Origin of the sequence: Vampirovibrio chlorellavorus (genome assembly GCF_003149375.1) — a bacterium.
Classification (GTDB): Bacteria; Cyanobacteriota; Vampirovibrionia; order Vampirovibrionales; family Vampirovibrionaceae; genus Vampirovibrio; species Vampirovibrio chlorellavorus_B.
This window is the reverse complement of sequence record NZ_QFWH01000010.1, coordinates 1-105,684: the sequence shown is the minus strand read 5'-3', so window position 1 is coordinate 105,684 and position 105,684 is coordinate 1. Positions and strand designations below refer to the sequence as shown.

Genomic DNA, 105,684 nt, shown 5'->3' with positions numbered 1-105,684 from the left:
TTGGCTGGGCAAATTCAGAAAGCTTGAAATCCGCTACGACTATCGCTGGCAGAATTGGGAGGCCTTCTGGCAATTGGGCTGCGCCATGCTCTGCCTTCAGAAAGTTACCGTATGAGTTCTCGCTTTGTACCTTTTGCCAATGCTTCTTGATTTGTTTCCAGCAGGGCTCTTTTTTCCACTCACCTTTCTCGCCATTCATTGTTATAGCCGCACGCTTTGCATAGCTCAAAAAATTTGTGCTTCCCAAGTGGGTATATTTTTTATACAGCTTCCGCTTAAAAAGTTTTGGATTCCTTTGCTTAGTGATGGAACTTAAAGCATCCTTACGGGCTTTTTGGACTGAAAATGAAAACTTTCGCCAAAATCTGGATAGGGTCTGTGAACGCATCAGCCGTCGCTGTCCATCAAAAAGAAATCCTAGATATTGAAAAGGTTTATCACCTGAGCGTATTTTCAATAAGCCGCTCTCATCCTTTTCAAAGTGTGTGGTAATTGTTTTTTCATCTTGAATCTGAAACTGCGGGCCTAGCTTTAAAATATGTTTCTTGACTTCGTCTTTAATTAGGGCTTCATGCTCTATTGGGCAAGCCCAGAAAATATCATCGCTGTAGCGATAGTAGACGCCTCCAAGGGTTTCAGCCAATTGATGCATTGTTTTATCAAACACATACATATATACATTTGCGAGAAGCGCAGAAATAGAAGAGCCTTGAGGAATGCCTGTATTGAGAGGGTTCACTTGTATGAGAGAAGCTTCGTTGTTGGCTTCTGTGCGTATTAGTGTTCTGAATTCGGTAGTGCTACAAATGGGGCGCTTTTCTTTTTTTTGTTTTCTCGTCAATTTTAACCGTTCCTGGCATTTGACTAAGTCTACATGAGCGTATTTTGTTATTGCTCTGTAGACTTTGTAGTGGTCTGAGGGCAAGCTTGTTTTTCCTAGCAGTGTAGCCCATTTTTTTTTGAGTTCTGTATGATCAAGGCTGTCAAAAAAGCCTGTAATATCAAACCCAATAGCCACACAATTCCCAAGACGTTCTATTTGGTCAAAAGCCTCTTTAGCGAAAGTAATATTATTCCCTATGCCAGAACGATATGCCAAAACAACTTTATCCAAATTGGCACTTTTCAGTAGATCCTCATAAGGCTGAGTGAGTAAGTGGGCATAATAAGAAAATATATATCCGTCACGATGCGATGCAAATTTGATGGGGCGAGTTTTTGGCTTTTTCTTAAATCTTCGAATCTTTTGCTCAAAAGACAAGAAGGGGAAAAAGGCATGCTGCCTTATGTTGTCTGGATTAGTGACATAATCATGAGCCACTTTGTAGGGTAGAGCTGTATCGAAATGGGGATAATTTTTTTTGCGATACCAAGTCTGTTCCACAATACCCTTTCCAGCAGAACCAGAAGAGCACAGGTCACGTGTCAACCTATAAAGTCTCTTCTGGTAACAACTCAGTTGCTTTAATGAATGCAACCCTGTTCCCTGCACATTGAATGCACAGGACACATTGAAACGATGAATGCTTTAATGAACTTGAGGTGTCCCTCATGCCGATCAATCAAATATTAATCATAGTCTGGCGACTAATCGTAATGTTTAACTGGATTGACAGAATCAACAGCCTCCCTTTAAGCCTAGCGCTTAAAGCAGAGCTATCATAACATAATGCTTAAAAAAGGTACCTATAGTGTTCGCCATAATGCGCACGTAGCCAGAAATGGTTTGTATTTTTTCAGCCTTAACTCATTATCCACAACCCCACCCCCCTTTAGGATATACCTTAAGCTAGATATAACGCCATGGCCGAGGGTGTTACCCCCCCAGCCCACCCTTGCTAGCTGGCTGCAGGCAAGGAGATGAACCATGGCGAGATTGCGTATGATTCAGAGTGAGCTATACAGCGGCACATTCGGCCCAACTCTGCCATACAAGAATTGTGCTGGAACTCGAAATCCTTGCGAGCCCAGCCGCATGGTACCGAGGCCGAAGATGGAATCCACGCCGTCCATGGCCTGATTGATGCGGGCTAATTGCCTCTATCCCATTGGTTGAAGCTTTTTACCTATCGCTCATCTGCCGGAAGGAGACTAGGCACTGATGCCTCAGCTTATGCGGCGTATCTGAAGTGTAGTCAGCGGCATGAGGCAACTGGCTTGGAGCCAGAGGGTATATTGGGCTCATCCTTGAAGCAATTGGTTTTGAGAGATGTAGATATATAGGCCCAAGTATATTCTAACTTTTCCTTGTACAGATTCCCCTTGAATCGGCAGCATAGGTGTGAATCTTCTTCAGCTCAGTCAGCGGGTGGCCAAAGCTCATGGAGTATGTACTCGACTTGTTGGTGGGAGGGTGTAAGGTTCAGTGGCAAGTGGACAGTTCCATTCGGTTTCAGGGCCTTCCGGGTCAGTAGGAAATGGAACCTTCAGCATCCAATTCTGATTCGCCATGGCCAAAGCACAGACGGTTAGTATGCCATTGGTGTCTCAGGTACTCTCCTCCATTGATGGCCGAGACGCTATCCACCCAATGGTATCTCTTTTGATGCCTTCTTACTGCAGTTGCTGCCCAAATGATTGTTCAGATGTGTTCGTGATTACCAGAACTGTCACTCGAAAAAAAGCACGTGTTTTTTGTTGAGTGCCGGATCGTCAGTTTTACAAGGCCTATAAATCCAGACCGTATTGTTTATTAGCTTGTTCTTTCATTTTTTCAAAGGTGCTTGTAAATGCCTTGTCATCCTCACTAGTCCAATAGCCCTGCTTTCGCAGCTCAAAGATCAGTTGGTCTCTCTCTCTATTATTTCGGCATCTTTGAATTTCTTTGCCCCTTCCAAAGCCTTAAATAATTCTGTACGTCCTGTCGGAGTATTTTCAAAAGTATTCCAATTAACTTCCCTGTCTGACTTTATTCCAGACTGATATTCCGCTAAGCACAAATACCCAGCAATGAGGGCGTCCTTATATCGCAAGTCGCCTATTCTCTCAGCTTGGCGCAGCCCTGCTAACAGAGCTTGTTTGATTACGTCCTTGCTGTAAGGCAATACAGATATGTCACGACAACCGAAAAGAGAGGGTCCACCCTCTTCCATAACAGCCGCATAATCATTAATGATTTTCTGTAGCCTATCCGCAAAGTTTTTAAGTTTCAGCTCTTGTGCCTCATAGGCTTGTAAAGCTTTTCTATATTGGACTATGGACGAGTAGTGAGGTACATAAAATCCCAGTATCGAATCCTCTAACCTGCCCAAAAGATAAACGAGAATTACTGCAATAACTACCGAAGGGAGCCATCCAAAAAAGCCCGCAATAACAAGAGCTGTAACAATATGCTGAACCTTCAAATACATGTAAATTGCAAAAGCTATGCCAAACAACCAAGCCAAAGAGAATATCAAGGGTTGGTTTTGCTGGCTAAAGATTTTTTTATTGACGACTTCAACTTGTTCACTTGTCAATCCAAAGTCTTTGGGAAATGGTTTGTCTAAATATTGCGTTTGCATTTGAAATGACCTGTAACTTTAAGACCTATAATCATATAAAAACTATGTTTTCCTTCATATTGCCATTCTACAGATCTTCTAGGGTTGCGGCGTGACGTTTATTTGTCCAAATAAGGGCTTAATGGAGGGGATGTATGTGTGGCGGTGCTGATTACGTAATTTAAAACTCTTAAGCCAGCTCATAGAGTAGATGCAGAAAGCCGCATAGCTATCCAGCAGAAGCTGCCCTAGAGGCTTTTAAGCGGGTGCCTCGTTGGGCACCGGGTGCTATGCGATGAGCGGACCATGGGGTAGGTCTGTGCTTGTTGTTTAGGGCTGATGCGCATGGTCCACTCCCTGCGTCGCCCCCTCCCGCATGTGGGGCTCATTAACCTGCTGCCCTTCGCTGGGTATTGTCTGCTCCATTCCTGAAACATCAAGACCAAGCCCTTCGGGTGGCTTCATTCTTCAGCCAGTCCTGACATTTCATGCCTTCCACAGAGGAACCCGCTATAAGGTCAGCCGGTTAAAAAATGGCGCAGTGTGCCTATTTTAGCCGATGCGTAGCAGTTCAAGCCTTTGGAGAAATTGAAAATGGCAGGAGAACAACTAACCCCAAGAATTTATGTGGCCTGTTTGTCCGCTTATAACGCCGGTAAGCTGCATGGGCGATGGATGCCTTGTGATGATGTGGATACCCTACAAGATTCGATCAAGACCATGCTAGAGACCTCTCCTGAACCCGATGCCGAGGAATGGGCGATTCACGACTATGAGGGCTTTGGCTCTGCCTTCTTGTCTGAGTATCAGAACTTGGAGACCGTAACCGCCATGGCTGAGTTCATTCAAGAGCATGGTCCTTTGGCTTCTGAGTTGATTGTCCATTTTGGCGGCGACCTTGAGGAAGCCCGACAGACCATGGAAGAACAATACGCTGGATGCTATGCCAGCCTAGAAGACTTTGCTGCTTCCTTGACCGAGGAGACCGGCGGACTGGAGCAAGTCCCCGAGCATATCCGGGGATATATTGACTATGCCGCCATGGCCAGAGACATGGAGCTGAGCGGGGATATTTTCACCCTTGAGCCGGAATATGGCCAAGTACAAGTATTTTGGAACCGATAGTTAAGGCTTGAAATCAAAAGAGGCTTTACTTAATCGGCTGTATGTTTTCTTGAGTTTATAGCCTCTTTGATTTTTTGGACGATTATTTCGATGTTTGTGTAAATCTCGCTTTCCCAGAATCTAAGAACCAGCCAACCTTCTTGCTCTAAAATTTTATTAGTTTCCAAGTCTCTTGCGACATTTCGCTTTATTTTAGTTACCCAAAATTCACTATAGCTAAGTAACTCTTCCTCTAGGCTTGCTAGGCCTCTCAAGCTCCAGTTATTGCCATGCCAGAAATCACCATCACAAAAAACGGCCACCTTGGTGCCAACAAAAACAAAGTCTGGACGGCCTTTAATCTTATAGTGCTTCCTGTAGCGTAGTCCATCGGCCCATAAAGCTTTGCCTAAAAGGAGCTCCGGTTTAGTCCCTTTAGACTTGATGGTTTTCATAATTCGAGATGTTATATCTTTATTTCGTGGCATTTCTCATTGAAATATTCTAAAAAGATTCTGCCATCAGCTTCTTTGTTTTTAAAGTTGGATTGAATCAAGGGGGTTGTAATATTAATCCAGTCAATCAAGCGATTGGGTCCAATTGTTTCTGTGTCCCAAGCTTCTTTGAGGCTCTCTTCATCTAAAGCGTGTAGTTCTTCTATTATTGTTTCTAGATTTTTTATAAGATTAAACAAAACTCTGGGAACATTTACTACTTTATCTTTAATAGGTATGTCTTTTCTACCACTTGCTGAGAATTTGTCTCTTAGGGCAGGGTCTGTTATCCCTTGTCTAAGAAGCCAAGCAGAAGCCCTGTAATACTTGGTATTGTCCTCGTTACTATCAATCAGGATTATGGGAAAGAGAGCCATTATTTGGCAGAGGAGTCGGGCTCTTTCAGGTTTAGGGAATTCAGACAAAATTTTAATTTTAAAGTCTAAAGCTTTTTCTTCTTCGTTATCTTCAGTAATCCACCAAACTCTTTCCTTACCGTAAATCCTTTTATAGTAATTTATTATTGTTTTAATAGTTTCTCCACCTTCTTGAAGCGCATCGTAGGAAATACCCATTTTGTCGAAAATTGACTGTCCAGGAGGCAAACCCATGTCAATTTGATAACGTGGAGAGTGTGTTACAGAAACTTCTGGCAGGCAGTCTTGATATAAGCGATATTTGAAGCTGACAGGAGGATGAAGCTTGCCAAAAAAGAGATAAATTCTTTCAATGCCTTTTTCTCTGGTTGACTCTAAAACGCTATTGCCAATGCATTTCCAGTCATTCTTTTTTGTGGTTTTAACTTCAATCCCAAATCCCCGACTCTCATTTATTCTGGCCACAATATCAGGAAAGCGGAAGCCTGATATGAGGTGTATATTATTTTCGAAAGAAGTGCCTTTGGCTGTTAGTAGGAGCTGTTTGTGTAAATCATCCTCTAGCTTCTGAGCGCCTCTTGTAAGGAAATAAGTTTCTTCCAGGTGGGCGGACTCGTTCATTGCCTCATGAGCGTCTTTAAGCAAGCGCTCGAATTCTTTCCTTGGACAGCTCTCGCTGATTATCATTTACGCTTTCCTCAAATATAGTGTCCCATAAGGTTTCTATTCTTTTAGCAAGATTGAAGGCAAGTAAAGGCGGAACCGCATTACCAACAAGCTTATAGCCTTCAGTGATGCTAAGCTTTCTCCAGTCTTTTGGATCTAGCTTTCTAACAAATTCCATATCGTCTGGAAAGGTTTGTATTCTTGCGCACTCCCTTACCGAAAGCCTTCTTTCGGCAAGACCATTTTGCAATTCTGTCGTATTGTTACCGTTGTGTTCAACCGATAGTCTTCTGAATTCTATATTCCCGTGGTGCTCAGAACGAATAGTAGGGCCGGGTAAGTTCAAATTAATTTCTTTTTGTCCTTGGCAGTGAGCCCCCATAAATTTAGCTTTTGAATACCCCTGATGGGATAGATCGTCAGACAGGTCAGGCTCTGGAAGGTCTCTCAAGACACTTCCAACGGACACAAAAGGCCGCAAAGCTGTATTCTTCTTTGATGAGGTGAAATCTCCCGGTAAAAAATGGGTAGGAGAAGGATAGGGGTCCATTTCTGGGAAAGTATCCAACTCTTGAAGTTTTTCTAGGACTCCAGGCTTAAGAGTGTCTTTCCTGAAGCCGATAAAAATAACACGCTCTCTAGTCTGAGGGACCCCATACCTTGCGGCGTGCAATACTCTAGGGGATACAACATGATACCCTCCCCCTACATCTGAAAAGTCTTGAGAGATAATGGCTTGGGCGTCTGGAAGACTGACTAGCCCTTTGACATTTTCAGCTATAAACATTTTAGGAAGCGTAATGGCGATAACTTCTCGCATCCATTTGTATAAAACGCCTCTATTCTCTTCTGTGGGGCAGTCCATTTCAGGCTCAATGAGAGCTCCTTTATGGGACTTATGAGATGCGAACCCTTTACGTTTTCCTGCCACGCTAAAGTCTTGACAGGGAAACCCTCCTGTAACGATGTCAATATCAGATGGGAATGAAAACTCCCCTGATTTATGCGCTTTTACTAAATCGACAATGCTGCCATGTATAAAGACAGCCTCAGAATTGCCTCGCTTTTCTTTAAAGTAAGGCTCCCAAGCGGCCTTGGCCGCTCTTTCGATATCATTAGCGAAGACTGTCTGAAAACTGGTTTCTTTTAACGTGGCCCAGCCATTGCCGTGGTTTTTGGAGATCCAGTCCTTTTGTCCTTTGCCAATAGAGACTAAAGGAACCTTAAATCCTCCTTCAAAGCCAAGATCCATACCTCCACAGCCTGAAAATAAGGAAAGCAATCTTTTTTTATTCTGGCCCATCATCTTTCCTTTTCAAAACATACTTACATGTAGCTAGGGGTTTATGGCTATAATCGAAAGCATAGCTTATGACAACCTCTCTTGAGCTTAAAGGCTCACAGAAGTGTCTAAGACAATTTTATAGCATTAGGTTCAAGGAAGTGGCTAGGCTCAAGTTTTGTATACATGGTTCACAGGTCATAAACTCAGCAAGAAGGCTGGTTTGAAAAAAGGGTGATTGTTTTTTTGTAGTGGTTTGCTAGCCGAAAGATGGGGATGTACATTAACTGGGGACAGTTGATGGCGAGTGTCCCATCAGTGTCCCATGAGCTTTTTTGGAACTCTCTCCCCAATCCCTGAAACCCTTGGGAGAGTATGGTGGGCGATACTGGACTCGAACCAGTGACCTCCACAATGTCAATGTGATGCGCTACCAACTGCGCCAATCGCCCATGAGGTCGCAACCAGAAATTCTAACTAGCTACAAGCATAGTTATGAATCAAACCGGGGGGCGTGTCAATGCCTTATCCAGATCCCCCTCTGCCTTGAAGCGCTCAGCCCGCATTACTGGACGGAATCAGCCCTGCCCCCGTAAAATGGGATATGCCTTTCTAATCTGTATCGGGCTGATGTAAAGCTGATGTAAGAACGTGACCACCGCCTCGCCACCCATGACCCTCTGGGGTCTATTAAAAAAATACCGGACCATTTTCCTGCGCTACAAAACCGAATTGGCCCTGGGCGTGTTGGCCTTGGGTTTTACCAATGGGCTGGGCCTGCTCATCCCCCTGCAAATTAAAGCGGCCGTGGATGCCATTCAGGCCATCTACCAACCGGCAGACGCACAAATCAAGACAGCGCCCGACCTGCTGTGGCAGGGCTTTTACAGTCATCTGTGGGTTATTGCCGGGCTGGCCGTGCTGGTGCTGATCTGCCGGGTGGCCTCTCGTCACTATTTATTGGGGGCTGGCCGTCGTCTGGAATTTGACCTGCGCAATCAGCTGTATGGCCACTTGCTCAAGATGCCCGTCAGCTATTTCGCCGCCCACCCGCCGGGGGAGCTGATGTCCCGCATGACCAACGACGTGGACGCCACCAAGTACCTCACTGGCGGCGGCATTATGCTGGGGGTGAACACCTTGCTGGCCTATACGCTGACCATTCCCATGATGTTGAGCCTGAACTGGAAGCTGGCCATGGTCACCTTCCTGCTGTACCCCATTGTGATTGTGTTTATGGGCAAAATTAGTAAAAAAGTGCGTCAGGGCTTCTACGATGTGCAAACCGTACTGGGGGAAATCAGCACGGTGGCTCAGGAAAACCTGAACGGCATGATGGTCATTCAGTCCTATGTGCGGGAAGCTCAGGAGAATCAGCGCTTTCAAACAGTTTGCGACTCCTATTTTGGTGCTTATACCCGGCTGATTCACGAGCGCATTTTGCTGTTTATGCTGCTGGCGGGCCTCAGCGGCATTAGTACCGGCTTAGTCTTGCTGGTGGGCGGCTGGCAGGTCATTGAAAAACAATTGGACTGGGGTGGCTTTGTGGCCTTCACCATGTACCTGGAGCATCTGGCCTGGCCCACTATGGCCCTGGGCTGGACTATTTCCATTTTTCAGCAGGGCACAGCGGCCTTACAACGGCTGGATGAAGTCTTTAGCGCCCAGCCCAATATTCAGGACGGTTCTGAATCCGTTTCAACTGATTCGCCCGTTCGGGGGGAAATCGAGATTCGTAACCTGACCTTTGCCTATAACAATCCCTATGCCAAGCCCTCTCCACCCACCTCAGAGCCAGAGGCTTTCGAGACAGAAACCCTGGAAATGTCAGCCCCAGAGGCCCAACAGAACCGGCAGGCGGTGTTGCGGGATGTCAGTTTAACCATTCGTCCCGGAGAAACAGTGGCCTTGGTGGGCTCGGTGGGCAGCGGAAAATCCACCCTGTTGCGCCTGTTGCCACGTGTGTTGGAAGTGCCCGAAAAGACCATTTTTCTGGATGGGCAGGACATCACCCAGATTCCACTGGAGGCGTTACGGGCCTATATGGTGTTTATGCCTCAGGCCAGCTTCCTGTTTTCCACCTCGGTGCAGCAAAACATTGCCTTTGGTCAGCCGGAGTTGCTGGAAAACAACGGCAAAGCCCAGCCTGCCCCGGAGCAGCCCAGCATTGTGCAAGCCGCCCAGACGGCCAGCGTGCATCTGGACATTCAGGGCTTGCCCCAGCAGTATCAAACGCTGGTGGGGGAGCGGGGCTTGATGCTCTCTGGCGGCCAGCGTCAGCGGGTGGCCCTGGCCCGGGCCATTTTAATGGATGCCAAAGTGCTGGTGCTGGATGATCCGGTCTCCAATGTGGATGCGGACACCGAGCGCAATATCGTCTCCGCCTTGCGGGCCAGAAAGGTGTTTTCCGATAAAACCACCCTGATAGCCACCCATCGCTTTTCGCTGGTCAGCCTGTGCGATCGGGTGGTGCTGATGGATGCGGGCAAAATTCTGGCCGTGGGCACCCATACCGAATTGCTGGCCACCCAGCCCTTGTACCAGAATTTAAACCGCCTGCAAGAACTGCGGGCCTCTCTGGGGGATTGGGGGCTGGATGGCGAAACGGGCGGTGATAAGCCGATTGCGTCTGCAGGTGAAGAGGATGAGGCGTTGGCGGCGTTGCTGGAAAACGCGTCCGAGGGGGCGGCCTCATGAGCATGGACGTGCTGGCAGTACCGGTTAAAGCCTCGGAGCGGCGAGAATCGGGCCTGAAGGATTTAATGCTGCTGGGCAAGCTGTGGCCCTACATGCGGGTCTACAAAAAGTCCTTGCTGATCTCTTTATTGTTGCTACCGATCATTTCGTTGGTGGAAATGGGGCAAACCTTTATCATTCGATTTGCCATTGATGGCCCCATTCGGGCCGGACAGCTCAGCCAGTTATTTGTCTATGCGGGTGGTTTTGGACTGCTGTTGCTGATTAATTACGGGGTGCGCTATCTGCAAATGGCCGAATCGCAGAATACCGGCCAAAAAATCATTCGAGATTTGCGCACCGATTTATACCGGCACTATCAAACCCTGTCGCCCCGCTTTTACCACAAGCATCCCCTGGGCAAGCTGGTCACCCGGCTGACCTCCGATATCGAGAACCTCAGCGAGATGCTGTCTTCGGGCGGGTTGGCCATATTGGCGGACTTGGCCATGATCGTGGGAGCCTTGGCTGGCATGCTGGTGATGGATTGGCAGTTGGCACTGGTCACGGTCTTCACCATGTTGGTGCTGCTCTCCCTGATGGAGTTTTTTCGCACCCGGGCCCGGCATGCCTACGATGACATTCGGGTGAAAGCGGCCCGCATCAATGCCTTTTTGCAGGAAAATTTCGCCGGGATGGAACTGGTGCAGCTCTATCGGCGGGAAGCCAAAAACTACAGCCATTTTGAGGCCCTCAACCGCAGTAACTTGCAAAGTGGTCTCGATTCCATTTTTTACTCCACCGCTTTTAACGCCGTGGTGGAGTTTATGACCCTGATTACGCTGGTGCTGGTGCTGTGGTTGGGGGGCTTGCAGGTGCATAGCGGCACCCTGACCATTGGGGCTTTGGTGGGCTTTTTCCTGTTTGTGCGCAAAATGTTTGAGCCGGTGGAAGATGTCAGCGAGAAGTACAGCATCCTGCAATCGGGCTTGGCCTCGATCGATAAGGTCATGGCCCTGTTTCAGGAGCAGCCGGATTTACAGCACCGCCAACTGGCGCAAGAAGCCGCCATCGATCCTGTACCCAAGGCCACGGGGGCCATCGATCTGGAGCAGGTCAGTTTTGGCTACAACCCCCAGCACCGCATCCTGAAAGATATCAGCTTGCACATCCGTCCCGGTGAGAAAATCGCCATTGTGGGGCCCTCCGGGGCGGGGAAAACCACGCTGATTAAGTTGCTGTTGCGCTTTTATGATGTGACCAGCGGATCGTTGAAGCTGGATGGCCGGGATGTGCGGGACTGGAATTTACACGCCCTGCGCCGCAATATTGTCTCCATTCAGCAGGATGACTTTCTGTTTTCCCGCAGGGTGAGCGAAAACATTGCCCTGGAACCCTATCAGCCGGATTTATTGCCCGCCTTGCGTCAGGCCGCTGAGAAAAGCAAAGCCTTGTCAGTCATTGAACGCCTGCCACAGGGTTTTGAAACAGTGCTGGAAGAGCGGGGCAAGAACTTGTCCGCCGGAGAAAAGCAGTTGTTGCTCTTTGCCCGGGCTGTCTACCACGATCCGGCTATTTTGGTGTTGGATGAAGCCACCTCGGCCATTGATCCGGTGACCGAAGAACTGGTGCAAACGGCCATGGATCAGGTCATGGCGGATCGTACCGTGTTGGTGGTGGCCCACCGGCTGTCTACCATTCAGCAGGCCGATCGCATTCTGGTCATGGAGCAGGGGCGCATTGTGCAGCAGGGTACTCATCTGGAATTGTTGCAGCACGCGGGCCTGTATCGGCAGTTTTACGAGTATCAGGAGCTGCTCACCCATACCTGAGCCGCTTTTGCTTTTCTTTTTGGTTTTCCGGGGGAAGGGAAGGCAGGGCCGGATTCAACCGCTCTCAAGGGCTATACGCCATTTGCGAATCGCGGTAAACTATTGGCCGTCACTGGTTTTGAAGAGGAGTCCTTTGTATGAGTATTCCCGGTTTTGCCACTCCAGAGGGAACCCGGCGCTATCAGGCTCGCTTTGAAGGCAAGAACGCAGCGGGCTTGCCCATCGCCCAAGGACATTTTCGAACCACGGCCCAAGGCTTACACTTAACCAGTTTGGGGATGGGCACCTATTTGGGCGGGGTGGACGCCGAAGCCAGCCAGTTGATGACCGAGGCGGCGGTGCGCTCGGTGGCCTCCGGGGCGATCAACGTGCTGGATGCGGCCATTAATTACCGTTATCAGCTTTCCGAACGCTGTGTGGGAGCGGCCCTGAAAACCCTATTGGCCCAGGGCTTCCAGCGGGATGAGATTTTTATCAGCTCCAAAAACGGCTTTATTGCCCCGGATGCGGCCATGCAGGAGCGGGGGGAGGATTTCCGGGGTTGGTTCCAGCAGCGCTATTTGGCTTCAGGTCTGATTCAGCCAGACGATATCGCGGGCGGCATGCACTGTATGGCCCCCGCTTATCTCGACGATCAATTGAACCTCAGTCTGGCCAATCTGGGTGTGGAAACGCTGGATTTGATGTATCTGCACAACGCCGCGGAATCCCAGCTACCGGCCGTGGGTCGCTCCGTGTTCATGGATCGGCTCAACCGGGCCTTTGCGTTTTACGAATCGGCCCGAGCCGAGGGGCGCATTCGCTATTACGGGTTGGCCACCTGGAATTGCTTTCGGGTTAACGCTGAAGAATCGAACGAGTTCCTGAGTCTGGAGACGGTGGTTGCGCTGGCGGAAAGCGTGGGCGGCCAAAATCACGGCTTCCGCTTTATCCAGTTGCCCTTCAATCTGGCCTTCACCGAGGCCCTGACTCAGGGCAATCAGCCGGTCGAGGGTGAGTTTTTATCCCTGCTGGAAGCGGCCATGGCGCTGGAAATCGGAGTGTTTACCAGTGTTCCCCTGTTGCAGGGGCAGTTGTTAAAAGAGGCCAGCCTGCCGCGCTTTGAGGGGTTAAATACGCCCGCCCAAGCCTGCTTGCAGTTTGTGCGATCCAATCCGGGCGTGTTGGCGCCTCTGGTGGGTCACAAGCAGCCCGGGCATGTGGAGGACAATCTGGCTGTGGCCAGTGTGCCCCCGTTGGCCCTGGCCGAGATGGAGGCCTTGCTGTCCACCTGAATGAAGGCGTCGCCCTGCCGTTGGGAGTTCGTTTGGCAGGGCCTTTGCGTTGGGGGGGCATCACGCAGCGCACGTTCATCACCTGTAGTTAGAGTCTAAAAACACGATTCTGCCCTGAATTAAAGGTTTGGCAAGCCCTGCCGAAAACCAAATTACGGATAGAGGATAAACACACCTTGCGTTTATTTCGCCTGACCACGGCATACATGCTTGGGACCGTTGCCCTGTTGGCCCTGCTGGGGCTTTCGGGGGGCGCTCAGGCCGGTCGGGTGCTGAATGACAGCCTGGTCACGCACCCCTTCCGGCACCATGTGTGGCAGGACGTGTTGAACTTTGCCGTGACTGAGAAGGGCGAGGTGGATTTTGGTAAGGTCAAGGCTTACCCCCGTCGCCTGAACGAATATCTGGCGCAATTGGCGGCGGTCTCCCCCGAGAGCGAGCCCAAGGATTTCCCGCAGGACAACGATAAAATTGCCTACTGGATCAATGCCCATAACGCGCTGGCCTTGCGCCTCATCATCAATGAATACCCCATCCGCAGTGTGGCCGATGTGCGCAATCTGGAAACGGAGGCCCGCTACCTGCTGGGGGGCAAGCCCTATTCTCTCAGGCAAATCCGGGACAGGCTGGGGCTGTGGATTAAGCTGGACCCACAACTCATGTTTGCACTAACCGAGTACACCCGTGGCTCACCCGCCATTCAAAAGCAGGCTTATGAGGGGCTTAACCTGAAAATGCTGGAGAGTCGGGCCGTGGCTCAGGCCTTAGCGGACGCTCAGGTGGTGCAAGTCGTTCAGGGGCGTCCGTGCGGCGCTTTGCGTTTGAGTTCCTTTTTTCAGGGCTTTGAAGCGGCCTTGTTTTCCCGATCGGTGGCCGAAATCGAGGATGGGGACGCCTTGGGGGAGCCGGGTTTTGTCCCGGTGACCTTTACTGGTTGGGCCCATTACATTCAGCCCATGGTGCCGCCTGCGGTAGCCCCCCGCCTGGGGCCGGATTGCGGGGCGGGCGTCCGTTTTTTGCCTGCGGATCCGGCCTTGCGCCAAGTGCGCTTTTGACGGGCTTGTGCTTGCGGGCCGTCTTTATTACTCCTATAATAATTGTGTAATCTCGACATAGAAGATTATTCTCAGCGACCTTGATGAGGCACCTTGACCGTGGCTCTCTCACTCGACAATAAAAGCGATCTGATTCCCCGCTTTCGTAAAATTCCCCTGTTTGAAAGCCTGACTGACCAAGAGTTGCAAGAAATTGCAGGCTTTTTCTACGAAGCCAACTACGATAAAGAAACGGTTATTTTCTACGAGCGGGATTTGCCGGGCGATACCGGCTCCAAAATCTACTTTGTACTCAAAGGCTGCGTGAAGTTGGTCAAATATTCCTCCGACGGGGAAAGTACCATTGTGCGCTTGTCCTCCGTGGGTGAGTTTTTTGGGGTGACCGGCGCTTTGACCGATAAGCCCATGCCCTATTCCGCCGAAGCGCTGACCGACTCCACGGTGATGTACCTGGAAAAAAATAATTTTGTGCGACTGGTGGAGCGTTTCCCCAAGGTGGCTTTGGGCATGATCACCGCTTTGGGGCAGGTGTTGTGGTTTAACTACGAAACCCACAATCAGGTGGTGAAGAAGACGGACGCCCGTGTTTCCAAAATTTTGCTGTACCACTTCAAGCGGGATGGCTACACGGAGACCCCGGTGGGCAAGCAGTTGAACATTCAGTTACCGCACGATTATATTGCCAGCATGACCGGCATTGCCTATGAAGAATCGGTGCGCATCATCAGCCGCCTGAAGAAGATGTACGGCTGCATTAACTACCTGCGGGGTGGCAAAATCGTGATCACCGATTTGGACAAGCTATCCGAAATCGCCCAGACCGAAGACGCCTTTTTCTATTAAGCCTTACTTTCTGGCATTTTAGGTAAAACGTTCTCGCTTAATGAAGGTCCACCACGCTCAAGCGCTGGCGAATGGCTTCATACAGCACAATGGCCACGGAGTTGGAGAGATTCAGGCTGCGGCTGTTGGGCCGCATGGGAATGCGAATGCTGTTGTCCGGGTTTTCCTCAATCAGCCAGGCTGGCAGGCCGTGACTTTCACTGCCGAACACCAGCAGGCTGTTTTCCGGGTATTGAATGTCTGAATAATTCCGGGTGGCCTTGGTGCTGACAAAATAGGGCGTCCAGCCGGGTTTGGCCGCTTTTACGTCTTTAAAATCGGGTACATGCTGAATGGGAATATCATCCAGATAATCCATGCCCGCTCGTTCCAGATACTTGTCATTCAGGCGAAAGCCCAAGCTGCCGACCAGGTAAAGATCGGCACCCGTGCAAGCGCACAGGCGAGCAATGTTCCCCGTGTTTTGGGGAATTCTGGGTTCTACCAGGACAATGGTGATTTTAGGATCAGCCTCGAAACTCAGTGGCGTCGAGGATGGAGAGGTAGGTGGGGTCATTGAGCATTTTTTCCGTACCCAGCACCACACAAGACAACGGATCGTTGGCGATATGAACCGGCACATCCACTTCTTTGGCGATCAGTTCATCCATACCGGCCAGCAACGCCCCGCCACCAGCCAGTACAATGCCGCGATCCACGATGTCGGCGGCCAGTTCGGGTGGGGTCATTTCCAGGGTGCTTTTCACACCGGCCACGATTTCCATTAGCGTGGGGAACAAACATTCCCGCACTTCGGTGCTGTTGATGGTAATAGTATGCGGCAAACCATTCAGCAGGTTCAAGCCACGCACTTCCATTTCCTCTTCTTCCTGGTTGCGGTAGGCGGACCCCATGCGGATTTTAATCTCCTCGGCGGTGCGCTCACCGATGGACAGGTTGTGGGTCTTTTTCAGGTGATCCTGAATGTTTTCGTTCAATTCATCGCCAGCGGTGCGCAGGCTTTTGGAAACCACGCAACCTTTCAGGCTGACCACGGCAATCTCGGTGGTGCCGCCGCCAATGTCAATGATCATGGAGCCGGTGGGTTTGTCCACAGGCATGCCAGCCCCAATGGCCGCGGCCATGGGTTCATCCACCAGGTTGACGATGCTGGCGCCGGTTTGCAGGGCGGCATCGGCCACGGCCCGGCGTTCTACTTCGGTGACGCCACTGGGAATACCAATGACCACCCGACCCGGTCGCATGCCAAAAGCCCCGGGGCCACCGTTCACTTTTTCAATGAACCGTTTCAGCATTTTTTCGGCCCATTCAAACTCGGCAATAACCCCATCCCGCAGGGGGCGGGTGGCTCGAATGTTGCCAGGGGTGCGGCCAATCATCTCCCGGGCGGCCAGACCCACTTCAATCACTTCCGGTGGATTTTTGCTGTAATCAATGGCGACTACCGAGGGCTCTCTGAGGACGACGCCTTTTGTGGTGGTGCAAACCAGGGTGTTGACCGTACCCAGGTCAATCCCCATGTCATTGGTGCTTTTGCGAAAAAAATCAAAAAGTCCCACAATCCTTACCTCAGCAAAACTAACGGTTGTTCATTTCGGACGGTCGCCTCTCGAAAAGTCCTCAATGTTTTTATTATTCCTTATGATGCCAATAGGGACAAGGACTTTTGTGGGCAGACACCTAAAAAACAGGCTGAAATCCTTAAGTGGCCGAGCTTTCTTGGGTCACCCAGGATAGATAGTCCTGCGATCCTGCCTGAATGGGTATGGCGATGAATTCAAAAATCTGGTAACTGTGGAGGGTCCGAATTTCTTGTTCCAGTAAGGGCAGGCAATCTCGCCGGGTTTTGATCATCAGTAAAATTTCAGAGGCCTGTTGCACTTGCCCCTCCCACCAGTACACCGATTGCAGTGGAGAGTCTTTTCCCAGCAGATTGACGCAGGCCGCCAGTTTTTTCGTAACAATATGCGTGGCAATTTTTTGGGCTTCCGCCGTATTGGCACAAGTTACCAAAACCAGGCAGGCCGCTGTTTCTGTGGTTATGCTCATTGCGTGGGTGTCCTTCAACTTTGTGTGGAATCTGATAAACGAAATATAAAGATTGCAAGAGTCAGCTTTAAAAATCCGGGCAGCTTCTTGACCCTTGTCTTTCCATAGGGTTTAATTACGCTAATTAAAAGCTTGATACCCACCAACTATCAAGTCACCGAGAGAGAACCCAAAAAATACTACGAGAGCCATTGCGAAAGGTAGGCGTCCTTTTTTTAAACACAGGAAACTGTTTGGCTAAACAAAGGGACGGCGTTGTGATTTTTAAACAATTTCACAACCTGGAGAGTGGTTTTTTTAGTTGGTAATTTAGTTCGTTCCTGTTTTCAACGTACATTGTTAAGGAGAGACCATAATGAAATCCAAATTGTTGACCGTGACCTTGTTGGGCTTGGCTGCTGCTACCACTTTGACCTTGACCGGTTGCAAATCCGAAGAAGCTGCTACCACCACCACTGAAACCACCACCGAAACCACCAGCATGACCCCGGAAGCAGCCACCACTGAAACCACTGCTGCTCCTGCTGAAGGCGCTGCTGCGACCACCGAAACCACTACTGAAACCACCACTGCCGCTCCTGCTGAAGGCGCTGCTGCCCCTGCTGCTGAAGGCGCTGCCGCTGAGCATGGCGCTGCTGAGCACCACTAGTTCTATCGAAAACCGTCTTTTTTAGACTGGTTTTTTGATTGAAAAAGCCCCTGACTCAATCAGGGGCTTTTTAGTGTTCGCAAATGACTGCTTCAGGAGGGCCGCATGACGTTCCGCCATTGGCTTCCTGATGACTAGCGCTTGGCCTCGAGTAAGTGCAACGCTTGCTGCCAAATGGCTTGGGCCTCTTGCCAGGCGCGTTTTCCCCACAGGGGCAGCACTGTCCAGGGAGCTGTTTCCTGAAAAAACCGGACTTTGCCACGAGGGCGATACAGTGCCAGTATGTGTCCCGGCACATCCTGTCCCTGCTTCAGTGCCAGGCTCATCTGGCGCAGCAGCTCCAGTTGGGCATCCAGGTAAAATAACTCCGATTTTTGTTTGTCCTCGTCGGCCTCAAAGTGCCATAAAGCCTGGTAGGCGCAATCCATGGAAGGGTCAGGCTCGCTGCTTGGTTCCGGCCAGCGGTTGATGGCAAGCCGGGGCTCAATTTGCTCGTCAATGACCGCCTCCAGCAGTTGGGCGGCCCGTTGCCGACGGGCCAACCGTCCCTGATCCGGGACGAACTGCATAAGGGGCGGTAGTGGCCGGTTTGAAATCATGACTTCACGTTCCTTGCCACGGGGCTTCTCTATTTTTATTATAGTGAGGGACCCATTTCTTGCAGCCCGTTGAACAGAGGACATTGCCCATGGCGGCTGATTCCGGTTTCAAACGCTCCCCGGCCAGACCGCGCATTCTGGTTACTCGTCCTTTGGCCGTGGGGGAGTCCTTGGCCTTTGAGCAAGATCTGGAGGCCGCCGGGTTCCGCGTATTGTCGATGCCCTTAATCGAGGTGGTCACCACCGCTGTTTCAGTATCGGACTGGGCTCAATACGACTGGGTGTTTTTTACCAGTAAAAATGCTGTAAAGTCTATCGGTTCCCAGCTTTCTCCCGCTTCCCGGCTTTCGATTGCCTGCGTTGGCCCGGCCACGGAACAGGCCCTGAAGCCCTATGGGCTTCACGCCGACTTTGTTTCCCCAGTTTATGACGCCCGCAATGCCGTTCAATATTTTGCGGATCGCTACGCCGTGAACGGTTTGCGCATCTTCTGGCCGTGTGGCAATCTGGCCGATCCGCATTTAAAAACCGGGCTGGAGTCTCAGGGGGCCAGCGTCACGGCCTGTCCAGCCTATGAGACCCGTTTGAAGTCTCGCTTTAGCCCGCAGGAAGCACAGGCTTTGCTTGATCCCCATGACCTTCTGGTTTTTACCAGCCCTTCGGCTGTAGAGGCTTTTCAGCAGGGCCTGAGACAGATGGATCGCCCGCCCGAGGCTCAAGGGGCTGTGGCTTGTCTGGGGCCTCGCACGGCTCAGGCGGCCCTGAAGGCTTTTGGCCGTGTGGACATCCAGCCGGAGCAATACACGTTGTCGGCGTTGAGTACGGCCATTCGGCAGTATTTTAAAGCAAAGGAGCCGCTCTGATGTCTTTCCCTGCCCCGGACGGCGTCGCATTTCCGTTTACCCATATCAACACGGTGGTGCAGGCCATAGAGTCTCAGGAAGCGCGACTGAGGGCCCACTGGTGCCTCCCCCGGGAAGAGGCGCGTTTGTTATACTTGCTGGCCGTGGTGGGGCGTTATCGGCGCTTGTTGGAGGTGGGAACTTCCATCGGCTACTCTACCCTGCACCTGGCTCAGGCGGCCTCTTTGAATGAGGGAAGCCTGCACACCATTGACGCTTCCGGGGCGCGTCAGGCCGAAGCGCTTCTCAATCTTCAGCAGGCCCAGCTGGCCGAGCGGGTGACCTTTCACCACGGAGACGCCTTGTCCGTTTTAAACCGGTTGCAGGCTGAGGGACAGGCCTTTGACCTGATGTTCATCGATGCCCGCAAGTCCGAATATTGTCAATACTTTCAACAGGCCAGTGGGTTGCTGGTGGCGGGAGGATTGCTGATTGCCGATAATACCCGCTCCCACCGCGCCAAAATGCAGGATTTTATAGAGGCGGCTCACGCGGATCCCCATTGGGAGATCAGCGATCTGGAGACGCCCAGCGGATTGCTGATAGCCCTGAAACGCCCCTCGGAGCCAGCGCCACTTCTCGACCAGTACTCATTCTCACTCCGGGGTGAGGTCTGACAGGGTTTGGCCTTCTCTCATAAAAGATTGAAAATCCGTGGATTTACAGTATGATAAACGTAGCGGAACACTTCTTCACGGGATTTCGCCTTCTATACTGCTTTTAGGGGTACCGGCCGTTCACTTCCCCTGCCATAGGGCAGGCACACATACCGATAGTTCAAATACAGGCTGATCAATTGGATGGAACCCATGACGGATAGCTTTATTGAAACCATTCAGAAAAGTAAGAACAGCGCTTCAGGGAATGCCGTACACAGCACCGTTTTATCCTGCTATGAAACCCCGTTGGTGACGGTGGATATTGTGCTTTGCACCGTGATTCAGAACCAGCTGAAGGTACTCCTGATTCAACGGAAGCAGCCACCGTATGAGCATATGTGGGCCATTCCCGGCGGCTTTATTCATGTGGGGGAAACCCTGGAGCAAGCGGCCAGTCGGCGTCTGCTGGAAGAAACCAACGTCAACAACATTTATCTGGAACAACTCGGCTCCTTCGGGCAACCGGATCGCGACCCTCGGGCCCGCGTTATCACGGTGGCCTATTACGCGCTGGTCAGTGCGGAAAAGCTGCACTTGCAAGCGCATGCCAACGCTGAGGATGTGAAATGGTTCAGCGTCAGTGAATTGCCCGAGTTGGCCTTTGATCACCACGAAATTGTTCAAATGGCCCTGGCCAAGCTCAAGCGACATTTGGAAAGTTCCTCGGTGGCCTTTCAGTTGCTGCCGGAAAAGTTTACCCTGACCGAACTGCAACGGGTTTACGAACTGGTCTTGGGCAAACCCCTGGATAAGCGGAATTTCCGTAAGAAAATTCTGGCGTCTGATATTTTAAAGGACACCGGAGAAACAAAAATGGAAGGCTACCATCGTCCGGCACAGTTGTACGCCTTTACCCGACGCTCTCCGGTCACCCAAGCCTCCTAGTCCCCCTATTTTTGCGATATTGAAATTGAAGTCGACCGCCCTTAGCCACCTTGTTCAGGGCGGTTTTGCTTTGGTGGGTGATCAGATTTTTGAAAGCGTAAAAACTAAAGAAAAAACCCTGGGCCGAAACCCAGGGTTTTTCTTGTTCTTGAGATTCGAGATCCTAGAACGCGTAGCTGGTTCTCAGACCGATGACCCAGGTATTGCCATTTTGCTGGATACCGAAGCCATTGTTGAGGAACTGTACGCTCGGAATGATGGAAATCGCATCGTTGACAGCCCACTTGTAGTAAGCTTCAGCGGTGTGTTCCCAAGATTGGTTGAAGCGGGTACGGTTGAAGTTGTTTTGACCCATGTTGTTTTTGTACAGGTCAACCACAGCGTAGCCGACACCGAACACGTCGTTCTCACGAACCCCGAAGACTTTCATGGGAACGTTCAACACGCCGGAGATGGACTGACGTACACCCACGGTGAACGGGCTGAGCGCTGCGTTTCCACCACGGGTGGTGGCGCCAAAGCTACCCAACAGCTGGTTGTTGCTGTTCAGGAAGAAGTTGTTCTGGCCACCGTTGCTGTACAAGTAGTTCACGGTCGTACCGATGCCTTTGTACCACTCCTGGTTCCAGCCAGCGTACACAGCGTTCACGCTGTAGGTACCAGCCCCGGAACGGAAGCCGGTCACACCGCCGGAACGGTTGGTGGGAACAACGGCATCGCCATTGGCGTTCACAAAGCTGCTGCCGCCGGTCAGGTAGTTGTTGGCGTTGTTGCTGTTACCAGCAGACCACACGTTGTAACCACCTGCGTACACGTTACCGGGTACGTCAAACAGACGGTAGTTCAAACGGGCTTCGTAAGTGGCGGACAAGCCGTCCATTACATCACCCACGTTGAAGGTACCGACACCGGTGGTCAAATCGGCGCTCAGATCATCGGAGCCCAATTTTTGGTGCCACTGGTAAGCAATCATCGGATTGCTCTGGTTGATAGCGATACCGGGGGTGTTTACGAAAGCACTGTTTTGGAACTGGGTGTTTTCGTTACCACGGTATGGGCTCTTGTCATAGAGATAACGCCAGGGCATTGAACCGACGTACAAGTCGCCAGTGGTTGCCCAGTTGCTATCATCGGAACCAGCACCCAACATCCAGTCAGTCAACAGAGGAATACCGGATTTGAAGTGTTGGTGGTAGTGCAGATCTTCCAGGTACAGGTAGGAACGTACGTTGGTACCGATGGAACCGCCGCCAATTCCTCTGTTGCCGAAGCCTTCGTTACCCAGAGCCGCATCGCTGGCGATTCTGGACAAGCTGTTGTAAGACCCGATAGCACCTGCGTTGTTTTGCTGGGCTGCGTTGGGAGAAATACGTCCAAACGCGGCAATCAAGCGAGTGTGGACTTCACCGGCACCGATCTTGGAATCTTCCTTGTCTTCCCGGACCGGAACATCCATGGTCAAACGCAGACGGCCGATGGCGCTGATGGCGTCACGGATACCGTCACGACCGCTGTTACGGCCGCTCAGCTGGTCACGAGTACCAGAACGGTTCATATCGGCCAAAATACCAATGCTGGCATCCCCGTGCAGCTGGGTTCTTTCCAGCAAGCTCAAACGCTGATCTTGCTCGGCGTTTTTAGCTTCAATGGCGCTGGCGCGAGATTCCAGAGCTTCGGTACGGGCTTGCAAGGCTGCCAACTCGTTTTTGAACTCATCTTGCAGACGAGCCAGTGTTTCGAGGTCAGCTTTGTCAGCTTTTTCGGCACCCAGACGAGCCAGGTCACGGCCCACGGATTTAATCAACGCGTTGAGGGCAGCAGCCAACTCCCAGCGGGTCGCATTGCGCTCTCCGCGGAAGGTGTGATCCGGGTACCCTTCGATAACGTCGTACTTTTCAACCAAATCCTGCAGAGCTTCGTAAGCCCAGTGGTTTTGGTTTACATCAGTCAGCTCGTCCACGCTGGTAATGGCATGGGCGGACGTCGTCGAACCAATGAAGGCACCGGTAGCTCCCGTCAGGAAGATGCTTGCCGCGAGCAGCAAGGGTGTCACTCTTCTTGAAGTCATATCTAACTCAACTCCTATTTGGTTCAATAACAATTTGACTTACCTTATACCTACCTTAATTAACTGAAAGTCCTTCTACCCACCAAACGCAAAAGCAACCTTCGAGAATTAGCATCCTAGCACTTCCATAAAAAGTTGCCAACGCTACGGCGAATGTCTTCACAAGATCTTAATTCCTGCCCCGGAAACTCGCTTACTGTTGTTTCCATTATAAAAAGGTACAGTTTGGCACGGGTCATTCTTTGCATAATCTTTATCCAAAAGAAGTTCAATTCTGCAGACTAATTTGAAACTGGATGGCGCCAATGCGAAAAGCGCAATAGTCAATCCGCCGGATGAGGGAGCTGATACGAATAGTGGTTCTATCGTAAAACCGGATTGAGCATAGTTTCGACGGCTTTCAGCGCATCTTGAATGCGCGTGGGATTTTTTCCACCCGCTTGCGCGAAATTCGGCTTTCCGCCGCCACCGCCGTCACAAATCTGGGCGGCCTGCTTCACCAGTTCACCCGCCTTGATGCCCTGCTTGACGTAATCCTCGGACACGCTGGCCACAAAAGCGGCCTTCTGGTCTGCATCACCGGCCAGCACGATGACATGGGGCCCGCAGGCTTTGGCCAGCTTTTCGGCAATCAGTTTCAGACCATCCACGCTGTAGTCTTTCAAAAAATGAACCAGCACGGGATGCTCCGGGGTCAGGCGGGCCTGCAAGCCCTTGATTTCCTGCAAGGCCAATTTTTCTTCCAGTCCGCGGATGGTCTTTTCACGGCTTTTCAGCTCATCCACCAGTTTTTGCACCTTGCCGGGCACTTCTTTGGTCGGGCTTTTCAGCAGCTCGGCCATATCCCGCATGTCTAATTCCAGCTGTTTGAACTGTCTATAGGCCTTTTCTCCGGCTACAATCTCAATCCGCCGGACACCAGAGGCAATGGCCCCTTCGGAAACGATTTTCACCAGAGCGATTTCACCCAGTTGCTGAACGTGGGTGCCGCCGCACAGCTCTTTACTGGCTTCTCCGTAAGAAATGACCCGGACTTCATCCCCGTATTTTTCGCCGGTCATCAGGATGGCCCCGGACTGGCGGGCGGCTTCAATGGGTAACACTTCCGCGTTGCGCGCGATATTTTCCTGAATCCATTTGTTGATGAGGTACTCCACCCGGGCCAATTCGTCGGACTTCAGGCCTCGATTGAAGGTGAAGTCAAACCGGGCGCCGTCCGGGGAAACCTGGGAACCGGCCTGGGTGATGGAATCGCCTAAAATGTTGCGCAGGGCCCCTTGCAACAAGTGGGTGGCCGTGTGATGAATGGCCGCTTGCTGACGGGCCACCGGATCGACATGGGCTACAATGGTGTCGCCAACGCTCAAGCCTTCGCCCTGATCGTACAGGCAGTGGTGGACAAACAAATCACCGACTTTGGTCACGTCATTCACCACCACGGTCAGGCCTTGGTAGCCATTATCGCTGGAAAAAGAACCGCGATCGCCTACCTGCCCGCCGGATTCGGCGTAAAAGGGCGTGATGTCCAGAATAGCCTGAAAGGGCTGATTGGTGCCTGCCACTTTTTGTACTTCCTCGCCGTCCACAATCAGTGCTTTGACGGTGGCTGTGGCGCTCAGGGTTTCGTATCCGACAAATTGGGTGCCGCCCACCCGGCTCAGCAGTTCGCTGTAGAGCTGATCTTTCACGATGGCTTCACCTTTGCCCCGAGCGGAGCGGGCTTTGTTTCGCTGCGCTTCCAGCGCGGCTTCAAAGCCATCCTGATCGATGGCGAAACCTTCCTCCCGGGCGATATCGTGGGTCAATTCCAGGGGAAAGCCATAGGTATCGTAGAGCTTGAACACGTCATCGCCGGGCACGGTTTGCACGCCTTCAGCCTTCAGGCGCTCCAGGGTTTCATCCAGAATTTTAGAGCCCCGTTCCAGTGTTTCCAGAAAGCGCTTTTCCTCCAGTTTCACGGTTTCCACAATACGGTCATAGCGGGTGCGCAACTCTTCGTAGGGGTTTTGGTAATGGTTGCGCACGGTGGCTACCAACTGATAGAGGAAAGGCTCCTGGAAGCCCAGATACTTTTTGCCGTAGCGCACCGCACGGCGTAACAACATGCGGATGATATAGCCCCGACCTTCGTTGCTGGGGGTAATGCCGTCGGCTACGGCAAAACTGATGCAGCGAATGTGATCGGCCACAATTTTTAAGGCCACATCGGTATTTTCGCCTTGTTTGTAAGGGATTTTACACAGTTTGGACACCTGATCCACCAGGGGGAAGAGCAGATCGGTCTCAAAGGTGTTGTCTTTCCCTTGAATGACCATAGCAATGCGCTCCAGCCCCATGCCGGTATCCACGTTTTTATGCTCCAGCGGGGTGCGCTTGCCCGCTTCATCCTGAAACAGCTGCATGAACACCAGATTCCAGATTTCCACGAAGCGGTCCTCATCCAGCAAGTCCGGGTTGCTTTCCGGGCTTCCGGCGGGCAGTCCGCCCCGGTCGTAGAAAATTTCCGAGCAAGGACCACAAGGGCCGGTGGGACCGGGTGGTCCCCAGAAGTTATCTTTCTCTCCCCGGCCAATAATCTGGTTTAGAGGAATCCCGGCGATTTCGTGCCAGAGCTGGCGGGCTTCGTCGTCATCTTGAAAGACAGTCACCCACAGTTTTTCCCGGGGTAAGCCCAATTCTCCGGTCACAAATTGCCAGGCGCAGGTGATGGCCTCTTTTTTGAAGTAATCGCCGAAGCTGAAGTTGCCCAGCATCTCAAAAAACGTGTGATGGCGGGGAGTGCGGCCTACAAACTCTAAATCGGAAGCCTTGCCGCTGACCCGGGCGCACTTTTGCACGCTGACCACACGGGGCGGGTTTGGCGGGGGCTCGATTCCCAGAAAAATGGGCACAAAGGGCAGCATGCCCGCCGGGGTCAGCAGTACGGTGGGATTACTGGGCACCAGGCTGGCGCTGGGTTGGTGTTTGTGGCCGTATTGTTCGGCAAAAAAACGAATGAACTTTTCTCGAATGGTCGCGCCTGAAAGTGTGCCCGAAAGTGCCATGTTGCAAGGGATCCTCGTTATACTTTGCATTCAGTGTAACTGAGGGGCATTGAAAGATCTACACCATGCACAGGATTCTGGCCAACCCGCCCGCTCTTCCCCTTGCACAAAACAATGGGATAATAGAACATAAAATCTGGATAGATGGACGAGGGAGTGGTCTATGAGTACCGAAACCAAAATCTTGAGCCGGGATAGCGGCGATAAGACCATTGTGGATATTGAAGCGCAGAACGTGGATTTTCGGAATTGCGAAGCCATTAAATCCTCTGTGGCGGGCTTTGTCTCCCAGGGGCAGAAAAACATTATCCTGAACCTGAGCAAGGTCAGCTTCATGGACAGTTCCGGGCTCAGCGTGATGCTGTTTTGCAAGCGGGTTTGCGACGAAGCCGGAGGCACCTTCGGCGCTTTTGGCCTGCAGAACTACGTCAACAACCTGGTCAATCTGACCAACCTGAACAAGACTATCCCCATATACAGCAACGAGGCGGATGCAGTCAGTTAATAAGGGAACAGCGGATCTGGCAGGTGGTTAGAACCGATCGGCTTTGGCTTTGGTAATGCTGAGCGGTTGATCCAGAATGATGGTCCAGTGTTCCCCCGGTGGGATGGTAACGTGGACGCCCATGGCTCTGGGGCCGCCAAACACCACTTTGTTGTATTCCCCAATGCCCGCTACCCGTTGGGTGGAGAGATAAGGCTTGGTGCCCTGCGTCAGTTTGCCGCCCCAGGTGTGGTCTTTACGGTCGGTGCGTACGTGGGCCTGAATGGGTAGCTTTTCGCCGTTATGCAGGATGATTTCCTGAAACGTTACGGCCAGAATGGCGTCCCGCCCTTGTATGGGCGGCTCAAGCTGGCTAACTTTCCCGATGAATCGAGTGTTTTTGGGGAACATCAATTCTTCGTACAGGTACAGGTGCTGGTTGCTAATCACTTCCACCGGGTCGTCCAGCTGGTTAATCTCCGTGCTGAGCGGGGTTTGCAGCAGGACGTGAAAGGCCGTTCCCGCCGGTAAAGTGTAATTGATAAAGCGTGGATCGGGCTCGCTGCGCTGGACGGGGGGTGATATGGGGATCAGGGAAGTGTCCCCCGCCCGGGCCAAGGGTTGCGCCGAAAGCAGGCCAAGGGCCAGGAAGCCCAACAGGGCCCAGCGGTTTAGCGGTTCACTGGTGAGGATCAAGCGCTTCATAGTTGTCATTGTAAGCGTCTTTCAGGAATTGCCAACCTATGGTTGGGGGATACGGGGGCCGGTGGTATCCTGTAGGTATGACCGCAATCCCTTTTTTCGCCGCGCACCCTTTGCCGGTTTTTTCATTTTTGTCTCCCGAAAGCAAGCGTCAACTGGAGCAATACCTGTTGACCGGCAACACCGCTTTTCGGGAAAAGAAGCTGCTGGAATTCTTCAAGTCCATCGATTGGCTGGATGATGCCACCCTGCTTGGCGATCGGTTGCTGCAAAAGTTTTCGCCCGGCTTTCGGCGGCAACTGGGCCGGGAGATTGCCCACTATCGTCAGGAAAAACTCTCCAGTCGGGCGGAAAATGCCCAAAAGCGGGAAGAATATAAACTGCGGGTGTTCGCTTACTTTCGTCAGCACATGCCCCCTGCGGACAAGGCCTTGCTGGAGAGCCTGCGGGATTTTGAGCTGGACCTGACCGGTCGAGACGTCAATTGGCGGCATTACTTTACCCTGGACTCCTTTAAAAAGATTGACGCCTTTATTCAGGCCAGCCACGAAGAGCGTCAAACCCTGTTCGCCCAATTCCGCAAGGATGTGGAAACCTACAAAAAGAACTACGACAAGATTTATAACGCCAATTACACCGCCGAAGCCCAGCGGGGCTTCACCTTTGACGACTGGTGCGACATGATGGGCGATGAAGCCCCCCGCAATCACCACAAATCCCGCAGTCATCAGGGGAGTGGCAGCAGGCAAGGCTATGCTTCCCGGCCGGACAACAAGATCCTGCAGGCCTTTCAAACGCTGGGGGTCAGTGCCGGGGCTTCGCCGGAGGTCGTGAAAAAGCAGTATCGGCAGATGACCTTGCAGTACCACCCGGATTTACCCAACGGCAACGAAGAAAAAATGAAGGCCATCGTGGGGGCTTATCAGGAACTCCAACGGTATTGGTCAACCCAAGCGGTGGCTTTGTAGTCCTTTAAGCGGCTGTAACACTTTGTGTCAACTTGGGGCAATGCGATAGCCTGCGGATCGCCGACTCTTTATAATGAGACGGTAGGTATGGAGAGTTCAAGCAATGCGGTACTCCTACGAGTGTTGGCCCCAGCAGCCTTTCCGTCAAGCGGAAGAGACGGTGTCCGCCAGCGCCGCTGTGGTTTTGGATGAGCCGCTGTCCATTCAGGAGGCCGACACTGCCGCTGAACAGGCTGAGGGGCTGCGTGAACTGGAGCAGAATCTGCCCTTCACGCTGGAAGAGGGGCTGCACGCATACCGACAGCATCAGGCTCAGCCGCAAGTGGGCCTATGGACTTCCACACCTTCGGTGGAAGAGGCCCACTGGAATGATTTTGCCAAGCTGGTGGCCGATCACGTGCTGGCTTATATGCTGGATAATCCCTTGCAGGAGGAGCTGGCCTCCTTGCGTCAGCAAGGCAGCGAATCCGAGCGGGAGACCCGTCGGATGGCCCGGCAAATTCAGGAACTGGCCCTGGAGAACAGCGCGCTGAAAGTGGCTTTGCATAAGGCCGAGCAGGAATTGGCCCAGTTTATCCCGGTGGCCGGAGGCTTTTTCAAAAAAGGCGACTAGTACAGCCACGAGCCGGTTTTACATCGGTTGATTTTAAAAAGAGCCTCCAACTTCATCGTTTGGAAATTTTGAGTCGGGTTGGGTGTTTGTTTCAGGACAATGGATCAATGCGGGATCATTCCCCCAGGATCTCGCCGTGTCTTCGGATTACTATAGCTGTAGCCTCATTGTCAGTTGTCCGGTCATTGGGAGATAATGAGTGAGCTTTTATCGCTCTGATCCCCTCACGCCCCTTGCCAACCTTGTGAGAATCCCTCTATGTCTTGCTCTTCTTCACCCTCGTCTGCTGCTGTACCCAATGCAAAGGCTTCTGCCAAAGCCCCCCGGCGTAAATCCTTTCCGGAGCAGGTCTGGGATATGCTGGCCTGTTTTCGGTCGGTGCAGTTGGCCATTGTGCTGTTGTCCCTGCTGGCTTTGGCCACTATGGCGGGCGTGTTAATCCCTCAGGAAGGGATTGTGGAGCTTCAGCAAATCAAGCGGGATTTTGGGCCGAACTACCGGATGTTCAAGGCCATGGGCCTGTTTAACGTCTACTCTTCTTACTGGTTTGTGGCGTTGGAAGTGTTGTTCTTCTTCAACCTGCTCTTTGGCAGCTTTCAATGGCTGAAGCCTGCCTATTTGGCCGCCACCCGTAATACGTTTTTCAGCGCCAGTTACATTAAAAATAGTCCCCAGCGGTTGATTTTGGACTCCCCGGAGTCCCTAGAAGCCACCCTGGGACGAGTTTCTGGCTGGTTGCGCAAACAGCGCTACGCGGTTCATGCCGCCCCTGCCCAGCAAGAAGGCGCCGATGCGAAACTGATTTACGCCACCAAGGGTAATTTTTTCCGTTTTGGGGCGGTGGTGGTTCACAGTGGTATTTTGCTGATGCTGCTGGCCTCGGTCTATGGGGTCTTTTTCGGCTTCAAGGCCCAAAAGCTGGCCGTTCCCGGGGAAACTTTCGCCCTGTCCGATTCCCAGATGTTCAGAACCAACATTGATCCCTCGATCTGGCTGGGCTCGGTGCCTGCGTGGAAAATCCGGGTGAACGATTTTCGTATTGAATACTACCCGGAGGGGCAGTCGCCGGGCAATAACGCCGTGGTGAAGCAGTATTATGCCGATCTGTCGGTCTTAAACGCCCAGGGCAAAGAGACCAAGCGGGAAACGATTTCCGTTAACCATCCCCTGGCCGTGGATGACACGGTGCTGTATCAGGCCAGTTTCAACCCCACCGGCAAATTGTTCGTGGAAGTGGACGGCAAGCCCATGACGCTAGAGACCAATACGGAGTTCATGAATCGTCCGGTCAGTTTGACGGAGTTGCCCAATGGACGGGCTTTGCTGGTCTTTCCATTCTTTGTGCAGCAGGACCCGGATGTGACCCGCAACAATGTGGTCATTTTTCTCAGGGACGCCAAGGGGTTTGTGGGCGCTCAGCCGGGAAAGATGCCCCCGAACTTGCGTTTGAGAGAAGGCGAATCCGGGGAGCTATCGGGCATGCGCTTTACCTACGTTAAGCCAGAGATACAAACCGGTCTGCAAATTAAAAAAGGGCCGGAAGTGCCCTGGATGTACCTGTCCTACATCATCATTATTGTGGGCACTATTATGTGTATATTCACCCAGCGGCAAGTGTGGGTGGCGGTTACGTCCACCGGCGACGGGCAGGGGGCTCAACTGGCCTTGACCTTCAAGACCAAGAAGGCAAAACTCAGCTTTATGAAGGAACTACAGCGGTTACAGATGGCGCTGCGGCAAGCGGGCTATACGGATGCCTTGCGGGTGGCATCGATACCGACGACGAGTGAGCCCAGTGCCGAGAAAGTGCCGGTACTGACGTGAGACACACGGACTTGACACAAAATGTGGAAAATGTGGAGGCCTAAGGCATGATTTTTCATCAGGATTGGGAGCAAAACTGGTACTACACCGCTCTCACCCTAACCGCAGTGAGCCTGATATTCTACCTGTTGCACGCCATTCGTCCCAAAACCGTTTTCCGGGAAGCCGGGTGGGGCAGCATGCTGCTCTCTGGCCTGTGTTTGGTGGCCTCTATGGTGGTGCGCTCCCAAAACGCCCAGTATTTTGCCCTGTCCAATATGTATGAGTCCCTGCTGTCCGTTTGTATCGGCTTGCAGCTGTCCTTTGTGGTGCTGGATCGCTGGTTCAAGTTGCGCACCTTGGGCCTGCCGGTGGCCATTATGCTGCTGATTTCCCTGTTTTACAACCTCAGCCTGCCCACGGAAATTCACCCGTTGCAGCCTGCCCTGCAAAGTTACTGGCGTAGCATCCACGTGCCCATTATTCTGCTGTCGTATGCCCTGTTTACGCTGGCCTTTCTCAGTTCGCTGGTCTTTCTGGTGAAGGAAGCCCTGAGCGGCAAGCAATCCCGCTCGTCCGGGTCAGGCGGTCAGCCCGGTCAATTGAGCCCGGCGCTGGCGGGGATGAACGCCTATCTGGATGACAGTCAGCAAATCAATCTGGAAATGGACATTGTGCAGGACAAGGCCAATGTCTATGATGAAATCACCTATCGCTGCGTGGCCTTTGGCTTTCCGTTGCTGACTCTGGGCATTATTCTGGGGGGTATGTGGGCCAACGAGGCCTGGGGCAACTACTGGAGCTGGGACCCCAAGGAGTCCATGAGTCTGGTCACCTTGCTGGGCTATGGCGTTTACCTGCACATGCGCATCAATGGGGAACACAGCCAGCGCACCCTGGCCTGGGTATCCGTCAGTGGCTTTGTGTTGATGCTCATTACCTACTTTGGGGTCAACCTGATGGGGCTGGGCCTGCACTCCTACGGAAAAATCGGCTAGCGCCACAAGAGACGTTTGCCCGCTATGAAGCCAGCCATGGTCGGTGCGCTGGCTTTTGCCGTTTCAGGAGGCCCAGCGATTCCGGCTTTGGTGTGGGGCTAGAGATCGACCATGTGGTTTATAGGTGGCGGCGCATTCAATGTTACAATAGTTTACTAAGGAAAGTGATTGAGACTACCGGGGCTTGCGCCAAGCGGCGTAAGGGCTTCGGCGGCTATGAAAGTAACTGACAATCAGGGTGTGAGCCCGGTAGTAGGGTTTGAGTCGATGTGGACCAAACGCGATTTTAAATTTTGCGGATTTTGCGCCTATAGTCTTGCTATAAGCGTGCTTGGACTGCTTTTGAATAGCGCCGTGGGGATGGCTATGCCCTTGTTCTCCGGGATTACCGGCATTGAAGCCGGTGCCTTGCAGGCGGATGGCAGTCAGCTCATTCGTTTTAGCGCGGATTTGCCGTTTCAGTACCAAACGCAGGTGCTGGACGCCAATAACGTGGTGCTGCGCATCTACAATGCCCGTCTGGGTCAGGCCCTGCTAACGCAGGAGGGGGCGATCAATGTTCTGGCGGGCGGGGCCATAGAATCAGCCAGATTACGATCCGCTGCCCCCACTGCGGCGGGTACGGCGTCCAATTTTCAGGAACTCGTTTTCTCCGGGGCGGGCTTGGGGCGTTTAAAGCTCAAGATTATGGGGGGAGAGGCCTTGCCGGTTAAGGTCACCCTGCCCCAGACAAAATCACAGTCCGTTCCCGAACGGTTGGCCGCTGCTCGTACTCGTCCATCCGTCAACGCAACCGGCAGGGTTGCTCCTGTCGGGCAGCCAGTTGCCAAGGGCAAGCCTTTCAATCCTGGTGTGGGGCGCTCTTTGTCTCATTTAGATGCCTTGAAAAAAGAATTAAAGACAAGTAAGTCCGCCGTCGATGGCTCTGGCTTCGATAAGATGATGGGACAACCGTTGGCCATGATGGCGGTGGCCCCCGAAATCCCTGCGCCTGTGGAAAGCCGTGGGCCTCAAATTGCCTCCGTGACCAGTCTGGCGGGTGGAATGCCGCAAGCGACTGCCGGGCCCGTAGCCCGCTTGGCGGAAAAATCCGTGCCGCCCGTGGCCCCGGAACCGGTAGAAGCGGGCGCCCCGCTCTCTTCAGAAGAAGCCTATCCGGAACCTGCCTATCAGGCTTTGACGCCGCTGCCTCGCTATCAGGGGGGCGCCGCTCCCATTCAGGCCATGACCACGGACGCCAATGGCAAGCCCATTTTGATCCGCCCCAAAAATCAGCCCATCCCGGAGTTTTCCATCAACCAGTCCCCGGAGTCGTTTAACGTGCTGTTTCAGGCCGAGGGCACCCCTGCCCAGCAGCGGGTGGCCAATCTAATGGCCGAATCGCTGAAGGTCTATCATGCCAGGCAATACGCCAAGGCGCTGCCCCTCATTCAGCAGGCCTTGCAATTACAGTCGGACAACGCCGATCTCTACGCGGCGCTGGCTGAAATTCAGGGACAGTTGGCCCAAAAGCAGGAGGCTGCCAAGGCCTATGCCCGGGCTTATCATTACAATCCCCAGCAGTACGGGCAGCCTTACGCCCAGGCGCTGGTGCTGGTAGGTCAGCGGGGCAAGGCCATTGAGGTCTTGACGGCCTTGTATGGCAAAAATCCCAATCAGGCCGGGGTGGCTTACATGTTGGGTACGCTGTATGAAGAGCTGGGCCAGACCGAGCAGGCCTTGCCTTTCCTGAAGCAGGCCGCCGAGTTGCACCCGGGATCGGCGGATATTCAGTACAATCTGGGGTTGGCTTACGAGTTATCTGGTGACAACTTGCTGGCAGAGCGTCATTATCAACGGGCCCTCAGGCTGGACGCCTCCGCCGCGGACGCCCAAAAGGCGCTGACCCGGGTGCGGGCCGCCTCCCGGGAGTAGGGAGAGCCATCGACCTGGCTTATACAGAAAAAAGCACCCGCTCACGGGGAGCGGATGCTTTTTAAGGCTTCTTTAGAGCGCTGATCGTTTATACGGTGGCCGGGGTTTTGGGGTTTTCGTAGACCCAGCCTTCGGTGCTGCGGTTCCAGCTGGACAGCAGTTCATCGGCGCTGAAGAAGATTTTCAACTCACGCTCGGCGCTGGCCACACTGTCGGAGCCGTGAATGACGTTGCGCCCCAGATCAATGGAGAAATCGCCACGGATGGTGCCGGGAGCGGATTCCTTGGGGTTGGTGGCGCCCATCATTTTACGAGCGGTTTCCACCACGTTATCGCCTTCCCAGGCCATGGCCACAATGGGGCCGGAGGTGATGAAATCGACCAGTCCTTTGAAGAAGGGGCGCTCTTTATGCTCGCCGTAATGCTCTTCGGCGGTGGCCCGGGTGATGTGGGCCAGTTTCAGGCCAACCAGTTTGAAGCCTTTTTTCTCAAAGCGGCTGATGATTTCGCCGATCAGGCCACGTTGCACGGCATCCGGTTTCAGGGCGATAAATGTACGTTCCATGGTGAGGGTATCTCCTTTTGATGAGTGGTTGATGACTGGATAATTTCTGTAATTCCGGTTTTTCGCTCACCGCCAAGGCTGTTTTCATCTATTTTTCAGCGGCAGGCACAAAAAAGCATTGTCCAGCGTTTATAGCATATCGAGGCAAAGCCTTCTTTCATTGCGCAATTCATCTTATCCAACCCGTACAAGGATTTCAATTCATGCCCCCTGTTGCCAGTCAGCCGTTTCCAGAGGCCATTTATAACCAGTTACCGGTGAGAGAACGCACCAGGCTGGCCCGAGCCACGGGCAGGCAGTCCGCTTTTTCGTCCGCCAGTTTGCTCAGCAACACTCTGAAAAATCCGGCGGTGGTAAAGCGCTTGCCCAAGGAGACCTTTGGCCCTTACCTCAACACAAGCGGACAAATTAAGTGGTGGCACCGTCTCAAGCTGACCCTGCGGCATTTTTATCACGCCTCGTTTTCCAATTACGCCAAACTCAGCAAGGATTTTGCCAAGCTGGTGGAACGTTTAACCAAGGCCAACGCGCAAGGCCAGTCGGCGGGTTCGCACGCTCCCAGGCAGGCCGCCTCGACTGGCCCTCTGGGAGGCCGGGGCACTTTAATCAGGGATTTTGCCCTGAATATGGGTGCTGCGGGAGCTGGTCATCTGATTGGCGAGCAGTTAAGCGATTGGCGTCAAGACAGAAAGGACAAAAAAGCGCAGGCCGCAGGGGATGATGGCGGGGATTCAGCAGTTGATCACACGGGTGACCCGAAGGACGCTGAAGAACGGCGCGCTCAGGGCCGTGAGGAGCAGGACGAGCAAGCTCGTTCTGAGTCTGGCGATGAGATTTCTGAGGCGGATGGCGATGCCCAATCCGAGGCGGGCTCCGCTCATGACGATGGGTCCGACAACGATGCGGATGATTCCGCCGATGGTTCTGAAGGTGGCGGTGGCTTATTTGGCTGGCTTGGCGGCTTATTTGGCGGTGATAGTGACGGAGGCGGAGGCGATTAGTCAACCCATCTGTACTTGTACTGGCCAGTCATCATGAACCGCTGCTTACACGGCCACAGGGGTTGGAAGGGCGAGCAGGGCAGCGGCAATGCGATCGCCCAGTTCGGCGGTGCCTACTTCCGTGGCGCCTTCACCCATAATGTCAAAGGTGCGATACCCCGCTTCCAGCACCTGTTCAATGGCCGCATCAATCTGGCTGGCCGCTGGGGCGTACCCAAAGCTGTACTCCAGCATCATGGCCAAAGACAAAATAGTAGCGATGGGGTTCACCTTGTTTTGTCCGGCGAATTGCGGGGCCGACCCATGAGAGGGCTCGTACAGGGCGTTGCGTTGGCCGCTGGCCTTGCGTTCCCCAAGGCTGGCGCTGGGCAACATGCCCAATGAGCCGGTCAGCATGCTGGCTTCATCGGATAAAATATCGCCAAACATGTTCTCGGTCAGGATGACGTCAAACTGCCTGGGGTTCAAAATCAGTTGCATAGCCGCGTTGTCCACGTACATATGCGACAGCGCCACGTCCGGGTAGTCTTTGGCCACGGTATTCACCACGTCTCGCCACAACTGGGAGCTGGCCAGCACGTTGGCCTTGTCTACGGACATCAGTTGTTTGCGCCGACTGCGGGCCGATTCAAAACCAATGCGGGCAATGCGCTCAATTTCCGGTTGGGTGTAAACCAGCGTATCGTAGGCTTTTTCCTGAGAACCGCTACCTTCCCGGGCCCGGGGCTGCCCAAAGTAAATGCCCCCGGTCAGTTCCCGAATGACCATGACATCAATGCCAGTTACCACCTCGGGCTTGAGCGTGGAAACATGGGCCAGGCACTTATACCCTTTTACGGGGCGCAGGTTGGCATAGAGTCCCAGCGCTTTGCGGATTTGCAACAGCCCTTGTTCCGGGCGAATTTTGGGATCCAGCGTATCGTACTTAAAATCGCCCACCGAGCCCATCAGTACGGCATCCGATTCCTGAGCCAGTTTCAGGGTTTCGGGGGGCAGGGGAACGCCTGCGGCCTCAATGCCCGCCCCGCCCATGGGGGCGTAGGTCAGCTCAAAGCGCAGGTTAAACTTCTGTTCCACGGCCTTTAGCACCTTCACGGCCTGCTCCATAATCTCCGGGCCAATGCCATCACCGGGCAATACTGCGATTTTATGGGTGGGGCTCATGCGGGTTTCCCTTTCGCTTACCGACTCAATGGCATTATCAAACCATAAAGACCCGCCTGTCAAAACTGGCCCGAATATGCGCTATCCCGTTGAAGGCTGGGCTCAGGCGGGGTAAAGTATAGGTTTCAATCTGGAATGATTTGCCATTTGGTTAAAGGAGTGCGTGGATATGACCGTAGTTGATGGGTGTTCGTTGCGCGTGAAGCACAGAGGGTTGATCGGCATTACCCCCAAGGTGCCCATTAAAGATACGGCCACCCTCAGTTGGGTGTACACGCCCGGCGTGGCCAAGCCCTGCCTTGAAATCGAGCAAAATCACCTGACCTCTTTTGATTACACCATGCGGGGCAACACCGTGGCCATCATTACCGATGGTTCCAGTGTGTACGGGTTGGGGAGCGTTGGCCCCTACGCCGCTTTGCCCATGCTGGAATCCAAAAGCGTTTTCCACAAGAACTTTGCCGGGATTGATGGCATCCCCATCGCCATTGACACCCAGGACGTGGATGAATTTGTGGAGACGGTCCGCTATCTCTCCCCCACTTTTGGCGGCTTCCACCTGGAGGATATCTCCTCGCCCCGGTGTTTTGCCATTGCCGAGCGCCTGAAGCGGGCCGTGTCCCTGCCCATTCTGCACGCTGATCAGCACGCTTCCGCCACCGGGGTGCTGGCCGCCTTGCTGAACGCCCTGAAAATTGTGGACAAAAAAATCCAGAATCTTTCGGTGGTCATCAACGGGGCCGGGGCCGCTGGTATTGCCACGGCCAAAATGCTGAAGCAGGTGGGCGTGGGCGATGTGAAGGTTCTGGATCGCCACGGGGCCATCTATTACCGGCGCACCGAGGGGTTGAACTACATCAAGTCCGAAGTGGCCCGCCTGACCAACCGGGAAGACAAAAAGGGCGATTTGGCCTTCATGCTGCGGGGGGCGGATGTGTTCATCGGCTTTTCCACCGCCGGGGTGCTGACTCCCGATATGATTCGCACCATGGCCACCGATCCCGTTATTTTTGCTCTGGCTTTGCCGGAGCCCGAGATTTCCTATCAGTCCGCCAAAGAAGCCGGGGCCAAAGTGGTGGCCACCAGCCTCAGCAATGCCCCCAACCCCTTTAACTCCTCGCTGGTGTTTCCGGGCGTGTTCCGGGGGGCGCTGGATGTGCGGGCCACGGACATCAATCATCCGATGTTGTGCGCCGCGGCCCACGCCATGGCGGATTTGGTTACCCCGGAGGAGTTAAATCAGGCCATTATCCTGCCGCAACCGCTGGATTACCGGGTGGCCGCCAAAATCGCCCGAGCGGTGGCCCAGGCGGCCATTGAAAGTCAGGTGGCTCAGGTGGCGGTGGCCCCCGAGAGCATCGAAGAGAAAGTGATGAACTTTGTGTACGAGGGCTCCAACGCCTGGGTGGAGGATTTGGCCCCGGAAGACTTGGAAGGCAAAAACAACGATGAAATCTCCCTGATCAATCACAAGCGCTATCACGGGGTGATTGAAACCGTGTCCTACGTGCCCATTCGGGATAATTTCATCTACAACAGCGTCTACACTCAGCCAGAGGCTTCTCGCCCGTGCGAGATGGTTCGGGATAATCCGGATATGGCTTATGAGATGACCTTGAAAAACAATCTGGTGGCCATTGTCACCGATGGTAGCGCCGTGCTGGGCCTGGGCAACATTGGCCCCGGGGCGGGTCTGCCGGTGATGGAAGGCAAGGCCGTGTTATTCAAAACCTTTGGTGGAGTAGAAGCCTTCCCCATTTGCCTGCGCACCCAAAGCGTGGATGAAATCGTGGAGACGGTGAAGAAAATCGCCCCCGTCTTTGGCGGGGTAAACCTGGAGGATATTGCCGCCCCCCGCTGCTTTGAAGTGGAAAAGCGCCTGACCGAGGATCTGGACATCCCCGTATTCCACGATGATCAGCATGGCACCGCCGTAGTGGTGCTGGCCGCCCTGCTGAATGCCGTCAAAATTGCCGACAAGCGCATGTCCGATTTGCGCATTGTGGTGAACGGGGCGGGTGCTGCGGCCTTAAGTGTTTCCAAACTGCTGCTGAAAGCGGGGGCCAAGGATATCATCATCTGCGATACCACGGGGGTGATTTACAAAGGCCGGGAAAAAGGCATGAACCAGTTCAAGCGTGACATTGCCGAAATTACCAACCTGGCCGACGAGCGGGGTGATCTCCATTCCGTGCTGAAGGGCGCCGATATGTTTCTGGGCCTGTCGGTGCCCGGCCAGCTGACTCAGGATATGGTGCGCACCATGAACCCCAATCCCATCATCTTCGCCCTGGCCAACCCGGTGCCAGAAATTATGCCGGATGAGGCCTACGCCGCCGGAGCCAAGGTCATGGCCACCGGTCGCAGCGATTTCCCCAATCAGGTGAACAACTCGCTGGCCTTTCCGGGCATCTTCCGGGGGGCGCTGGATGTGCGGGCCCACCAAATCAACGATGACATGAAAATCGCGGCGGCCTTTGCCATCGCCGAAATGATTACGGATGAGCAATTGGCCGCTGGCACCATTATCCCGGGTGCTTTGGACTTTCGGGTGCCCCCGGCGGTGGCCGCGGCGGTGGCCAAGGCGGCCATTGAAACGGGTGTGGCCCGCAAAAAAATGGATCCGGCGGATGTGGCCAGACAGCTGCATCACTTTATTGCCGAAGGCATGCTGGCCCCGGCCATTTAGCCCCACCGCTTTGTCCTGAACGCTTTTACCCGAAACGCTTTTACAGCCCTCTGGCCAAGCAGTTCTGTTTTGCGGCTGGCCGGGGGCTGTCTGGCCTTGGGGGTTTTCCCCGAGCGGGCCGGATACTCAAAAGCCGGAGGCCTATGGCAAGGGCACGTCCGGCTTTTTGATGCGGGTGCTTTGGTTTGAATTAGTGCTGTTGCAAGGGCTGGGCGGAAATCGCCGCTGGATTCTGGTGCATTTCCTGCTGGTGCTGTCGATCTTCCACCTTGCTGTAGATCAGCATCAGCAACAGGGCCGGAATGCCCAGCAGGGTCAGCCAGACCCACACGGATAAGTTAGCTTCTGGCTTGATCAGCGGGTCAATTTGATAGCGGAATATCGATTTGGAAGAGTTTTCAGCCATAGTGGAAAATCCTTTCGCCAGAAACGGAACACAATGGCCTTATTGTAATACAAGAACCCATGGCTTGCGGAAAGGAATATGGGTCGCCTTGAGAGACTTACTGCGGATAGTCTCTTAGATAATGCGTTCTTTCAGGGCCTTGAGGGCGGCGGCGGTTCGGTCTTCCACCTCCAGCTTCTGGAAAATGTTTTTAAGGTGGGTTTTCACCGTATTCATGCTGATGCACAGTTTGTCGGAAATCTCGGCGTTGTTCAGCCCCTGGGTGACCAGTTTCAGCACATCGATTTCCCGTTCGGTGAGAGCGCTGGTGCCATTATTCTCCGGCAAGCCCACCGGCCTGTGGTTGGGGAGAAGCTGGTTCATAACAATGCGGGCGATTTTGGGATCGATCCAGCAGGCCCCATGGGCCGTGGACTTGATGACATGCACCAGCATCTCCGGCGGGGTTTCCTTCAGGCAGTAGGAGTTGGCCCCGGAGCTGAAGGCGTCCAGCACATCGGCCTCCTCTTCGTGCGAGGTCAGCATGACCACTTTGATTTCGGGGTGTCTGTTTTTAATGGACTGGGTGGCTTTGACCCCGTCCATAATGGGCATGCCAATGTCCATTAAAATCACGTGAGGCTTGAGTGAAGAGGCCATTTCCAGTGCCTGGCTGCCGTCTTCGGCTTCGCCGATGAACTCAATCTCGTCCTGCACGTTTTTCAGGGTAGTTTTAATGCTGATGCGGGTCAAACGGGAGTCGTCCACGACCAAAACCCGGATTTTAGCGACCTTGCCGTCTGTCACCAGACATCCTCCTGTCCTGGGCAAGCTGTGGCTTGGTATTAACCATAAAACTGACTGCCGCGCCTTCGCCTTCCGTACTCTCCACCCATAAGGGGTTGTAATGAGCCTTCAGCACCTGATAACAGTTAAACAGGCCCAAGCCGATGCTCATGGGGTTTCTGCCTTTGCTGGCGGCAAATTGCTTGAATAAGCGATTGAGATCATCGTTTGAGAAGCCAATACCTGAGTCCTGAATCACTACTAATAGTTTATCGTCTAATTTTACGGGATGTTTTAACGATGTGTGCTGGAATGAACTAACTTTATAAACAGTACTACTGCCATAATTACCAGCGTCCAGAATTCTGCATTCAATTTTACCGTGAATAGGCGTGTTGGAGATAGCGTTACTAATTAAATTGTGTAAAACCCGTTTAATCTCCATGGGGTCGGCGTATGCCATCAGCGGGTTTTGCTCGCTTAATCCATATTGCAGGTTGAGTTGAATTGATTTTTCCTGAGCCAGTGCCTGTAATTCACCAATGGTCTTTTCCAGCAATTCCCCCAGATGAAAGCGCTCATACAAGAGGGTGGCTTCGCCGGACTCATAGCGATAGACTTCCAGCAGCCCGGTCACCAGGGACAGGCAGGACTGGTTGGACGATTTCAGAATGCTGATGACTTCGGTTTGCTCCGGGTTGAGTGGGCCGTAGGCCTCTTTCAAAAAGTAGGCCAATGTTTGCTTTTCCGCCAGCAGGGGGACTTTGAGGTCGTGGGTCAGGGTGGCCACAAAGTCGTCCTTCAGCTTATGTTCCTGGCGGAGCCGTGCAATCATGTGGTTAAAGGCTTCCCCGAGCTGCTGAATCTCCAGCACGCCCCCCACGTGAATCTGATCGCTTTCCTTCATCACGCTCTCCCGGTTGAGCGCCCGGACCTGCCGAATGAGCCTGAGCAAGGGCTGGGTGATGGTTCGTCCGGCCAGCATGGCCAGTATGGCGGAGAACATCAGGCTGGCCACGCCAATCAGGTAAATGGCCACATAGAAGTTGTCCAGTAATTCCAGGTAGGGGGACAGGGGCAGGATATGCACCACCCGGGCCAGCGGGCGATTCTCTGGAGTGTAGATGACTTGCCCCTGCGCCCGGAATGACTTCTTGTCCACAACCAGCGTCCATTGATCCTGCCCCGTTTGTGAGGTCTTGTCCAGCAGGCGTTCCAGAGTTTGCTGCAACTGGGGTGCCGCTTCTACCTTGCCGCCCTGTACCTGCCATCCCGCGGGCGGCCTGCTTGGAACGCCCTCTGTGTCAGGGCCTGTGGCGTGAATCCAAATGCCCGTCTGGAGGTTGTGGATGCTTTTGAAAAGCCCGTTAATCAGGACATCATCCAGGGGGAGCGCGTAAAAATAGCGCAGGGAATGCCCTGCCAGTTTGCTACTGCTCACCAGATACAAGGTGTTGTCCATTTGCACCCAAAAAATTTCCCGGCTCAGGGTTTGGGTTTCCAGCGTGTCAGCCAGATCAAGAGGCAGAAGGGGCTTGAGGGGCAATTGCCTCAGTCCCTTGCGGGGCAAAAGGGTGACCTGTTGCCGCTGGGGATCCAGAACCAGGCACAACAAGCCGGGACTGTTGGGGCATTCCAGCTGACCATTGGCTATCTTGCCGTCAATTTCCCGGCGCAATTGCCCGAGACGGGCTTCGGTCTGCTCCAGGGTCTGGGTAAAAAGATCCTGACTCAGGCGGAGTTGCTCATCTTGCGCTTGCTCCATGTGCTGGGTCAACACGTTCAGGGTAAAAATAATCAGGGTACACAGGGGAATAAACAGCAGAATCAGAAACAGCATTAAAAAGCGCGTGGTAATGGTATCCACGCTGGCTGGCAGCAGTTTGGCCATGATTTGCTTCCAGTGCTGGGCCAGTTTTGAGTAGAATGGTATGACGTGATGATGCGGCACGATCAAAGCCCACCTGATCCATCTTGTTTGTGGACGACAAAAAGTTGTGGATGGAAAAATGCTCTGCAATCGGTATCGGCTGAAATGCAATCGGCTTGAATCAAACTTGTACCGAAATTAATAAACGATACCTCACCCTTCTCTCTCCCGCTTTTGTTGACTGTTGTTGAAACCCTCGGATGTGACTGGATGCACTTACCCCCCTCAGCTTCCAAAGCCAGCGACTTCCCCATTCAGCGGGATGCTGAATACGAGCGGGTTTTTCGTCGAGACACCCGGCGTCAGCAGGCCCGACGGCTGGCCCATCGACTGGGCTACTGGTATGAGAAACTGTGGGTGGCCCCCCGTTGGCAGCGTCGCGCTCAAACGGTGGATTCGGTGAACAGGCCCCGTTTGTCCACCTGCATTATGACTATGAACTCGGCGGAGCGCATCCAGCCCTTGCTGCGTTATGTTCGTCGCTTTTCCGATCAGGTTGTGGTGGGAGTGGACAGCAAAACCACCGATAACACGCTGGCCGCTTGTGACGGTCTGGCTGATGAGTTGTTCGTGATTCAGAGTGATGCCCTGACCTGCAACGCTGGGTTGGAAACCCTGGTGGATCGTTGTCAGGGGGACTGGGTGCTGCGTCTGGATGATGATGAATTTCCGGAGCCCCATTTTGAGGCGCTGGTGACCGGGCTGATGCTGCAGTCCCGCTATACCCACTTTAAAATCCCCCGGCTGCATTTGTGCGAGGTTGACCCCATGCGCTGGGTGGATGATAGCTACCTCTATCCGGATTACCAGATGCGCCTGTTCCGTAACGATAAGCGCTTGCTGAAGTTTCCGGGGGCCGTGGGACACTTGGGCATCGAATGCCAGGGCCCCAAGGGGCGACTGAACACCGTCAATCTGGTTCACCTGAATCTGGCCATTAACCCCCGTTTCAAGCGGGAGGCCAAGCTAAGAACCTACATCGAGCGGCTGAAGGGCGGCTGGGTGCATCCGGTCAACGAGCATGCCCTGTTGTTTGAGGATTTCAACTACCGCATCAAGTCCTATCACTACCCTGATGACGACTTTTTGGCTCTGCTGAAAGAGACCACCCTGCACCAGCGGGCTTTATATGAGCAAGCTGCCGCTCAGGCCGCACGCATCTAGACACATTCGGTCCGCTTGACTCAAGTCAGATTGACTCAAGGCCCCTGCTGCGTGGACACTTCCTTTAAAAATTCGTCCTTGGAGCGAGTCAGGCGCAGGATAAACCACAGCCGGGCGAAGCGTTGCAGGGCTTGCCGATAGTCCGGGTTATCCTTGCCAAATTCGTAAGCAATGGCATTCAGGCTTTGTTGGGCCTGACTCAAGTCGGCTTTCAGGCGGCGTTGCTGTAGCTTGGACATAGGGGCACCTCTCCCGGTGACGCAGGGGGGCAGGACGCGCTCAGGCAGTCACCATTCATTGAAAACCACCAGAAAAAAAGTCAGTGAAGAATCGCGTTTCACAATCTCTCTCTAAAGAATATAAAACAGATTCCGACTGGAAATTGTCCAGGGCCCATGATGGCGAGTGGTGTCTAGAGCAAGGCTTCGCTGAGTTCACTGCTGGCCGGGGAGGCCGTGGTTTGCATGGGGCCACCGGCGTAGGTGCGTGTCCAGAAAACATCAAAGCCAGAGGCAGGGAAGGCCTCGTTGATGGCTTTACGGACGGTGTGACCGCCTTCGGTGAAGCCGATCATAGCCGAACCACTACCGGTCAAGAGCGGGCGGCGAATGCCCGCCTCTTTCATCTTGCGAGCGGTTTGCCCCAGCAATGGGTATTCGGGAAATAGCACCTTTTCAAAATCGTTCAGCAAATAGGACTCCAGATCCACTTCATCGCGCAAGCGACGTTTTTGTTTGCCGTCTTTCAGGGCCATCAGGATATGCTCGGGAGAGCGTGTTTCGTAACGGGCCCCGCTGGCGAAGCGGTGATAGGCCATGCCGGTATCGATATTCAGGTTGCGGGGTTTGATGACCACCAGCCCCATTTCTTCCACCATGCTGGTGGGCAGGGGTTCTACCACTTCGCCTTTTCCGCTGACCAGGGCCAGACCGCCGCTAATGAAAAAGGGCACATCCGAGCCCAGTTTGGTGGCCATGTTGCGCAACGCCTCGGGGCTTAACTTGGCGTGGGATAGATGGTTCAGGATGATCAGCATGGCCGCCGCGTCGGAACTGCCGCCGCCCAGCCCGGCCTGCATGGGAATTTCCTTTTGCAAATGCACTTTCAGTCCTAATGGGGGCAACTCGGTTTCGTCCCAGAAGAGGCGATAGGCTTTGACCACCAGATTATCCTTGGCCCGATATTCCAACTCCGGGATGTTGCAGCTGAACTTGATAGTTTGCTGCTTGCCTTCCTGCAAGGGGCTGACATCCAGCCGATCCCACAGCCGGATGGCCTGCATGACCGAGCATAACTCGTGGTACCCATCGGCCAGTCGGGGGCGAATGTTCAGAAACAGGTTAACTTTGGCTGGCGTTTGAACCGAAAGCATTACTCAACTCTCCGAAGGTCACAACTGAGATGGCTTCTGCGCGCAGGTTGGTATCCACCCCAACTTGCGCAAAAATTTGATCAATCAAGGCCCCACTGGCAAAGGAGCCGCCCATCAGGGCGTTGCGCACGGTTTTGCGCTTCTGGGCGAAGGCGGTGCGCACCAGTCTGGAAAACAGGTCCAGATCGTTCACCTGAATCTGGGGTTCAGGGCGGGGAAACAGGGTCACCACCGCTGATTCCACCTTGGGGGGCGGATAAAAATCGGAGGCGGGCACCACAAAGTCAAAGCGGGGCTCAAACCAGTACTGCAAGGCGATGGAAAGCGGGTTAAAGGCCCGTTGGCCCGGATGGGCGCAAATTCGTTCGGCCACTTCCTTTTGCACCATGACCGTAAGCTGGGTGATTTGCTGGCGCAGGGGGTAGTGGGCCTGATACAGCTCACCGGCCAGCAAGAACATAATTTTAGAAGTAATTTGATAGGGCAGGTTGCCCACAATCTTGAATTTGGGGGTGGTGGCGGTGAAGCTCTCAAAATCGAATTTCAGAATGTCCTGCTCCACCAGATGAAAGTTGGGATGCTGTCCCACAGGGAAGCGGTCTCGCAAATGCTTGCACATGCGCCGATCCAGTTCCACAGCGGTCAGCTGGCAGCCGGTGGCCAGTAATTTTTCGGTAAGAAAACCGCCGCCGGGGCCAATTTCTAGCAGTTGATCGGTGGGGCTGAGATCCATGAGGTCGCAAATGGCCTGCAGCACCGTTTCCCGAATCAGGAAATGCTGGCTGAAGCGCTTTTTTAAGCGGAGGTGGCGGGCTTCTTCAAGGAGTGGATTATTGGTAGGACGGGGTTTTTGAGGGTAGGATGGCATTTAGGCAAGAGGCTCTGGTTGGGATTCTAGGGCAAGGTAAGCGGCTCCCACGATACCGGCGTGGTTACCCAGCGCGGCGGGCACCAACTGGAAGGCGTCGCTCATGGAACGCTCCCGGGTGCGCTCCAGCAGTAACTCAAAATCCACGAACTGGGCCAGGCCGCCGCCCACCACAATCATGTCCGGGTCCATCACGTTGATCAGACTGCTCAGGCCTACGGCAATATGGTGGTGCCAGTCATCAATAATTTGCTGGCCAATGTGGTTGTTGTCTTTCCAGGCGGCAATGACCGCATAGGTGGTGACTTTGCCGTTCTCGCAGTATTTGGCTTTAAATTCCTGTTGCGCCGTTTCCGGGGCGGCTTCTACGGTCTGCTCCGCGGTAATCTGCAGGCCGGTGCCAGAGGCAAAGGCCTCCCAGCAGTCCCAGCGCCCGCAGGTGCATTTGCGTTCCCGTTTGTGGGCAATGGCGATATGGCCGCCTTCTCCCGCATAAAAGTGGGAGCCTCGATACATTTGCCCGTTAAACACAATGCCCATGCCCACCCCGGTGCCCAGGGTAATGGCAAACATGTTTTGGGAGCCCTTGGCGGCCCCACAGCGCCACTCGCCGTAGGCGGCGGCGTTGGCGTCGTTTTCCACATGCACGGACAGGCCGGTTTTGGCTTCCAGCAGTTCTTTCAGGTTGGCGATATTCTTAAGGGCGGGCATATTGCCAGTAGAACCCAGAATGCGTCCGTGAATGGAGTCCACCACCCCGGCGGTGGAAATCCCCACGGCAGACACGTTATGTTCCGTGTGCAATTTCTGGATCATCTCCACCAGGGTGTTCAAAAACGTTTCAGAATCGGTGGGGGTGGGGCTGTTCAACAGGGAAGCCAGCTCATCTTCGCCGGTGGCGGGGTTGTGACGCACCACCGCCGCGTTAATTTTGGTGCCGCCAATGTCAATGCCGATGGGAGGCTGTCCCACTGCCAGCCGGGAAGGGCTGTGATAGGGTTGGGGGTTCGGTTGGGAAACAACGGTATCTTTCATGGCGCTGCTCTCTTTGGCTTGGACGGGCGGGCTAGTGAATCTGGTCGAGATAGGGTAAGGATGACACTGGGAATAATACGTGTGAATCAAAATTGGGATGATTTTACCGTAAAAGCGGGCTTCATGCACCGGGTTGCCGGAAATGGCTGGTTGACCGGGCAATGGCCGGAATGTCCTCTGTGGCTGGGGACTCTGCGTCTTTTGGCAGTCCTTTCGACTTTTGAGCGACCATTTGCATTACAATAGTGCCAATTGAACGGCTTGGTCATGGTCTGTTCTGAGCCCCCTGTTTGGAGCCGGAACGCTGAGCGTATACAGCCGTTCAACCCCTGACTCAAGCGGATACCCCCCCTCATATTGAACAAGGACAGATCGCCTTTATGCGTTTCCCCCTCCGCAAACTGATTTTCCTGATCCTGCTGACCTTTGCCGGGATATCCATGTGGTTGATTTTCACCACACCGGGTCGCAAACCGGTGGTCATTTCCGTTTACGAGCCGCCCATCATCAAGGCGGAGCAACGCATTGAAGAGGTGGGCAAGGTGGAAACCGACAGCAAAGTGCCCGCTCACTTTTTACTGTACAACGTGGGCGGCAAGCCGCTCAAGATTGTGGATGTGCAGACCTCCTGCGGCTGCACGGTGGCCAAGCTCTCTAAAACCGTGGTCTATCCCGGCGATTTTACCCGTCTTGATGTCTCTCTGGATACCAGCATCAAGCTGGGCAAAGTGCGCAAGCAAATTACGGTGAAAAGCAACGATCCCAAACGCCCGACCCTGCCGTTATTTTTGGTGGGCGAAGTATTACCCAAAAAAATGGCCAGCCATGCCCCCATCACGGTGCAGGCTACCGATCGGCTGGTGTTGTTCAAGGGGGAATGCGCCACCTGCCACGTGCAAGCCGGAAAAGGCAAAACCGGCAAGGCGTTGTTTGTGGCCGATTGCGCCATGTGCCACGGGATCAATGGGCAAGGGCACCTCAGTGCCGGGCCTAGCCTGTTGACGGGCAATTACGAGGACGCGGCCTATCAGGCCCGAATGCGCAAGATCATCGCCGAAGGGTCAGCCCAATCGCCGCAAATGCCGCCGTTTTCCAATCAGCATGGTGGCCCGCTGAGCAATGACGAGATTGATTCTCTGGTGGCTTTTTTGAAAGTGCAAACCATGAAACAGCGCATGGGCCTGCTGACTCAACCGGCGGCTGATGAGGCTGAGGATCAGGCCGCTTTTGAAGAGGCCCTGCGTCAACCGCACTAGAACTTGGCACGGCATTCCTGGCGGAGTCAAAGGCCATAGGCTCGGCTTTTATCGGCCGGGGCGAGGTTGCTCCAGCCGTCGGCGTTCTTCCTCCAGCGCCTGGGCGGTTTTGCCCACCAGTAAGGCCGCCTGGGAGCGTACCAGCCAGCTGTCATCCTGCAAAGCGGTCACGGCCAGAGGCAGGTAATGTCCGCTGCATGTGCCCACTTGCCCCTGCTCCACCATTTCCAGAAAAGCGCTTAATACGGTCAGCCGAATATAGGGAGCCTGTTTGCCCGGGTTGGTGCGGGCCTTCTCAAAGGCCATACTCAGATGGGTCAGGGCGGCAGGGCCCAGGCGGCCCATGGCCTCGGCCACGTTTTTACGCACGGTGGGGTCATCGTGGCCTAAAATCTGGCTGAGCGGCTCCAAAGCGGCCCCGGCCTTCAGAGTGCCCAGAGCGTAGGCGGCATTGGCCACCACGCTGCCTTCCCGATCCTTTAAATGCTCAATCAAGACAGGAATCGCCTGCTCCAAAGGTGGGGCTCCCGGTCGGGTCACCGCCGTGTTTTTGCCCGCCCCACCCGCGGACTGAAAGGCGAACACCTGTTTGCCCTCAAACTCATAGTCAAATCCGGCCCGACGCACGGCCTCTTCGGCCTCCTCCAAGGTGGCGAACAATTGGGCTTCCGCCCCGGCCGGGTTGGGGATGAGCAGACGGCCTTGCGGGCTGCTGATGGCCATGGCGGGCACGGCGAACCAGGTTTCCGCCTGCCCACTGGCTGAGCGTTTCTGGATTTTTTTAATGGGTATGAACGTACTCATAGGCTCTATTGTACGCCAGTTTATTGCTTTGGGCTGGGGTTGGGGTTATCGGGTGGGCGGCTGTAGTATGGCCTGAAAGGCCTCTGGAATGTACCGGGTGATGTCAGAAGCCCGCAGGGCGTAAACCGTCCGATGTCGGGCGGCGGCATCCCCGGCGCAGCCGTGCAGGTAGACCCCCAAGGGGGCTGCCTGCCAAACGGGTTGCTGCTGGGCCTGCTTTTGGGCGGCCAGCGCCCCGATGACGCCACTGAGTACATCACCACTTCCGGCGGTGGCCATGCCCGGATTGCCGGTGGGAGAAATCCAAAGAGGTTGGCTTTCCGATGCTGCGCCTGAGGGTTCGTTCGATGCCTGAGCCTGCGTCGCTACTAGGGTGGCCGCTGATTTCATCACCACGGTGGCTTTATAGCGTTCTCGGGCCGCTTGGGCGGCTTGCGGCAAATGGGCAGAGACGGCGGCATTCTCTCGGTGCAGCAGGCGAGCGCATTCCCCCACATGGGGCGTCAAAATAAAATGTTCTGATAAAGCCATGGTCCGCTCGGCCAAGGCGAAGAGGGCATCGGCATCCACAATCACCGGGAGAGGCAGGGTCTGGAAGTGGGCTAGTAGGGCTTGCACGGCCGCCAGAGTTTCCGGGGCTCGCCCCAGTCCAGGGCCAATGACAATCGTGTTATACCGTCCATTGGCCAAGGCTTCCTGAATGGTGGCCACCGAGGCGGCTCCCAGTTCATGCGCATCCGGTAAAGGCAGGCGCATAATCTCCGCCCGGCAAGGCACTTGGCGAAACACGCTGGGCATACTGGCCAGCGTGACCAGTCCGGCTCCGCAACTGGCCGCCGCTTCGGCGCATAAAACGGCCGCCCCGGGCATGGCTTGGCTGCCGGCAATCACCAGCACATGGCCGTACTGGTACTTGTGGCTATCAGGTTTTCTCTGCGGAAGCCACTGCCGAGCGTCGGTGGGCTCAATCAGTTGGTAGGGGCTGGGTTCCTCCTCAATCAATCGGGGAGGAATGCCAATATCGGCCACGATCACCTCACCGGCGCACCCTTTGCCCGGATACAGATATAGCCCCGGCTTGCCCACGGCAAACGTCACGGTTTGATGGGCTTGAACCGCTGTGCCCAGTATGGCCCCACTTTCACTATCAACGCCGGAGGGGATATCCACGGCCAGCACCCAGCATGGCGCTTGCGCCTGCCGGGCGTTGATGGCTTCAACCAGTTGGGCTTCGAGTCCGGCGATAGTGCGACTGAGGCCACTGCCAAACAGGGCATCCACGATAAAATCCGCCGCCCCAATCCGGTTGAGGGCCTGTTGGGGCTTTTCAGCCGCTGGCAGGATCTCGATGGGCAGGCCCAGCAGCAGCTTTTCCAGATTCTCCAGGGCCTCGTTCCGGTACTGCGTGCCGGTGTAAATGACGGTCAGTTGGGTGTAACCGGCCTCATACAATTGGCGGGCGCACACAAAGCCATCGCCGCCGTTGTTACCGGGCCCACAGACAAGAATCCCCCGCTGGCCGGGTTTTGTATGCGCCTGAACGATGTTGGTCACCTGCTGACCGGCGGCTTCCATCAGCTGTTGGGGGGAAACCCCCGCTTGCAGGGTGGTTTGGTGGTCCACGTTGCTGAGGTTGGCAATGAGTTTCATCGGTTTTTGGAACCTGCTTGCTGGCTGAGACGTCATTGCCATAACGCTACCATAAGTGTGCCGAGTTCAGTCTGCCGAGTTGGTCAGGGCAGCGATGGATAGAAGCCTTCCCGCCGGGGATTTCGCTGATTTTTGGCGCAAGGGGCTGGCCAAGGCTATAATAGGGGAGAGTTGTATGTTGAGAGTGAACAGGACGGGCGCGGAAATGTGGAAAAAACAGCACGGTCAAGTGTCAAAACCAATGGCCATCAAGGCGGGACTGGCTCTGGGCTGGCTGACGCTGGCCGTCAGCGTGTTTCTGTTGACCGGTTCCCAGGCGGACTGGACGCCTCAAACCAACTACATCGACGCGGATCTGATCCGGGTGGGCATCAGCGATGACAGCATGACCACGCTGGAGTACCCCCGCACCCAGATTTCCGCCACCGGCCCCTTTGTCATTCGGGATAAGAACACGGGTGTCTCCGTTTTGAGCGGCAAGGCGGGGGATGTGGTCACCATTACCGTCGATGGAAACGGGTTTTATCTTAAAAGCAGCGGACTGAATGCGGTAACGCCTATCCCGGCCGTGGGGGGAACGGCCAACCTGAATTTGCTGGCCGTTCCCCCCACGGTGCCACCGGCTGCGGTGATGCCGGTGCCGGGCCCTTTGGTGGCGGCCCCTATTAACGATCGGGATCGGTTGAAAATTACCAACATCACCCGGCGCAAGGAGGTCCCTGAGTACCGTGGCGTGTTTGAGATTGTGCGAGCCGCCTCGTCGCCCAACAAGCTGACCGTGGTGGATGTGGTGTCGCTGGAGGATTACCTGAAGGCCGTGGTGCCCAATGAATTGCCCATGCGCTACGGGCTGGAGGCGGTGAAGGCTCAGGCGGTGGCCGCTCGAAATTATGCCATTCGCCCCCGGGAAAAGCCCTGGAAGACTTTTGATATCTGCGATTCCCAGTTGTGTCAGGTGTACTTGGGCTCTCAAACGGAAACCCCCGGCAGCAATCAGGCCATTGCCGATACCGAAGGGCTGGTGGGCCTGTACAACGGCGATCCTATTTTGGCTCTGTTCAGCTCTTCCCACGGGGGCGTGGCCGAGAACTACTCTTACGCCTTTTCCGATCCCACCACCAAGCAGTATCCAGCCCCCCCCATCGCCTATCTGCAAGGCGGGCCGGATTTGCCCTTGCCACCCGGTCTGGACTTACGAACCGAGGCGGGCGCCCGCAAGTTCTGGACGGATGGCAGTATGCGCAGCTTCGATGTGGAATCGCCTTACTATCGCTGGGAAAAGCGCTGGACTCGCCCTGAGCTGGAGGCAGCCCTCAATCAGGGTTTGCTGGCCGTATCCAAAGACAATTCCACCAAGGCTTTTGTGAGTCCGTTGTTCAAGCCCGGTGACAGTATTGGGGTGTTTAAAGGGGTGCAGGTGCTGGAGCGGGGGCTGTCGGGCAAGGCCATGGTGGTGGCCATCCAGGGCAGCCGAGGCACCTGGATGGTCAAAAAAGAGTTTCTGCTACGCAAGGTCTTTAGCAACGGCGGCAAAATGTTGCCCAGTGGGAACGTGGTTTTCACCCCGCAGAAAGATGCCAAGGGGGCTATCGTGGGCCTGATTGCCAACGGCGGCGGTTTTGGGCATGGGGTGGGCCTCAGCCAGTTGGGGGCCAGCTGGATGCACAAACACGGCTACCGCTTCCCGCAAATCGTGCAGCACTATTACCGGGGGGTCAGTTTGGGGTCCATTCCCGTTTCGGTGGGCTCGAATCCGATCAACAAGCCGGTGATGACCCGCTTTGACGTACATCAGGCCAAGGGCACCCTGTGGATTCAGGAGGGCGATTCGGCGGCCAGTTTGCCCAGCAGGCAAGGCCCCATTGAAATCGAGCTGAACGGGAAGAACCTGAAGCTCTCCCCCAGCGGATTTCGTTCCGGCATTGCCGTGGATGGCTACCTGAAGGCGGGAACACTCAATAATCTCCTGCTATTCCCGGATCGGGAGCAGCCCCAGCGCAAAATCAAGGCCTGGATCGAGTTGTATCCGGCTCAAAACGGCTCAACACTCGCCAGTCGATAGTAGTTGCTGCTAGTGACTGACCGCAGGGATGGCGTCCTGATCTTCCCAAGCCTCCGGCTTGGGCCACACGCCCGGATTTTGACCCGTCCCCGTCAGCGGGGCTGAATGCAGGGCGGGTGCGCCACCCATTCCGGGCGCGCCGTTTTGCGGAGCCAGCGGCATCACATCCAGATTGGATACGGGTTGATCGGCGGGAGAGCCGATGACCACGTTTCTGATGCGCAGTCGATTGAGTTTGACCATGCCTGTGGCTGTTTTTAAGTCCAGCTTGAACTTATCTAGGTAGACAATTTCGCCAAAATAGCGTTTTTTGCGGTTGACTTCAACCACATCGTGCCGGTTGGTCAGCTGAATGCGATGAATGTTCATTTTGCTGCCAAAGTTGCTGTCTTCCCGAAATTCGATGAGATCGCCGGTGACCCGATCCAGCTTGCCCTGAACCAGCTTGCCGTTCATAAAGTGCATCACGTCCGCCTGACTGGGAGGGGCGCAGGTGGTCAGCAGGGCCAGCGCCAATGCCAGTGTTAGGCCAAGGGCTTGGGGAGTCTTGGGGAGGTTCGGCATCGGCAAATGCTCCTGTGGGTTGCTGCGGGTTGGGTGCAAAGGCTTTGCCTTCCAGTCTAGGGAATTCGGTGGCTTACGGCATCGGTCGCCTGTAGGACTTCATTTTTCCTGAGGCCGGTTTCTCTTAAGTTTGAACTGCTTGGGTGACTGTGCCCCAAATGCCAAAACGCCCCACCAATGAAGGGGCGGGGCGTGGTGGTTTTTAGCGTCGATGGTGGGTTACTTTTTCTTTTTGGGGAACGCCGCAGGCTTGGCCTTGGGGGGCTGCCGATCGCTGGGCTTTTTGGGGGTACCTTTAGCGGCCCCTTTTTTGGCCGGGCTTTTCAAGGGGGCGGTGGCTGGCGCTTTGGCCACTTTGGCTTTGGGAGCGGCTGTTTTGGCTGCCGATTTGGGAGCGTTTGCTTTTCCGCCGCCCAGACTGGCATCTTCATTCAGCAGGTACTGAACGATGGTTTTCACGGAAACCCCGGTGGCCTTCTCGTCCGGGGTCATATCGGCTCCGGCGATGTCCATGTGCGCCATCGGCAATTCGCTGGGCGCCCCGCTCATCACGAAGGCCGCCGCAGTCTGGGCACCCCGGTTCTTGCGCTGCGAGGTGTTGATGATATCGGCCCCATCCAGCTTGCTTTTGATGTTCTCAAAGTCGTCTTCGGTCACATCCAGGGTCTGAATGGGCTCGCCCTGAGAGCGCCCGGCAGCGGCGATGCGATCCCGCAGGGCTTCGTTGTTGCCCATCAGGGCAATATAGGAACCCACGGCCACGGAAGCGGCCCCGGTCAGGGTGGCAATGGTCAGGATCTCTTCCGGCTTGCCTTCAGCGGCTTTGGCCACGGCATCGATTAGGGTCAAGCGACCTTCGGCATCGGTGTGGCGAATTTCCACTTTTTTGCCGCAGGTGGTATTCACAATGGAATCTGGAATCATGGCGTCGCTGTCGATTTTATTGGGGGTGGCGGCCAGATAGGCGGTCACTTCAATGTTTTGCGGCTGCAAGGCGGCCATGGCCTGCATGGTACCTAGCGCTACCGCCCCGCCAGTCATATCCCCCTTCATGGTCACCATATAATCGCCCGGTTTGACCTGATAGCCGCCGGTATCGAAGATCACACTCTTTCCCACAATGGCGATTTTCTTTTTGGCCTTACCCGATTTGGGGGCGTAGTGCAGGCTGATGAATTTGGGCGGATCGCTGGCCAGAGAGCCCTTGGCCACGGTGAAGAAGCAGGGCATGTTTTTCTCAATCCAGGCAACGCTGTTTTGTACGTTGACCTTGATGGCGCTGTTTTTGCCAATGGTTTTGGCGTGTTCCACCAGGGTGTTGGTGCTTTTCAGGTTGGACGGGTGATTGACCAGATCTTTCACCAAACTGCGGGCTTCCGCCAGGGCTTGGGCTTGCTGCAAGGTGCTTTCCAGTTTTTTAGCGCTCAGTAAAATCACGCTTTCCAGCTTGGGGCCGGGCTCTTTGGCTTCCATGGATTTATAGGTGGCCTGAAAAACGGCATCCACCGCCAGAGACACCGCCGCTTCCGTGCTGAGTTTCTCCGTGGCTTCAGGCAATAAAATGGCGGCCGCTTTAAAGTCTTTCAGCCCCAACAATCCGGCCAGCGCCTTGTGGGCGTTGGCTTCCCAGTGGCGGGGCAGCACTTTGTCCGCTTCTCCCAACCCCACCACAACCAGTCGGCGCGCGCCCAGCTTGTTGGCGGAAGATTGCCGCACGGTCAGCGTTTTGCCTTTGCTGCCGTCAAATTTTTCTTCGGCGGCAATGGCCTCAATCTCGTCCTTCAGGGCTTTGTCCAAGGCAATGGGCCACACAATGGAGGTTCTGGGATCGACTTCCTTGGGGCTTTTGCCCTTGCTGTCCGCAGAGGGGGCAGGCTTTTTGAATACGGGAATGATCAGGCCATCGGCCTTGATGCTGGTGGCTTTTTCGCTGGAAAAACTGAAACGGGTTTTGGCTGACCCCATGAGCAACTCTCCTAACTCTTCAATACAGGCCCAATAAAACGCCCTGAAATAAAACCGGTTACAGGCCGACACCCCTTAAACCCCGGGGTGCCCAACGGCTGCAAGTATCCCTATTGTACCGGATGACAGCGGCTTTGGCCCAGTGCATTTTAGGCAAACTAAGGGGAAGGGGATGCCTCCAACTGCTGTTGCAAGCTGTGACGCACGGCGTTCACCAAGGGGTCAGGCACTGGGCGGCCACTCCACAGCTCAAAGGCGCAGATACCCTGATAAATCAGCATGTCCAGCCCATTGAGACTCAAGCGGTTTCGCTGGCTGGCCTGTTGCAGCAGTTGGGTTTCCAAGGGGCGATAAATCAAATCGTAGACCCAGCCGCTTTCGGGCAGGCTATCCAGCAAGGCCGGGCGGAGGGGGCAAGTCTCAATCTGGGGGTACATACCCACCGGGGTGGTATTAATCAGTCCGGCAAAGCCCGATAAATCATCGACCGTCTCCAGGGCCACCAGATTGAGTCGGGTGGGACTGTTCAGCGTTGTTTTGATGAGTTGGCCATCGCTGGTAATGGATAGGGCTTTGGCCGGATTGCGCACGGCAAAGGTAATGGCTTGTGTGCGGGCTTCAATCAGGCCGGTCATCACCGCTCGGGCGGACCCCCCGGCCCCCAGAATGAGCAGGTGACTGTGGGGAAGCGCTTCCCGCACCTGAGGGGGTAGGCTGCGCATAAAGCCTGCGATATCGGTGTTGTGTCCCCTGCGCTTGATGCCGCCGTTATCCGCCTGCGTTTCAAATACAATGGTATTGACCGCCCCGGCCAGTTCCGCCTGCGGACTGAGCCAGTCCATTTCCTGCATCACAGCCACTTTGTGGGGAATGGTCACATTCAGGCCCCGCAGACCTTGTTGCTCCAGTTCCCGCAGTCGGGTCACCAGTTGCTCGGGCGGCAGCTCGTATTTGGCGTACTCGCCCGCCAGCCCCAAGCCCCGCATGAGTTCCGCATGCAGCAGCGGAGAGAGGCTGTGAGTGAGGGGGTAGCCAATAATCCCCAGTTTCAAAAAGCTCATGGGCGTTGATTTTTGTTAATTTATACTGCGGCGGCCGCTTTTTGAGAAAGGGCGTTCAGGGCCTGCTCCAAATCCGCTTTGAGATCGGCCACGTCCTCAATGCCCACCGACAGTCGAATCAGGTTGTCGGTAATGCCCAATGCCTGACGTACCTTGGGATCCACGGACAGGTGGGTCATCAGGGCGGGATGCTCAATCAAGGATTCCACGCCGCCCAGACTTTCCGCCAGGGTGAACACTTTCACGCTTTTCAGCAGCTTGCGGGCTTCCGCTTCACCGCCTTTCACCCGAATGGAAATCATGCCACCGCCCGCTTTCATTTGCTTTTGGGCCAGGGCGTGTTGCGGGTGGGAAGGCAAGCCGGGGTAGAACACCGCTTCCACGGCTTCGTGCTGTTCCAGATACCGGGCCAGCTCCAGGGCGCTGGCGCAATGGGCGTCCATGCGCAAGCCCAGGGTTTTCAGGCCCCGCAGGGTCAGCCATGAGTTGAACGGATCGGGGTTGGCCCCAATGGTGTTTCGGTGAAAGCGGATGGCATCATTCAGGCTGTCATCCTTCAACACCAAGGCCCCACCGATGACATCGCTGTGCCCGCCAATATACTTGGTGGTGCTGTGCAGCACGATGTCCACGCCCAGTTCGATGGGCCGTTGCAGGTAGGGGCTGGCAAAGGTGTTGTCCACGCAGGTTAAAATGTTGTGCTGTTTGGCGATTTGGTTAATGGCCGCAATGTCCACCAGCTTTAACAGCGGGTTGGTGGGGGTTTCCATGTACACCATTTTGGTGTTGGGTTTAATAGCCTTTGCTACGTTTTGCGGATCGGTCATATCAATAAATTCAATGTCCACACCGTATTTGGCCAATACTTTGGTGGTGTAGCGGAAGGTGCCGCCGTAAACGTCATCCCCAATTAGCAGGTGATCGCCGGGCATAAACAGGGCGTTGCACATGGTGACCAAGGCCCCCACGCCACTGGCAAAGCAGTAGCCGTGCTGGCCGCCTTCCAAATCCGCCAGAACACCGGCCAGGGTGTCTACAGTAGGGTTGCCGCAGCGGGAGTAATCCCAGCCCTTATGCACCCCAGCGTCTTCCTGGGCGAAGGTGGAGGTTTGGTAGATGGGGTTGATGACCGCCCCGGTGACGGGATCGGGATGTTGGTGGCTGTGAATGGCGATGGTTTTGAACTGCATGGCAAAACTCCTGTTTAAATCGGGTGGTGCCCATACTGTACCGCAAACCCACTAATAGCGTTAGCGGGGCAGTCGAATGCCCTCAATGTCATACTGTTCCATAAAGCTATCAAATTCGACTTCAATGGAGGGAGCAGTATTAAAGGGGTTTGCCAGCACAATGGTTTTAGGTGTGGATTTGTCGAGGCGAACGGAATAGTAATGGGCCTCATCAAAGGGCTTGGCCGTTACAATGTCCAACTCTTCCTGAGTTTGGGCGTGTTGAATGTACTGCCGGAACTGCTCAACGCGTTCATCGTGTTTAAATTCAAATTTGCCAATCCGGTGATCTGCTTGCCAGGGGAGGAGTGTTTCTCTGCGAACACCGTTAACAATATCGACAGCGATCGGCTGTCCAGCGGCGTTCCGTAGAACACCTTCTGACTGGCTGCGAGCATTCTGGATATTGATCACTTCGTGATCGGGGCCAAAGATTCGGGCCAAGGCATTTTTGGATTCATCCTCTTCTCCAAAAATGGGATTGGGAATTTTGGAATAAGCACACTCTAAAATGCTTACGCCTTCGCACTCTGATTTTACGCCAGGAACATCGTCACCATTGGCTAAGCGGAGACGCCCTAATTCTCCCGTGCTGACGATAACGGGTTGTGGCTGCCCCGGAAATGTGACCGCATAGCCATCCGGGGTTCGGGTGATCTTGATTTTCTCCAGAATCTGCTTGCCTTGGGGATGATGAAAAATGGCATCCAGAGATGATAGTAAATAGCAGGTGTTGCCGCTCTGTTGCCGAAACTGAATGTCGGTTAACTCCGGCCCGAACAGTTCTTCCATTAGAGCGGGTGATGTGGTGTTGGCGACAGAGCCGGCTTGAGAAACTTGGGAGCTACTGGCGGCTTGGGGGGTGGGCGTTGGCCGATTTGTTATCTGGTTTGGGGCTAATTCGTTTTGTTGAGCGTGCAGGTTTTGTGCCAGCGTTGCATCGCTTGAGATTTGAATTACTCGATTGAGTTCCCGAGCCTCCAATTTTTCCTGAGCCAGCCTTCTAGCGTCCTCTTCTCTGGCGCTGATTTCTGACCGTTCGATGGCCGTTTGCAGGTCAAGATCTTCTGGGGTTTTAAGGAGTGGCTTGGCCTGAGATTGGACAGCCGGGCTCTCGGGGATTGGTGGTCTTTGCGGGTTGGGGCGTGTCTTTAATACCAAAGGCGGTGGCGTTACCGACGGACTTGGATCCGCCGGGGCCGCGAGTTGTACTTCAGCGCTGACGGCTGGCAGGGTGGACTTGGTGGATGGGTCATGGTTTTGACTTGGCGAGGGGACTGGGCCGGTCGTTTCGGTGGCTTTGGGTGAGGTTTCCGGGGTTTTGAACCACGACAGGATAATTTTAAAGGGCGAAATCAGGAATTCCCACAGCCGCAGAGCGCCCTGCTTAATGCGCTCCCAAGGGGAGGGTGTTGCTACTTCTTGGCCGAACCGAACTTTGGGGGTGGTACCAGCGGCGGCTTTCTGAATTTTTTGAGGGTTTTCGGCAGGCCGGATGGCCTGTGTTCTGGGGGTGTAGGTTTGCTGGGTAGATGAAATCATGCCGGGCCAACTGTCCTTGCTGAAGACTGTCCTGAAGTGTCATCAAGCCCATTAAAACCGGTCTATCCGCATTGTTGCCCGCGGGCGTGTAAGTAAATTGTTGCCCGCGGGCGCGTAAGCGGTTTCCAGCCAGGCTACAGCAGGCCCTGTTCTTTCATCCAGTCATCGTTGTAGATTTTGGAAATGTAGTTGCGCCCGTTGTCGTGCAGCATAATGACGATGGTCTTGCCCTTCAGCAGCTCTTTATCGCGTTGCAAGAGCTTACGGGCGCTGGCTAGCACCGTACCGCAGGAGCCGCCCACCAGCATGCCCTCTTCCCGGGTGATGCGCCGGGCCTCTTCAAAGGACTCCTTGTCGGTAATGGTGAACATCTCATCCACCACTTTCACGTCAAACACCTGGGGCCAGAAGTCGTAGCCGATGCCTTCTACCAGATACTGGCCGGCTTCTCCGCCGGAGAAGATGGAGCCTACCGGATCGGCCCCGATGACTTTAATATTGGGGTTTTTCTCTTTTAAATAGCGAGAAGTGCCGGTAATGGTGCCGCCGGTGCCCATGCCGCACACAAAGTAATCCAGCTTGCCCGCGGTTTGCTCCCAGATTTCCGGGCCGGTACTTAGGTAATGCGCTTCCGGGTTACCGGGGTTTTCATACTGGTTCAGCATGTGGGTGTTGGGGCGTTCCCGGGCGATGCGCTTGGCGATTTCAATGTAGTTATCCGGGTGATCGTGAGCCAGTTCCGTGGGGGCCAGAATCAGTTCCGCGCCAAAGGCCCGAATCAGACGGCGTTTCTCTTCGCTCATCTTCATGGGCATTGTAATGACCAGTTTGTAGCCCTTGGCCGCGCAGACCATGGCCAATCCCAGGCCGGTGTTGCCGCTGGTGGGTTCTACCAGCGTATTGCCGGGCTTAATGCGCCCTTCTTGCTCGGCCCGTTCAATCATGCGCAAGGCAATACGGTCTTTCATGGAGCCATTGGGGTTCACAAACTCCACTTTGGCCAGCACGGTGGTCTCCGGGAACTCGCTGAACACCCGATTCAGGCGTACCATGGGGGTGTGCCCGATGGCCTCGGTAATGGAATTGCACACGCCTGCGTAGTGGGTGGGCTGGTGCTGGGCGGAAGGGGTGCTGGAAATGGACATGATTCAAAGACCTTTTATTGGGACTAAATTATTAGGGCTTATTGAGTTGGGCATATGATGTGTAGTGGGGGAGTAATTCGTTGAGCCAGTGGGCATTAAGGGCTTCTCGGTCAAATCTGAATTAGTGTGCGACTATTCTAGCAAAAACAAGTTGCAGCGTTGGTGTGCCCGATTGCGAAACTCGCTGTACTCAAACAATTACAAGCGGCTTGAGAAGGGGTACTGATTCTAAAAATCAACTGGCGGTGTCCTGGCAAAAACACAGACCGTCAGTGCGTTTGGGGCAAGGGGTGGCGTCAAATTTCATCCACGGATTTTTAAAGCAATCCCGGCTGTAGACATAACTTTTGGCAAAATCGGCCAAGGCCTCAGGAGACATATCCTGTTCCGCCGCCAGGCAATCCAGACAAAACAACTCTTCTTCATAGTTCAGGGCCAGATTCATCAGCTGAACCCGCTCGCACACCGGCGCCCCGCAGCGGTCACAGGTGTAGTCAAAAAAGTGGATGGGCAGGGGAGTCATCATAACGGCATCATACCAAAAAGAGAACGGGCCGAAAGCAGGAGTGACCCACTCTTTTGTGTTCATATCGGTTTGTAGAGCGGTATTTTTAACCCCGCTGGCAAGACCCCTATGTTCGGCATACAATACAGCCATGGTGCGTTTTTGCACCCGTTCGCCTCAGATTTCTGGCTCATATAAGGAGTGATCGTCCCCATGAAACCCGAATTGCAACCCGTGTTTGCCGGTAAAAAAGTGGCCTTTATCAGCGTATTCGATAAACAGGGGCTGGAGCCGCTGGCTCGGGCGCTGAGCGAGCGTTACGGCTACGTTATTTTATCCACCGGAGGCACTAAAAAGTTTCTGGATGAGCGGAATATTCCGGCCATTGAAAGTTCTGAAATCACTGGCTTTGGGGAGCTATTGGGCGGTCGGGTGAAAAGCCTGCACCCGGAAATTTTCGCCGGTATTCTGGCGGAATCCAAAGACCGGCAAGATAAAGACACGGTTCCGTTTGCCGTGGACGTGGTGGTGGTCAATCTCTATCCTTTTGAGGCGGAGCGGGATCGTTTCGCCCAGGAGGAAGATTCGCAAGATCCCCTGCACATGCTGCACTTTGTGGATATTGGCGGCTCGGCCCTGATTCGGGCGGCGGCCAAGAATTATCCGCTGGTCAATGTGTTGGGCAGCCCTGCCCAGTACGAGGGCTTTTTGGCGGAAATGGAACAAGGCAACGGCAGCACCTCCCTGAGTTTCCGTAAAAAACTGGCCGTAGAGGCCTTTGCCCAGTCTTCTTACTACGATGGTCTGGTTCAGCGTTACCTGATGAGCCAGTTGAGCAAGCCGGAAGCGCAAACCGCCTTGCCGGACGCTCTGACTCTGCCGCTGTCCAAAATTACCGACCTTCGTTACGGGGAAAACCCCCATCAACAGGCGGCCTTGTACGGCTTGGCCAAACGCCACGTTGATTTTGAGTACCTGCATGGCAAAGAGCTTTCGTATAACAACATTCTGGACATGCAGGCGGCCTGGAATATCGCTACGGAATTCAACGAGAATCCGGCTTGTGTGATTGTGAAGCACAACAACCCTTGCGGGGTGGCCATTTCCACCCGCTCTGTGCAAGACGCTTTTCAGCGGGCTTTGGATACCGATCCGCTGAGCGCCTTTGGCGGGGTGGTGGCCTTTAATCAGCCGGTCACCGAGGCGGCGGCCAAGCTGATGAAAGATATTTTCCTGGAAGTGATCATCGCCCCTGATTTTGAACCCGGCGCCTTTGAGCTGTTATCCACCAAGAAAAACCTGCGGCTGGTCAAACGGGACTTGCCCGAGTTGAAAGTGGGCCAGACCGATTACAAACAGGTGGCAGACGATCTGTTTTTGGTGCAAACCGTGGACGAGAAAAAAGCCAAGCTGGGCAATATGGGCTTTCAAATCGCCACCGAGCAAAAACCGACCGATGCCCAGTTGGAAGACATGGTATTCGCCTGGAAAATCGTCAAACACGTCAAATCCAACGCCATTGTGTTGGCTAAGGACGGTAAAACGGTGGGCATCGGTGGCGGGCAAACCTCCCGCATCGGGGCCCTGGAAAGCGCCCTCAAGCTGGCCTGCGATCAGGCCAAGGATGCGGTGCTGGCCTCCGACGGGTTTTTACCGCACGAGGATAATATTTACGCCGCCGCTCAGGCCCGTGTGGGGGCTATTATTCAGCCCGGCGGCAGTGTGAAAGACCCGGAAGTGATCAAGCTGGCCAACCAGTACCACATCGCCATGGTTACTACCGGGGTTCGAGAATTTCGTCACTAGTTGTTTTTGAGGGGGCTTTGCCCCCTTTGGAGCATGCTTTCCTCAAGGGGCGTTGCCCCTTATACCCCACTGGCGGGGGAACAGAGTCCAGCACCAGCGCTGTCCCCCCTCCAGACCTCCCCATGCCAAGCCCCCTTGTCTTGCGTAGCCCTGTCATTCCCGCAAAGGCGGGAATCCAGAAAAACCAGCAAGCCTCAGCAAGTACTCACTCTAATCCCTTGCGTTGTATGGTTAAATCGTATTGTCATTCCCGCTGAGGCTAGAATCCAGGGGTTTTTGTGCGCGTCTTTGTGTTGAAAATCAGTCCTATACTGGAAATCGACTGCTACAGAGACTCTGCGCTGCCGTTCTCTGGTTTCTTGGCACCAAGCGTCGGCCCTCGTCCCCGCTGACGGCGTACCCCAATCACATCGTTGATCTGGCAAATGGCATCCCGCACCCGGTCCAGATGCTTCAGGCTCTCCACATCCAATGTCAATTCAATGGATGCTGTGTGATCCGGTAAAATTTTCACCTTGGTATTGGACAGGTTGGCGTTGCAGTCGGCGATTTTGGTCAAAATATCCTTCAGCACCCCAACCCGATCAATGACCTGAATGTCCAGCTTCACGGAATGCTTGGTCTGGTTCTCGCCTTCCCAACTCACGTACATGCGCCGGTTGGGGTTGGAGTGGGCCAGATTATCGCAATCATCCCGGTGGATCATGACCCCACGGGAACGGGTCACCACGCCGATAATACCCTCGCCCGGCAGCGGGTTGCAGCATTTGGCGTTCTGATACATCATGCCTTCCAGCCCTTGAATGTCCTGTCCGCTTTTGACCAAAGGGCGTTCCTTGCGGGAGGCAAAGCTGTGCAGCATCGGATCAAAATCGGTGCTGGGGCCTTTTTTCAGTCGGTTGGTGACCCGGTTCAGGTTGACCTCCCCGTAGCCCAGGGCGGCCAATAAGTCATCCAGGCTGGTATAGTTCAGCTCCTCGGCGATCTTGGCCAGTTTGCCGCCCCGCAAGGCCTCATCCACCACCGCCCGGGTCAGTTCCGCTTCCAGCAGCTTACGGCCCTGTTCCACATGCTCTTCCCGGTAGTGCTTTTTGTGCCATTGCCGAATGCGGGACTTGGCCGTCTGGGTCTGCACGAAGTTAATCCAGTCCAGCCGGGGCGTGCTTTTCTTGCCGGTGATAATCTCGATGATATCGCCATTTTTGAGGGCGTTGTTCAGGGGCACAATGCGCCCGTTGACCTTGGCCCCGGTGCAGGTGTTGCCCACCTCCGTGTGGATGCGGTAGGCGAAATCCACGGGCGTTGAGCCCCGAGGCAGAACCACCACCCGCCCCTTGGGGGTGAAGACGAAGACTTCATCCCGGAACAGGTCCAGCTTGACCGAATCCACGTACTCCTTGGCGTCTCCGGCGTCCTCTTTGAGTTCCACCATTTGCCGCAGCCAGGACATCTGCTGTTCCTCGCCACTTTGGCTGGCCTCAGAAGTGCCCACTTCCTTGTATTTCCAGTGGGCGGCAATCCCGTACTCGGCGATGCGGTGCATATCCCAGGTGCGAATCTGCACTTCCAAGGGGCGCCCGTAAGGCCCGATGACGGTGGTGTGCAAGGATTGATACAGGTTGCTCTTGGGCATGGCGATGTAATCTTTAAAACGGCCCGGAATGGGGGTAAAGGCGTGGTGAATAACCCCTAACACCTCGTAGCATTCCCGCTCGCAATTGACGATGACCCGAACCGCACTAATATCGTAAATTTCCTGTACTTTTTTCTCTTGGGTCAGCATTTTTTTGTAGATGCTGTAGTAGTTTTTAACCCGCCCGTAAATTTTGGCCTCAATGCCCATGGCACTGAGTTGGTCCTTGATCTTCTCAATCACCAGCAAGATGGTGTTGGCCCGCTCATCGGTGGTGTCGGCAATCTCGCTTTCAATTTCCACGTAGCGATCCGGATCGAGATACTTCAGGGAAAGATCTTCCAGTTCCGCCCGGATTTTACCCATCCCCAGGCGGTTGGCCAGCGGGGCGAAGATCTCAATGGTCTCCGTGGCCTTTTTGATTTGCTTCTCCGGCTTCATGTGTTCGAGTGTTTGCATGTTATGCAAGCGATCGGCCAGCTTCAGCATGATGACCCGCACGTCATCGGCCATGGCTAAAAACATTTTGCGGAAGTTCTCAGCGTGGGCGTCCTCTTTGGAGGCGAATTCAAACTTGCCCAGCTTGGTGACGCCCACCACCAGCTTCAGCACCTCTTCCCCAAAGCGCTGCTCAATGTCTTCCGGCTTGCTGGCGGTGTCTTCCACCACGTCGTGCAGCAGGGCCGCCATTACCGTGGCCGTATCCACCGGAATGCCCGCCAGAATAATGGCCACATTCACCGGGTGAACAATGTAGTTCTCCATGTTCTTGCGGTACTGGCCCTCGTGCATGCGGCGGGCGTACTCAAAGGCGTCGGTAACCCGCTGCAGATCACTTTCCGGGCGTTCCTGGGCACGCAAAATGTCCAGTAACTGCGCAAACAGTTCATCTTCCTTCAGGATGCCGGGTTGTGGGTTCTGCACGGTGTGGAGTGTCCCTTTACTCAAACCTTATTATACGGCTTTCGTGACCGGATGAAACCCCTGCGCTTCAAGTCACCCGCGGAATGGGCGTGATTTTCCACAGGGCTTCCGGGTATAATCAGACCTATGCAACTCGACCTTTTCCTTTCCGCTATCGAAATTCTGGTGCTACTGGTGCTGATTGTGGCCTGTTGCGCCCTGTTTACCAACGCCATCGAATGGACAGGCCATCGCTTTAACTTGTCAGAAGGGGCGGTGGGCAGCGTGCTGGCCGCTGTGGGCACGGCCTTGCCGGAAACCCTGGTGCCCATTATCGCCATTGTCTCCGGGGTGTTTGGGCTGTCCCACCTCAGCGTGGAAACCGGGCACGAGATTGGGGTGGGGGCCATTTTGGGGGCGCCTTTTCTGTTGGGAACCCTGGCCATGTGGGTCACGGCCGCCGCGGTTTTCTATTTTGCGGCGGTGCAAAAGCGCAGCAGCCACCTGAAGTTTGATCACGGCCTGTTCCGCCGGGATTACCATTACTTTTTCCCCGCCTATCTGGCCGTTTTCGGGGCGGCCTTTATTCACGACACCACTGTGAAACGCCTGATGGCGGTGGGCTTGCTGATTTTTTACGGGGTGTACGTTTACCGTACCCTGAAAAAGGAGCATATCCCCGATGAAGACTTTGATCTACCGGCCCTGACCTTTGCCCCCAAGGTCAAGGAGCCCCAGACCTTTATCATTTTGGCCCAACTGGCGGCCAGCCTGCTGATTCTGCTGGTGCTGGTCCACTTTTTTGTGGAGGAAATCAACGATGTGGCCACCACCTTGGGCGTACCGGCCTTGGTACTCAGCCTGATTGTCACCCCCATCGCCACCGAACTGCCAGAGAAATTCAACAGCGTGGTGTGGATTAAGGCCCGCAAGGACAATCTGGCTCTGGGCAACATTACCGGGGCCATGGTGTTTCAAAGCTGCATTCCCACGGGCATTGGGCTGGCCTTTACCCCGTGGGTTCTCAATCAGCAGGGCATGCTCAGCGTGGGTCTGTGTTTGGCCTCCTCGCTGCTCATTTACCTGTGCGCCTGGAAGCAACCCCGTCACCTGCCGCAGGTGCTGTTTGCCAGCGGTATCTTTTACCTGATCTTCCTGTTTTATGCCGTGTACATGTGGGGCAAGTTGTAACACCCGATCATAGCCTTGTTTCTGGCGTGTCTGTGCGGGATGGCAGGGACAACCGCCAGGCTTGATGATAAAACTGAAAAACGGTTGATTTGGTCCTCAATCATGGTGTGTTCTTGAGAAAAGGAAGTCGCTTTATGAGTTTGTTCAGTCCCTTTCAGCTTCGAGAGGTGGTATTCAGAAATCGGGTGGGGATATCCCCCATGTGTCAGTACTCGTGTCAGGATGGCTTTGCCACGGACTGGCATCTGGTGCATTTGGGCAGCCGGGCCGTGGGGGGAGCCGGAATGGTTATGGTAGAGGCCACCGCGGTCTCCCCGGAAGGGCGCATTAGCCCGCAGGATTTGGGACTGTGGAAAGACGCCCACATTGAACCACTGGCTCGGGTGGCCCGCTTTATTCAGGAGCAAGGGGCGGTTGCGGCCATTCAAATCGCCCATGCCGGACGCAAGGCCAGCGCTGCGGCGCCCTGGAATGGCGGTCAGCCGGTGGGCATTGCGGAAGGCGGCTGGTCTCCCGTGTTGGCCCCCAGCGCCATTCCCTTCGATGAGGCTTCTCAAACTCCGCATGCCCTGACGGTGTCCGAGATTGAGGTGTTGAAAGCCGCGTTTGCCGCTGCTGCCCGTCGGGCCCTGAAAGCGGGTTTTCAGGTGCTGGAACTGCACGCCGCACACGGGTATCTGCTGCACTCTTTTTTATCCCCGCTGTCCAATCAGCGCACCGACGCTTACGGCGGTAGTTTAGAGAACCGTATGCGCCTGCTGTTGGAGATTGCCACGGAGGCTCGCCAGATTTGGCCGGAATCCCTGCCCTTGTGGGTGCGTATTTCGGCCAGTGATTGGGCGGACGGCGGCTGGGACGTGGATCAGTCCGTGCAGCTATGCCGGGAACTCAAAAAACGAGGGGTGGATCTCATTGATGTGTCCTCTGGTGGGGCGGTGCCGGATGCCAAAATTCAAACCGGACCGGGCTATCAGGTCCCTTTTGCCGAAGCCATCCGTCAGCAGGCGGAAATCCCCACTGCGGCGGTGGGCATGATTACTGAGGCTGAGCAGGCCAACGCCATTATTGAACAGGGGCAGGCCAATTTGGTGCTTTTGGGGCGTGAATCCTTGCGGAATCCTTACTGGCCCTTGCATGCCGCCCATCAACTGGGGGTGGCGCAGGCTTGGCCTCCGCAGTATGAACGGGGAAAGCCCCGGATACGCCAGTCCGTATAGCCATACAGGCATATAGCCATCGGCTCAGTATGCTGAAAGCCCCGTCTCTCATTGGAAAGAGGCGGGGCTTTGCTCTCGGTAGGTTAAGGAGAAAGTGAGATGAGGTTAAGGAGAAGTAAGGCGCTTTGGCTATGCGGGACTTCAGGAGGCGCTGCGCACTTTTTGCAGCATCTCGTCGTACTCGGCGGCGTGCAGGGCTTCCACCTTGCGCAGGGCTTTAAAGCGTTGGGCCGCCTTTTGGAAAATGCTGGCATGCTCCCGGGATTCGGCGGCCTGCTCCTGAAATTCAGCCACGGCAGTTGCATCTCCCTCTTGTAAGGCGATGCGCTCAAAGTCCGGGTACATGTGGTTGGCCTCATACAATTCGCCGTCCCGGGCCAGTTCCAGTAGTTTTTCCACGGTCATGCCCTGCTTGGGATACAGCAGTTGCAGGTGGGCAAAGGCGTGCCCGGTTTCCTGATTGGCGATGTTCTCAAACAGGGCGGCCACTTCGGCGTTGCCCAGTTCCCGGGCCAGTTTGGCGAAGTACAGGTACTTGCGGTTGGCCATGGATTCACCGGCAAAGGCGGCTTCAATGTTCTGGGTGGTTTGGGTGAGGGTTTCCGTTGGGTTCATGCTGGACCTCTTTCTTCTTACGGTGTGGGTTTCAGGAGGAGTGAGCGGGTCAATGCCTGTCTGGGGAGTGGGTGACAAGGGCCTGAATCAGGGTGGGGGCGCTGCCGGGGGGAATCAGGGATGCTCCGGTTTGGGCGGTTTTGGACTGTTCTGGGCCATGACCCCATAGAAGTTGACCTGATAGTCAGCCACACAGAACCCTTCTCCCGGGGCATTGAACAGGATTTGCACCCTGTCCCAGGGGATGTCGTGAATTTGCCCGGTATCCACATCTATAAAGTGGTGGTGATTGCTGACATTGGCGTCGTAGCGGAGGGCGCCGGGCTCTATCACCACGGTATTCAGGAGGTTGGCGTCCACCAGGGTGTTCAGGACGTTGTACAGGGTGCCTTTGGAGAGCCCTGGGAGGGCGTCTTTGACCGCCTCGTAGATTGCTTCGGCGGTGGGGTGGCTCTTGGTTCGCATCATAAACTCCATAATGACGGCCCGCTGCGGCGTGACCTTCAGGCCTCGCTTGTTCAGGAGTTGGCGTATTTGGGCGGTTGTCATCATGGTGCAGATGCTTTCAGGCCTTGAATGGGGTTTTGGAATGAATTAGTTTTATTTGATAATAAAACCTAAATCGTTCTTAATTCTTATTAAGAATAAGTCTAATCTAGGAATTTGTCAAGTTTGGAGGGGGAAGTCTTGGGGATTGTCGTCAGGGCTTTAGAAGCACTCAAGTGCCTGTCAGGGCCTTTTACGCCATGGATTGCGGCGGGTGGCTCAATTCCTGACTTTATGGGGCGTGTCGTTTGCCCATGTCCTCCAGACCGTGCATTGTTCTGCCGGGGGGATTCTGCTTCAATTGAGAATGAACCAGCGTTCTGGTTGTTGTGGTTCGTATCGCCTGAATTTTCCGGAAATGAGGTCCCAGAAATGAGTTTGTCCCCCTCCGATGCTGTTGAGCCTGTCTTGCCCCATGATTGGCGACAGTGGGTGGCTAAAAACCTGCTGCAAGGCATTCCCCCGGAGGAAGTGGTGCAGGTACTCGCCCAAAATGGCTTTTCTCAGGCGCTGGCACAGGCGGAAGTTGCGCTGGCCCTGAATCACCCCTATCTCCAGGGGGCGCAATCCCTGGCCCTGAAATTAAAAAAGCGGGATTGGGTGCTGCAGTGCCAGACCATTCTGACGGAGCAATCCCCCTATTACGGCGGGGTGGAGCGCCGGGAACGACTGTCTCGGGATGAATTTTACGAGGCCTACTACTACCGCAACCGCCCGGTGGTGATTACCGGCATGCTGAATCAGTGGCCCGCCATGAGTCGCTGGACGCCCGAGTATCTGAAGGCCGAATATGGCCATCTGGAAGTGGAAGTCCAGTGCGGACGCTCCAAAGACCCCAACTACGAGATTAACAGCAACCAGTACAAAAAACGCATGCCCTTTGGGGAGTACATCGATTGGGTGGAGAGTGGGCTGGAAACCAACAACTACTACATGACCGCCAACAACTCCGGGCATAACGCCACGGTACTAAAAGGTTTGTGGAACGATGTGCCGGTGATTACGGAGTACCTGAAAGACGATCCGGCCAACCCGGGCTTTTTCTGGTATGGCCCCAAGGGCATTATCACCCCCTTGCACCACGATTTGACCAACAACTTCATGGCCCAGGTCAAAGGGCACAAGCTGGTGCGCATGATTCCGCCTAGCCGCCTGCCGGAGGTTTACAACCACCTGCATTGCTATTCGGAAGTGGATTTGGGCAACCCGGATTATGAACGCTTCCCGCTGTTTGCCGGTATTCGCACCATTGATGTGATGCTGGCCCCCGGGGAAATCCTGTTTTTGCCAGTGGGCTACTGGCATTATGTGGCCGGGGTGGATATTTCTATCACCATGACCTACACCAACTTCATCCCCTTCAACAACTTTGGGGCCATCTACTCGACCTACGACTACTTTGACTAGGGTTTTGCAAGGCCCCATCGGTTCGTCAGGCCTGCTAGCCCGGTGGCTGGACGGGGCCTGCCCATTGTCTCTCCAGCGGTTGCCCAGGGGTGCCAGCCTTTATTTAAAGATTGAGGCGATTAAAGATTTAGGCGCGACCGGGATTTCCTGCTACTATGAGATTGGTAGATAGCTTGGTCTGGTGTTTTTAATCACCTTTTCTTCTCAAGGCGGTCCATGAACTTGAAAAACAGCCTTCTAAAAGCGCTTTTGGTGAATTTTCTTTTGCTCACGCAGCTGGGGGCAGCCGTTTTGACGGCTGGCGCCACCAACGTGCATAATCAGGCCCCGCACCGGGGGGCTTTGAGTCAGGCCGCTGGCTGGGAGGATGATTTTTCCAAGGGCTTTTTACTGCCCCGCCAGCGTTCCTACAAAAGTTTGAACCAGATCTATCAGTTTGAGCGGTCTCCCCTGGGGAATCGCATTCCGGTCCTGCTGGTGCCCGGTCGGGCGGAAGAGTTTCAGCACAACTCCTGGTGGCGGGCCATTCGTCAGGTGGCTCGTAAGGATTTGGCCTTTAACCGTTACTTCAAGCTGTACGTGTTTCTGTACAACTCCAAGGAAGAGCTGGATGTACAGGCCGAAGGGCTGGTAAAGCAACTGAAAACCCGCTTTGGGGACTTGCCCCCGTCGCAGCCCTTTATGCTGGTGACCTACAGCCTGGGCGGGGTGATCGCCCGGGAAGTGGCCAAAGACCCGGCGCTATTGAGCAAGATTGACACCATTATCGCCATTGCCGTTCCCTTTCATGGTTCCCCTATGTTCGATCCGGACTGGTTTAGCGAGTACCTGAACCCGCCTACCCGCTCTCCCCTGCGCCGCTTCTGGGATCGCACCCTGTACCGGGGGTATATGTTCAGTAAAAGCAACCTGACGCGAGGGCTGAACTGGGATAACTTTGACAGCTCCCGTCCGCAGTTTGATGCGGAAGAAAGCCATACGCTGGCGGGCGATCAGGTGACCGTCAGGACCAAGACCTATGAAGAGTATCCCAACGCGGATCTCATCCGAAAAAAGACCATTGTTTACGCCAGTTACCTGCAAAACGCCTACACCGATCCGGATCTCATCAACCCGAAAAGCGCCTTGAAAAAGTCCTTGACCCTGCCCCGTACGGCGGTGGATGCCGTACTGCCCTTTTATGGCTTTACCGTACACGGGGTACTGACCTATATGGGCCTGCAACTGGCCAATGTGCCCGCTTACACCCCGGAAGATCCACAGGGCAAGAATACCCTGCTCTACCGCTATAACGACGGGGCCATTCCCGTCAGCAGTATGCTGTTCCTGAAACCCAGCCCCAAGCCCTACAACGAGGACATCTGGGGGCTGATCAACATGGCCACGGTGCGCAACGTGCGGATTTTTCCCGGGCTGGATCACTTACACATCGGGGAGTACAGCATTGAGAAAAAGCGCCTGATTACCGCCGATCTGGTGCATCCGGAAGAGGGCAAGCGCTCCCCTCACCACTGGATTCTCTACGATCTGTTTCGGCGCATGCGGGAACTGAAGCTGCAAGAGTAGCGCTGCCGGTCGCTTTTCCGTGTTCTGGCTAAGGCGGGCTTTTGGCTAACGCGGTGGTGTTTCGAACGGGATGATACGATGATACTAAGATGGAGAGCGTCGGCCTTTCACACTGAACGGAGAACCCTGTAGATGACGGTGCCCACCCCGGTGCAAACCCTGGATTTAAGAACCACCAAGTGCCCGCTGAACTTTGTAAAAACGCGACTGGCGCTGGAAAAGCTCTCTCCGGGAGAGGTGCTGGAGGTGTGGATTCTGGCGGATAGTCAATCCTCGCTGAATATTCCCAACAGCATTCGTCAGGAAGGGCACACCATCTTGCGAGAGGACGCTTTGGCGGACGGCTTGCAGAAGCTGTGGATTCAGAAAGTCCAGTAACACCTTCATCCGGGAGCGGGGTGGCTTTGGGCGTGGGATGATGGCGGAGACCTGCTTGCCATGACTGGCCTGAATGTCATCACTTGCCTGCTTGCCATCACTGCCCGAGGCAGGGATCAGGGCGCTTCCCCCACAATCTCGTAGCCCAGCTCGGCCAGTCTGGTTTTACAGGCCGCTACCCAGCTTTGGTAGCCGCAGCCCTTGACCAGCAGGGCCATGGGGCTGGCCGGGTAATCCCGGCAAAAACCGGGACGATCCTCGTAAATCTGGCATCGCCGGTCCGGGCCAAGGTTTCGGCAATGGTAGAAGACCACTTGTTGGGCCTGCAAGGTGGTCTTGGTTTTTTGCTGTGTCACCATGGCCAGCACCCGGTCAATATGGGAGGGATCTTCCGGGTAAAAGTCCCGGGCCGCCTGATGGCTGGCATGGGGAACAAACACGCTGAGAAAGTCCCGGCTGGTTTCATCGCCCTGGGCTGCCTTGCTGAAGAGTTCCCACACCGGCACGCTGGGCACGGCCACCGAGCAGCAGGCCGCTTTCAGGTTACAGCCAGCGGGTTTGGCTACGCCGAGAATGCTCTCCCAGCTGGGTGGTGTCATGCTGCCCTCAATCTCCGTTTGACTGGCCGATTTGGTTAACTGGGTTTTATCCGGCAGCGATCCGGCTGTGATCCGGTGGCCAACTACGCTGCACGGGTGCAGAGTCAGTATACCTTGCCGCAGGCGGCCCGGCGTCCTCCGCATTCAGGAGGTGGTGGAAAGATTCCATTCCGGGCCTCTCTAGGAGGCCATTTCCCACTGTCGGGGCAGGCTGTCCTGACTGAAATCCTTGAAGTTGCTCAGTTGCACGAACTGGGCCAGCAGTTCGGGGTGGAAACTTTTATCGCCTTCCGACAACATGATTTTAATGGCCTTGCTGCTGGGAATGGATTCCTTATAGGGGCGCTTGGAGGTCAGGGCGTCATACACATCGGCGATTTTCACCAGATGCGAGTAGGGATGAATCTCATCACCCTTTAGCCCCAGCGGATACCCGCCCCCGCCGTACATTTCCTGATGTTGCAGGGCGGGCAGGGCAATAGGCTCCGGCAAGCGCAGCACTTCTTTAATGACCTTGTAGCCCAGACCGGGGTGCAGTTGCATGACTTCAAACTCTTTTTCGCTGAGGCGTCCGGTTTTAAACATAATATTCCGGGGGATCATCAGCTTGCCCAAATCATGCAAAATGGCGGCCAGGGCAATCTCCCTGACTTCCGCCTTGCCGAATCCGGCCCGGATGGCCAGGGCGATGCTCAGGGCCGTCACATCCAGAATGTGGGAGTAGGTGTACTCGTCCCGCACCCGCACCTGACTGAGGTACTGAATCTGATCCACCTGGGAGGTGACCTCGGCTATCAGCTTGTCCCGGGCCACTTCGCACAGGGCGATATCGGGGGTGGCCCCCTTTTGCAGGCGCTGCCAGAAGTACCCAATGGACCCCAGAAAGGCCTGGGTCATGTCCTCACTCAACAAAGGCTCACTCGTGTTTTCCTGTTGGGCGTCCTGAGCTTCCGCCGGGGTTAAGCCCGTCGCGAATTGAAAGATATGTCCCTCGTGGTTGAAATGATCCAAACCCGGAAGGTCGGGCCATTCAGGGGCTGTGGCCCTTGGGAGATCCTGACTGTCCCGGTAGACGCCGACGTGTTTGAGATGTCCCCGCAAGTCATCCGTCAGGATGGTTCCAGCGGGATATAACCGCTCACCGGTCATAGTGTACAGGTTAAATTCCAGCGTGTTTACGCCAGCCAGTTCATTCAATGGAACTTTTACGAACAATTAGAAACCCTCTATCCGTTTATTGGCCTGGATGCTTGACCTTAAACACTGTGTGGAAAACGGATGCCAACCGGTGATTTTTTTTGACTATGAATGATTTCGGCAGGCCCACGGAAAAGTTGAGGGTTGGCTTTATAAAATTTAATTTTTGGTGGCGCTCACATAAACGGATTTTGGTGCATCCACTGTCCAGCCTGGGTAACACAGCTATACACCACATACACCATGGGTAAATCGGCCCCGGTGGCATGTAGCATCACGGCAGAGGCCAGTGTTCCGCTCTTCTCGTAGGTGTAGGCAAACAAAATACCGCCCAGCATGACGGCCACCGTCAGCCAGAGGGCCCAAAACGGGGTGCAGTAAGCCTGTAAGACCACCCAGTGCCAGGCTCCAAAAAAGAAGGAGGAAATCAGGTTGGCCTTGAGTGGGGTGGTGTAGTCTTTTAGCTCCTGATAGATGATGCCCCGCCAGAACATCTCTTCAAAAAAAGGATTGAGCAGTACAATGCACAGGGCCAGCAGCCAGAATTCGGTGTTGATGAACAGGTGGGTGGTTTGCATACGCTGATAGAACCACTCCCAGTCCATGTTAAAGCTGTTGGTCTGCCAGAAAACACCCAGAATAATCAGGTTCACCCCGATAGCGCCACTGAAAATCCAGCGGCGTTTGAAACGAAACGGCCAAAGGGGCGGTAAGGGCTTGTTGCGTATTAATAAAATGGGCAAACCGCAACCCAGAACTTCGTACATCAGGATGGTCAGCCGGTAATCCTTCAGAATATGCAATCCCAGCCACACCCAAAACCAGGGGGCCAGCATGGCCAGCGATAAAAACACCAGACGCAGGGGCTGGCCTTTGGCCGTCCAGTCGATGGGGCCTAGTTTTAGTTGGACCGGCTGGCGGTCAGACTCTCTTTCCATTGGCGCACGATGCTTTCCCGTTGGTCCAGCGGACAGTGGTAATCACACGCCTGGCTTACGACCGTAACGGCGTCGGTATTGAGGTTCACTTCTTTTCCGGTCTTGTCAAACAGGCACACCCCGGCGGTATTTTTCAAGGCGCCGGGCACATCGGCGGTGGGGTTAAAAAAGTTGCCGCAACTGCCGCAGGTCACAATGGTCAGCCCTCGGCCAATCAGTTTGGCATGCAGCTCGTAGAAGGCCTGATCCAGAATGCGGTAGGATTCCGTGGAAAAGGCGCTGTTTTTGTACTCCAACGTCAGGCGATACTGCTCCTGTCCTTCATCGTTGAAGGTGGTCAGGGTTTTCAATCGGCATTGAATCTGGTTGCGACCGTTGGAGAGGGGCACCGATTTTACGGTTTCCCGATTCTGGCGAGGAGGGGGTAACTCGGGCGTCCCCTCGGTCTCGGGTTCCGGGCGAGGTTCGGTGGCTCGGGACTTAACCAGTGACAGGGGTTTGGAAGCCTTGGGGGACAGGGGCAAGTCTACGCTGTCGTATTTCAGGGCGCTTTCCGGGCCCTGTTTCTTCAGTAGCCCTTCAATCAGGGCTTGTCCGTGACTTTCATCGTACAAGTCCGGCAGATGGTCCAGATCCTCGTTAAAGCGGGTGTGGCGAACTTTGCGGTAGCTGCTGCCCGCCGTCGGCATATCGGAGAACTGCCGTTTGAGCAGGTTGTAGCAGGACAGGGGGGAGAACAAGGCTCCCAGCGCGTAAGCCAGCGGGGTGAAAATGATCATGGTGGCGTAATCGGCGGCCTTGCTGCGGGCCACCACCAGTCCCATGACGTTCAGAACCAGGGTCAGGGCCGCGATAACACCCCAGAACAGGGGCTCTCCGGGGATAGGAATCAGGGTGAACTGATCCAGCAGGCCCAGGGTCAACACCATCAGGAAGGGCATAAAGTAGGGTGGGCTGACTGCGGCCAGCAGGTTTTCCACATGGTTCAGGTCAAAGCGCAGCAAGGTGCGGGTCAGCAGGGCCGGGCCGTAGGTGGTAATCAGGGAAAGCCGGTTGAACCAGGCCCCGGCGCAGCGGGTGAAGTACTCCTGGGCGTCCACCTGAGAGTCGGTGTAAACCACCACGTTGGGAGCCCAGGTGACTTTAAAGTTCTGCAAATTCAGGCGAATGGTATATTCCAGATTGTCGGTGTCCGTTCCCCGGCGGTAGGGAATCATCTCCAGCACTTCCTGCTTGATGGCCCAGCCGCTATCCAGCAACCGGCAGCTCATGCCCAAATGATACCGTCCGGCGTTGCCGATGCGGTTGAACACCCGGTTGGTCAGGCCAGATACTTGGGCCAATAGGGTTTCCGGGGGATTTTTCAGGGCGACGTAACCCTGTATGGCGAAGCTGTCCACGCCACGGGCGGCCACATTCTGGAAAAAGTCGCTTTTGACAATATCGGTGGGCTTGAGAAAGACGAACATGCCGTTGCCACCGGCTGCCAGACAGCGTTCAATCAGCCAGCCCAAGGCGTTTTCGTAACCGGGCTGGGCATCCGGATGCCGCCAGACTTTGACGTTGGGCCTTAAGGACTGGGGAATGAGTTCTTGCGCGGTGTCCTGCGAGGTAACCAGATGCACGGCCACCTTGCTGGCCGGATATTCCTGCTGATGAATGGCGTTGAGCAATTGCAACAGGGCCGGGTGATCGTTGGGATTCAGGAAGGGCACCAGCACCGACAGGTGAAAATCCTGACCCGGCTTGTAAAGGCGCTTCATCAGGTCGTGTTTGCGCCCTTGCTCGGCGGCCAGAATAACGATGAGTTGGCGAATGAGGAAATAAACCGTCAAAAATTCCGTTAAAAAAACCAGGGAGGAGGCCAGTACTGTGATTGAATTCATAAGGGTGCGGTTCGCTTCCGGTTCAATGGTCTCACTCAATGTATTCTACCCGAAAATCACCGTGCTTTTAAAGCGGCCTGCGCCGCCCGGGCTAGTTCCGCTTCAGGTTGCAGTTTCAAAAAGCGCTCAAAACAAGGCTGGGCTTGCTCGGGGGTTCCTTCTTGCTGGTAGGCCAGCCCCAGCAGAAACCAGGCCTCGGCATTGTCCGGGTTGTCCCGGGTGCGCGTGATTAGTTGGCTTTTGACCGCCGGTAATTGTCCGGCCCTGCGATAGGTGTCAATCAGGTTGCGGTAGTAAAGGGCAAAGGGCGGCTGGAGCCGGATGGCTCGCTGAAAGGAGGCGTAGGCGTTGGGGTAGTTCTGGGTCAGGCGATAGGCCATTCCCAGGTTGTTATAGAGGGAGGCGGCCATACTGGCATAGGGGTTCAGGCGAATGGCCGCCTTGAATTCCTCGATGGCCTCGTCATACTGCTGGCGCTCCATCAGCAGTTGCCCGTTGCGGGCGTGGGCAATGGCGTTGTCCTTTAAATCGTAAGCCATTCCCTTGGTGGGCGGCAGCAACAGGCAGGCCAGTAGCAGCCCGGCGACTACCGACAGTCGTTGCTGGGCAGGGTGGCGCTGAAAATGATGCTGGTTGGGGAATGACGGCAACATGGGGGTTCAGTCTGCGGGGTTGTGGCTGAGGTCCCCTATGGTATCGGCAACCCGGACTGGAACTTAAACGTTCTGAGCCCGTACCCCGGAGAAACCGCATCTTTACGAGATCCTCTCTCTATTTTACCCTTTCCCATTTTGCCCTGTCCCATGTTGCCCCCGTCCCATTTTATAACGTGGCGGAGGCCAGGGTGTCGGCGGGCAGGGTTTGTTGCATATAAATCCGCATTTCCGTGGAAATGGGCTGGCATTCCTGCGGACAATAATGCACGCTGTCCCAGCGCAAGGTGAGGTGCCGGGCCAACTGGGCCAGAATAGCGCTCTCTTGCTGGATGAAGCGCAGGGTCTCAGGATAGCGGGCGGCATCCGGGTTTCGCAAAAGGTCTCGTAGGCTGCCCTCATAACTCAGTAGGGCTTTTCCGGGCTGAGCGCTGGTTTTTGTCTCTTCCAGTAATTGCCCGTGCTGGTTGTATCGGGCGGTCACCTGACTACCGGCGTGGAGTTGCCCCAGATGGTTGGCCAACAGGGCACGGACCTGCAAATGGGCCATGTCCTCGGTAGGACGACCTTCAAAGCGCAGCGTTCCGGCTTGTCGTATGCTCTGGGCCATGGCCTGAGCTTTCAGTTGTAAGGCCGTCAACTGGTCGGATAATGTCTGGCTGGGTATTTGTCGGGCCATTTGCCCATACAGGGCTGCTGCATACTCAAAAGCCTCCAGCCCGGATTGCTGGCTGGTTTCGGCCAGGGTTAAGGGGGATTGCAGCACTCGAAGGCGTATGGTGTTGCCATCCAAAGATTGATTGGCCCACTGGGTGGGTTTTAACAGGCTTTCCAGACTGCTTTCCGAAGTGGGGGAGGTGGCTTGTTTGCTCTGTTCGCTTGCCAGTGGCTTTTCATCGGTGGCCTGGGCCGAGGGAATGAACTCCGGCGGGTGCAGGGGGCCATCGTAGAAAAAGAAAGTCAAAGCCAGCACCATGCCCGAAAATCCTGCGGCGGTAAACAGCGCTTTACAGTGTAGTTTTAGCCGTGAACGCATGCAACACCCTCTTGATTCAGGGGCTAGAAGACCCGGATACCACCCAGATTTCCGATTTCAAGGGGCCTGGAGGCCGCCCGTTTATAACAACTCATCTAGGTATCGACGGACTGGATCAAAACCCAAGGGTGGCGATCGGTTATTTTATTAAATGTTTACACAAGCCTGAAAAATCCCCTGCCAAGTCGTTATGAAAACAGCCTCAGCAGGAGAAAATCTTCAACAGCGGAAAAGATGCCGCTGGCGCGTAGTTGCTATGGGGAAACGGCCGGGCTTGCGCTGCCAGTGGCCTGTGTTTTTTGCTTCAGGGCCACGGTGGCTTTGACCAGACCCTTGAACAGGGGGTGCGGGTTGTCCGGCCGGGACTTGAATTCCGGGTGGAACTGGCAAGCCACAAACCAGGGGTGGTTGGGCAGCTCGATGATTTCCATCAGGCTGCGATCGGGGGAGGTGCCGGAGAAAATCAGGCCCGCCTGGGTCAGAATGTCGATGTATTCATTGTTAATTTCGTAGCGGTGGCGGTGACGCTCCATGACCACATCGGTGCCGTAGGCTTCGGCCGCCTTGGTGTTTTTCAGCAGATGGCAGGGGTACTGCCCCAAGCGCATGGTGCCGCCCTTGTCCGCCAGATTTTTCTGATCTTCCATCAGGGCCACCACTGGCTGATCGCCCTTGGGCTCAAATTCGGCGCTGCTGGCTCGGGTCAGTTGGGCCACGTTGCGGGCGTATTCAATGACGGAGACCTGCATACCCAGACACAGTCCCAGAAAGGGGATGTTGTGGGTGCGGGCGTATTTCACGGCGTTGATTTTGCCTTCGATACCCCGGTTGCCAAAACCGCCGGGCACCACAATGGCATCCACCCCGGACAACAGAGCCGCCGAAGTCTCATCATCCACGCAGTCTTCCGTGTTAATCCAGCGGATTTCCACAGAAGCGCCTTCGCTATAACCGGCATGCTTCAGGGCTTCAATGACCGAGAGATAAGCGTCGCTGAGGCCGGTGTACTTGCCAGCCAACGCTATTTTCAGGTTCGTGACAGGCTGCTTGACCTGCTGCACCATGGCCTCCCAGGAGGTCAGGTTGGGTTCCGGCAGGGTCAAATTCAAACGTTCCAGGACCTGAGTGGCCAGGCCCTCTTTTTCCAGTACCAAAGGCACTTCGTACAGAATGGGCATGTCAATGGACTCAATGACCGCTTCCGGGGCCACGTTGGTGAACTGGGCCAGCTTCAGGCGTTCGCCCTTGCCCAGTGGGCGCTCGGTGCGGCACACCAGAATATCCGGCTGGATGCCGATGCTGCGCAAGGTGTTCACGCTGTGCTGGGAGGGCTTGGTTTTTACTTCACCGGATGCTTTCAGGTACGGCACCAGGGTGACGTGGATGAAGCAGGTGTTTTTAAAGCCCACGTCGTAGCGGAACTGGCGGATGGCCTCCAGAAAGGGCAGGCCCTCAATGTCGCCCACGGTGCCGCCCACCTCGATAATCAGGAAGTCCGGGGACAGTTGGTGGGTGGCTTCCATGATACGGTTTTTGATTTCATCGGTAATGTGCGGAATGGTCTGCACGGTGGCACCCAAATAGTCGCCCCGGCGCTCCTTGGCGATGACATCCTGATAAATGCGCCCGGCGGTGACGTTGTTCAGGCGGGTCAGGTTGGTGTCAATAAAGCGCTCGTAGTGGCCCAAATCCAAGTCAGTTTCCGCGCCGTCATCGGTCACAAACACTTCCCCGTGCTGGAAGGGGCTCATGGTGCCGGGGTCCACGTTGATGTAAGGATCAAACTTCTGGATGGAGACCTTGGCCCCACGGGCACGCAGCAAACGGCCCAGGGAGGCGGCCACGATGCCTTTACCCAGAGAGCTGACCACACCACCGGTGACGAAAATGTACTTGGTAGAACCCATAATGACGAGGACCTCGTTTGTTTAACTGGCTTGGCTGATGAGGGGAATCGGAAAAGTGTGCGACTAACCGGCGGAATCGCCCAGAATTTTGGGAACCCGGAAGAATCCGTCTTCTTCGTGGGGGGCGTTGGCCATGAGTTCTTCCCGGCTGAACTCCCGCACGGCCTGATCTGCCCGGAAGACCGTGGGCGTGGAGGCGTCCATGCCCAGTTCAATCTGGGACAAATCCACCTGATTCAGCTCTTCCACCAGGGTGAGAATTTTACCCAGATCCTGGGTGTAGCGCTCGCTTTCTTCCGGGGTCAGTTCCAAGCGGGCCAGTTTGGCAACGTGCTGCACGGTTTCCTGGGAAATGGTCATGGTGAATGTCCTTTGATTCTGATTGAGGCGGGAGGCTGGGCGCACAGAAATCGCTACCCAAAAAACCATTCTATTCTAGCGGGAACAGACGATTTTTCCAAAGCGGCCATTTGCAAGCCGGTTTTTGGGGAGCGGGGATCGGGTCAGGTGAGGGCAACGGGGCAGGCCAACCGTTCGGTTGATGACTAGATTTTTAAAAACCGGACATGCTGAAAATTGCGGCCCTTGTTTATATGTTGGCCCTATTATGCGTTGAATGGCTCTTCGGATGGGCGGGGGACAAGGGGCAAGTGGATTTGCCAGCTTTATCGACTGCTGGCAGGCAACCCCTGTCCGACTTGATCGTCGGGACGGTGGTGGTGAAGGCCCATTAAGGGGCTTTTAGAACGGCTTCCAGGTGTCGGGCCAAAACGGGTTTTACAGTGTTTACGCTAATGGGCTGCTTGAGAAGGGCCTGCATGCTGGTCATGACCTCACTTTGCAGCCCGCAGGGGTTGATCTGCGAAAACGCCGCCAGATCCGTACACACGTTCAAGGCCAGCCCGTGATAAGTCACCCATTGTTTGACGGCCACCCCAATGGAGGCCAGCTTGAGCAACTCCCCAGACTGTGGAGCTTGAGCCCACACCCCAGTCCACCCCGGATTGCGCAGACCTTCAATGCCAAATTCCCCCAAAGTCAGGATGATGGCCGCTTCCAAGTCTCGTAAATATCGGTGTAAGTCCCGCTTTCCAACAGGCAGTAGCAGGATGGGATAGGCAATGAGCTGGCCCGGCCCGTGATAGGTGACATCCCCGCCCCGTTCAATGGCCACGGTCGGGATGCTGGGATGGAGCAGGTTGGTCTTGTGGGTGCCTCGCCCTAGTGTGAGGATGGGCGGGTGTTCGCCCATCAGCACTGTATCGGGGATGTCTCCGGCCAAGCGTTGCTGCACCAGTGACTTTTGCAAATCCCACACGGTTTGGTAGTCCGTCAGATGGAAATCCTCAATGGCCGAGTCGGGCATGATGAGTAACCAATTACTTTACGGCGGCGGTGGCGGGCTTTTCCTTTTGGAAAATGTGAATGGCCAGCCCATGCACGGCCTCTGCCGCTTCCATCATGGTTTCCGGCAAGGTGGGGTGAGTATGCACGGTCAGGGATAAATCCTCGGCGGTGGCCCCCATTTCAATGGCCAGGGTAGCCTCTGCAATCAGCTCGGACACTTCCGGGCCAATCATATGCACCCCTAAAATCTGGTCGGTGGCTGCATCAGTAATCATCTTCACCATGCCGTCCGGCTCGTTCATGCTCAAGGCCCGCCCGGAGGCGGCAAAGGGGAACTTGCCCACTTTCACCGTGTAGCCCTGGGCCTTGGCCTGCTCTTCACTCAAGCCCACCGTGGCGATTTCCGGGTCACAGAAGATGGCCGAGGGCATGGCCCGGTAATCCAGCACTTCCTTGCTGCCGTCAATCACGGCTGCCGCCACCAAGCCTTCTTTGGAGGCCTTGTGAGCCAGCAGGGGCGGGGCGGTCACATCGCCAATGGCGAAAATATGAGGCACGTTGGTGCGTAGTTGGGCATCCACCGGGATGAAGCCCTTGGCGTCCGTTTTGATACCGGCTTTCTCCAATCCCAAACCCTGACTGTTTGGCTTTCGGCCCACGCACACCAGTAGTTTTTCGACAGTAAGGGAGTCGGTGCCCTTGGGTGTTTCCAGTTGCAGGCTGATTTCAGTCTCGCTGGCTTGACTGATGCTGGCTTTGGTTCCGGTGTGCAGCTGAATGCCCCGCTTTTTCAGGGAGCGCTTCAGCAGTTGGGTGATTTCCGAATCCACGCCGGGTAAAATACTGTCGCTGAGTTCCAGAATGCTGACTTTGGCGCCCAGTTTGGCGTACAAGGTGCCCATTTCCAGACCAATCACCCCACCGCCCAGCACGGCTAGCGTTTTGGGCACTTCCGTCCAGTTCAGGGCATCTCGGGAATCAATGATGTTATGCCCGTTCAGCGCGAAGCCCGGCACAGCCACGGGGGAAGAGCCAGTGGCAATCAGGAAGGCGTCTGCCTTGAGGGTGTGGGTTTGTCCGTCGTTGCCCTGCACGGACAGGGTCTTGGAATCGCTGAATGTGGCCGTGCCATACACGGTTTGAATGCCGTGGGCCTTGAAGAGTTGCCCGATGCCGCCAGTCAGCTTTTGCACCACGCCGTTTTTCCAGTGTTGCAGCTTGGGCATGTCCAATCGCAGCCCATCCACCAGAATGCCCAGTTCACTGGCCTTCTGAATGCGCTCGAACAGCGTGCCTGCGTAAATCATGGCCTTGGAGGGGATGCAGCCCCAGTTCAGGCAAACCCCGCCCAGGGCCTCTTTTTCCACCACGGTAACTGTATGCCTCAGTTGGGCCAGCCGGATGGCCGCCACGTAACCGCCCGGCCCCGCCCCAATCACCACGATTTTTTTTTCGATTTTTTGCTGGGAAGAGGAGTCTGCGGCCATAGTGACAATGTCCTTTTTGCTGGAAATGCTTAAAACAGGGCTTACAGGGCGGCAATCAGCCGGGTGGGGTTCTCCAGATACTGAATGACTTCCTTGACGAACAAGGCGGCCTCGGCCCCGTCCACCACCCGGTGATCGCAGGAAATGGACAGGTGCATCATGTCCCGAATGACGATTTGATCCTGCCCGTTGATGGTGCGCACCACGGGGCGTTTTTCAATCTTGTTCACGCCCAGTATGGCTACTTCCGGGTAGTTAATGATCGGCACGCCAAACAAACCGCCAATGGAACCAATGCTGGTCAGGGTAAACGTGCCGCCCTTCAGCTCATCCAGGGTCAGTTTGCCGTTGCGGGCCTTCTCGGCCAGGGTTTTGATTTCGGTGGCCAGGGTAAACAGGCTTTTGTGATCGGCTTGCTTGATGACCGGTACAATCAACCCCTGCTCGGTGGCCACGGCTACACCCAGATTAATGTCGTGCTTGTAGACCAGCTCTTGGGTCTGCTCATCCAGCTGGCTGTTCAGGATAGGGTACTTGCGCAGTCCGGCGATGACCGCCTTCATCACAAAGGGCAGGTAACTCAGCTTGACGCCTTCGGCTTCGGCCAGGGGCATCAACTCTTCCCGCATGGCCACCAGGCGGCTCATATCCACCTCTTCCACGTAAGCGAAGTGGGGGGCGGTGTGCTTGGATTTGACCAGATGCTCGGCAATCTTGCGGCGCAGGCCGCTCATGGGCACCCGGCGCTGGCCTTGAGAGAGGATGACGCTGGCTGCGCTGGTCGCGGGTCGGCTGGCTGGGGCCGCACTGCCGGGTTGAAACTTGCGAATATCCTCGGGGATGACCCGCCCACGGGGTCCGCTGCCCGTCACTTGGCTTAAATCCACGCCCAGCGTGCGGGCCAGCTTGCGGGTGGCTGGGGCCGCTAATACTTTACCGACATTCCCTTGGCTTGTTGAAGGAGCGGTCATCGTGGCCGTGGCGGTGCGGCCATTGCCGTTGGTCTTGCTATCATTGGCACTGGCTTCGGCGGCTTTTTCAGTGCTGGCCGTGCTTGCACCAGCCTCCCCGAATACGGCAATCACGCTGCCCACGGTGATGACCTCTCCGGCCTTGCCCCGCAGTTCCTGAATGACCCCACTGACCGGGGCCGGGATTTCGGCGGTGACCTTATCGGTCATTACTTCCACAATGGCCTGATCTTCCTTGACGAAATCGCCCTGCTGCACCAGCCATTGCACGATTTCACCTTCATGCACGCCTTCCCCAATGTCGGGTAGCTTGAATTCGTAAGCCATAGTCTCTAAAGTCTCCTCAAAACTGCAAAAAGGTCAGGGGTTGGCGCCGCCTGAGCTTATTCAAACGCCATGACGTCCTTGATGCCCAGGAAAATACGGATGGCATCGGGTACGTAAATCTTTTCCAGCGTGTAGGGGAAGGGGGTGTCAAAGCCGCCAATGCGCTTGATGGGCGCTTCCAGATACTCCACGGCCCGCTCGGCAATCAGGGCCGCAATCTCGGCACCGTAGCCGCTGGTTTTGGGGGCCTCATAAACAATCAGCGCGCGGCCGGTCTTGCGCACCGAGGCCAGAATGGCTTCTTCGTCCACCGGGTATAAGGTTCGAAGGTCAATAATTTCGCAGCGAATGCCCTCTTTTTCCAGGGCCTTTTCCGCAGCCAGACGGCAGGGTTCCACCATGGCCCCGTAGCAGAAGATGGACAGATCGCTGCCCTCCTGCACCACACGGGCCGGGCCAATGGGCACGGTAAACTCGCCTTCCGGCACTTCCCCTTTCACGGAACGGTAAATCTTCTTGGGCTCCAGAAAAATCACGGGATCTTCGCCCCGAATGGCCGAGGCCAGCAGGCCCTTGGCGTCTTCCGGGGTGGAGGGGATGACTACTTTTAAGCCGGGGGTGTGGGTAAAGTAGGCTTCCGGGCTTTGGGAATGATACAAGCCGCCCCGGATGCCACCCCCATAGGGGGTGCGAATGACTACCGGGCAGCTGTATTCCCCGCCGGAACGGTAGCGGAACTTGGCCAGCTCGGAGACCACCTGATCGAAGGCCGGGTAAATGTAGTCGGCAAACTGGATTTCGGGTACCGGTTTTAGCCCGTAGACGGCCATGCCAATGGCGGCGCCTACAATGCCGGTTTCGGTCAGTGGGGTGCTGAAGGCCCGTTCCTCGCCGAATTCCTTGGTCAGTCCTTCGGTGGCCCGAAAGACGCCCTCGTTGACGCCCACGTCCTCCCCAAAAACTACCACCCGGTTGTCCCGGCGCATTTCGGTTTTGAGGGCATCGTTGATTGCCTGTAGTAAAGTCATTTGAGCCATATTCAATCTCTCCTGTGAGCCTCTCAAAAGCCTATAACGGAAACTCGCCTTCTTGCTGGCGGGGGAATTCGCTCTCCTGCTCAATGAGTTCATCCCGTTGACGGGCCAAAGCGGGAGGCAGTTCGGCGTAGACATCTTCAAACAGGGAATTCCAATCGGGTTCCGGTTTCTTTTCGGAACCGCTGGTGCCTTCGTTGACCTGATTCTGAGCGTCTTTCCAGATTTTGGCCTCGTAAGCCTCATCCCACAGCCCCAGAGACTTTAAATAGTTGCGGGTGCGGGCAATGGGATCTTTATCCTCGCTCAGCCACTGGTCGCTTTCATTGCCCCGGTAGCGGGTGGGATCATCGGAGGAGGAGTGCGGTCCCACCCGGTAGGTGAATAGCTCAATCAAGGTGGGGCCTTCTCCAGCCCGGGCTTTGGCAAACGCTTCCCGAGAGGCGTTATAGACGGCGATGACATCGTTGCCATCCACCCGAACCGCCGGAACCCCGTAGCCCACGCCTTTTAAATGTAAGGTTTCCGCCCCGCACTGCTTGGAGACGGGTTGGGAAATGGCGTACTGGTTGTTGACGATATAAATGACCAGTGGGGGCTTGTAAACCCCGGCAAAGGTCATGCAGGAGTGGAAGTCGTTGGCCGATGTGCCCCCATCGCCAATAAACGTGGTGATGACGGCGTTGTCTTTCTTGTATTTGGCAGCCATGGCGGCCCCGGCGGCGTGAATGAGGTGGGTGCCAATCACGCTGGAAGAGCTGACAAAGTTGAGACGGCGGTTGGTATAGTGGGCAGGCATTTGGCGGCCCTTGGCGTAGTCGTCCCGGTTGCCGAAGAGGTGATCGGCCAGTTCCGTGATCGGTGCGCCCTTGTAGAGCATCATGCCGTATTGGCGGTAGTATCCAAAAATCCAGTCCTGATCTTGTAAAGCATGGCCAATCCCCACCTGGGTGGCTTCCTCGCCAGTGGAGGTGACGCAAAAGCCAATTCGCCCGCTGCGTTGCAGTTTTTTCTGGCGTTCATCATAAGCCCGAATCAGGACCATGCCTTCATACATCTGTTTTAAGTCCTGGGCAGTCAGGCCGTCCGGTAACTGGCCGGCCTTGGTGCTGTCTGTCATCGCCCGAAGCAGGGGTGCCGAATTGGGAATATCAGCGGATTTACTGCTCATGGCCTGTCTCCTTTGTGAATGATGATAGGGACGTCGGTTTTACGGTCGCTTTGCGAGCCTCGATGACGCCTTTGATAAAAAATTCTCCGGCCCGGTAGGAACTGCGTACCAGCGGTCCAGACGCGCAATACAGGAAGCCAAATTCTTCTTCGGCAACCTGCTGCCATTCCTTGAATTTCTGAGGGGGAATAAAGTCAACAACCGGCAAATGTTTGGCTGTGGGCTGCAAGTACTGGCCCAGCGTTAAAATATCCACGCCATGGGCCCGTAGGTCGGCCATGCACTGGCGCACCTCCGCCTCGGTTTCCCCCAAGCCCAGCATAATGGAGGATTTGGTAAAGCGATCCGGCTGCCAGTTTTTAATCCGTTGCAGCAAGGTCAGGGTTTGCTGGTATCCGGCCCGTCGATCCCGCACGGGGTGGGTCAGGCGCTCCACGGTTTCCACGTTTTGGGCAATCACATCCGGTTGGCTATCTAGCAGCACCCGCAAGGGGGCCTCTTCGCCCTGAAAGTCGGGAATCAGCACTTCCACAATAATGTTGGGGTTGGCTTTCTTGATTTCCGTGACGCAGCGGGCAAAGTGCGCCGCGCCCCCATCAGGCAGATCATCCCGATCCACGGAGGTCAGCACCACGTATTCCCAACTGGCTTTTTGAATGACGTTGGCCAGTTTGTGCGGCTCCTCATGATCCAGCCAGCCGTTGGGGTTGCCGGTTTTAACGGCGCAAAAGCGGCAGCCTCGGGTACACACTTCTCCCATGACCATAAAGGTGGCCGTACCCCCTGCCCAGCATTCCCCGATGTTGGGGCAGCGGGCCTCTTCGCACACCGTGGCCAGACCGAGGGATTTGGAGATGCCCTTCAGTTCAAAGTAGCGCTCGCCGGTGGGGGGGCGCACCTTGAGCCAGTCCGGTTTGCGGCTGACTGTGGATGCGGTTCGGGGTGTGTTTCCGGCAGAAATGGTTTAAACCCTCTTACTTGGTGACACGCTTGCTTGCGGGCGGCCTGTTTGAGTTCTGTTTGGCGGATCGCTCATGGGACAGCGCATGGCCGCAGTCCTTTTTTACTTCCCTCATTATAAGCAAACCCCTGCTCATTCCCAAACCTATCACAGCCCCGTTTGTGTTTCCAATAGAGTTGTTTGAAAATATTTAGCAATTCTATTTTATGTTCGGCTTTTAACTAACCAGTTCACAGGCTGGCCCTCAATTCAAGAGGTTTATAGGCCAATTCCGGGTTTAACGGCTTCGATTTCTCTGAAATCGCCGCCTACCCTCAATACCACGGAGTGTTTTTACCCTATGTCTGCTCATCGATTTATTGTAGCCCTGCTAACCGGCTTTTGTGCCCTGTGTGTGATAGGCACCCCCGCAGCGGCGTTGGCCTACGCCCCCCAGTTCGATACCGAAGAGCAGGAAAACATCGGGGTCTATGAACGGGCCGCCCAGGCCGTGGTGACTATTAATGCCCTGGTGGATGGCCGTCCTTCCAGCGGGGCCGGTGTCCTCATTGATGAAACCGGCATTATTCTGACCTCCAGCCATGTCATTGGCAACGCCACCACCGTGCAGATCTCTCTGGCCGATGGGCGCCGGGGGCCAGCCAGCGTGTTGGGCCGGGCCGGTGAAAAATCCGATTTGGCCCTGCTGCGGGTCAATCTGGGTGGCAATTTACCTTTCCTGAAGCTGGGCGATTCCTCCAAAGTCAAAGTGGGTCAGAAAGTGCTGGCCATTGGCAACCCCTATGGTTTTGAACGCACCCTGACCACCGGCATTATCAGTCGTATTGACGGGGAGCGGAATCGCATTCAGACCGATGCGGCCATCAATCCGGGGAACTCCGGCGGCCCTTTGCTGGACACCCAAGGTTATATCATCGGCATTAACCAGTCAATTTTCAACCCGGATGGCAATCGATCCAACATTGGCATCGGCTTTGCCGTGCCTGCCAACACCGTGAAGAGTTTTCTGTTGGCCCTGGCCAGTCAGCAGCCGCTTCCGGCCACCGTGGCCGCCATTAGCAAGCAGCCTGTGATTCGTTACCGCTATCAGGGTGCTGATGGCATGGCCAATGTGTCTATTTTCAATATTTCCGAGCTGCTGCAAAAAGTGGGGACACAGTATTAAGCGCCAGCGCTCCTTTTTCGGGGTTTGGACCGCCGTGTCCCGTGTCAAGGGTCTCACACTTCAAGCGTCTCACGCGTCAAGATGAACGGCAGGCAATTCAAGGACTACGGGTCTGGCCATGGGGGCCTGTGGCCTGAATCGGGCCCGAAGCCCTGAGGTGAGCCGGGTGGTTAAACTGGGGTGGATTGCGTTCAGACTGGATACAGCGGCCAGAGCCGAAATGGCAGAGCCGCTGGTGATCAGGAAGCCGCTCAGAAATTTACTGAAGAAGTGCATCCTTGGGCCGTGTGGTGTTTCTGTTTGATTGGCCATGGACAGCATGAGTGCGCCCGGAATGATCAGGGCCGTGCCTCCCACGATGCCGAACAGTCGCAAATACCACGCCAACCCCCTGTCGAGTGTCTGATGCGTCTCAATAGCTGTGTCAAATCCGTCTCCGGGGTCGCTGGAATCGCTGATCGTGCTGGGCGGCGGATAGGCGCTTAAAGCCCCTTGAACCTGAACGTTGGCGGGCTGATCCGGTTGTTCAATGACCACCAGTGTTGAGGCTGTGGCCCTCTCTCTGTCTATAAAGCCGGTAATTTCACCGTTTTGGGGCAGGGCTCTGCCCAACACCACGCTTGGAAGCGGGCGAGCGTAACCTGATTGCAGGGGCGCGTTCTGTGGAATACTGGGCCCGGGATTGGTAGGCTCTGCTTGCACCTGCTCCGTGGTCGACTGCGGGGTCTGCCGGGTGGAGAGCCGGGCCTGAAAGCGAACCGGGTTTGCTGGGGGGCTGGGGGGGAATCCATACCGGGGTAGTGGGCCGGGGGAAGAAAGCGAAGAGTGCATGCGGGGGCTCCAGGCGGCTTACTGAAAAATAAAATGGGACAATAAAATAAGAAAGAATAAAGCAGGAAAAAACAGAACGGTAAAAAATTACACAGGAAAAATGCGATTGAAAGTTTGATTGAGAAAGAACGGGACTGGCAAGAAAACTTGCTAATATCGTAGTATTTTAGTGGAAAGTCGGGCATGCCTCAACGGGGCCAGGTCGAAAAGCCCAACGATTGGTAAAGGCCAATCCAGGCCTGATTAAGCGGAGATGGTTTTCCGATAAGGCCGATCACAGGGGCTATCCATCAAAAACGCCCTCCAGGCGCTGGGCGTGGAAGGCGTTTTTTTAACGGATTGAACTGCTGGGATGGAAAACTGGGGATCAGTCTTTTTTATCTTGCATCAAATAGTTGATACCACCCCAACCCATTAAGGCCGAACCCACGCCCGCCATAATCAGGCCGGGGATGATGCCGATGAGGGTCATTTTCAGGGCGATACCGCCAGCCAATAGGGCTGCGCCTGTCAGTACTTTGGTTTTGATCCACCCTTTCATAATGCCGCCACCCTCTTCTTTTTCAGCTGATTCGTTTTTAGGGGTGGTTTCATTCGTTTTGGGCTTTGTGTCGGTGTTGTTGTTCACAGCTTTGGGGGCTTCAGCTCCCTCTACTTTTGGATCGCCTTGCTCGCCGTTTGTTACGACGGGTGGCTTATCTTCCTCAGCCCTTTCCACAACTTGCCCTGTGCTTTGGTTTCCGGTTTTTGCACCGTTGTGAACGTGCCCTGCACCAGTCCCACCACAGCAGTCACTTTTTCCACCCGCTGCTACTGGTACGGGGATTTCTGTTGACGCAGGGGTTTCTGCTGTTGCATTGGCTGCTGCTGGCGCATTAGCCAATGCTGGTGCCGGAGTACCTTTTGGGTAAAATCTGTGTTCGTTAGTTTTATTGCTAGAACTTGTGTAGTGTTTAAATAATAATTCATCTTTGGGTGAGGAGGCTGGTTTTTTGGCAATAGCATCAGACAGTCTGTGCCGGTTAATTCTACTGCCTTTTGTTGTGTATTGGTTTTGAAGTAATTCATCTCGAGAAAAAGATAATAGATCTGGTGCGGGGTTACGAGTACGGGTGTTTCTATTGGTTGTCTGGGGGAGTGAGGAACCAGCTAAACCTGTGGGGGCGCTCATAAAATAATTCTCCTTCCATACCAAAGATGGATTTGACGGCGGGCTGCGCTGAAACGAGTGGGGCCTCAGGACAGCTTGAGTATGTGACCCAATAAAAGTCCCTGAAAATAAGCTGATGCTATTCAACCCCAAAACATCAAGAAATGTAAATCATGATCCGACCGCTGCGGGCATGGCCTGACTGGCCATTTTGGCGGATCGCGCTTGCGCCGCAACGGTGAAGGGGAATGGGGGGCGGTATTTTCTTAGAGACTATCCGAAAAGCCTCCATTCCGGGCGTCTACTGCGTTCGTGTGCTGCTCAGCTTCGTTACTTATCAGGCTAAGCGCCTTGCTTGCGCTGTGCTGGTCTTGATTTTTGAGGGCTTGTCGCCACACCGGACTCAATACTTTTCGGATAGTCTCTTAAAGCTGGTTGATATACAGGGGCTTGTTTGCGCTGTGAAATTGGTTGCGGTAATTCAGCATGATAATTTCCGTGCGCTGGCCCGGGGCAATATTAATCAGCAGGCGATCCACCAGCCGGTGAATGAGGTACATGCCCCGTCCGTGGGTGTCCATCAGGCCGGTGCCGCTGATGTTGCGGTCCAGCCAGTATAAAATCTCATCGGCGGTAATGCGCCCCCCCTGATCCACAATGGCAATGCCAATGCGCTCTAAATCCTGTCCGTAGTAAATGTAAACGTACTCATTTTCCTCCAGCCGCTCGATGCGCTGGCCTTTTTCATACTTCAGGGAGCCATCCGGCAGCTTGGCCACGTGATAGACGGCGTTGGTAATGGCCTCAATCACGGCGGTCAGCAAGTCGTTGGGGTTGGGGATCTGAACCCGGGTTAAAAAGCCGTGCAAGGTCTCAAACGCCACCGAAATATCGTCGCTGCTGGTCAACACAATCTGGGACAAAGGGGCCAGCGGGTCCATGTAGGTTTCAATGCCAAAGGCGGAGGCGGGCTCCAGCAGGTTATTCACCACGGTGGAGAGTTCCTCGAAGTCGAAGGGGGCGGTTTTGGCAATGATGTTGAATACGCCGGTTTTTTTGGCGTTGCGCACGTAATCCTCCACCTTGTAGGCGGTGATCATGGCCGTGCGGGTTTGCGGGTAGTGGGCCTGAATGAACTGGATCAGGGAAAAACCATCCTCCTCCGGCATGTTAATGTCGGAAATAACCAGATCGTAGGCCTCTTCCGCCAGCTTTTGGCGGGCATCCGGGGCGGAGGGGCTGGCCGTCACGGTCAACTGATAGTTGGCCTCGTGGTAATTTTCCAGATAGCCCACCAGACCTTCCCGCACCACGTCATCGTCATCCACAATCAGGACGCGATAATGGTTTCGTACTGGTCCGTCCGCAACAGCGGAGGCGCTATCGGGATGGGGGGGGAATGGGGCGCTCATAAAACCCTCACAACGAACTTGAAAAACGACGCTCGAAGGCTTTCGTTTACTCTAAGTATAGCGGTTCTTCGCAAACTGGCAGGGTGATTTTAAATTCGGTGCCCTGCCACTTGATACTATCCACCGACAGCAAGCCGCCATGCTGCTCGATGGTGCGGTAAGAAATACTGAGGCCCAGCCCCACCCCACTGTGCCCTTTGGTGGTGAAAAACGGGTCGAAAATCTGGCTCATCACCGATTTGTCAATGCCGGGGCCGTTATCCTTCACATGGGTGGTCACTTGCAGGCTGCCATCCTTGGGGTTTTGGCTTTCACTGAAGAAGATGGTAACCTGCCCCTTGCCATCGGTGGCGTCGCAAGCGTTTTTAACCAGATTGTAAAACACCTGCTCCAGCCGGATGCGGTCGCAGCGCACCCGGTGCGGGGTTTGCCCCTGCATTTTAATGTCAAACTGGGAGAAATGGGGGTGGCTCTTGAGGGCGTTGACAATATCGCTCACCACGGCCTGCAAAGGCAGGGCGACCAGCACCAGCTGGGAGGGCTTGGAGTAGGCCAGCAGATCGTTCACCAGGACAGCGGCCTTTTCGCTGGCCCGGGTAATTTTCTGGATTTCCAGCAGTCCTTTTTCGATGCTGTCCGCCACTTTAGGGCTCTCCTGAGCTTCTGGAACCGCTTTTAAACGCTCCAGGTTCATTTTTAGCAGAGAAGCGCTCATGGAAATGCCGGTCAGCGGGTTGTTCATCTCGTGGGCCACACCGGCAATCAGGGTGCCAATGGAGGCCAGCTTTTTGGACTGGTTCAGCTCATCCTTGATCTTTTCCATGGCCAACTGGTCTTTTTGTACCTGGGTAATGTCGCTGAAGGTCAAAATCTTCAGGGGTGCTTGGCTATCGTCTGGCCGCATAAACTTCAGGCTGAACCCCAGGGTGGACATCTCGGGCCGGGCGGGCAGGGTCAGGGAGATTTCCGCCCGCTGGATGTCCTGGGTGGCCTGTTCCATCAGTTTGATCAGGGGCAGGAGGTAATCCGGCATGGTGCGGTTCAGATCGCTGGCCTGTACCGAGGGGGAGAGCCCCAGGGTGTCCCGGGCTTTTGCGTTGATTTTCAGGATGCTGCCATCGGCCTGCATAAAAATCATGCCGGAAGGCAAAATATCCAGAATGTTGTCCATCATCAGTAATTCGGGCTGCATGGGAGAGGTCTCATCTCAAAGCGCTGACCGGCACCATGGTGCGGATGTCCTTCTGGTTGTCCAGCCGAAAGCCCACCACCAGATAGGTGTTTTCAGAATTTTGATGCAGTCGGTTGAGCAGCATCTGGCCACTTTTGTTGAGCAGGTTGCGGCCCATCAGCTCGTTTTTGGGCACGCACAACAAATGCCCTTGCTCATCCTGTTGAACGGTGGTGTACAAGGCCACGTTCAGCCGCTGGAAGATGACCTTGAGCTGTACGTTGCCGGGCGTGGTGCCTGCCTTTTCCGCCAGCGCCTGCCGAAAGCGCTCCCGAATTTCCGGGGGGAAGCGAAAGGGGGGAATGGGTGTCTTACGCACGGGCAACGCAAAAAAACGGGGATTCTCCCGGGCTTGCGTGGCCAAGGCTTGCTCTTTCAGGGAGGCGCCACGGGCTTTGATGGGCGGAATGGGAATGGTCCGGCTGCCCGGCTGGGTGAAGCGGAGCCACCGGCCTTGCCGGGACTGGGTCTGAATCGGCTCCAGCGGTGCCCGGTGGGCTTTGGTCCATTGTACATTGTGAAAGTCAACCTGATGCAAGGAGGCGTCAGCCGCTTCGATCACCGAAGCGTTGCACAGCACAGGGGCCAGCGTGCAGGGTTGTTCAGCGGCCAAAGGCACGGTGTGCAATAGTGGTAGGGCCTGACAACTGGGTAAATGCTCTCTTTGCCAGCGAATGGGATCGTCGCTGACCTGAATGTCCGGCTTCTCCAGCGGGACCCCAATGGTGTCTGTTGTTAGCTCGGTCAGGTAGCTGACCAGCGGCGCTTGAATACGCACGTCCACAGCCTGCTGGGAAACGCTTTTAAACAGCAAGCGCAAGGCGCTGCTGATCTCCTGCCGGATTTTACCGCCTAGCGTGTGGTCGGGCTGGCGCTGGGGGGATTCCCCGTTGTGGTGATTCCCGCTTCCTGGCATATAATCTCCAAGGCTTTTTCCACCCGCTTCAGGGGTTCGGTAATGTCCATGTCCTCCCCGGCCTCCAGCAGCAGGGCAATGGGATCGATGGCCTCCGGGCTGGCACTGTCGCTTTTTTCGGGCCGTTGGTAGTGGATGCGAACCGGGTTGCCCTCCGCTGAAACCTGCAAAAGCATTTCCCCCGGGGCGATTTCCTGGGTTTGGCCCACGGCCCCCAGCGGGGAGGACTTGGTGCTGGCAATGCGCACAATGGGGTAGCCCTTGGCCGGGTAGTCCACCAAATGTTCGTCCTCTACCAGCAGGCACTTGAATCTGGATTCCAGATTTTTAAGCAGCGTTTCCAGGATCACTTCCCGTTTGATGTAGGCGCTAAGCACCTGGCCATACAGCACCTGCTGAATTTTGGTGGGCTGAATGGGCTCGGTATATCGAAATTCAGCGGGCAGGCCCCGACTGTCGGTCACCATTAACCCGCCCACAAACACGTTGGGCACAGGACTGCTGACCAGCAGGTATCCCAGTTTTAGGTCGTTACTTTTCATGGCTTTTAATTTTCTTGATGATTCCGGGCGGGCTGGTTTTTTGGGGTTTACTGGCTGAGGCGGCTACGCAGGCGCAACAGGGCCTGGGCGTGCAGTTGGCAGGCTCTGGACTCGGACACGCAGATGATTTCGCCAATTTCGCGCAGGGTCATATTCTCGTGGTAGTACAAGGCAATCAGCAGCTTCTCTCGCTCCGGCAGGGAGGCGATGGCCGCAGCCAGTCGGCGTCTCAATTCGCTCGCTTCAAATTCGCCCTGTGGGTCGGGGCTATTGCGATCTTCCACCATGTCCAGCAAGGTCATGCTGCTGCCGGTGGTGTCGTTGCCGTAGGTGTCATCCAGAGACAACATGAGGTTCTGGGATTCCGACAACATCACTTGCAGCCGTTCCCGGGGCACGCCCAGACGCTCGGCCAATTCTTCGTCGTTGGGGGCCCGGCCCAGTTCCTCTTCCATTTTCTGCATGGTGGCCGACAGTTCTTTACTTCGGCGGCGCACCCCTCGGGGAATCCAGTCCTGAAAGCGGAGTTGATCGATGATGGAGCCCCGAATCCGTGTAACCGCGTAGGTTTCAAACTTCAGGCCCCGCCCCGGATCAAAGCGCTCCACAGCCTCCATCAGGCCCATGGTGCCAAAGCTGACCAAATCTTCCGGGGCAATGCTGATGGGCAGGGTAATGGGCATGCGACTGACCACATAGCGCACCAGGTGCAGGTACTTCAGAATCAATTGTTCCCGTAACTGCGCGTTATTGGGATTTTTTTTGTAGTTTTGCCACAGCTTCAGCACTTCGTCGGCCTGCGCAGATTGCCCTTGGCGGGCGTCTACGTGCAATTTTGATGCCGGGGGGTGAGCCTCGCTCATACGTTTTTAGACCCTTTTCCTGCCATCCATCCGTAACATTTATTATAGAGTGATTTGCAAACCAACTTGTTTTTTTGCCAACATGAGAAGAAAATATCCCCCGTCTGATGCAGACAAGCGTGGGGCATCTCGGGCTCGGAAAATCCGCTGGGGCTGACCGGCTGCATCCCATACTGCAGTGGCTGCGCCAGCCCCACCGAACGAAACATTCCATGCCCAAACCCTGCCCGCAAATTTCCGAAAATGGAAAATGTCCGAAAATAATGATGGCAATCAAATGCTTTCAGTGGTTTTTTAAGAGCAGTTAATCTCACTCAGTGCTTTCAGCCTTGCAGATAGGAACCTTGTTTTTATGTTTCCCGTCGTCGCCTCGCCCCAAACCTTTCCCGGAGAACTCGTCGCCCGGCCTCCGGTTCAAAAGCGTCCGGCCGATCTGTTTTTCGGTAAAACCGCTCAGGCTCAGGACAGAAACGAGGCCCAGAGAGCCCCTTCCCCTTCTCGTTTGGACACTGTCAGCCTGACCCGGATGCAAGAGGCCCTGAAAAAGGCCATGCCCAAGTATCACTACACCATTGACGAGAATTTTGTGGCCAACTCGGTCACCAAGCTGACTTTTGACCGGGCCAAAGCCCAGGTGAACCATTTATCCAGAACCGTGAGCGGAGAAGACCTCAGTCGCTTCAACGAAGCGGGTAAGCTGGGTTTGGTGGAAGAGTCCTCCGATATGTTTTTTGAAATGTACACCCTCAAAGCGATCTACGGTGGGCTGATCACCAAAGCGCAAGTCAAGCAATGGGCTGCGGCGCTGCCCAAGGCCATTCAGGGTGAGAAACAGGCCACTGGGCAAATCCCGAATATCCTGCTGGGCGGCAAAGCGCCGACCGCGTTGGAGCGGGAAAAGCTGCTGGATGGCTCGATGTTCCTTGAGCAGTTGCAGGCCATCCGACAGGATATCGAAACCCGGGTGGAACGTCAGAAATCCGGCCCGATTGGGAGCTTGAGAGGCTGGGCGTTTAATCACTTCCGCAAGGAGGTCAATCGGGGTTGGGTGGATGTTGATAAGGGTCAGCAAGCGCAGCAGGATCGGGCCCTGGATTTGTTGGCCCTGATTGGTATGAAATTTGCCCTGATGACCCGTAAAGACCCCAACTATCGCATTTTTGGGAATAACATCAAGTTGCTCTGGGATGAAGCCGAGGAGTTTCGGGAAGAAATGCACGGCGATAGCGCCAGTGACACCCCGACCAAGTGGCTGATTGCCAGTATGGCTGGCCTGTATAGCTTGCCGTTTATGCCGTATCGGCCTTTTCAGTGGCTGATTACCAGACAAGCGGGCCAGGAGCTGAATTACGTGGATAAGCACCATGCCAAAGGCCAGTCAGAAAAGCTGCCTCGCTTTAATATTGATTATAAAGACCTGATGGAAACGGTGTTTAGCAAGCAGATTGGTCGTCAGGAGCTGGACTTTAGCCGTCCGGATATTGATGCTCGGCTTGAGATGCGGCCTGATATTCGCTTGAATCAGGACGCTATGAAAAATGGCAACGCCAAGCGCAAGTGCATTTTAAAGCCCTATGAACTGTGGCAGGAAAGCGCCGTGCTGAAAAACGCCACGCTGGGGGAAAACAAGGTAAAAGACATCGCCGGTAAAGTGCTGAACACTGGGGCTTGATGGCTTGGTTGTCCGGGGTTTCGGCGTTCATTGTTGGCGTGTGGTCAGGATAAGACTTTTTTCGCTGCGTGAGGGGCTGCTTGGCCGCTTGACGCAATGGATTCCCGCCTCCGCGGGAATGACAGTGAGGGCTGGGAATGGCAGGATGCGGCGGGGAATGCTAGGGAGCTTTGAGCGGCGGGGAATGGCAAAGCTGTTTTGGGTTTACAGACTCGATCGGTTCAAGCACGGCTTTCCAGGCTTTATAAACCTTTCTAGGGTTTATAAACGCCGGATAGGGCAAACCAGTCGCCTTGCTGACGACGCTGGATGTCCGTGAACCCAGCTTCCTGCATGGCCGCTTCCACCTTGCCCACGGAGGTTTCAATCAGGCCGCTGGCGTAAAACAGGCCACCGGGGCTCAAACGGGTTAGTATCTCTGGGAATAGCTCCAGGATAACCGGAGCAATGATATTGGCCAGCATAATGTCATACTTGGTGTGGCACAGCTCCCCCAAGGGGGTGTCGGTGAACTCACAAAAGGCGTCCACGTTATTTTGGATGGCGTTTTTAATGGCCGTTTGCACCGCCAGATAATCGTTATCCACCCCTTTGACCTCACGGCAGCCCCGCTTGGCGGCGTAAATTCCCAAAATGCCAGACCCAGTGCCCACGTCCAGTATATTTTTCTGGGATAAATCCGTGTGATCGGCCAGTTCTTCCAGCAATTTCAGCATGAGCTGGGTGGTTTCGTGCGTTCCGGTGCCAAAGGCGCATTCCGGGTCTAGCACAATCACCACTTCCTCGGCGGACTGAGGGGTGTAGTCTTCCCAAGTGGGGCAAATGGTCAGTTTTTCGGTGATATGGGTGGGCTTCCAATGCTGCTTCCAGCTTTCCGCCCAGTCTTTTTCCTCGATCCATTGGGTGCCCACAATGTCGCACACCTTCATCAGCTTGGGGTTCTGCACCATCAGAACCTTCACCAGATCTTCCCCCAAAGGGTTGCGGGTCAGGATGCTCATATAGCTTAGATCCGAGGGGCGGGTTTCATCGTCGGTGCGCTCGTTGTTGTAGGTCTCACAAACGCTTTCCACCCCCTCAATGGTCCACAGCAACTCTTCCAGGTAACTGGCCAGCACCGGCGGGCATTGAATGCGCACTTCCAGCACGGCGTTGGTCGGATGGGCTTGCGTGGTGGGTTCCATAATGGGCAAAAGCTCCTCTGGGTGGGTTGGGAAAGTGTTTCAGGGTGCCGGTATTTGTGTTAAAGTACCCTCTCAAGATTACCCCAAGCCCGACCGCCTTCACAAGGTTTACCGCCCTTTTCGCGTCCACCGTTCGGGAGGGTTCCCGGGTGTTCTTAGACCCAGCGCTTTAGAATTCAGTTTTTTATTCATCAAGTTTTTATTGTCCATATTATTGAGAGGATCTGACCCCATGCCCCAACCCGCCGCCAATCTGGGCAAACTGCCCCCGTATCTGTTCGCCGAAATCGACCGTAAAATCGCCGAAGCCAAAGCCCGTGGCGTGGACATTATCAGTCTGGGCGTGGGCGATCCCGATCTGCCAACCCCGGCTCCCATTGTGGCCGCCATGCAAAAAGCGGTGGCCGAACCGGCCAACCACAACTACCCGCCCTATCATGGCACCGAGGAATTTCGCACCGCCGCTACCAACTGGATGAAAACCCGCTTTGGCGTCACTGTAGACCCGGCCACGGAAGCCCTGTCCCTGATTGGCTCCAAGGAAGGGCTGGCTCACCTCATTCTGGCCTACGTCAACCCCGGGGATGTGGTGCTGTGCCCCTCCCCCGGCTACCCGGTGTACCACAACTACACCCTGCTGTGCCACGGGGAACCCTACACCGTGCCCCTCTTGGCCGAAAACAAGTTTCTGCCCGACCTGAGCAAAATTCCAGCGGACATTGCCAAACGGGCCAAGCTGTTTTTCCTGAACTACCCCAACAATCCGCTGGGTGCCATCATCGATGAAGCCAAAATCAAGGAAATCGTGGACTTCTGCAAACAGCACGATATTTTGTTGTGCCACGACAACGCCTACAGTGAAATGACCTTTGACGGCTACAAGGCCCCCAGCTTCCTGTCCGTGCCGGGCGCCAAGGACGTGTGCATCGAGATGTTCTCCCTCAGCAAAATGTACAACATGACCGGCTGGCGGGTGGGCTTCGCCGTGGGCAACCCGGACGCCATTAAAGCGCTGGGCACGGTTAAAAACAACACCGACAGCGGCGTGTTCAAAGCCATCCAGCATGCCTCTGCCGTGGGCCTGAATATGTCCGAGGAGCTGACCAAGGATCTCAACGCCATTTACGCCCGTCGCCGGGATATTTTTGTGGAAGGCCTGAACAAGCTGGGCTGGAACGTCCCCCGCAACGAGGCCACCTTCTACCTGTGGGTACCCGTGCCGACTGGCATGAAAAGCGTGGAATTCGTCAGCCTGCTGCTGGAAAAATGCGGCGTGGTGGTGCCTCCGGGCACTGGCTACGGGGCGGAAGGCGAAGGGTACTTCCGGGTGGCCCTGACCGTGCCGGATGAGCGCTTGAAAGAAGTGCTGGCCCGCATGGAAAAAGAAGGCGTGACCTTTACCCAGCTGGCCAAGCACAGCGCCGCCGTTTAATATCGCCGCAATCAAGGCCGCAACCATTCATGTCGCTTCAACAACGTCTTCATTTCATTACGTTGGGTGTTTCCGATTTGGCTCAGTCCCGCTCGTTTTACGAGCAGGGGCTGGGCTGGACCGCCTCTGAACGAGGAAAATCTTCGGGGGTGGTCTATTTCCCCTTGCAAAACGGACTTTCATTGGCCTTGTTCCCCAAGGACGCACTGGCCACGGAAGTGGGCCTAGCCGAAGCATCCAGCGGGTTTTCCGGCACCGTGTTGTCTCAGAATGTGGGGCATCTGGAAGAAGTCGTTCAACTCCTGCACTTAGCGGAACAGGCTGGCGGACGTATTCTCAAACCCGCTGAAGACAAGGCATGGGGCGGCCATGTCGGATACTTCGCCGATTTGGACGGCTACGTTTGGGAAGTGGTCTGGAATCCCCATTTTGAATTGACTCCCGACGGCCAAACGATTTTACCCGAGTAACTCACGTTGTTTCAAAACACTTCAGAAAATTAAGGACCTTATGTGGGACTTACTGAAAAAAATCTTTTTGGCTCTCTCCTACGCTGCCCAGTTGTTAATCGTTGTTGGCTTTGGCTATCTGTTCTTGGTAAATTTGAAGCCCACCACTGCCGAAATACTTCAGGCTCAGCAAATAGCAAAAAGCTGCCCGGGACTGGTTTTTGCTGGTGATGTACTGGCATCGGCTCAACAAATGGGCAGGCTGGATTATGTGTCTCTTGCTTTGACTATGCTGGGAGTTGTGATTGCCATTCTGGCGCTGAGTGGTTTCTGGGTTTTAAGACGTGAAACGCTTGAAACCGCAAAAGAACACTGCTCCCACCTCTTGAAAGAAAAGGCTTCCACGCTTACTGAGCATGAAGTCAGGAAATACTTAGACGGAAACGATGGCTTGGAGCGCTTTGAAGCCATAGTAGAGCAAAGACTTTCTGCTATAATGGAAAACGAAGCATTGGTGGCAAAACTAGTAGAAAGGCTAGCTCCTTTGATCCAGAAAGAAAATCTTGATTATGAACAAGATTTTGGCACTGGATCTATTGATGACGCTGAAATCGCAAAAATCTTACAAGAGTTAGCACGAGAAGATAATGGCGAGTCATAGAGATGAATCCTGAAATTCGCAAGACAATCAGTAAATTTATCTCAGAATGCCCTGTAAATATTGAAGCATTAATCAGGGAGCTTGGGCTTGAGCTAGATCCGAAAGCTAAATTGGATGAAGCCATCGCCGGTCAAATACAGAAGCTAGAAGACGGAAGATATAAGATTTCTGTAAATAAAGATGATCATTATTTTCGTCGGCGATTTACAATGGCTCATGAGCTTGGGCATTACCTTTATCATCAACACCTAATAGGCAATGGAGTTGATGACGACAAAATGTACCGAAGCACTTCCGCTGGTGATTTCTACAATACCCTTATCGAACAGCGCCACGAGACAGAAGCAAACAAATTTGCGGCGTCTGTATTAATGCCGAAACATCTCGTACTAAAAAGCTACTATGACAACAAAAAAGACATCAACGTGGTTGCCAAACTGTGGCAGGTTTCCCCTACTGCACTAAAGATTCGCCTAGATCTTCCACAAGAAGATTGATATACATTCCAACCACACCGAATCAGCCGGGAAATAGTATGATGGGGGGTATGACGTTCTGGAATCGCTTTGCCATGCTGAAAACCGCTTTTGCCGTAACCACCGCCAAAACCGTGGCCAACCTGACCGCTTTCCTCAAAATGGGCTCCGGCACCAGCCTGCCCGGTAAAGTGGCCCGCAAACTGGACCCGGATCTGTTGCGTAATCTGGGTAAGCAGGTCAAGCATCAGGTCATCGCCGTGACTGGCACCAACGGCAAAACCACCACCTGCGGGCTGTTGGCCCAGTTCATCCGGGAAGCGGACTACCGGGTGGTGCATAACCAATTGGGGGCCAACATGGTACCGGGCATTACGGCGGCGCTGGTGCAGCAAAGTACCATGACTGGCCACCTCAAGGCGGATTACGCCGTGCTGGAAGTGGATGAAGCCTCCATGAAAGGCCTGACCAGCGAAATTGGGGTACAGCGGGTGGTGGTCAGTAATTTGTTTCGGGATCAACTGGATCGCTACGGGGAGCTGGACACCACCGCCAAGCTGATTTTAAGCGGCATTCAGCAAACCGAACTGGCCCAAGGCCAGGGCCGCCTTATTTTAAACGGTGATGATCCGCTGGTCACCACGCTGGGCCAGCACGATGCGTTCCAAAACAACCTTCTGTACTTTGGGGTGGAAACGGTCACCTACCAACACGGAACGCCCGTCAGCGGGCCAGTGCCGTTCACTCGGGAAGTGACCCAATGTCCGGCCTGCCAAGGGACACTGGCCTACGACACCCTGATTTTTGGTCATCTGGGCAACTATCACTGCCAGCACTGCGGCTTTCAGCGTCCAACCCTGACCGTGGCAGCGGAGCATGTGCTGGTCAAGCCGGAGGCCAGCGACATTCGCCTGCGCTACGGGGAGGAGAGTCTTACCCTCACCCTGCCCTTGCCGGGCCTGTTTAACGTGTATAACTTGCTGGCCGCCGCCGCTGCCGCCTACGATTTGGGACTTCCAGCCAGCGTGCTGGAAAGCGGCCTGCAACATTATCAAAGCGTGTTTGGACGGGCCGAAAAACGGGTGTTGCAAGGTAAAAACACCCTGACCATGCTGATCAAGAATCCGGTGGGGGCTTCCGAAGTCCTCAAATTAGTGGGTGGCGATCCCAAGGGTCGTTTGCTGATTGCCCTGAACGACAATTACGCCGACGGGCGGGATGTCTCCTGGATTTGGGACGCCCAGTTCGAGGCCATCCCCCCGCATAAGCAGGTGATGGTCAGCGGGGTGCGGGCGGACGATATGGCCGTGCGACTCAAGTACGCGGGCATCCCGGCGGAAAACATTCAGGTGCAGCCCGAGCTGAAAACGGCGCTAGACCAAGCCTTGGCCCAGACCCAGTCGGATGAAACCCTGTACTTGCTGCCTACCTACACGGCCCTGCTCAGCCTGAAGCAACTGCTGTCCTGAGTTTATCGTCGCGCCGTCCTGTCATTCCCACGTCATCCAGTCATGTCATGCCAAACCATACCCATTGTTGATTGCACCACCAGGATTTGGGTCTAAATAAAATGGAAACCTTTCACCTGAAGCGATTTTTCGTTAGCCTGCCAGCCCCGGTGGCTGAGTTTCCGGCGACGCTGACCCTGGAGGACGAGAGCGTGGCCCATCACCTGCGCACGGTCATGCGGGCCAGGGTTGGGGAATCGGTGGTGCTGGTGGATGGAGAGCGTCGCCAAGCCTATGTGGCCGTCTTGCGAGCACTGGAAAGGCGAGCCTTGACCGTGCAGGTCGAGCGGCGGCTCCCACCGTCGGATGGGAATTTGCCCGCTGTGACCTTGGCCGTGGCCCTCATCAAGGAGCAACGCTGGGACTGGCTGATTCAAAAAGCCACTGAGTTGGGCGTTTCGGTCATTCAGCCTATCGCTTCGGAGCGGACTATTATCAAGCTGGATGAGAAAGATTTCGGGAAAAAGCAGGAACGCTGGGAAGCGGTCATGCGCTCGGCGGCGGAGCAATCGGAAGGCCTGTTTATCCCGGCCATTTTGCCGCCCGTTTCGGTGAAAACGTTATGCCATCAAGGATCTATTCAGGGTCAGCGCATTTTGCTGGCGGAGCGGGGGGCCCATCGGGAGACCCTGCAAGCGATTTTGCGAAAGCATCCGTCAGCGCAGACCCTGTTGTTCGCCATTGGCCCGGAAGGGGGCTGGACGGACGCAGAGTTGGCCCAGTTTGAGCAGGCCGGGTTTGTCTTTGCCGGCTTGGGGCAGCGCATTATGCGCAGCGAGACGGCGGCCATGGCGGCCATGGCGGCGGTGGTCTATGAATTGGGCGGTTAAACGTCCGGGGTTTTGCTTTGGATTTGAGGGAGCGTAGTTGGCAAAGCGCCTTGGCTGAGCGACAATAGCATGCCCTTCACTGATATAAAGAACGCTGAAATGTCCACCTCTGCCCTCAGCCAGTTACAAGCCGCCCTGAGCCACCCCATGGTGCGCTGTGTGGTGTCGTTGGTGGAGCAGCAATGCGGACAGGCCTATCTGGTGGGCGGGGCGGTGCGAGATTTGCTCTTGACCGGCCAACTGCCCCTGGATTTGGATTTTACGGTGCTGAACTGTTCGGCGGCCACGGTGGCCAAGGCGTTGGCCGATGCGCAGGGCGGGCACTTGGTGCCGCTGGATTGGGATTTTGGCATTCATCGGGTGGTATTTACCGAAGGCGATCAAGCGGGTCTGAACGTGGACTTGGCGGACGCTCTGGAGAATAATCTGGACGCTGACCTGGCCCGCCGGGATTTGACCCTGAACGCCATGGCGCTGGATTTAACGACTGGGAAACTGATCGATCCTTTCAACGGGCAAGCGGACTTGTCGGCCAAAACCATTCGCATGGTCAGTGAATTCAACTTGCTGGATGACCCTTTGCGCATGTTGCGGGTGTTTCGGGTGGCCGCGACCATTCAGGCCGCAACCATTGATGAGGCCACTTTGGCCGTGGTGGCTGCCCAAGGGGCCAAAGTATGGGAGTCCGCCAGCGAGCGGGTGCAGTACGAGTTTTTTCGCTTGCTCAGCGTGGAGCGTTGCTTTTCCTTCCTCAAACAGATGGCCGATTGCGGCTTGCTGGAAGTGCTGATCCCCGATTTAACCCCCATGAAGGCCATTGGCTCCAGTGGTTTCCATCACTTGGGCCTGTTTGATCATACCCTGGAGCTGGTGAAGCAAGCGGAGCGGCTGATTGGGGAATGCCCACAGGCCGTGCAGGATTGGGTGCGGCAGGCTTTTACGCCCTCCGTCACCCGCTTTGGCCTGATTAAGCTGGCCTGCCTGCTACACGACATTGGCAAGCCCGCCACGCTGGGCACCCGGGAAGATGCCGTACACGGGCAACGCCTGACTTTTCACGGGCACGAGGAAGTGGGGGAGGAGATGGCCGAGCCGTTACTCAAGCGCTGGAAGGTGAGCAATGAAATTCGGGCTTACGTTAAAAAGCTGATTCGCTGGCACTTGTATCCCTGCCAGTTTGGGCCGGAGTCTCCCCGCAAGTCCGTGTTGAAATATTACCGCCGCATGGGGGAAGAAACGCTGGATGTGACCCTGCTGGCCTTGGCCGATCGGCATAGCGCCTGCGGGGACTGGTTAAGCCAGGAAGATTTTGACAAGGCCCATGAGGCCCATTTGTGGCTGATGGCCAATTACGAGCGGGAAGCGCCCACGCTTAACTTGCCCCGCTTGCTGACTGGAAACGACTTGATGCGTATTTTAAACGTGGGGCCGGGGCCCCATTTGAAAGCAATGCTGGAGGCCTTGCAGGAGGCGCAGCAATTGGGAGAAGTGCAGGATGGGGCTCAGGCGGAAGTCTGGGTGTTGGCCCGTTATGGTCATTCCTGACGGTGGGAGTCCATCGCATTAACATCTAATTTTCGGCAAACGGTGGGTATTTGGGCCGAGCTGACCCGCTTTTTAGAGTGGGTTCGTGGCGTGGCGATCAATTCTCTGATTTATGTTGTTTTTATATATATAAGCATAAATCTCCATATAAAAATAGCCGACGCCGTCGATGTTTTTGACATCAACACAGGCCGATAGAGGGTTGAACGTTATGAGTTTATACAATCTTCAAACAATAACCAATCGGGCTCCTTATAGCCCAGCTCCCGCAGTGCCTCCCGCTGCCACCAGCGTTCCTGTCAGCGCGCCGCCGGGGGTTCCGGGTGCGTCGGCGGCCAATCCTTATATACTTCCGGCAGACGCAAAACAAGTGCCATTTGCCCCGGGGAGCCAGCCACAATATATATCCAAGAGTGGTCAGGTGTATCAGTATGCTCAGGCCACTGATAAGACCCTGAATTACAAAGCCACCAATAATAACGCCCAAACCTTGTCCTTGACCTATACGGGGCAAAATAAGCCCAATACCACCGTGGTGGGCTATGAAAACAGCCGGGAGCAAGTGGGCACTGCCCCGACTCTATCGGGTTATAAGAACGTCTCGGTTGGTACGGAGAAGTACGTCACCGGGACCGAGTCTTATCAGTCGGGTACCAAGTCTGTGCTGACGGGGTACAAAGATGTGCAGGTGGGAACAGAAAAGTATCCCACCGGCACCGAGAAATATGTCACCGGGACCGAGTCTTACCAGTCGGGTACCAAGTCTGTGCTGACGGGGTACAAAGATGTGCAGGTGGGGACTGAGAAGTACGTCACCGGCACCGAGAAATATGTAACGGGCACCGAGCCGTATCAGGTGGGCACCAAGTCTGTGCTG

Annotated in this window: 93 protein-coding genes, 1 tRNA gene and 1 pseudogene; 39 read left to right on the top strand and 56 right to left on the bottom strand. The window is 55.0% G+C overall.

The features are described 5' to 3' along the window. Together drt2 and DF283_RS12400 are read right to left on the bottom strand one after the other, a co-directional pair. A partial coding sequence (gene drt2, locus DF283_RS12405) for an antiviral reverse transcriptase Drt2 (RefSeq protein ID WP_303675199.1) occupies window positions 1–1,429 on the bottom strand: 1,429 nt, incomplete at its 3' end. A 1,351-nt stretch (window positions 1,430–2,780) separates the two neighbouring features. Then, window positions 2,781–3,503, bottom strand: a complete 723-nt coding sequence (locus DF283_RS12400; protein WP_303675198.1) for a hypothetical protein — start codon at window positions 3,501–3,503, stop codon at window positions 2,781–2,783. Window positions 3,504–4,076: 573 nt separating this feature from the next. On the opposite strand from DF283_RS12400, the gene DF283_RS12395 reads away from it, so the two are divergent. After that, window positions 4,077–4,607 (top strand): antirestriction protein ArdA, encoded by a 531-nt coding sequence (locus DF283_RS12395; RefSeq protein ID WP_303675197.1) that lies wholly within the window; start codon window positions 4,077–4,079, stop codon window positions 4,605–4,607. Between the two features lie 29 nt (window positions 4,608–4,636). On the opposite strand, the gene DF283_RS12390 is transcribed toward DF283_RS12395, so the two are convergent. The 4 genes from DF283_RS12390 to DF283_RS12375 form a co-directional block, all read right to left on the bottom strand. Then, on the bottom strand, window positions 4,637–5,041 hold the full coding sequence (locus DF283_RS12390) for a very short patch repair endonuclease (RefSeq protein WP_303675196.1): 405 nt from the start codon (window positions 5,039–5,041) through the stop codon (window positions 4,637–4,639). A gap of 11 nt (window positions 5,042–5,052) precedes the next feature. After that, window positions 5,053–6,102: a hypothetical protein gene (locus tag DF283_RS12385; protein ID WP_303675195.1), complete on the bottom strand. Its 1,050-nt coding sequence runs from the start codon at window positions 6,100–6,102 to the stop codon at window positions 5,053–5,055. Then, a complete protein-coding gene (locus DF283_RS12380) occupies window positions 6,095–7,426 on the bottom strand; it encodes a DNA cytosine methyltransferase (RefSeq protein WP_303675194.1) in 1,332 nt (443 codons plus the stop codon). Before DF283_RS12380 ends, DF283_RS12385 begins: the two co-directional genes overlap by 8 nt. 355 nt (window positions 7,427–7,781) lie before the next feature. After that, window positions 7,782–7,857: transfer RNA gene (locus tag DF283_RS12375), tRNA-Val, on the bottom strand. Between the two features lie 199 nt (window positions 7,858–8,056). On the opposite strand from DF283_RS12375, the gene DF283_RS12370 reads away from it, so the two are divergent. The 5 genes from DF283_RS12370 (at window position 8,057) to DF283_RS12350 (ending at window position 15,085) form a co-directional block, all read left to right on the top strand. Further along, entirely contained in the window at window positions 8,057–10,102 is a 2,046-nt protein-coding gene (locus tag DF283_RS12370; RefSeq protein ID WP_303675193.1) for an ABC transporter ATP-binding protein, read from the top strand. Beyond that, window positions 10,099–11,913: an ABC transporter ATP-binding protein gene (locus DF283_RS12365; RefSeq protein ID WP_303675192.1), complete on the top strand. Its 1,815-nt coding sequence runs from the start codon at window positions 10,099–10,101 to the stop codon at window positions 11,911–11,913. Before DF283_RS12370 ends, DF283_RS12365 begins: the two co-directional genes overlap by 4 nt. 137 nt (window positions 11,914–12,050) lie before the next feature. Beyond that, window positions 12,051–13,187 carry an aldo/keto reductase gene (locus DF283_RS12360; RefSeq protein ID WP_303675191.1) on the top strand — a complete coding sequence of 379 codons (1,137 nt, stop codon included), beginning with the start codon at window positions 12,051–12,053 and terminating at the stop codon, window positions 13,185–13,187. 176 nt (window positions 13,188–13,363) lie between these two features. Then, on the top strand, window positions 13,364–14,242 hold the full coding sequence (locus DF283_RS12355) for a DUF547 domain-containing protein (protein WP_303675190.1): 879 nt from the start codon (window positions 13,364–13,366) through the stop codon (window positions 14,240–14,242). Between the two features lie 99 nt (window positions 14,243–14,341). Continuing rightward, window positions 14,342–15,085, top strand: a complete 744-nt coding sequence (locus DF283_RS12350) for a Crp/Fnr family transcriptional regulator (protein WP_303675189.1) — start codon at window positions 14,342–14,344, stop codon at window positions 15,083–15,085. A 37-nt stretch (window positions 15,086–15,122) separates the two neighbouring features. Here DF283_RS12350 and DF283_RS12345 read toward each other — a convergent pair whose 3' ends face one another. The 3 genes from DF283_RS12345 to cutA all read right to left on the bottom strand — a co-directional run bounded on the left by DF283_RS12345 (window position 15,123) and on the right by cutA (window position 17,134). Next, on the bottom strand, window positions 15,123–15,641 hold the full coding sequence (locus tag DF283_RS12345; RefSeq protein WP_303675188.1) for a tRNA (cytidine(34)-2'-O)-methyltransferase: 519 nt from the start codon (window positions 15,639–15,641) through the stop codon (window positions 15,123–15,125). After that, window positions 15,592–16,605 (bottom strand): rod shape-determining protein, encoded by a 1,014-nt coding sequence (gene mreB, locus DF283_RS12340; protein WP_443083022.1) that lies wholly within the window; start codon window positions 16,603–16,605, stop codon window positions 15,592–15,594. The genes DF283_RS12345 and mreB overlap by 50 nt, the downstream gene beginning before the upstream one ends. A 181-nt stretch (window positions 16,606–16,786) precedes the next feature. Next, window positions 16,787–17,134 (bottom strand): divalent-cation tolerance protein CutA, encoded by a 348-nt coding sequence (gene cutA, locus DF283_RS12335; RefSeq protein WP_303675186.1) that lies wholly within the window; start codon window positions 17,132–17,134, stop codon window positions 16,787–16,789. A 355-nt stretch (window positions 17,135–17,489) separates the two neighbouring features. Between cutA and DF283_RS12330 the strand changes: the two genes are divergently transcribed. Beyond that, a complete protein-coding gene (locus DF283_RS12330; RefSeq protein ID WP_303675185.1) occupies window positions 17,490–17,783 on the top strand; it encodes a hypothetical protein in 294 nt (97 codons plus the stop codon). A gap of 134 nt (window positions 17,784–17,917) precedes the next feature. Here DF283_RS12330 and DF283_RS12325 read toward each other — a convergent pair whose 3' ends face one another. Continuing rightward, entirely contained in the window at window positions 17,918–18,382 is a 465-nt protein-coding gene (locus DF283_RS12325) for a hypothetical protein (RefSeq protein ID WP_303675184.1), read from the bottom strand. 89 nt (window positions 18,383–18,471) lie between these two features. Here DF283_RS12325 and DF283_RS12320 point away from each other — a divergent pair, with 89 nt between their 5' ends. The 3 genes from DF283_RS12320 (at window position 18,472) to DF283_RS12310 (ending at window position 20,828) form a co-directional block, all read left to right on the top strand. Then, a complete protein-coding gene (locus DF283_RS12320; protein WP_303675183.1) occupies window positions 18,472–19,245 on the top strand; it encodes a uroporphyrinogen-III synthase in 774 nt (257 codons plus the stop codon). Continuing rightward, a complete protein-coding gene (locus DF283_RS12315) occupies window positions 19,245–19,901 on the top strand; it encodes an O-methyltransferase (RefSeq protein WP_303675182.1) in 657 nt (218 codons plus the stop codon). The genes DF283_RS12320 and DF283_RS12315 overlap by 1 nt, the downstream gene beginning before the upstream one ends. Window positions 19,902–20,093: 192 nt before the next feature. After that, on the top strand, window positions 20,094–20,828 hold the full coding sequence (locus DF283_RS12310; protein WP_303675181.1) for an NUDIX hydrolase: 735 nt from the start codon (window positions 20,094–20,096) through the stop codon (window positions 20,826–20,828). Between the two features lie 163 nt (window positions 20,829–20,991). Here DF283_RS12310 and DF283_RS12305 read toward each other — a convergent pair whose 3' ends face one another. Both DF283_RS12305 and alaS read right to left on the bottom strand, forming a co-directional pair. Next, window positions 20,992–22,896, bottom strand: a complete 1,905-nt coding sequence (locus tag DF283_RS12305) for an iron uptake porin (RefSeq protein ID WP_303675180.1) — start codon at window positions 22,894–22,896, stop codon at window positions 20,992–20,994. Between the two features lie 362 nt (window positions 22,897–23,258). Further along, window positions 23,259–25,940 carry an alanine--tRNA ligase gene (gene alaS / locus DF283_RS12300; protein WP_303675179.1) on the bottom strand — a complete coding sequence of 894 codons (2,682 nt, stop codon included), beginning with the start codon at window positions 25,938–25,940 and terminating at the stop codon, window positions 23,259–23,261. A 163-nt stretch (window positions 25,941–26,103) separates the two neighbouring features. Between alaS and DF283_RS12295 the strand changes: the two genes are divergently transcribed. After that, the gene (locus tag DF283_RS12295; RefSeq protein ID WP_303675178.1) at window positions 26,104–26,445 is read left to right on the top strand and encodes an STAS domain-containing protein; all 342 of its coding nucleotides are present in this window, start codon (window positions 26,104–26,106) and stop codon (window positions 26,443–26,445) included. Between the two features lie 27 nt (window positions 26,446–26,472). On the opposite strand, the gene DF283_RS12290 is transcribed toward DF283_RS12295, so the two are convergent. Further along, window positions 26,473–27,138, bottom strand: coding sequence for a hypothetical protein (locus DF283_RS12290; protein WP_303675177.1), 666 nt, complete (start codon window positions 27,136–27,138; stop codon window positions 26,473–26,475). Window positions 27,139–27,206: 68 nt separating this feature from the next. Between DF283_RS12290 and DF283_RS12285 the strand changes: the two genes are divergently transcribed. From DF283_RS12285 to DF283_RS12265, 5 genes are all read left to right on the top strand, one after another. Then, window positions 27,207–28,094, top strand: coding sequence for a DnaJ domain-containing protein (locus tag DF283_RS12285; protein WP_303675176.1), 888 nt, complete (start codon window positions 27,207–27,209; stop codon window positions 28,092–28,094). A gap of 103 nt (window positions 28,095–28,197) precedes the next feature. After that, entirely contained in the window at window positions 28,198–28,707 is a 510-nt protein-coding gene (locus DF283_RS12280) for a hypothetical protein (protein WP_303675175.1), read from the top strand. Window positions 28,708–29,064: 357 nt separating this feature from the next. Then, the gene (locus DF283_RS12275; RefSeq protein ID WP_303675174.1) at window positions 29,065–30,531 is read left to right on the top strand and encodes a cytochrome c biogenesis ResB family protein; all 1,467 of its coding nucleotides are present in this window, start codon (window positions 29,065–29,067) and stop codon (window positions 30,529–30,531) included. A gap of 47 nt (window positions 30,532–30,578) precedes the next feature. Further along, window positions 30,579–31,508: a c-type cytochrome biogenesis protein CcsB gene (gene ccsB, locus DF283_RS12270; protein WP_303675173.1), complete on the top strand. Its 930-nt coding sequence runs from the start codon at window positions 30,579–30,581 to the stop codon at window positions 31,506–31,508. A 366-nt stretch (window positions 31,509–31,874) separates the two neighbouring features. After that, window positions 31,875–33,422: a tetratricopeptide repeat protein gene (locus DF283_RS12265; protein WP_303675172.1), complete on the top strand. Its 1,548-nt coding sequence runs from the start codon at window positions 31,875–31,877 to the stop codon at window positions 33,420–33,422. An 88-nt stretch (window positions 33,423–33,510) separates the two neighbouring features. Here the strand turns inward: DF283_RS12265 and ndk are convergent, their stop codons facing one another. Continuing rightward, window positions 33,511–33,987: a nucleoside-diphosphate kinase gene (ndk, locus tag DF283_RS12260; RefSeq protein ID WP_303675171.1), complete on the bottom strand. Its 477-nt coding sequence runs from the start codon at window positions 33,985–33,987 to the stop codon at window positions 33,511–33,513. Between the two features lie 203 nt (window positions 33,988–34,190). On the opposite strand from ndk, the gene DF283_RS12255 reads away from it, so the two are divergent. Further along, complete coding sequence (locus tag DF283_RS12255) at window positions 34,191–34,988, top strand: hypothetical protein (protein WP_303675170.1); 798 nt, start codon at window positions 34,191–34,193, stop codon at window positions 34,986–34,988. A 45-nt stretch (window positions 34,989–35,033) separates the two neighbouring features. On the opposite strand, the gene leuB is transcribed toward DF283_RS12255, so the two are convergent. Continuing rightward, complete coding sequence (leuB, locus tag DF283_RS12250) at window positions 35,034–36,152, bottom strand: 3-isopropylmalate dehydrogenase (RefSeq protein WP_303675169.1); 1,119 nt, start codon at window positions 36,150–36,152, stop codon at window positions 35,034–35,036. Between the two features lie 169 nt (window positions 36,153–36,321). Here leuB and DF283_RS12830 point away from each other — a divergent pair. After that, window positions 36,322–37,458: pseudogene (locus DF283_RS12830) on the top strand (NAD(P)-dependent malic enzyme); the annotation flags it as partial. Window positions 37,459–37,581: 123 nt separating this feature from the next. Continuing rightward, entirely contained in the window at window positions 37,582–38,841 is a 1,260-nt protein-coding gene (locus tag DF283_RS12825; protein ID WP_443083021.1) for an NAD(P)-dependent malic enzyme, read from the top strand. Between the two features lie 190 nt (window positions 38,842–39,031). On the opposite strand, the gene DF283_RS12240 is transcribed toward DF283_RS12825, so the two are convergent. The 3 genes from DF283_RS12240 to DF283_RS12230 all read right to left on the bottom strand — a co-directional run bounded on the left by DF283_RS12240 (window position 39,032) and on the right by DF283_RS12230 (window position 41,963). After that, on the bottom strand, window positions 39,032–39,247 hold the full coding sequence (locus DF283_RS12240) for a hypothetical protein (RefSeq protein ID WP_303675166.1): 216 nt from the start codon (window positions 39,245–39,247) through the stop codon (window positions 39,032–39,034). Window positions 39,248–39,361: 114 nt separating this feature from the next. Continuing rightward, window positions 39,362–40,033, bottom strand: coding sequence for a response regulator (locus tag DF283_RS12235; RefSeq protein ID WP_303675165.1), 672 nt, complete (start codon window positions 40,031–40,033; stop codon window positions 39,362–39,364). Beyond that, a complete protein-coding gene (locus DF283_RS12230; RefSeq protein ID WP_303675164.1) occupies window positions 40,011–41,963 on the bottom strand; it encodes a HAMP domain-containing sensor histidine kinase in 1,953 nt (650 codons plus the stop codon). Before DF283_RS12230 ends, DF283_RS12235 begins: the two co-directional genes overlap by 23 nt. A 189-nt stretch (window positions 41,964–42,152) precedes the next feature. Here DF283_RS12230 and DF283_RS12225 point away from each other — a divergent pair, with 189 nt between their 5' ends. Further along, on the top strand, window positions 42,153–43,106 hold the full coding sequence (locus DF283_RS12225; protein ID WP_303675163.1) for a glycosyltransferase: 954 nt from the start codon (window positions 42,153–42,155) through the stop codon (window positions 43,104–43,106). Window positions 43,107–43,141: 35 nt separating this feature from the next. Here DF283_RS12225 and DF283_RS12220 read toward each other — a convergent pair whose 3' ends face one another. The 4 genes from DF283_RS12220 to DF283_RS12205 all read right to left on the bottom strand — a co-directional run bounded on the left by DF283_RS12220 (window position 43,142) and on the right by DF283_RS12205 (window position 46,381). Then, complete coding sequence (locus tag DF283_RS12220; protein ID WP_303675162.1) at window positions 43,142–43,345, bottom strand: hypothetical protein; 204 nt, start codon at window positions 43,343–43,345, stop codon at window positions 43,142–43,144. Window positions 43,346–43,518: 173 nt separating this feature from the next. Then, a complete protein-coding gene (gene ispE / locus DF283_RS12215) occupies window positions 43,519–44,478 on the bottom strand; it encodes a 4-(cytidine 5'-diphospho)-2-C-methyl-D-erythritol kinase (RefSeq protein ID WP_303675161.1) in 960 nt (319 codons plus the stop codon). Beyond that, the gene (rsmA, locus tag DF283_RS12210) at window positions 44,447–45,346 is read right to left on the bottom strand and encodes a 16S rRNA (adenine(1518)-N(6)/adenine(1519)-N(6))-dimethyltransferase RsmA (RefSeq protein WP_303675160.1); all 900 of its coding nucleotides are present in this window, start codon (window positions 45,344–45,346) and stop codon (window positions 44,447–44,449) included. The genes ispE and rsmA overlap by 32 nt, the downstream gene beginning before the upstream one ends. Further along, on the bottom strand, window positions 45,347–46,381 hold the full coding sequence (locus DF283_RS12205) for an ROK family protein (RefSeq protein ID WP_303675159.1): 1,035 nt from the start codon (window positions 46,379–46,381) through the stop codon (window positions 45,347–45,349). 380 nt (window positions 46,382–46,761) lie between these two features. Between DF283_RS12205 and DF283_RS12200 the strand changes: the two genes are divergently transcribed. Next, a complete protein-coding gene (locus DF283_RS12200) occupies window positions 46,762–47,637 on the top strand; it encodes a DUF1573 domain-containing protein (protein WP_303675158.1) in 876 nt (291 codons plus the stop codon). A 48-nt stretch (window positions 47,638–47,685) separates the two neighbouring features. Here DF283_RS12200 and DF283_RS12195 read toward each other — a convergent pair whose 3' ends face one another. After that, complete coding sequence (locus tag DF283_RS12195; RefSeq protein WP_303675157.1) at window positions 47,686–48,441, bottom strand: HEAT repeat domain-containing protein; 756 nt, start codon at window positions 48,439–48,441, stop codon at window positions 47,686–47,688. A 45-nt stretch (window positions 48,442–48,486) separates the two neighbouring features. Beyond that, a complete protein-coding gene (locus DF283_RS12190) occupies window positions 48,487–50,091 on the bottom strand; it encodes an NAD(P)H-hydrate dehydratase (RefSeq protein WP_303675156.1) in 1,605 nt (534 codons plus the stop codon). Between the two features lie 175 nt (window positions 50,092–50,266). On the opposite strand from DF283_RS12190, the gene DF283_RS12185 reads away from it, so the two are divergent. Continuing rightward, window positions 50,267–52,153, top strand: a complete 1,887-nt coding sequence (locus DF283_RS12185; protein ID WP_303675155.1) for a SpoIID/LytB domain-containing protein — start codon at window positions 50,267–50,269, stop codon at window positions 52,151–52,153. A gap of 9 nt (window positions 52,154–52,162) precedes the next feature. On the opposite strand, the gene DF283_RS12180 is transcribed toward DF283_RS12185, so the two are convergent. The 7 genes from DF283_RS12180 to DF283_RS12150 all read right to left on the bottom strand — a co-directional run bounded on the left by DF283_RS12180 (window position 52,163) and on the right by DF283_RS12150 (window position 60,185). Beyond that, on the bottom strand, window positions 52,163–52,717 hold the full coding sequence (locus DF283_RS12180; protein WP_303675154.1) for a hypothetical protein: 555 nt from the start codon (window positions 52,715–52,717) through the stop codon (window positions 52,163–52,165). 219 nt (window positions 52,718–52,936) lie between these two features. Beyond that, window positions 52,937–54,682, bottom strand: a complete 1,746-nt coding sequence (locus DF283_RS12175) for a leucyl aminopeptidase family protein (protein ID WP_303675153.1) — start codon at window positions 54,680–54,682, stop codon at window positions 52,937–52,939. Window positions 54,683–54,840: 158 nt separating this feature from the next. Then, entirely contained in the window at window positions 54,841–55,743 is a 903-nt protein-coding gene (locus tag DF283_RS12170) for a shikimate dehydrogenase family protein (RefSeq protein ID WP_303675152.1), read from the bottom strand. Window positions 55,744–55,763: 20 nt separating this feature from the next. Then, window positions 55,764–56,933, bottom strand: coding sequence for a cystathionine gamma-synthase (locus tag DF283_RS12165; protein WP_303675151.1), 1,170 nt, complete (start codon window positions 56,931–56,933; stop codon window positions 55,764–55,766). A 60-nt stretch (window positions 56,934–56,993) separates the two neighbouring features. Then, window positions 56,994–58,514: a hypothetical protein gene (locus DF283_RS12160; protein ID WP_303675150.1), complete on the bottom strand. Its 1,521-nt coding sequence runs from the start codon at window positions 58,512–58,514 to the stop codon at window positions 56,994–56,996. A 134-nt stretch (window positions 58,515–58,648) separates the two neighbouring features. Then, window positions 58,649–59,659 carry a PLP-dependent cysteine synthase family protein gene (locus DF283_RS12155; protein ID WP_303675149.1) on the bottom strand — a complete coding sequence of 337 codons (1,011 nt, stop codon included), beginning with the start codon at window positions 59,657–59,659 and terminating at the stop codon, window positions 58,649–58,651. Window positions 59,660–59,894: 235 nt separating this feature from the next. Beyond that, window positions 59,895–60,185, bottom strand: a complete 291-nt coding sequence (locus DF283_RS12150; protein ID WP_303675148.1) for a hypothetical protein — start codon at window positions 60,183–60,185, stop codon at window positions 59,895–59,897. Between the two features lie 192 nt (window positions 60,186–60,377). On the opposite strand from DF283_RS12150, the gene purH reads away from it, so the two are divergent. After that, window positions 60,378–61,970: a bifunctional phosphoribosylaminoimidazolecarboxamide formyltransferase/IMP cyclohydrolase gene (gene purH / locus DF283_RS12145; RefSeq protein WP_303675147.1), complete on the top strand. Its 1,593-nt coding sequence runs from the start codon at window positions 60,378–60,380 to the stop codon at window positions 61,968–61,970. Between the two features lie 325 nt (window positions 61,971–62,295). Here purH and DF283_RS12140 read toward each other — a convergent pair whose 3' ends face one another. Beyond that, window positions 62,296–64,527, bottom strand: a complete 2,232-nt coding sequence (locus tag DF283_RS12140) for a RelA/SpoT family protein (protein WP_303675146.1) — start codon at window positions 64,525–64,527, stop codon at window positions 62,296–62,298. A 126-nt stretch (window positions 64,528–64,653) separates the two neighbouring features. Between DF283_RS12140 and DF283_RS12135 the strand changes: the two genes are divergently transcribed. Both DF283_RS12135 and DF283_RS12130 read left to right on the top strand, forming a co-directional pair. Next, window positions 64,654–65,697: a sodium:calcium antiporter gene (locus DF283_RS12135; RefSeq protein ID WP_303675145.1), complete on the top strand. Its 1,044-nt coding sequence runs from the start codon at window positions 64,654–64,656 to the stop codon at window positions 65,695–65,697. Between the two features lie 134 nt (window positions 65,698–65,831). Continuing rightward, complete coding sequence (locus DF283_RS12130; RefSeq protein WP_303675144.1) at window positions 65,832–66,914, top strand: NADH:flavin oxidoreductase/NADH oxidase; 1,083 nt, start codon at window positions 65,832–65,834, stop codon at window positions 66,912–66,914. A gap of 141 nt (window positions 66,915–67,055) precedes the next feature. On the opposite strand, the gene DF283_RS12125 is transcribed toward DF283_RS12130, so the two are convergent. Further along, on the bottom strand, window positions 67,056–67,529 hold the full coding sequence (locus DF283_RS12125) for a rubrerythrin family protein (protein WP_303675143.1): 474 nt from the start codon (window positions 67,527–67,529) through the stop codon (window positions 67,056–67,058). Between the two features lie 114 nt (window positions 67,530–67,643). Further along, on the bottom strand, window positions 67,644–68,081 hold the full coding sequence (locus tag DF283_RS12120; RefSeq protein ID WP_303675142.1) for a Fur family transcriptional regulator: 438 nt from the start codon (window positions 68,079–68,081) through the stop codon (window positions 67,644–67,646). A gap of 366 nt (window positions 68,082–68,447) precedes the next feature. On the opposite strand from DF283_RS12120, the gene DF283_RS12115 reads away from it, so the two are divergent. From DF283_RS12115 to DF283_RS12105, 3 genes are all read left to right on the top strand, one after another. Then, window positions 68,448–69,482 carry a cupin-like domain-containing protein gene (locus tag DF283_RS12115; protein ID WP_303675141.1) on the top strand — a complete coding sequence of 345 codons (1,035 nt, stop codon included), beginning with the start codon at window positions 68,448–68,450 and terminating at the stop codon, window positions 69,480–69,482. A 216-nt stretch (window positions 69,483–69,698) separates the two neighbouring features. Next, window positions 69,699–71,048, top strand: a complete 1,350-nt coding sequence (locus DF283_RS12110) for an esterase/lipase family protein (RefSeq protein ID WP_303675140.1) — start codon at window positions 69,699–69,701, stop codon at window positions 71,046–71,048. Between the two features lie 132 nt (window positions 71,049–71,180). Continuing rightward, entirely contained in the window at window positions 71,181–71,426 is a 246-nt protein-coding gene (locus tag DF283_RS12105; RefSeq protein ID WP_303675139.1) for a sulfurtransferase TusA family protein, read from the top strand. Between the two features lie 116 nt (window positions 71,427–71,542). On the opposite strand, the gene DF283_RS12100 is transcribed toward DF283_RS12105, so the two are convergent. The 8 genes from DF283_RS12100 to gatC form a co-directional block, all read right to left on the bottom strand. Further along, on the bottom strand, window positions 71,543–72,025 hold the full coding sequence (locus tag DF283_RS12100) for a YkgJ family cysteine cluster protein (RefSeq protein WP_303675138.1): 483 nt from the start codon (window positions 72,023–72,025) through the stop codon (window positions 71,543–71,545). Between the two features lie 180 nt (window positions 72,026–72,205). Next, entirely contained in the window at window positions 72,206–73,240 is a 1,035-nt protein-coding gene (locus DF283_RS12095; RefSeq protein ID WP_303675137.1) for an HD-GYP domain-containing protein, read from the bottom strand. A gap of 158 nt (window positions 73,241–73,398) precedes the next feature. Further along, a complete protein-coding gene (locus DF283_RS12090) occupies window positions 73,399–74,160 on the bottom strand; it encodes a CPBP family intramembrane glutamic endopeptidase (protein ID WP_303675136.1) in 762 nt (253 codons plus the stop codon). Next, window positions 74,124–76,046, bottom strand: coding sequence for a glycosyltransferase family 2 protein (locus tag DF283_RS12085; protein WP_303675135.1), 1,923 nt, complete (start codon window positions 76,044–76,046; stop codon window positions 74,124–74,126). Before DF283_RS12085 ends, DF283_RS12090 begins: the two co-directional genes overlap by 37 nt. 56 nt (window positions 76,047–76,102) lie before the next feature. Beyond that, a complete protein-coding gene (locus tag DF283_RS12080) occupies window positions 76,103–76,699 on the bottom strand; it encodes a tetratricopeptide repeat protein (RefSeq protein WP_303675134.1) in 597 nt (198 codons plus the stop codon). Between the two features lie 169 nt (window positions 76,700–76,868). Beyond that, on the bottom strand, window positions 76,869–77,735 hold the full coding sequence (locus DF283_RS12075) for a hypothetical protein (protein WP_303675133.1): 867 nt from the start codon (window positions 77,733–77,735) through the stop codon (window positions 76,869–76,871). Window positions 77,736–77,989: 254 nt separating this feature from the next. Beyond that, window positions 77,990–79,642: a CTP synthase gene (locus DF283_RS12070; RefSeq protein ID WP_303675132.1), complete on the bottom strand. Its 1,653-nt coding sequence runs from the start codon at window positions 79,640–79,642 to the stop codon at window positions 77,990–77,992. 63 nt (window positions 79,643–79,705) lie between these two features. Next, window positions 79,706–80,002, bottom strand: a complete 297-nt coding sequence (gatC, locus tag DF283_RS12065; RefSeq protein WP_303675131.1) for an Asp-tRNA(Asn)/Glu-tRNA(Gln) amidotransferase subunit GatC — start codon at window positions 80,000–80,002, stop codon at window positions 79,706–79,708. 206 nt (window positions 80,003–80,208) lie between these two features. On the opposite strand from gatC, the gene DF283_RS12060 reads away from it, so the two are divergent. Then, on the top strand, window positions 80,209–80,376 hold the full coding sequence (locus DF283_RS12060; protein WP_303675130.1) for a hypothetical protein: 168 nt from the start codon (window positions 80,209–80,211) through the stop codon (window positions 80,374–80,376). On the opposite strand, the gene lipB is transcribed toward DF283_RS12060, so the two are convergent. Genes lipB through lipA form a run of 6 tightly spaced genes read right to left on the bottom strand, consistent with a single transcriptional unit; the run spans window position 80,373 to window position 86,940 of the window. Next, on the bottom strand, window positions 80,373–81,008 hold the full coding sequence (gene lipB, locus DF283_RS12055) for a lipoyl(octanoyl) transferase LipB (RefSeq protein ID WP_303675129.1): 636 nt from the start codon (window positions 81,006–81,008) through the stop codon (window positions 80,373–80,375). The two genes, DF283_RS12060 and lipB, sit on opposite strands and share 4 nt — an antisense overlap. Window positions 81,009–81,021: 13 nt before the next feature. Beyond that, entirely contained in the window at window positions 81,022–82,476 is a 1,455-nt protein-coding gene (lpdA, locus tag DF283_RS12050) for a dihydrolipoyl dehydrogenase (protein WP_303675128.1), read from the bottom strand. Between the two features lie 41 nt (window positions 82,477–82,517). Beyond that, on the bottom strand, window positions 82,518–83,774 hold the full coding sequence (locus DF283_RS12045; protein WP_303675127.1) for a dihydrolipoamide acetyltransferase family protein: 1,257 nt from the start codon (window positions 83,772–83,774) through the stop codon (window positions 82,518–82,520). A gap of 56 nt (window positions 83,775–83,830) precedes the next feature. Continuing rightward, window positions 83,831–84,811, bottom strand: coding sequence for an alpha-ketoacid dehydrogenase subunit beta (locus DF283_RS12040; protein WP_303675126.1), 981 nt, complete (start codon window positions 84,809–84,811; stop codon window positions 83,831–83,833). A gap of 31 nt (window positions 84,812–84,842) precedes the next feature. After that, window positions 84,843–85,979: a thiamine pyrophosphate-dependent dehydrogenase E1 component subunit alpha gene (locus DF283_RS12035; RefSeq protein ID WP_303675125.1), complete on the bottom strand. Its 1,137-nt coding sequence runs from the start codon at window positions 85,977–85,979 to the stop codon at window positions 84,843–84,845. Then, a complete protein-coding gene (gene lipA, locus DF283_RS12030) occupies window positions 85,969–86,940 on the bottom strand; it encodes a lipoyl synthase (protein ID WP_303675200.1) in 972 nt (323 codons plus the stop codon). Before lipA ends, DF283_RS12035 begins: the two co-directional genes overlap by 11 nt. A gap of 340 nt (window positions 86,941–87,280) precedes the next feature. On the opposite strand from lipA, the gene DF283_RS12025 reads away from it, so the two are divergent. Further along, on the top strand, window positions 87,281–88,105 hold the full coding sequence (locus tag DF283_RS12025) for a S1C family serine protease (RefSeq protein ID WP_303675124.1): 825 nt from the start codon (window positions 87,281–87,283) through the stop codon (window positions 88,103–88,105). 69 nt (window positions 88,106–88,174) lie between these two features. Here DF283_RS12025 and DF283_RS12020 read toward each other — a convergent pair whose 3' ends face one another. From DF283_RS12020 to DF283_RS11990, 7 genes are all read right to left on the bottom strand, one after another. Then, window positions 88,175–88,936 (bottom strand): hypothetical protein, encoded by a 762-nt coding sequence (locus DF283_RS12020; RefSeq protein ID WP_303675123.1) that lies wholly within the window; start codon window positions 88,934–88,936, stop codon window positions 88,175–88,177. 367 nt (window positions 88,937–89,303) lie between these two features. Next, window positions 89,304–90,107, bottom strand: coding sequence for a hypothetical protein (locus tag DF283_RS12015; RefSeq protein WP_303675122.1), 804 nt, complete (start codon window positions 90,105–90,107; stop codon window positions 89,304–89,306). Between the two features lie 404 nt (window positions 90,108–90,511). Continuing rightward, the gene (locus DF283_RS12010) at window positions 90,512–91,498 is read right to left on the bottom strand and encodes an ATP-binding response regulator (protein ID WP_303675121.1); all 987 of its coding nucleotides are present in this window, start codon (window positions 91,496–91,498) and stop codon (window positions 90,512–90,514) included. Window positions 91,499–91,544: 46 nt separating this feature from the next. Beyond that, complete coding sequence (locus DF283_RS12005) at window positions 91,545–92,690, bottom strand: two-component system sensor histidine kinase NtrB (protein WP_303675120.1); 1,146 nt, start codon at window positions 92,688–92,690, stop codon at window positions 91,545–91,547. Between the two features lie 10 nt (window positions 92,691–92,700). Further along, window positions 92,701–93,645, bottom strand: a complete 945-nt coding sequence (locus DF283_RS12000; protein ID WP_303675119.1) for a hypothetical protein — start codon at window positions 93,643–93,645, stop codon at window positions 92,701–92,703. Further along, entirely contained in the window at window positions 93,582–94,187 is a 606-nt protein-coding gene (locus DF283_RS11995; RefSeq protein WP_303675118.1) for a hypothetical protein, read from the bottom strand. Before DF283_RS11995 ends, DF283_RS12000 begins: the two co-directional genes overlap by 64 nt. 47 nt (window positions 94,188–94,234) lie before the next feature. Next, entirely contained in the window at window positions 94,235–95,050 is an 816-nt protein-coding gene (locus DF283_RS11990) for a sigma-70 family RNA polymerase sigma factor (protein WP_303675117.1), read from the bottom strand. Window positions 95,051–95,402: 352 nt separating this feature from the next. Between DF283_RS11990 and DF283_RS11985 the strand changes: the two genes are divergently transcribed. Then, window positions 95,403–96,722: a hypothetical protein gene (locus DF283_RS11985; RefSeq protein ID WP_303675116.1), complete on the top strand. Its 1,320-nt coding sequence runs from the start codon at window positions 95,403–95,405 to the stop codon at window positions 96,720–96,722. A gap of 254 nt (window positions 96,723–96,976) precedes the next feature. On the opposite strand, the gene prmA is transcribed toward DF283_RS11985, so the two are convergent. After that, on the bottom strand, window positions 96,977–97,906 hold the full coding sequence (gene prmA, locus DF283_RS11980) for a 50S ribosomal protein L11 methyltransferase (RefSeq protein ID WP_303675115.1): 930 nt from the start codon (window positions 97,904–97,906) through the stop codon (window positions 96,977–96,979). Between the two features lie 232 nt (window positions 97,907–98,138). On the opposite strand from prmA, the gene DF283_RS11975 reads away from it, so the two are divergent. The 8 genes from DF283_RS11975 to DF283_RS11940 form a co-directional block, all read left to right on the top strand. Continuing rightward, on the top strand, window positions 98,139–99,338 hold the full coding sequence (locus tag DF283_RS11975; RefSeq protein WP_303675114.1) for an LL-diaminopimelate aminotransferase: 1,200 nt from the start codon (window positions 98,139–98,141) through the stop codon (window positions 99,336–99,338). A gap of 29 nt (window positions 99,339–99,367) precedes the next feature. Continuing rightward, entirely contained in the window at window positions 99,368–99,808 is a 441-nt protein-coding gene (locus tag DF283_RS11970; RefSeq protein WP_303675113.1) for a VOC family protein, read from the top strand. A 40-nt stretch (window positions 99,809–99,848) separates the two neighbouring features. After that, window positions 99,849–100,448 (top strand): hypothetical protein, encoded by a 600-nt coding sequence (locus DF283_RS11965; protein ID WP_303675112.1) that lies wholly within the window; start codon window positions 99,849–99,851, stop codon window positions 100,446–100,448. Between the two features lie 2 nt (window positions 100,449–100,450). Beyond that, on the top strand, window positions 100,451–100,945 hold the full coding sequence (locus DF283_RS11960) for an ImmA/IrrE family metallo-endopeptidase (RefSeq protein ID WP_303675111.1): 495 nt from the start codon (window positions 100,451–100,453) through the stop codon (window positions 100,943–100,945). Between the two features lie 50 nt (window positions 100,946–100,995). Next, window positions 100,996–102,393 (top strand): MurT ligase domain-containing protein, encoded by a 1,398-nt coding sequence (locus tag DF283_RS11955; RefSeq protein ID WP_303675110.1) that lies wholly within the window; start codon window positions 100,996–100,998, stop codon window positions 102,391–102,393. 101 nt (window positions 102,394–102,494) lie between these two features. After that, window positions 102,495–103,262 (top strand): 16S rRNA (uracil(1498)-N(3))-methyltransferase, encoded by a 768-nt coding sequence (locus DF283_RS11950; protein ID WP_303675109.1) that lies wholly within the window; start codon window positions 102,495–102,497, stop codon window positions 103,260–103,262. Between the two features lie 99 nt (window positions 103,263–103,361). After that, complete coding sequence (locus tag DF283_RS11945) at window positions 103,362–104,807, top strand: CCA tRNA nucleotidyltransferase (RefSeq protein ID WP_303675108.1); 1,446 nt, start codon at window positions 103,362–103,364, stop codon at window positions 104,805–104,807. A 421-nt stretch (window positions 104,808–105,228) separates the two neighbouring features. Beyond that, window positions 105,229–105,684, top strand: a 456-nt coding sequence (locus tag DF283_RS11940) for a hypothetical protein (RefSeq protein WP_303675107.1), incomplete at its 3' end; no start/stop codon positions are given.

Excerpts from the sequence above, each read along its gene's own strand:
- DF283_RS12010 (WP_303675121.1), bottom strand. The coding sequence starts at position 91,498 with ATGAGCGCCCCATTCCCCCCCCATCCCGATAGCGCCTCCGCTGTTGCG.
- DF283_RS12290 (WP_303675177.1), bottom strand. The coding sequence starts at position 27,138 with ATGACAACTATGAAGCGCTTGATCCTCACCAGTGAACCGCTAAACCGC.
- DF283_RS12320 (WP_303675183.1), top strand. The coding sequence starts at position 18,472 with ATGGCGGCTGATTCCGGTTTCAAACGCTCCCCGGCCAGACCGCGCATT.
- DF283_RS12190 (WP_303675156.1), bottom strand. The coding sequence starts at position 50,091 with ATGAAACTCATTGCCAACCTCAGCAACGTGGACCACCAAACCACCCTG.
- DF283_RS12360 (WP_303675191.1), top strand. The coding sequence starts at position 12,051 with ATGAGTATTCCCGGTTTTGCCACTCCAGAGGGAACCCGGCGCTATCAG.
- DF283_RS12160 (WP_303675150.1), bottom strand. The coding sequence starts at position 58,514 with ATGATTTCATCTACCCAGCAAACCTACACCCCCAGAACACAGGCCATC.
- DF283_RS12085 (WP_303675135.1), bottom strand. The coding sequence starts at position 76,046 with ATGAATTCAATCACAGTACTGGCCTCCTCCCTGGTTTTTTTAACGGAA.
- DF283_RS12000 (WP_303675119.1), bottom strand. The coding sequence starts at position 93,645 with ATGCCAGGAAGCGGGAATCACCACAACGGGGAATCCCCCCAGCGCCAG.
- DF283_RS11960 (WP_303675111.1), top strand. The coding sequence starts at position 100,451 with ATGAATCCTGAAATTCGCAAGACAATCAGTAAATTTATCTCAGAATGC.
- leuB (WP_303675169.1), bottom strand. The coding sequence starts at position 36,152 with ATGAGCCCCACCCATAAAATCGCAGTATTGCCCGGTGATGGCATTGGC.
- DF283_RS12390 (WP_303675196.1), bottom strand. The coding sequence starts at position 5,041 with ATGAAAACCATCAAGTCTAAAGGGACTAAACCGGAGCTCCTTTTAGGC.
- DF283_RS12060 (WP_303675130.1), top strand. The coding sequence starts at position 80,209 with ATGCTGAAAATTGCGGCCCTTGTTTATATGTTGGCCCTATTATGCGTT.
- DF283_RS12135 (WP_303675145.1), top strand. The coding sequence starts at position 64,654 with ATGCAACTCGACCTTTTCCTTTCCGCTATCGAAATTCTGGTGCTACTG.
- DF283_RS12345 (WP_303675188.1), bottom strand. The coding sequence starts at position 15,641 with ATGACCCCACCTACCTCTCCATCCTCGACGCCACTGAGTTTCGAGGCT.
- DF283_RS12400 (WP_303675198.1), bottom strand. The coding sequence starts at position 3,503 with ATGCAAACGCAATATTTAGACAAACCATTTCCCAAAGACTTTGGATTG.
- DF283_RS12305 (WP_303675180.1), bottom strand. The coding sequence starts at position 22,896 with ATGACTTCAAGAAGAGTGACACCCTTGCTGCTCGCGGCAAGCATCTTC.
- DF283_RS11990 (WP_303675117.1), bottom strand. The coding sequence starts at position 95,050 with ATGAGCGAGGCTCACCCCCCGGCATCAAAATTGCACGTAGACGCCCGC.
- DF283_RS12075 (WP_303675133.1), bottom strand. The coding sequence starts at position 77,735 with ATGCGTTCACGGCTAAAACTACACTGTAAAGCGCTGTTTACCGCCGCA.
- DF283_RS12295 (WP_303675178.1), top strand. The coding sequence starts at position 26,104 with ATGAGTACCGAAACCAAAATCTTGAGCCGGGATAGCGGCGATAAGACC.
- DF283_RS12225 (WP_303675163.1), top strand. The coding sequence starts at position 42,153 with ATGCACTTACCCCCCTCAGCTTCCAAAGCCAGCGACTTCCCCATTCAG.
- gatC (WP_303675131.1), bottom strand. The coding sequence starts at position 80,002 with ATGACCATTTCCCAGGAAACCGTGCAGCACGTTGCCAAACTGGCCCGC.
- DF283_RS12130 (WP_303675144.1), top strand. The coding sequence starts at position 65,832 with ATGAGTTTGTTCAGTCCCTTTCAGCTTCGAGAGGTGGTATTCAGAAAT.
- DF283_RS12120 (WP_303675142.1), bottom strand. The coding sequence starts at position 68,081 with ATGATGACAACCGCCCAAATACGCCAACTCCTGAACAAGCGAGGCCTG.
- DF283_RS11975 (WP_303675114.1), top strand. The coding sequence starts at position 98,139 with ATGCCCCAACCCGCCGCCAATCTGGGCAAACTGCCCCCGTATCTGTTC.
- DF283_RS12275 (WP_303675174.1), top strand. The coding sequence starts at position 29,065 with ATGCTGGCCTGTTTTCGGTCGGTGCAGTTGGCCATTGTGCTGTTGTCC.
- DF283_RS12090 (WP_303675136.1), bottom strand. The coding sequence starts at position 74,160 with ATGGAAAGAGAGTCTGACCGCCAGCCGGTCCAACTAAAACTAGGCCCC.
- DF283_RS11985 (WP_303675116.1), top strand. The coding sequence starts at position 95,403 with ATGTTTCCCGTCGTCGCCTCGCCCCAAACCTTTCCCGGAGAACTCGTC.
- DF283_RS12310 (WP_303675181.1), top strand. The coding sequence starts at position 20,094 with ATGACGGATAGCTTTATTGAAACCATTCAGAAAAGTAAGAACAGCGCT.
- DF283_RS12080 (WP_303675134.1), bottom strand. The coding sequence starts at position 76,699 with ATGTTGCCGTCATTCCCCAACCAGCATCATTTTCAGCGCCACCCTGCC.
- DF283_RS12180 (WP_303675154.1), bottom strand. The coding sequence starts at position 52,717 with ATGCCGAACCTCCCCAAGACTCCCCAAGCCCTTGGCCTAACACTGGCA.
- DF283_RS12115 (WP_303675141.1), top strand. The coding sequence starts at position 68,448 with ATGAGTTTGTCCCCCTCCGATGCTGTTGAGCCTGTCTTGCCCCATGAT.
- ndk (WP_303675171.1), bottom strand. The coding sequence starts at position 33,987 with ATGGAACGTACATTTATCGCCCTGAAACCGGATGCCGTGCAACGTGGC.
- DF283_RS11970 (WP_303675113.1), top strand. The coding sequence starts at position 99,368 with ATGTCGCTTCAACAACGTCTTCATTTCATTACGTTGGGTGTTTCCGAT.
- alaS (WP_303675179.1), bottom strand. The coding sequence starts at position 25,940 with ATGGCACTTTCGGGCACACTTTCAGGCGCGACCATTCGAGAAAAGTTC.
- DF283_RS12205 (WP_303675159.1), bottom strand. The coding sequence starts at position 46,381 with ATGAAAGATACCGTTGTTTCCCAACCGAACCCCCAACCCTATCACAGC.
- DF283_RS12315 (WP_303675182.1), top strand. The coding sequence starts at position 19,245 with ATGTCTTTCCCTGCCCCGGACGGCGTCGCATTTCCGTTTACCCATATC.
- DF283_RS11955 (WP_303675110.1), top strand. The coding sequence starts at position 100,996 with ATGACGTTCTGGAATCGCTTTGCCATGCTGAAAACCGCTTTTGCCGTA.
- prmA (WP_303675115.1), bottom strand. The coding sequence starts at position 97,906 with ATGGAACCCACCACGCAAGCCCATCCGACCAACGCCGTGCTGGAAGTG.
- DF283_RS12255 (WP_303675170.1), top strand. The coding sequence starts at position 34,191 with ATGCCCCCTGTTGCCAGTCAGCCGTTTCCAGAGGCCATTTATAACCAG.
- DF283_RS12035 (WP_303675125.1), bottom strand. The coding sequence starts at position 85,979 with ATGAGCAGTAAATCCGCTGATATTCCCAATTCGGCACCCCTGCTTCGG.
- ispE (WP_303675161.1), bottom strand. The coding sequence starts at position 44,478 with ATGCTTTCGGTTCAAACGCCAGCCAAAGTTAACCTGTTTCTGAACATT.
- mreB (WP_443083022.1), bottom strand. The coding sequence starts at position 16,605 with ATGGGGATTGACCTGGGTACGGTCAACACCCTGGTTTGCACCACCACA.
- DF283_RS11965 (WP_303675112.1), top strand. The coding sequence starts at position 99,849 with ATGTGGGACTTACTGAAAAAAATCTTTTTGGCTCTCTCCTACGCTGCC.
- DF283_RS12150 (WP_303675148.1), bottom strand. The coding sequence starts at position 60,185 with ATGATGACTCCCCTGCCCATCCACTTTTTTGACTACACCTGTGACCGC.
- DF283_RS12040 (WP_303675126.1), bottom strand. The coding sequence starts at position 84,811 with ATGGCTCAAATGACTTTACTACAGGCAATCAACGATGCCCTCAAAACC.
- DF283_RS12285 (WP_303675176.1), top strand. The coding sequence starts at position 27,207 with ATGACCGCAATCCCTTTTTTCGCCGCGCACCCTTTGCCGGTTTTTTCA.
- DF283_RS12110 (WP_303675140.1), top strand. The coding sequence starts at position 69,699 with ATGAACTTGAAAAACAGCCTTCTAAAAGCGCTTTTGGTGAATTTTCTT.
- DF283_RS11995 (WP_303675118.1), bottom strand. The coding sequence starts at position 94,187 with ATGAAAAGTAACGACCTAAAACTGGGATACCTGCTGGTCAGCAGTCCT.
- DF283_RS12125 (WP_303675143.1), bottom strand. The coding sequence starts at position 67,529 with ATGAACCCAACGGAAACCCTCACCCAAACCACCCAGAACATTGAAGCC.
- rsmA (WP_303675160.1), bottom strand. The coding sequence starts at position 45,346 with ATGCCATCCTACCCTCAAAAACCCCGTCCTACCAATAATCCACTCCTT.
- DF283_RS12325 (WP_303675184.1), bottom strand. The coding sequence starts at position 18,382 with ATGATTTCAAACCGGCCACTACCGCCCCTTATGCAGTTCGTCCCGGAT.
- DF283_RS12220 (WP_303675162.1), bottom strand. The coding sequence starts at position 43,345 with ATGTCCAAGCTACAGCAACGCCGCCTGAAAGCCGACTTGAGTCAGGCC.
- DF283_RS12330 (WP_303675185.1), top strand. The coding sequence starts at position 17,490 with ATGAAATCCAAATTGTTGACCGTGACCTTGTTGGGCTTGGCTGCTGCT.
- DF283_RS11950 (WP_303675109.1), top strand. The coding sequence starts at position 102,495 with ATGGAAACCTTTCACCTGAAGCGATTTTTCGTTAGCCTGCCAGCCCCG.
- DF283_RS12240 (WP_303675166.1), bottom strand. The coding sequence starts at position 39,247 with ATGGCTGAAAACTCTTCCAAATCGATATTCCGCTATCAAATTGACCCG.
- DF283_RS12185 (WP_303675155.1), top strand. The coding sequence starts at position 50,267 with ATGTTGAGAGTGAACAGGACGGGCGCGGAAATGTGGAAAAAACAGCAC.
- DF283_RS12155 (WP_303675149.1), bottom strand. The coding sequence starts at position 59,659 with ATGTCCATTTCCAGCACCCCTTCCGCCCAGCACCAGCCCACCCACTAC.
- DF283_RS12395 (WP_303675197.1), top strand. The coding sequence starts at position 4,077 with ATGGCAGGAGAACAACTAACCCCAAGAATTTATGTGGCCTGTTTGTCC.
- DF283_RS12045 (WP_303675127.1), bottom strand. The coding sequence starts at position 83,774 with ATGGCTTACGAATTCAAGCTACCCGACATTGGGGAAGGCGTGCATGAA.
- DF283_RS11945 (WP_303675108.1), top strand. The coding sequence starts at position 103,362 with ATGTCCACCTCTGCCCTCAGCCAGTTACAAGCCGCCCTGAGCCACCCC.
- DF283_RS12265 (WP_303675172.1), top strand. The coding sequence starts at position 31,875 with ATGCCCTTGTTCTCCGGGATTACCGGCATTGAAGCCGGTGCCTTGCAG.
- DF283_RS12195 (WP_303675157.1), bottom strand. The coding sequence starts at position 48,441 with ATGAGTACGTTCATACCCATTAAAAAAATCCAGAAACGCTCAGCCAGT.
- DF283_RS12105 (WP_303675139.1), top strand. The coding sequence starts at position 71,181 with ATGACGGTGCCCACCCCGGTGCAAACCCTGGATTTAAGAACCACCAAG.
- ccsB (WP_303675173.1), top strand. The coding sequence starts at position 30,579 with ATGATTTTTCATCAGGATTGGGAGCAAAACTGGTACTACACCGCTCTC.
- cutA (WP_303675186.1), bottom strand. The coding sequence starts at position 17,134 with ATGAGCATAACCACAGAAACAGCGGCCTGCCTGGTTTTGGTAACTTGT.
- DF283_RS12070 (WP_303675132.1), bottom strand. The coding sequence starts at position 79,642 with ATGGGTTCTACCAAGTACATTTTCGTCACCGGTGGTGTGGTCAGCTCT.
- lpdA (WP_303675128.1), bottom strand. The coding sequence starts at position 82,476 with ATGGCCGCAGACTCCTCTTCCCAGCAAAAAATCGAAAAAAAAATCGTG.
- DF283_RS12175 (WP_303675153.1), bottom strand. The coding sequence starts at position 54,682 with ATGGGGTCAGCCAAAACCCGTTTCAGTTTTTCCAGCGAAAAAGCCACC.
- DF283_RS12005 (WP_303675120.1), bottom strand. The coding sequence starts at position 92,690 with ATGCAGCCCGAATTACTGATGATGGACAACATTCTGGATATTTTGCCT.
- DF283_RS12200 (WP_303675158.1), top strand. The coding sequence starts at position 46,762 with ATGCGTTTCCCCCTCCGCAAACTGATTTTCCTGATCCTGCTGACCTTT.
- DF283_RS12165 (WP_303675151.1), bottom strand. The coding sequence starts at position 56,933 with ATGCAGTTCAAAACCATCGCCATTCACAGCCACCAACATCCCGATCCC.
- DF283_RS12020 (WP_303675123.1), bottom strand. The coding sequence starts at position 88,936 with ATGCACTCTTCGCTTTCTTCCCCCGGCCCACTACCCCGGTATGGATTC.
- lipB (WP_303675129.1), bottom strand. The coding sequence starts at position 81,008 with ATGCCCGACTCGGCCATTGAGGATTTCCATCTGACGGACTACCAAACC.
- DF283_RS12280 (WP_303675175.1), top strand. The coding sequence starts at position 28,198 with ATGCGGTACTCCTACGAGTGTTGGCCCCAGCAGCCTTTCCGTCAAGCG.
- DF283_RS12025 (WP_303675124.1), top strand. The coding sequence starts at position 87,281 with ATGTCTGCTCATCGATTTATTGTAGCCCTGCTAACCGGCTTTTGTGCC.
- DF283_RS12015 (WP_303675122.1), bottom strand. The coding sequence starts at position 90,107 with ATGAGCGCCCCCACAGGTTTAGCTGGTTCCTCACTCCCCCAGACAACC.
- DF283_RS12100 (WP_303675138.1), bottom strand. The coding sequence starts at position 72,025 with ATGACACCACCCAGCTGGGAGAGCATTCTCGGCGTAGCCAAACCCGCT.
- DF283_RS12170 (WP_303675152.1), bottom strand. The coding sequence starts at position 55,743 with ATGAGCTTTTTGAAACTGGGGATTATTGGCTACCCCCTCACTCACAGC.
- purH (WP_303675147.1), top strand. The coding sequence starts at position 60,378 with ATGAAACCCGAATTGCAACCCGTGTTTGCCGGTAAAAAAGTGGCCTTT.
- DF283_RS12365 (WP_303675192.1), top strand. The coding sequence starts at position 10,099 with ATGAGCATGGACGTGCTGGCAGTACCGGTTAAAGCCTCGGAGCGGCGA.
- DF283_RS12380 (WP_303675194.1), bottom strand. The coding sequence starts at position 7,426 with ATGGGCCAGAATAAAAAAAGATTGCTTTCCTTATTTTCAGGCTGTGGA.